We start from the raw sequence: 115,343 nt of genomic DNA, 5'->3' as shown, positions 1-115,343 counted from the left end.
GGTGCCGTTGCCCCAGCGTGAGGAGTTGATCAGCTGGATGGCTTCTTCGTACGTCTCCGCACGGACGACCGCCAGCACCGGGCCGAAGATCTCGTCCTGGTACGCGTCCGCCGTCAGCGGCACCCGGTCCAGCAGGGAGACACCGAGGAAGAAGCCGTCCTCATGGCCCTCCACCGAGAAGCCCGTGCCGTCGACCACGACCTCCGCGCCCTGCTCGGCGGCCGAGGAGACGTACGACGCCACCTTGTCGCGGTGCTCGCGCGTGATCAGCGGGCCCATCTCCGAGGCCGGGTCGTCGCCGGGGCCGATCCTCAGGTTCTTCGCCCGCTCGGCGATCTTGCCGACCAGTTCGTCACCGATGTCACCGACGGCCACGACCACCGACACGGCCATGCAGCGCTCGCCCGCCGAGCCGTACGCGGCGTTGATCGCCTGGTCGGCGGCGAGTTCCAGATCGGCGTCGGGCAGCACCAGCATGTGGTTCTTCGCGCCGCCGAGGGCCTGCACCCGCTTGCCGTGCTCGACGGCCGCTCGCTGGATGTACTTGGCGATCGGCGTCGAGCCGACGAAGGACACCGCCTCGATGTCCGGGTGCTCCAGGAGGCGGTCCACGGCCGTCTTGTCGCCCTGCACGATGTTCAGGACTCCCTCCGGCAGACCCGCCTCGGTGGCCAGCTCGGCCAGCCGGAAGGAGGCCGACGGGTCCTTCTCCGAGGGCTTCAGCACGAAGGTGTTGCCGCAGGCGATCGCCAGCGGGAACATCCACATCGGCACCATCGCCGGGAAGTTGAACGGCGTGATGCCTGCGACCACGCCCAGCGGCTGGCGGATCGAGGCCACGTCGACCCGGGTGGAGACCTGGGTGGACAGCTCGCCCTTGAGCTGGACGGAGATCCCGCACGCCAGCTCCACGATCTCCATGCCGCGCGCGACCTCGCCGAGCGCGTCGGAGTGCACCTTGCCGTGCTCGGCGGTGATCAGCTCGGCGATCTCGTCGCGGTGGGCGTCCAGCAGCTCGCGGTACTTGAACAGGATCGCCGTGCGCTTGGCCAGGGAGGACTCACCCCAGCTCGCGAAGGCGGCCTTGGCGGAGGCGACCGCGGCGTCGACCTCGTCGACGGAGGCGAACGCGACCTGCTTCTCCTGGGCGCCGGTCGCCGGATCGTAGACGGGGCCGAACCGGCCGGAGCTGCCCTCGACGGGCTTGCCGTCGATCCAGTGGGTGATGGTCTTCATGGTGCGCAAGGGCCTTTCGTGGAGCTTGAGTTCCGGGGGGAGTTCAGAGGTGGCGGCGGCGGCCCGCGACCTGGCGGTCGTAGCGCTCGCGGGCCTCGACGGCCGCCTCCCGGGAGGCGGTCTGGGCGACCGGCACGTCCCACCAGGCCTCGGCCGGGGGAGCGGTCGGGGCCGGGTCCGTCTCGACGTACACGCACGTCGGCCGGTCCGATTCACGCGCCGCGGCCAGCGCATCGCGCAGCTCGCGCACCGTCTTGGCGCGCAGCACGTCCATGCCGAGGCTGGCGGCGTTGGCGGCCAGGTCGACGGGCAGCGGGGCGCCGGTGAAGGTGCCGTCGGCGGCCCGGAAGCGGTAGGCGGTGCCGAACCGCTCCCCGCCGGTCTCCTCCGACAGGCCCCCGATCGAGGCGTAGCCGTGGTTCTGGAGGAGGACGATGTTGAGCGGCAGACCCTCCTGGACGGCGGTGACGATCTCCGTCGGCATCATCAGGTAGGTGCCGTCGCCGACCAGCGCCCACACCGGGGTGCCCGGGGCGGCCTGCTGGACGCCGATGCCGGCCGGGATCTCGTAGCCCATGCAGGAGTAGCCGTACTCCAGGTGGTACTGGCGCGGGCTGCGGGAGCGCCACAGCTTGTGCAGGTCGCCGGGGAGCGAACCGGCCGCGTTGATCACCACGTCGTCGTCGCCGACGGCCGCGTCCAGCGCGCCGAGCACCTGTGTCTGGGTCGGGACCGCGTTCTCGTCGCCGGCCCGGTAGGCGGCCTCGACGACCTCGTCCCAACGCTCCTTGCCGGCGCGGTACTCGGCCTCGTAGGCCTGCGGCAGGCGGTGTCCGGCCAGCCCCTTGATCAGCTTCTCCAGGCCGGACCGGGCGTCGCACACCAGCGTCCGCGCCGCCAGCTTGTGGGCGTCGAAGGCGGTGATGTTGAGGTTCAGGAACCGCACGCCGGGGTGCTGGAAGAGCGTGCCGGAGGCGGTGGTGAAGTCGGTGTAGCGGGTGCCGACGCCGATCACCAGGTCGGCGGTGCGGGCGAGTTCGTCGCTGACCGCGGTGCCGGTGTGGCCGATGCCGCCGAGGTCGGCGGGGTGGTCGTGGCGGAGCGAGCCCTTGCCGGCCTGGGTGGAGGCGACGGGGATGCCGGTGGCCTCCACGAACGCCTTGAGCGCCTGCTCGGCCTCGCTGTGGTGCACGCCGCCGCCCGCCACGATCAGCGGCCGTTCCGCCGACCTGATCGCCTCGACGGCGGCCGCCAGCTCCACCGGGTCCGGCGCGGGGCGCCGTACGTACCAGACCCGCTCGGCGAAGAACTCCTCCGGCCAGTCGTACGCCTCCGCCTGCACGTCCTGCGGCAGGGCGAGGGTGACGGCGCCGGTCTCGGCCGGGTCGGCGAGCACCCGCATCGCCTGGAGCGCCGAGGGGATCAGCGCCTCGGGGCGGGTGATCCGGTCGAAGTACCTCGACACCGGGCGCAGCGTGTCGTTGACCGACACGTCGGCCTCGACCGGGTGCTCCAGCTGCTGGAGCAACGGGTCGGGGGCGTGCGAGGCGAAGTAGTCGCCGGGCAGGAGCAGCACCGGCAGACGGTTGATCGTCGCCAGGGCGGCGCCGGTGACCAGGTTGGTGGCGCCCGGGCCGATCGAGGTCGTCACCGCCTGCGCGGACAGGCGGTTCAGCTGCCGGGCGTAGCCGACGGCCGCGTGCACCATGGACTGCTCGTTGCGGCCCTGGTGGAACGGCATGACGGCGTCCGGCCCGATGCCTGCCTCCATCAGCGCCTGGCCGACCCCGGCGACGTTGCCATGGCCGAAGATGCCCCAGGTCCCGGCGATCAGCCGGCGGCGCACGCCGTCGCGCTCGGTGTACTGGGCGGACAGGAACCGGACCAGCGCCTGGGCGGTCGTCAGTCTGCGGGTGGGGGCGCTCATGCGGAGGTCTCCGGGGCGGTGTAGAGGGGGAGCCGGGGGTCGACCGGCTGGTCCGGCCAGGTGTCGCGGACCCAGGCGTGGTCGGGGTGGTCGCAGATCAGCCAGGCGCGCTCGGCCTCCGGGCCCGCCATGACGTTGAGGTAGTACATGTGGTGGCCGGGCGTGGCCATCGAGGGCCCGTGCCAGCCGTCCGGGATGAGGACGACGTCGCCGTCGCGCACCTCCGCCAGCACGTCGGTGTCCCGGCCCGGGCCGGACGGGGAGACGCGCTGGTAGCCGAGGCCGGGGACGCCGTCGTGGCCGGCGAACTCGAAGTAGTAGATCTCCTCCAGCACGGACTCCTCGCCGGGCCGGTGCTCGTCGTGCTTGTGGGGCGGGAACGACGACCAGTTGCCGCCGGGGGTGATCACCTCGACCGCGATGAGCTTGTCGCACTCGAAGACCCCGGCCGCACCGAAGTTGTTGACCTGCCGGGAGCAGTTCCCGGTGCCCCGCAGCTCCACCGGCACCTCGGACGCCGGGCCGTAGCGCGCGGGCAGCCGGCGGGTGCAGCGTGCGCCGGTCAGCGCGAACCGGCCGCCGCCGACGGACGTCACCGTCGCGCTGGCGTCGCGCGGCACGTACGCGAAGTCGCTGACGCCGCTGAACACGTCGGCGCGGCCCTGGAGTTCGAACGTCTCCTGGCCGAAGTCGTCCGCCGCGGCGACCGTGCAGCCGCCGCTCAGCGGGACGACGATCCACTCGCTGTCACCGGTGTCGAAGGAGTGCGCGCCACCGGGCGGCAGCTCCAGGACCCGCAGACTGGAGTGGCCCCAGCCGGCCTTCTCGGGCGTGACGTCGACGGCGTAGGGGCCGCCGAGGGCCTTGCCGGCGGGAAGGTGGTACGTCATTGCATCCTCCGGATCACAGCAGACCGACGGCCGTGTCCACGGCCTCTTCCACGCTGCCCCCGGCCGGGTAGAGCAGCGACCGCCCGACGACCATGCCCTGGACGGTGGGCAGCCGCAGGGCCTTGCGCCAGCGTTCGTAGGCGCCCTCCTGGTCCTCGCCCACCTCGCCGCCGAGCAGCACGACCGGCAGGGTGGAGGTCTCCAGCACCTCGGCCATGTCGTCCGGGTCGTCGGTGACGGGCAGCTTCAGCCAGGTGTAGGCGGAGGTGCCGCCGAGCCCGGACGCTATGGCGACGGACCGGGTGACGGCCTCGGCGGACAGGTCGTTGCGGACCGTGCCGTCGACCCGCCGGGAGATGAACGGCTCGACGAACAGGGGCAGTCGGCGCTCGGCCATGGCGTCGATCGCCCGCGCGGTGGACTCCAGCGTGGTCAGCGAGCCCGGGTCGTCGTAGTCGATGCGGACCAGGAGCTTGCCCGCGTCGAAGCGGAGCCGGGCGATGTCCTCGGCGCGGTGGCCGGTGAAGCGGTCGTCCATCTCGAAGGACGCCCCGGCCAGACCGCCGCGGTTCATGGAGCCCATGACAACCTTGTCGTCGAGGACACCGAGGAGCAGGAGGTCCTCCAGGATGTCGGCGGTGGCGAGCACCCCGTCCACGCCCGGCCGTGACAGCGCGGTGCACAGCCGCTCCAGCAGGTCCGCGCGGTTGGCCATGGCCAGGCGCCGGTCGCCGACCCCGAGGGCGCCGCGCGCCGGATGGTCGGCGGCCACGATCATCAGCCGGCCGCTGTCGCCGATCAACGGTCGGCGCGTCCGGCGGGCCGCCGCCTCCGCGACGGCCTCGGGACTGCGGGCTCTGACCGTGGTGAGGTCGGGGATGCCGATGTTCAAGGAAGGCTCCGTTTCAGTGGCTCGTGCTCGGCGACGGCACCCCGGCGAGGAGGTCCGCGACCTCGGACTCGGTGGGCATCGCGGAGGAGCAGGCGAGGCGCGAGGCGACGAGGGCGCCGGCGGCGTTGGCGTGGCGCATGGTCCGCTCCAGGTCCCAGCCGGCGAGCAGACCGTGGCAGAGCGAGCCACCGAAGGCGTCACCCGCGCCCAGGCCGTTGACCACCTCGACGGGCACCGGCGGCACCTCGGCCCGGCTGCCGTCGCGGTGCACGGCGAGCACCCCCTTGGGGCCCTGCTTGACGACGGCCAGCTCCACGCCGGCCTCCAGCAGCGCGTCCGCGCATGCCTGCGGCTCGCGCACGCCGGTGGCGATCTCGCACTCGTCGAGGTTGCCGACCGCGACCGTGGCGTGGCGCAGGGCCTCGCGGTAGTACGGGCGGGCCTCCTCGGGGTCGCGCCAGAACATCGGCCGCCAGTCGAGGTCGAAGACGGTGATCCCCGACTTGTCGCGGGCCTTGAGGGCCGCGAGCGTGGCGGAGCGGCTCGGCTCCTCGCTCAGGCCGGTGCCGGTGATCCAGAAGATCCGGGCGCCGCGGATGGCGAAGAAGTCCAGCTCGTCGGTGTGGATCTCCAGATCCGGGGCCTTGGGGCGGCGGTAGAAGTACAGCGGGAAGTCGTCCGGCGGGAAGATCTCGCAGAACGTGACCGGCGTCGGGTACGCGCCGACCGGGGTGACCCAGCGGTCGTCGACGCCGAAGCCCTTCAGCTCCTCGTGCAGGTAGGTGCCGAAGGGGTCGTCGCCGGTGCGTGTGATCACCGCCGTCCGGCGTCCGAGGCGGGCCGCGGCGACCGCCACGTTGGCCGCCGAACCTCCCAGGAATTTCCCGAAGGTCTCCACTTCGGCCAGGGGGACCCCGGTTTGCAGGGGGTAGAGGTCGACCCCGATGCGACCCATCGTGATCACATCGAAATACTGGGCTGGCTCGGCCATGCGCGACCTCCTCGGGAAGCTGGGGATGCGGGTCCTGAAGCGCCCTGACACGGTGAGGGCGTGGATCCACGGGACCTGCCGCCTCCCAGGTGTAGGTCGCGGAGGGCGGTGCTGTCAATAGTTTGTACTTACATTCGGACCTGCTCGTGAAATGATGTCTTGACAAAGTATTGACAGCGGGCGCGGCAGGGACTTGTATCCCGTGCCATCGCAACAGTCGGTTTGCGGCATCATGATCCGGACTCCGTAAGGCTCCGGGACCACGGATCCCTTCGTGATCCCTTCCTTTCCCCCGCAGTAGCACAGTGAGGTGCCAGGAAAGATGGACCGCTCTTCTCACCCCCGCTCTCGCAGGTTCGCGCCCGTCGTCGCCGTGGCCGCGGCAGCGGCCCTGACCCTCGCCGGCTGTTCCAGCAGTTCCGGAGGCAAGAAGTCCGAGGAAGGCGCGGCGGACGCCTCGGCGGGCAAGGCGACCACGCCGCGCATGACCGTCGCCCTGGTCACGCACCAGGCGCCCGGCGACACCTTCTGGGACACCGTCCGCAAGGGCGCCGAGGCCGCGGCCGCCAAGGACAACATCAAGCTCATCTACTCCGCCGACCCGAACGCGGGCAACCAGGCCAACCTGGTCCAGACCGCGATCGACCAGAAGGTCGACGGCATCGCGGTCACACTCGCCAAGCCGGACGCCATGAAGGGCGTCATAGGCAAGGCGGACAAGGCCGGCATACCCGTCGTCGGCCTCAACTCCGGCCTGAGCGACTGGAAGCAGTTCAACATGCTGGAGTTCTTCGGCCAGGACGAGTCCGTCGCGGGCGAGGCCTTCGGCAAGAAGCTCAACGAGGTCGGTGCGAAGCACGCCCTCTGTGTCATCCAGGAGCAGGGCAACGTGGGTCTCACCCAGCGCTGCGACGGCGTGGAGAAGACCTTCGACGGCAAGCTCGACGTCCAGAACGTCAACGGCGCGGACAAGCCGTCGGTGAAGTCGACGCTCACCGCCAAGCTGAAGCAGGACTCCTCCATCGACTACGTCGTCACGCTCGGAGCCCCGTTCGCGCTGACCGCGGTGCAGTCGGTGAGTGATGCAGGCAGCAAGGCGAAGGTCGCGACCTTCGACCTCAACAAGGAACTCATCAAGGCCGTCAAGAGCGGCGACATCCAGTTCGCGGTGGACCAGCAGCCCTATCTGCAGGGTTACCTGGCCGTCGACGGTCTGTGGCTCTACAAGAACAACGGCAACTACAGCGGCGGCGGCGAGCAGCCCGTGCTGACCGGCCCGGCCTTCGTCGACAAGTCCAACGTCGACAAGATCGCCGAGTTCGCCGCGAAGGGCACCCGGTGATGAGCATGACCCAGCAGGCTGAGCCGGCGGTGACTTCACCGCCGGTCTCCGGCCCGGGCAAGGAGAAGGACGGGCGGACCCAGCAGCGCTCCCTGGTGCTGAGACTGCTCGCTCGGCCCGAGGTGGGCGTCTTCCTCGGCGCCCTGGCCATCCTGGTCTTCTTCCTGATCATGGCGCCGACCTTGCGCCAGGGCAGTTCGATGTCGACGGTCCTCTACCAAGCGTCGACCATCGGGATCATGGTCCTGCCCGTGGCGCTGCTGATGATCGGCGGCGAGTTCGACCTGTCCTCCGGCGTCGCGCCGGTCGCATCGGCGCTGACGGCGAGCATGACCGCCTTCGAGCTGACCCTGAACGTCTGGGTCGGCGTGATCGCGGCCCTGGTGGTGTCGCTTGCGATCGGCTTCTTCAACGGCTGGCTGCTGGTGAAGACCGGGCTGCCGAGCTTCCTGGTCACCCTGGGCACGTTCATGGGTCTGCAGGGCGTGAACCTGGCGGTGACCAAGCTGGTCACCGGCAACGTCGCCACGGACGACATCAGCGACATGGACGGCTTCGACCAGGCCAAGGCCCTGTTCGCCTCGTCCTTCGACGTCGGCGGAGTCAACGTCAAGATCACCGTCTTGTGGTGGCTGGCTTTCGCGGCGCTGGCCACGTGGGTCCTGCTGCGCACCAAGTACGGCAACTGGATCTTCGCGGTCGGCGGCAACAAGGACAGCGCCCGCGCCGTCGGCGTCCCGGTGAACTTCACCAAGATCTCGCTGTTCGTGCTGGTCGGTTTCGGCGCCTGGTTCGTCGGCATGCACAACCTGTTCCAGTACAACACCGTGCAGTCCGGTGAGGGCGTGGGCAACGAGCTGATCTACATCGCCGCGGCGGTGGTCGGCGGCTGTCTGCTGACCGGCGGTTACGGCACGATCATCGGCCCGGTCTTCGGCGCGTTCATGTTCGGCCTGGTCCAGTTGGGCATCGTCTACGCCACCTGGAACCCCGACTGGTTCAAGACCTTCCTCGGCGTGATGCTCGTAGGCGCCACCCTCGTCAATCTGTGGGTCCGCAAGCAAGCGACCCGGAGGTGATCGGCATGACAAGCAACTCCACCGGCACCCACGGGGCCGTTCTGAAGGACTCCCGGCCCGCGGACGAGCGTCCCGTGATCGAGCTGAAGGCCGCGGGCAAGTCCTACGGCAACATCCGTGCCCTGCACGGCGTGAGCCTCGAAGTCCACCCCGGCAGGGTGACCTGCGTCCTCGGCGACAACGGCGCCGGCAAGTCCACCCTCATCAAGATCATCTCGGGACTGCATCAGCACACCGAGGGCGAATTCCTCGTCGACGGCGAGCCGGTGCGCTTCTCCACCCCGCGCGAGGCCCTCGACAAGGGCATCGCCACGGTCTACCAGGACCTCGCTGTCGTCCCGCTGATGCCGGTGTGGCGCAACTTCTTCCTCGGCTCCGAGATGACCAAGGGCCCCTGGCCCGTGCGCCGTCTCGACATCGAGGCGATGAAGAGGACCGCGGACGAGGAACTGCGCAACATGGGCATCGTCCTGGACGACATGGAGCAGCCCATCGGCACGCTCTCCGGTGGTCAGCGCCAGTGCGTCGCCATCGCCCGCGCCGTCTACTTCGGCGCCCGCGTCCTCATCCTGGACGAGCCGACCGCCGCCCTCGGCGTCAAGCAGTCCGGTGTGGTGCTGAAGTACATCGCCGCAGCCCGCGAGAAGGGCCTCGGCGTCATCTTCATCACCCACAACCCGCACCACGCCTACATGGTCGGCGACCACTTCAGCGTGCTGCGCCTCGGCACCATGGAACTGTCCGCCTCCCGCAGCGACGTCTCCCTCGAGGAACTGACCAACCACATGGCCGGCGGCGCCGAACTGGCCTCTCTCAAGCACGAGTTGTCGCAGGTACACGGCGTCGACGTCGAAGAGCTCCCCGACGAGGGAGACGTCGCCGCGCCCGTAGCCACCTCTTCGGAAGGAAAGTCCTGACATGGCCCTCGCGCTCGACCGCATCCGGGTCGGCTCCGCCCCCGACTCCTGGGGCGTCTGGTTCCCCGACGACCCCCAGCAGGTGCCCTGGGAACGCTTCCTCGACGAGGTCGCCGAGGCCGGCTACTCCTGGATCGAACTCGGCCCGTACGGCTACCTGCCGACGGACCCGGCGCGGCTCACCGACGAGGTGACCAAGCGGAACCTGAAGGTCTCCGCCGGCACCATCTTCTGCGGCCTGCACCGCGGCCCCTCCGAGTGGGACTCCACCTGGGAGCAGGTCAGCCGGGTCGCCGCCCTCACCCAGGCCATGGACGCGGGGCACCTCGTCGTCATCCCGTCCTTCTGGCGCGACGACAAGACCGCGGAGATCCTGGAGGCGCCGGAGCTCACCACCGAGCAGTGGCGCAACCTCACCACGGGCATGGAGCGCCTCGGCCGCGAGGTGAAGGACCGGTACGGCCTGGACATCGTCGTCCACCCGCACGCCGACACCCACATCGACACCGAGGCGCACGTCGAGCAGTTCCTCGACTCGACCGACTCCGACGCCGTCAACCTCTGCCTGGACACCGGGCACTACGCCTACTGCGGCGGCGACAGCGTCAAGCTGATCGAGACGTACGGCGAGCGCATCGGCTATCTGCACCTCAAGCAGGTCGACCCGGAGATCCTCGCCGATGTCGTCGAGAACGAGATGCCGTTCGGCCCGGCCGTCGCGCGCGGTGTGATGTGCGAACCGCCCGCCGGTGTCCCGGAGCTGGGCCCCGTCCTGACGGCCGCCCAGAAGCTGGGCGTGGACCTCTTCGCCATCGTCGAGCAGGACATGTACCCCTGTGAGCCGGACAAGCCGCTGCCGATCGCGGTGCGTACCCGCAAGTTCCTGAGGTCCTGCGGCGCCTGACGACCCGAAAGGACGGCCATGACGGAGCGTGCCCCTCTGGGAGTCGCGGTCATCGGTACCGGAAGGATGGGCGCGGACCATGTGCGTCGCATCCACGAAGTCACCAGCGGAGCACGGGTGGCGGCCGTCGTGGACGTCGACGCGGAGCGCGCGAAGGCCGTCGCCGCCCGTGTCGACGGCTGCACCGCCTACACCGACCCGGCTGCCGCGATGACGGCGGCCGACGTGGACGCCGTCCTGATCGCCTCCCCGGGCCCGGCCCACGAAGCCACCCTCCTCGCCGCCTTCGAGCACGATCTGCCCGTCCTGTGCGAGAAACCGCTCACCCCCGACGCGTCGTCCGCGCTGCGCGTCCTCGAAGCCGAACAGCGACTCGGCCACCGTCGGGTCCAGGTCGGCTTCATGCGCCGCTACGACCCCGAGTACGTGAAGCTGAAGGCCCTGCTGACGACGGGTCAGCTGGGTCGTCCGCTCATGCTGCACAATCGGCACCGCAACGTCGCCAGCCCGCCCTTCTTCACCAGCTCCATGCTGATCAGCGACTCCGTCGCCCACGAGGCCGACGCGACCCGCTGGCTGCTGGGCCACGAGATCACCGCCGTCACGGTGCTGCGCCCCACCCCCTCCGCCAGCGCCCCGGACGCCTTGCAGGACCCCCAGTTCGTCGTCTTCGAGACCGACGGCGGAGCCCTCAGCGACGTCGAGATCTTCGTCAACTGCGGCTTCGGCTACCAGGTCCAGGCCGAGGTGGTCTGCGAACGCGGCACCGCCCGCATCGGCGACGGCCACGCCCTGGTCACCAACATGGCCGGCCGCTGGGGCGGCACCATCGCCCAGGACTGGACCGAACGCTTCGAGACGGCCTACGACCACGAGATCCAGACCTGGATCGACGCCACCCGCCGCGGCGAGGTCACCGGCCCGAGCACCTGGGACGGCTACGCCGCGGCGGCGGTGTGCGAGGCGGGCGTGCGGGCACTTCAGGACGGGGGCCGCGTAGAGGTGGCGTTGGTGGAGAAGCCCGCCCTGTACCGGTGAGTGTGGGGGCCGCGGGTGTGGCGGCATTCTGGGGCGCCCGCTGCCGCTCTCGGCAGTCACCCACGGCCGCTTCGCGGCGCTCGCGCAAGTGGCGGTCGGTGCGAAGACGAATGAAGCCAGGCGCTTCACGTGGCCGCCCGCGCCGCTGGACTTGGCCGGTGTCAGGTGACCTTCGAGGCCTTGCACTCGGTCAAGCTGTCTCACGCCTCTTACGACTTTCCGCCCCGACTCCCAGTCGGGGGGGAAAGTCCGCAATCATCGTGGAGTAAAGCCGCGCCAGGCGAGGCTTTACTCCATCACCACTTCTTGCAGGCAGTCCCGAGGAGCTGCTGGTTGTCGACACGCTTGATCGACCCGCAGCTTCTGATTCCGACTCCCTTGGCGTATGTGGCATTGATCTTGATTTTGTGACTGCAGCTGCCCCCGGTGCTGCTGCCACCGCAAATCATTGTGTGCGTCTTGGTCGGCGAGGTGGTGGCGAAATAGGTGAGCTGATACTGGGCAGGGCCTTGGGGTTCCGGGAGCCCGTGGATGGTGACAGAGTTGACGTGCGTACCGCTGCCGAAAATCACCATTTCCACGTTGCCGCCGGTGACCGTCTCATCGGCAGTTGCCGGTGCGGATGCCATGGCTGTTATCGCCACTGCTGCGACGCCGACGCCGATCAGTCTCCTGACCTTCACGTTGCTGCCTCCTTGTTCCCCCTGACGCCACTTCCTGTGGCGCACTGGTCAGTTGGAGGGTACATGAAATGATCTATTGGGCGGCTGGTTCACGGAAGATTGCGGGTGCCTTTTCTGAGGAGGTCCGCCAATTCGGATCATTCACCCCGGAGGGTTTGATTAAATTCCTGGAATGTCCGGGATATGTGCCCCACTCAGGATTAGGAGTGCGTATTCGGGTTTGCCCTTTCCTTGAGCGCCTTGCCGCCCACGAGGGTGACGCGCCGTGACGCGGAGGTGCCGGCTGAGTCGACTGCCGTACGGCGCCGGTCCGCGAGGCAAGCACCCACCGCCCGATCCAGGGCATCACCGTCAACTGCCCTCAGCACACGCCCGATCGTCGCCGCCGACGCTCTCTCAGCCCGTGAGTGCCGTACGCGGACGCGGCTCGAACCCCGCCGCCCGATAGGCCTCGTCGATCAGTTCCATCGTCGTCACCGCGTCGTCCGCGTCCAGCGGCAGCGGAGCACCGCCCCGCACCCGGGCAGCGAACGCCTCCAGTTGGTAGGTGTACGACGAGCGGGTGCCGAGGTGTTCCGTGCGCTCGCCCTGCGTGGTGCGGATGACGATGCGGTCGTCCAGCTGGGGCAGGACGAAGTTCGGGGCCGTCGCCTCGCCCCGGGAGCCGACGATCCGGATGCTCATGTCCAGGCCGTCGTGGGCCATGTGGCAGCGGGCCGAGCCCGTCGCGCCGCCCGGGAATTCCAGATCGGCGTCCAGCCACTCGTCGACCCCGGGCGCGCCCGCGCGCTCCCCGGCCCGGGCCACGGTCAGGCGCGGTGCGCCGCCCGCCCAGGGGGCGAGCATCCGCAGCGCGTGCAGGCTGTAGCAGCCGAGGTCCATCAGGGCGCCGCCGGCCAGCGGCAGGGACCAGCGCGGGTCGGTGTCCGGCGGTGCGGCGATGGCGACCATGGCCTCGACGTGGCGCAGTTCGCCGAGTTCGCCCGAGGCCAGCAGCTCGTGCAGGCGCCGGGTGACCGGGTGGAAGAGGTAGTGGAAGGCCTCCATGAAGACCGTCCCGGCCTTCTCGGCGGCCTGCCGTACCTCGGCCGCCTCCGCGGCGTTGCTCGCCGACGGCTTCTCCGACAGCACGTGCTTGCCGACCGCGAGGGCGGCCAGGTTCCACGGGCCGTGCAGGCCGTTGGCGAGCGGGTTGTAGACGACGTCGACCTCGGGATCGGCGATCAGTTCGGCGTACGAGGACGCCACCCGCTCCACCCCGTGCCCGGCGGCGAACGCCTCGGCGCGGGCGCGGTCGCGGGCGGCCACCGCGACGAGGCGGTGGCCGGTCGCCCGGGCCGGGTCGATCAGGGAGCGTTCGGTGATCCGCGCGGCTCCCAGCACACCTATGCGCAGGGGTTCCCGGCCCGTCTCGCTCATGCCTGCCGTACCTCCTCGATCGTCACCGGCCGGTGCTCCCGCAGGGACAGGGTGCACGCGTCGGCGATCCAGCCCGCCTCCAGGGCGTCCTCGATCGTGCAGGGGGAGGGGCGGTTGCCGGCCACGACCTCGGTGAACGCGGTCAGTTCGGCGCGGTAGGCGTCGGTGAAGCGGTCCATGAAGAAGTCGTGCGGGGTGCCCGCCGGGAAGGTCACCCCGGGCTCGACCGAGCGCAGCGGCAGCTTGTCCTCCAGGCCGACGGCGATGGAGTCCTGGAAGCCGTGGATCTCCATGCGGACGTCGTAGCCGCGGGCGTTGTGGCGGGAGTTGGACACCACCGCGATGGTGCCGTCGTCGAGGGTGAGGATCGCGCCGGTGGTGTCGGCGTCGCCGGCCTCCTTGATGAAGTCCGCGCCGCGGTTGCCGCCGACGGCGTAGACCTCGGTCACCTCGCGGCCGGTCACCCAGCGGATGATGTCGAAGTCGTGCACCGAGCAGTCGCGGAAGATGCCGCCGGAGGAGGCGATGTAGGCGGCCGGCGGGGGCGCCGGGTCGAGCGTGGTCGAGCGGACCGTGTGCAGCGTGCCGAGCTCACCGCTCTGCACGGCGGCGCGGGCGTTGACGAACCCGGTGTCGAAACGGCGGTTGTAGCCGATCTGGATCGGCACGTCCCGGCCGGCGACGGCCTTGAGCACCTCGACACCCTCGGCCATGGTCCTGGCGACGGGCTTCTCGCAGAAGACGGGGACGCCGGCCTCGACACCGGCCAGGATCAGCGCGGGGTGGGCGTCCGTCGCGGCCGCGACGACGATGCCGTCCACACCGGCGGCGAGCAGGGCCTCCGGCGAGTCCACGACATCGGCCCCGAACCGCTCGGCGGCGGCCTTGGCGGCGTCCGCGAACGGGTCGGTGACGACGAGGGAGTCGACGGCGTCGAGTCCGGAGAGGGTCTCGGCGTGGAAGGCGCCGATGCGGCCGAGGCCGAGGATTCCGATACGCATGGGGGTGTTGCTCCTAGAGGAGGGGGAGGGTTGCTTGCGGAGAGGGCTCAGTCGAGTCCACCGAGCACGTTCTGGTCCCAGTCGATGACCGACCCGGTGACCACCCCGGACCGGTCCGACAGCAGGAAGACCACGAAGTCGGCGATCTCGTCCGGCTGGCCGAGCTTGCCCATGGGCAGCTTCGCGGCGGCTTCGTCACGCCAGTCGTCCCCGGCCCCGTGGAAGGCTTTCTGCGTGGCGTCCTCGCCTTCCGTTGCGGTCCAGCCGATGTTCAGGCCGTTGATCCGGACCCGGTCCCACCGGTGCGCGTGCGCGGCATTGCGGGTCAGGCCGATCAGCCCTGCCTTGGCGGCGACATAGGGCGCGAGGAACGGCTGCCCGCCGTGCGCCGACGACGTGATGATGTTGACGATCGTGCCGGGCGCCTCGCGCCCCACCATGTCCGCCACTGCCGCCTGCATCGCGAAGAACGGGCCCTTGAGGTTGATGCCGATGTGCTGGTCGAACAGCTCGGGCGTGGTGTCCAGCAGCGTTCCCCGGGACGTCAGGCCGGCGGAGTTCACGAGGCAGTCGACCCGGCCGTACGTCTGCACGACCCGGGCCACCGAGGCCCTGGCCTGCTCGGCGTCCGACAGGTCGGCCCGGACGTACAGGGCCTTGCCGCCGGCGGCGGTCAGCTCCTGCACCAGCGCCTCGCCGGGCTCCGGGCGCCGCCCGGTGACGGCCACGACCGCCCCCTCGCGGACCGCGGCCCGCGCGATGGCCGCGCCGACCCCCTGGCTGCCGCCGTTGACCAGGACGACCTTGTCGTCGAGAAGTCCCATCGAATTCCTCAGCTCTCTCGCCGTTCGGCACCGGTCCGAAGCTCCGATCGGAGCGCCTCCGGCGTCCATTCCTCGCGCAGCGCCCGCCGCACCAGGTCCGCCTGCGAGGGCGGGGCCAGGCCGTCGACCGGCGGGTCGCTGTCGAGGTTGGTGGGGAAGGGGTAGCCCTCGGCGCTCGCCGCGACCACGTTGTCCAGCCACGCCTGGTCGGCGCCTTCGGCCTTGCGCTTGAGGAGGACCGGGTACACCGCGTTGGCCACCGCCTCCCGGTCCACTGTCTCCATCGCCCGCCCGAACGCGGACGACACCTGCAGCAGGTTGGCCATGCGCCGGATGTCCGCGGAGCGGTTGGTGCCGGCCGCGTGGAAGAGGGCCGGGTTGAAGAACACGGCGTCGCCCTTGGCGAGCGGCAGCTGCACCTGGTGCGCGTCGAAGTACGCCCGGAACTCCGGGAGCCGCCAGGCGAGATAGCCCGGCTCGTACTTCTGTGAGTGCGGCAGGTACATCGTCGGCCCGGACTCCACGGGCATGTCGCGGTGCGCGACCGCGCCCTGGAGCGTCAGTACGGGGGAGAGGCGGTGCACCTGCGCCGGGTAGGCGGCGGCGACCTCGTTCGACAGGAAGCCCAGGTGGTAGTCGCGGTGCGCGGTCTGGGCGGCGCCACCCGGGTTGACCACGTTGAGCTGGGAGGTGACCTGGTAGCCGGGGCCGAGCCAGGCGGTGGCCACCAGGGCCAGGATGTCGTTCGCGTAATAGTCGGCGAACGCCTCCGGGTCGTAGAGGGCCGCCTTCTCCAGCGCGTTCCACACCCGGTCGTTGGCGCCCGGTCTGGCGAAGTGGTCACCGGCCGCCGCACCCGAGGCGCGCTGCTCGGCGATCAGCGCCTCGAACACGTCGGTGGCCCGGTCCACGACCCGGGGGTCGGGAAAGGCGCCGCGGAAGACCACGATGCCGGGCCCGTCGGCGAGCGCCCGCACCAGCTCGGCCTGGACCACCCGGTCGCCCTCGAGCAGGCCGCAGTCGTAGACGAGCACGTTGCGCTCCACGGCGGAGGCGTGCGGATAGTCGGCGGGATCGGTGGCCTGCTCGACCAGCGCGCGGAACGCGTCGAGATCGCAGTCCTGTTCGGACAGCCAGGAACGGTGGTGGACGGAAGTGAAGGACATCGTCGTCCCTTCGGGGTCACGGAGCGACGCAGCCCTGTCATTCTTGTCAGTACAAACCCCTCGAACAACCAGCAGCGAGCCATCAAAAACCCCTCAAGGAGCCGGCGCATGGGCCACCCGTTCCCGATCCGGGAGATCGCACGTCAGGCGGGCCTGAGCGAGGCGACCGTCGACCGGGTGCTGAACGGCAGGGGAGGCGTGCGCGAGAGCACCGCACGGGAGGTCCGCCAGGCCATCGCCGATCTCGACCGGCAGCGCACCCAGGTGCGGCTCGTCGGCCGCACGTTCATGGTCGACATCGTGATGCAGGCACCCGAGCGGTTCACCACGGCGATCCGCGCCGCCCTGGAGGCGGAGCTGCCGTCGCTGCGTCCGGCGGTGCTGCGCTCCCGCTTCCACTTCCGCGAGACCGGCCCGGCCGGGGAGCTCGTACGGATCCTGGACCGGATCGCCCGGCGCGGCTCGCAGGGCGTGATCCTCAAGGCCCCGGACGTCCCCGAGGTCACCGCCGCGGTCGGCCGGCTCGAAGCCGCCGGGGTACCGGTCGTGACCCTGGTGACCGACCTGCCGGCCAGCGCCCGCCTCGCCTACGTCGGTATAGACGACCGGGCGGCGGGAGCGACGGCCGCGTATCTGATGGGCCAGTGGCTGGGGGAGCGCCCGGGCAACATCCTCACCAGCCTCAGCAGCGGCTTCTTCCGCAACGAGGAGGAGCGTGAGATGGGCTTCCGCAGCGCCATGCGTGCCCGGCACCCCGAGCGCACGCTGGTCGAGATCGCCGAGGGACAGGGGCTGGACGCCACCCAGTACGACCTCGTCCGGGCCGCTCTGGAACGCGACCCCGGCATCCGTGCGGTGTACTCGATCGGCGGTGGCAACATCGCCACGCTGCGGGCCTTCGACGACCTCGGGCGCGAGTGCGCGGTGTTCGTCGCGCACGACCTCGACCACGACAACACCCGTCTGCTGCGCGAGCACCGGCTGTCCGCCGTGCTCCACCACGACCTGCGCCAGGACGTGCGTGAGGCCTGCCACACCGTGATGCGCGCCCACGACGCGCTGCCGCCGGCGGGGCCGACCCTGCCGTCGGCGATCCAGGTGGTGACGCCGTACAACATGCCCCCGCAGGCGGCCGTGTGATCCGAGGGCGATGCCGGGCGTGGGTCCGGGAGGAGCCGTGTGCCGGCCCCTACCGTCGGGCGCATGTGGACCTCGCGCCCGGACGGCGGCCCCGAGCGGTTGGTGACCCTGGTCGACGGTGTGTTCGCCATCGCCATCACCCTGCTCGTCCTGGATCTCTCCGTGCCCCGGGAGCTCGACCCCGCCGCCTACCGCCGGGCCCTGGGCGAGCTGCTCCCGGACCTCGGAGCGTACGCGCTGAGCGTCGCGGTGCTGGGGAGTTTCTGGCGTGACCACCGGCGGATCTTCCAGGACGTCCGGGAGATCGACGGCCAGGTGATCGGCATCTCGATGGTCGGCCTCGGCGTCGCGGCCCTGGTGCCGTTCCCGACCCGGCTGCTCGCCGAGTACGGCGCGCAGTCCGTGTCGGTCGCCGTCTACGCGGGCGCCGTCGCCGCGCTGGGCGCCTGCCACCTCGCAGTGGCCGCCGTCCTGGCGAGGCGCCCCTGGCTGCGCCACGACAGGCCCTCCGAGGCGGCGACCACGCTGTACCTTCTCGACAGCGCCACGTCGGTGGTCGTCTTCCTCGCCACCGTCCCGCTGGTCCTGGTGACGGGCCCGAGGATCATGTGGATGTGGCTCGCCCTCGTGCCGGTGAAGGTCTACCTGGGCCGAAGGCTGCACCGCCCGGGCTGAGGGCGGGAATCGCGCCTGAGCCCGGGCCCGGGCCGGGGGGACTTCCGCCCGGTCACCCCCGCCCGGTCACCTCCGCCCAGTTCCCGCTCTGCGCCGACCGCGCCATCGCGTCCAGCGCGGCCGCACTGTGCACGGCGTCCGCGAGCGTCGCTCCGTGCGGCGTGCCCTCGGCGACCGACCTGAGGAACCGGTACGCCTCGATGACCTTCAGGTCGTCGTACCCCATGGCGTTCGCGGCGCCCGGCTGGAACGCCGCGAACTCCCCGTGGCCCGGGCCGACATGGACGGTGGTGACGGACTGGTCCTGGTACGTGGTGCCCCGGCTGATGCCGAGCTCGTTCATGCGGCGGAAGTCCCAGAACACGGCGCCCTTGGTGCCGTGCACCTCGAAGCCGTAGTTGTTCTGCTCGCCGACCGAGACCCGGCAGGCCTCCAGGACGCCGCGCGCCCCGGAGGCGAAGCGCAGCAGGCAGCTGACGTAGTCCTCGTTCTCGACGGGGCCGAGTTCGCCTCCGGCGGCGCGGCTGTGGCCCGCCGTGGCGCCGGTGGGACGGGCCCGCTCCGGGAGGAAGATCGCCGTGTCGGCCGTCAGGGACGTGATGTCGCCGAGCAGATGACGGGCCAGGTCCACGCCGTGCGACGCCAGGTCGCCCAGCACCCCGCTGCCGCCCCGCTCTCGCTCGTAGCGCCAGGTCAGCGCGCCCTCGGGGTGGGCCGCGTAGTCGCTGAACAGCCGGACGCGGACATGGGTGACCGTGCCGATCTCCCCGGAGGCGATCAGTTCGCGGGCCGCCTCCACGGCGGGCGCGTTGCGGTAGTTGAAGCCCACGGCGCCCTGCACACCGGCCTTGGCGACCGCGTCCGCGACCGCCCCGGCGTCCTCGGCGGTCAGGCCCACCGGCTTCTCGATCCAGATGTGCCTGCCCGCCTCGGCCATGGCGACGCCGATCTCGCGGTGCAGGAAGTTCGGCGCGGTGATGCTGACCGCCCGCACGCGTGGGTCGGCGGCCACCTCGCGCCAGTCCCGCGTCGTCGAGGCGAACCCGAACTGCGCGGCGGCCTCCTCCGCCCTGCCCGGCACCTCCTCCGCGACGGCCACCAGCTGCGGGACGAGGGGCAGCTGCGGATAGTGGTGCCGCACGCGCGCGTACGCCTGGGTGTGCACCCGCCCCATCCAGCCGAATCCGATGACGGCGACGCCGAGCGTGTCCACCATGAGAGCCCCTCTTTGGACCGTTCCAGAACCTGTCCAGGCCACCCTGGGCGGGGTTCGGCGACGCTGTCAACCCTTTGACAAGCCGTGGCGTCGCATGGAACGGTCCATCCCATGAGAGCGCCGACGATCCGGGACGTGGCCGAGCGGGCCGGCGTCTCCAAGTCGCTGGTCTCCCTCGTGCTGCGCGGCTCCGACCAGGTGCGCCCCGAGAAGCGGGACGCCGTGCTCCGGGCCGCCCGGGAGCTCGGCTACCGGCCCAACGCCGCCGCCCGCAGCCTCAGCGAACAGCGCACCCGCACCGTCGGCGTCCTCCTGAACGACCTGCGCAACCCCTGGTTCGTGGACCTCCTCGACGGCTTGAACTCCCTGCTGCACGCCAACGGCCTGCGCATGCTGCTGGCCGACGCCCGCCTCAACCGCCGCACCGGTCAGGACCCGGCCGATCCGCTGCTGGACCTGCGGGTCGACGGGCTGGTCGTGGTCGGCACGCTGCCCGACCCGGCGGCCCTCGGTCAGGTGGCCGAGCGGATCCCGGTCGTGCTGGCCGGCTCCCGCGAACCGGCCCCGCCGGGTGTCGACGTCGTGGCGGGTGACGACGAGCGGGGCGCCCTGCTGGTCGCCGAGCACCTGATCGGCCTCGGGCACCGCCGTATCGCACACATCGCGGGCTACGGAGCGGTGGGCGAGCTGCGCCGCCGGAGCTTCGAGGCGACGATGCGCCGGCACGGCCTCGCGGACGAGGTGCTGGTCGAGCCGAGCGACATGACCGAGGAGGGTGGCTACCGCACGACCGTCCGGCTGCTCAGCCGCCCCGACCGGCCCACGGCCGTCTTCGCCGTCAACGACATCGCCGCCATCGGCGTGCTCTCGGCGGCCGAGGAGCTGGGGCTGCGCGTGCCGCGCGACCTGTCCGTCGTCGGCTACGACAACACCAGCATCGCCCGGCTGCGGCACGTGTGGCTCACGACGGTCGACAACTCCAGCCACGAGGTCGGCCGCCGCGCGGCCCAGTGCCTCCTGGAACGCTTCGAGGGCGCCGGCGGAGCGGGCCGGGTCCACCTGGCCACGCCCACCCTGGAGATCCGGGGATCGACGGCCCCGGCGCCCTGATCGCGCACCCCGCTCAGAGGTTGATCGCGTACGCCTTGCGCAGGGTCTCGTGCACCGTCCACGTCGTACGGTCGCCCTCGCGCAGGACGGCCATGTCACCGGGCCCGACCGTGAGCGTCGGCCCGCCCTCGACCTCGATCGTCGCCGAGCCGCTGATCACCACGAACAGTTCGTCGGCCTCGGTGTCGGTGACCACGCCGGGCGTGATCTGCCAGACGCCCCGGACCTGACGGCCGTCCTCCGACTCCCAGACCACCTTCCCGGTCACCTCGGGCGTCCCGGAGACGATCTGCTCGGGCGCGAGGGGCTCGGGTTCGAGCTCGGCGTCGCGGACGTGGAGTACGAAGCTGTGTGTCATGCGGCGACCTTAGCCCTGGTGAGCGGGGGAGCGGCCTGGACAGGGTGTGGGGTGCAGGCCGGGCCGGGCGGACACTCCGTCGCTCCGATTCCGCGGGTGTGCCGCTCCGAATCCGTGGGAGAGAACGAACTCGCCGAGCAGTTCGGTGTGACGAGGGCCGGCATCCGGGCGGCACTGATCGATCTGGAGGCCCAGGGCCTGGTCGAGCGGATCCGCAACCGCGGTTCGCGGGTCCGGGTGGTGACCGTGGAGGAGGCGGTCGCCATCACCGAGTGCCGCATGGTCCTGGAAGGGCTCTGTGCGGCGAAGGCGGCCGTGGCGGCGAGCGACGAGCAACTGGCCGAACTCACCGCCCTCGGCAGGGCGATGACCAAGGCCGTGGCCGACGGCGAACCGGTCACCTACTCGGACCTCAACCGCGAACTGCACGCCCGCATCCGGGAGTTCTCCGGCCGGCGGACGGCCGTGGAGCTGCTGGAGCGGCTCAACGCCCAACTGGTGCGCCACCGCTTCCAACTGGCGCTGCGGCCCGGGCGTCCTCAGCGATCCCTGAAGGAGCACCTGGCCGTGATCGAGACGATCGAGGCCAGGGATCCGCAGGCGGCCGAGACGGCCGTCCGCGCCCACCTCGGCAGTGTGATCGAGGCGCTGCGCGGCTGACGCACGCGCACGAGGCGGGCGCCTCACCTGTTTCACGGCCTTCGCGCTGGCGGGCGTGAGCTCCATGGTGTTCATCGGCCTGGCCGCCGTGCGCGGGTCGCGTCGGACGGCCGAGGACGGGACGAGCAGGGCGCTGCTGGGCGCACACTGACAAAGCTCCCGATGTCCGTCTCAACCCCTATGCCGTGGTCGGGAGTTCCCACCGATTGGCGTATTGTTTGCGGCATATGCCCGGGAGTTGAGATACCCGAAGGCATGCGACTGTGTGGGTGAAGGGGGAGCAGGACGTGGACGAGACGGGGCGACGACCCGCCCGGCGGACCGGGCTGCCCGGAGGCGCCGTCACGGCACTCCTGGCCGTGGCGGCCTGTGCCGGTCACGCGACCAAGGCGGACCTCCCCTGGTGGGCCGTCCTCGCCGTCGCCGTCTCGGCGGTGGGTCTCGCCGGCTGGACCCGGCGCCCGGAACGGCTGTCGGCACGGGCCGGGGGACGGCTCCCCATGCGGTAGGGTTGACCTGCGTGATCACGCGGTTCACCCGCGCGATGCGCATCGGGACGTGGCGCAGCTTGGTAGCGCACTTGACTGGGGGTCAAGGGGTCGCAGGTTCAAATCCTGTCGTCCCGACTCGTACGAGTCGCGAGCAAGGGCTGTTTTCGGAGGCATCCGGAGACAGCCCTTCGGTATTTCCGTGTTCAGGTTCGACCGCGGCCAGGCCGGGCCGGGCCGCCACCGTGACATAGGCCACCCGGGTGCATCTTCATCGTGTGCGTTTGCGTTCGCGTCGGATGGAAAGTGGCTCTGTAGTCACCGGACGCGCAATCCGGTGGATGGTGACCGAAAGCCGGAAAGAGGAGGTCCGATGTCCTCGAAGCGACGTCGCAAGAAGAAGGCCCGCCGCAAGAACGGCGCGAACCACGGCAGCCGTCCGCAGTCCTGAGAAGTCCTGCGGGCGCGCCGACACAAACGGGTGAGTGGCAGCCGCCACTCACCCGTTTGCGTTCGCAGGCGCGCCACGGCCTCTCGGCCGTCCGGTGCTGTCACAGGCGGAAGACCCGTCCGAGTGCGTCGGTCGGCGCGGGCTCCGTCTCCTCCATGCTCCACCGCCGGGGGGCCGTCAGCTACTCCACGGGGGTCTGTCGTCAGGGACCACCGCATCCGTGCGGGTACGCGGAGGACCGCATCCCGTCGGTCGAGGCCGGCGCCCCGCCCGGCGTGACGTCGCCGGGCTCCGGATGCCGGGGGAGAGGCTTCGGCATCACCACGGGGTCCGGCTTCTTCCCGGCTCGGTGGCGGGACCAGCAGCCGAACGCGATCTGCGCCCCGTAGTGCAGCAGATTGACCGTCACCACCGCCGGGGCGACGATGCCGACCGTCTTCGGGAAGTCGCGTTCGAGCGTGAGGGCCAGCAGCACGGCCGTGAGCCCGTTCTGCTGGCCGATGCCCAGCAGGATCCGGTCCCTTCGGGACAGACCGCGGACGAAGAGCGGCATCAACAGCACGGCCACCACCGCTTGCGCCAGGAACGCCGAGGCGCCGAGCAGCAGCCCCGGCCTGAGCGAGACCCCCTGGGCGACGAACAGGCCCAGCAGGACGGTGGCGAGCAGGAAGGCACTGGTGACCGCCCGCGCGAGAGGCCGGGTGAACGCCCGCGTGCGCAGGAACAGTCCGGCCACCGCCACGGCCAGCATGAGCATGCTCGCGGCGGCGAGCAGCAGCATGGCCACGACCAGGAGGACGGCGAGCGGCGTCGCCGGACGCCGGGGGTGCTCCGGCAGCTCCCCGGCCTGCCGCGCCGGCCACAGCCTCCCTCCCGCCCACCACGCCAGCAGGGCACCGGCCAGTAGCAGCGCGTTGAGAACCAGTCCGAGGGCGTAGCCCCGGGCACCACCTCCCATCACCGAGGGCGTGCCGCTGTGTCCGGCGGCCGTGTAGGCGTAGCCGGCGGCGTACAGCGTCAGCAGGACCGTCATCGGGTCGTCGAAGGAGGCCCACGCCGTGAGCAGGGAGCGGGCGCGCTGCGACATGTGCCCGTCCTTGCTGAGGGCGGCCACCGACAGCGGGTCGATCTGCGCGACGACGATGCCGAGGACCAGGTACTCCGGGCGGTCGAAGGCCAGGACCATGACGCCCGAGATCATCCCCGCCTTGAGGACGACCCCCAGCGTGACCGCGGCCACCACGCCCCGCAGGTCACGGCGCAGATCCGCGAGATCGATGCCGTACGTGCTGCCGTACAACCCCACGGCGAGCAGCAGCCCCGTGGCGACGACGTATCCGGTGGTGCCGACCAGGGGCGACGGGTCCGCCGCCAGGCCGATCAGAGTCCCCAGAACCAGCGCGCCGAGCGCGCCGAGCAGAACGGCCGGAACCGGCGGCAGCTTCCGCCGGGCACGGTCGCGTCGGGACTTCTCCACTTGCTTCCCCCCATCCCCCGGTGTTGCGCCGCGAGCGCAGTGGGGCCGTAGACACCTCGTGCGCTGGTCGATACGGATGTGCAACCGCGAGAGCAGTCAAGCGTAGATGTCGGTACCCGGACGGGGTAACACCCTTGCCGGCCTTTCCCAGCACGCTGCCCGGTGCCGGCCGCCGCTGAACGTTCTTCACCCATGAGGTGGATCCACGGTCCCCCGGCCGGTGCGCCCCGCGTCCGCCCCGCCGCTCTCGGCGGGGACCCGGACGGCGTCGCGTCCGTCGCGCGTGCGCCCCCGCCCCCGGCCGGACATCGGCGTGAACGCGCGGATGGCGGCGCACGCGCCGGTGGGCCGCACGCGGCCCGCGGGAGCCGGTGCCCCGGCACATGGCGTGGTCGAGGACGTCACCCACCCCCATGGGCGACGTCCTCGACCGCTCCCCCGGTGCCGGACTGTGGCTCAGGTGTCCGCGCGGCGGATGGGTGCCGTCACCAGCACATCACCGCCGTCTCGCCGCTGCCCCAGGCGGAGTAGAGGCGTACGCGGACGACATAGCGCCGGCCCTTGACGAGCCGGGCGCCGATCGTGGCGTTCTGCTCGGTTCCCCCGTCGTCCCGGCCCGCGACGTAACGGGGCCGTCCGTCCCGCTCCTCGAAGAGCACCACCACGGCATCGCAGTCGCCGAAGGTGCCCAGCGTGTACGTGCGGGTCTCCGGCGGGTCGATCACGAAGTCCGCCTGTTCGCCCGGGCCGAGCCCGAGCGGCGCCGAGCGGAACGGCACCAGCGCGGGCGAGCCCTGCGGATGCGTCGGCGGATACCAGCGCAGCACCGCCTCCTTGTCGGCGGCCGACAGGGTGCCGGGCGGGTTGAGGCCCCCGCGATACTGCTCCGGCTCCAGGATCAGCCCCGGCGCGAACGGGAACTCCATGATCGACTGCGGGTCCCAGAAGGACCCGTTGGCCTCGTCGGGGCCGAGCTTGCGCAGGATGTTGTAGTACGTCCGCTCCCGGCTCCAGTGGTGCGGCGGGCCCGCCAGCTCGGCGTAGACGGCCTCGTCGTCCCAGTGGATGCCCGCGAACGGACTCTGGTGCTCGTGCAGCATGCCGAGCGCGTGCCCGATCTGGTGCAGGGCCGTCGCGCGCTCCCCGGGCGCGGTCAGGTCCCAGCCGAAGTTCATGGTGCGTTCCTGCCGCCCGGCGAGCAGCGCGTCCCGGCCCACCGACGACCAGGAGCCGTCGCCGGCCTGGAACCCGATGCGCAGTTCCGCCTCCGAGCGGTCGTCGACCTCGGTGAAGGCGATCCCGATGCCGAGGTCCTGCCACTCCCGGAAGCACGACCGCACCACGTCGCGCTGCTCCTCGGCACCGGCCCACGACACCCGCCGCGTCATCCCCCTCCCCGGCACGGGGATGACGGACGCGTCGGTGTCACCGTCGAAGAACCAGTAGTGCAGAACGGTGCCGTTGACCCACTTCCGCCGCCCGCCCGCGAGCGCGCTCAGCCGCTCGGCCGCCGGCCCCGGTGCGAAGGCCGGCGCCGGCGCCTGAGCCAGCGAGCAGTAGCGTGCGGTCATGGGCCACAGCCTGCCCTGCGGCCCGTCCCGGGCGCCTGAGTCGGGGGCTACTCAAGTCGCCCTGTATCAAAGGTGAGTAGCCGCGCTCATGTCTGTGTGATGACTTACGAGAGGGACGTGACGACGCTGGAGCTGCCCTGGCCGTTCGCCGGGCGGGAGGACGAACTGGACCTGGTCCGGCGGTCGTCGACCGGCGTGCGGCGCGGCATCGTGGTGACGGGTCCGGCGGGCTGCGGCAAGACCCGCCTCGTCGCCGAGGCGGTCCGTGGCACCGACTGCGCGCGGGCGGCCGGTACGCCCGAGAGCCGAACCATCCCCTTCGCGGCGTTCGCCCATCTGCTGCCGGAGTCGGTCACGTTGCACCGCGCGGTCCGGCTGCTGTCCGGTGTCCGCACGCTGCTGGTGGACGACGCGCACCTGCTCGACGACGCCTCCGCCGCCCTCGTCCACCAACTCGCCGTGCACGGGCGGACCCGGCTGCTGGTCGTCGCCACGGACGGCGCCCCGGTGCCCGGCGCGATCTCCCGGCTGTGGACCGGCGAAGTCCTGCCGCGCCTCGCGCTGGAGCCGCTGCCCGAGGAGGAGACCGGCCGGCTGCTCACGGCCGGCGCCGGCCCGCTCGACGCGCTCACCGCGAACCGGCTGTGCCGTCTGAGCCGGGGCGATCTGCGGTTGCTGCGCGACATGCTGGGGGCGGTGCGCGGGCTGCTGACCCCCGTCCCGGGCACCGATGAGCGGGCCTGGCGGGGCCCCGTCCCGCTGACCACGGCCGTCCGTGAACGCACCGCCCCGGTCCTCGGCCGGACCTGCCCGCTCGAACGCGAGACCCTGGACCGCCTCGCCTTCGCCGAGCCCCTGCCCTCGCACCTGGACGACCTGGACCTCGGCGCCCTCGAAGTGCTGGAGTCCGACGGCCTGATCGAGGTCGACGACCATGGTGCCGTCCGTCTCGCACACCCCCTGTACGGGCCGGTGCTCCGGGCCGCGGCGGGCCGGCTGCGGGCCCGCCGGCTGGCCCGGACGGCCGACGTGTACGCCGCCGCTCTCGACGCCGAGTCGGCCGCCCTGGCCCGCCGGATCGACCAGGCCGACGTACGGGCGGTGGCCACGCCGGTGGGGGAGTGGCTGGTCGTCGGGGGCGGTGTGCTGCCGGGCGGGTACGCAGCCGTGCGCGCCCGGTTCGCGTGGTTGCGCGGGGAGGTGCGGGAGGCGGCGGCCTGGGCGCGGGAAGGCCTGCGGGGCGAGCCCGGACACGCGTCCTGCCGGGCCGAACTCGACCGCGCCGCGGCGGCGGTGGACAGCCCGGGCGATCCGGCTCCGGACCTGGAGGATCTCACCGACCCCTACGACGCCGTGCGCCTCGGCGCCCCCGAGAAGGTCATCGACCGGCTCGACGGCGTCTTCGCCCGGCACGCCGACGCACTCACCCGTGCCGACGGCCCGGACCTGGACGAGGTGGCCGGGGAGCTGGAGCGGCGGGGATTGTTGCTGTTCGCCGCCGAGGCGTACGCCCAGGCCGTAGGCGTCCATGGGGACCCGCGCGCCGCCCGGCACTCCCGCACCCGGGCCGTCGCCCTGGCCCGGCGCTGCCAGGGCGCCCGCACGCCCGCACTGTCCGGGCTGGTCCTCGGCGAACTCACCGCCCGGCAGCGGCAGATCGTCACCCTGGCGGCGACAGGCCTCACCAACCGGCAGATCGCCGAGCGCCTCACGCTGTCCGTCCGCACCGTCGGCAACCACCTGTACAGCGCCTACGCCCGACTCGGCGCGAGCGACCGCGGCGCCCTGCCCCTGGACCACACACCGGAAGCCCAGCCGGCCTGACCGGCCCGGGACCGGCGGCCTGACCCGAACAGGGGACGGGTCAGGCCGCCACAAGGACGGGGCCGGGGCGGGGCCTTCGCGGGGGCGGGGCAGCCCGCCCCGAACAGCGGGCCGCCATCCCGAGGAGTGGGGCGGGGGCGGGCCTCCCGGACAGTGGGACCGGCACAGCCCCCCCCGAACAGCGGGACCGGATCAGGCCGCCTTGAGTAGTGGGACCGGGCGGGCCACCCCGACGGGTCGGGCCGCGGCGCGGGCCGCCCCGAACCATGGGACCCCGGTCAGGCCGCCCCGAACGCCGAGAACGCCCAGCCCGTCGCCTGGTGCAGCGCGTCGCCCGGCAGGGCGGCCCGGGCGTCGCGCAGTGCTTCCGCCAGGGACAGGCCGGCGTCGAGGCCCTTGTGCAGCGCGAGCATCAGCGGCACCACCGCGGCGTCGTTCACGGGCGCGCTGCACGCCACCACCCCGGCTGTGCCGAGCGGCAGCAACGCCGTGACCAGGCCCAGCAGTTCGTCGGCGCCGACGGAGGCGAGGCGGGCGGTGTCGCAGCAGGACAGGATGATCCGGTACGGGCTGCGGTCCAGCCGCTCGAAGTCGTGCACGACGATCGGCCCGTCGGCCATCCGCAGGGACGAGAACAGCGGACTGTCCGCGCGGAACGTGCCGTGCGCGGCGATGTGCGCCAGCGCCGCCCCGTCCAGCTCCTCCAGCACCCGCGGCACCCGCGCCTCGTCCTCCTCCAGGACCGTCGCACAGCCGTACCGGCCGGCCAGCTCGGGCACCTCGGCACCGCCGGTCGCCAGGCCCGGGCCGCGCACCAGCACATGGCAGCCCTCCGGCGGCGGCGCGGTCTCCCGGGCCCGCAACCAGCTGCCCGCCGACGGCGACACGCTGAGCACCCGTTCCCGCAGCGACGGCAGCAGCGCCCACGGCACCCGGTGCAGCCGCCCCGGCGGCACGATCACCACCGGACCCCCGCCCAGCTGCGCCGCCGCCGGGCCGAGGAGCAGTTCCTCCAGCCGCCGCCCCGCCGCCTCCACCACCGGAAGCCGGGCCTCCGCCCCGGGGTGGGCCAGTCGCCGCAGCCCCGCCTGTACGTGTTCGGACTCGGTCTCGGCCTCGGCGAGCAGCCCGGCCTCGTACCGGCGCACCCGCCCCCGCCCGCACAGCAGGACCTGCACCCGTCCGTCGAGGACGGCCAGCTCCACCAGCAGGACCTCGTCGCCCAGCCGCTCCAGCAGCCGGGCGACGTCGAACCGGTCGCCGCCCCCGGGCGCCTCGCCCCTCATGTGCAGCGTGCGGGAGCGGATCTCCCGCTCCAGACGCCGCTGTTCACGCTCCAGCGCCGGGACCGGCCGGCCCTCCATCCGGGCGGCCTCCGCACGCGAGGCGATCTCGCGGAAGGCCGTCATGCCGCTGAGCAGCTCCGGGTCGGCGGGCGGCCGGGTCGGCGGTGTGGACAGCACGGTCGCACGCCAGCGCTCGCTCCACACCAGCAGCCGCCGCGGCCCGCCGGAGACCAGACTGGCCCGCTGCGCCAAGGCCGCGAGCTCCGCGCCCTGTTCGGTGGCACGGGCCCGCAGTTCCGAGGCGCCCAGTGTCATCCGGTGGTCGTCGAGGACGTCCAGGCCCCGTCGGCAGGCCTCCAGCACGCCCCGGGCCGACCCGGCGGCCTGCGCCCGCAGCGCCTGCGCCGCCCAGCCCGTCATCCGCGCCAGGGGCGGACCACTGCGCCGGCTGCGCGCGGCCACGGCCAAGTGCCGTTCCGCGTCCGCCGTCCAGCCCAGATCCAGCGCGATCCGGCCCGCGAGCAGCGACGCCTCCGGCGCGGCCGGTGAGCCGAAGGACGCCAGCTTCCCGGCCACCGCGGCGGCGTCGGCGACCAGCCGCCCCGAGCCGCGCCCGGCCGCGTGCCGGGCCTCGATCAGCACCAGCCGGGCGTGCGTCTCCCACCAGGTGCGCCGCTGCCCGGCGAACAGCCGTACCGCGAGGGCCGCACGGGCGATCGCCGTGTGCGGATCGCCCGCGGGCCGGGCGGCCCGCGCGGCGGCCAGCAGCAGCTCCGCCTTGCGGGTGGACTGCCCGCCGATGCCGTCCAGCTTCCCGATCGCCGCGTCCGCCTCGGCCAGCGCCTCCGGGGCGAGACCGGCGGCCATCAGCACCTCGCAGCGCCGGATGTTCAGCATGAACGTCGGCGTGCCGAGCCGGGCGTACCGCTCCTCCGCCTCGTCCAGCAGCCGCAGCGCCGCCGGTACGTCCCCCGACCGGAACGCGGCCAGGCCCCGGCTCTCCACGGCGTCGGCCTTGTCGTGCTCCTGGCCGGTGGTGTCCCACAGCGCCTCGGCCGCCGTGAAGTCCGCCTCCGCCCGCTCCACCGACCCCAGCGCAAGATGCACGGTGGCCCGCAGGGTCAGGGCCCGCGCCGTCCAGATCACGTCGTCCGCCTGCCGCAGCACGGGCACCGCCCGGCGCACGTCCTCCAGCGCCTCCCGATGGTGACCGAGCACCCACCACACGTACGCCCGCCGGTACAGCACCCGCGCCCTGGTGTGCCCCGCGCCCCGCGCGACACCCCGCTCGAAGGCCGACAGGCCCTCCCGGGTGCGGCCCGCGTGCACCAGCGCCACGCCCAGTGTGGCCAGCACGTCCGCCTCGCGGTCGGCCGAGTCGGCGCGCGCCGCGCACTCCCGGGCCCGCCGCAGGTGGTGCAGCGCGAGCCGCAGATCGCCGAAGTCCCGCTGCCAGATGCCGATCACCTGGTGGGCGACCGAGGCGTCCAGCGGGGTGGGGCCGGCGTCGAGCAGCGCCCGGGCCCTCGCGAGCGCCTCGCCCGGGTCGGCGAACACCATCGGCAGCAGTTCCGTCACCGAGTCGCTTCGCGCTGTCACTCCTCGGATGGTAGTGGTCCCGGAGCGCACCACACAGGTGTCGAGCTGTATCAAGGGACGGCGAGGCGGCTCATGTTGACGACCGCTCAGCGGAACCGGTCGACGCCGTCGCACCAACGGGAGGACCCGCCATGGCACCTCAGCGATTCCACGAGCAGTTCGACCAGATCCAGCGCTCGATGCCGGACGTCCCCCTGGCGATGGGCCCGGACGACTCGGCGGAGTTCATGTACGAGAAGGGTGTGGTCCTCGTTCGCGACGGCGAGGAGGCCCGGATCGTGGAGGACACGGTACGGGCGCACTTCACGGCCGCACCCGACCTCGATCAGGAGCAGATCCGCCGGGCGGGCCCGCAGACCAACCGCAGTGGCATCACCCGCATCCGTGTCGGCGACCCCGGCGAGGGCGCCCGGGACGCCGACCGGGCCGTCGCCCACGCCCTGCGCTCCGTACGGGAACAGGAGTCCCGGGCCGGGCGCCGGATGGTCGCCCGCAACCACGTGGTGCACATCGCGGTCAACGCCTGCCCCGGCGACGAACCGGTCCCCGCCCCGCTCAGCGAGCCGCCCAATCCGGCCGCCGCCGACACGCCCCACGACCCGGACACCGCCGTCGGCGTCCTCGTCGTCGACACCGGCCTCATGCACGACTACCGCTCCTGCGGCCTGCTGGCCCACACCGACGGCGACGCCCAGCTCCAGGAGTGCGACGACCAGGGGATCCTCCATCAGTACGTCGGCCACGGCACGTTCATCGCCGGGCTCGTCGCCGCCGTCGCGCCCAACACCGACATCTCCGTCCGCGGCACCCTGAACGACGCCGGAGCCATTCTGGAGTCGGAGTTCGGCGAGAAGCTCTTCGAGGCCGTCGACGCCGGCGGCTGGCCCGACGTCCTCAGCCTCTCCGCCGGCACCTCCAACGGCCGCACCGACGGTCTGCTCGGCGTCGAGAACTTCATGCGGGAACTGCGCGAGCAGCGCACCCTGCTGGTCGCCGCCGCGGGCAACAACGCCAGCGCGGCGCCCTTCTGGCCCGCCGCCTACGCCGATCTGCCCGGCTGGGAGGACTCCGTGCTGTCGGTCGGCGCCCTGCGCAGCGACGGAGAGTTCGGCGCATGCTTCACCAACCATGGCCCCTGGGTGAAGGTCTACGCCCCCGGAGAGCGCCTCACCAGCCCCCTCACCGGCTTCGACTCGCCCGTCCCGTACGTGTACCAGCACTCCACGTACGACGCCTGCCGCTACGGCTTCTCCTACGGTTGCACCTGCCAGCACCCCCGCCACAGCGGCGTCTTGAGCGACGAGGGCGACGCCGCCAAGCCGGACCAGGTGATGTTCGAGGGGTACGCGCAGTGGAGCGGCACCTCCTTCGCGACCCCCGTGACCGCCGGCCTGGTGGCCGCCCACATGACGGCGCACAAGGAGTCCGACCCGCGCACGGCCCGGCGGCAACTGCTCGCCGCCAACGCGGAGTTCGCGGAAGTGCGCGGCGCGCACGTCCCGGCACTGCGTCCGCCCACCTGGCGCCCGGTCCCGGTCGTGCGCCTCGGCGCCGGGCTGTGAGGGCCGGAACCGTCCCCTCCACGGCGTACGATGACGTGCCGTATTCGAGGGGTGGGGCTGCCGTGGACCGTACTGATGCCGGCGCGCTCGTCCAGGCGGCCGCCGACGGTGACGCGGGGGCCTGGAAGGCGCTCGTGGAGGGGCTGAGCCCGCTGGTGTGGTCCGTCGTCCGGGCCCACCGGCTCTCCGACGCCGACGCCCACGAGGTCTATCAGACGGCCTGGTTCCGCTTCGCCCAGCACCTCGGGCGGATCCGTGAGCCCGGCAAGGCCGGCGCGTGGCTGGCCAGCACGGCCCGCCACGAGTGTCTCAAGGTCATCAGGAACTCCCAGCGGCTGACCCTGACGGACGATCCGCGGCTGCTGGACCGGGTCAGCGAGGACGGCACCCCGGAACAGTCGCTGCTCGACTCCGAGGAGGCCGCCGCGCAGAGCGAACGCGTACGGCGGCTGTGGCAGGAGTTCGAGGAACTGGGCGAGCGGTGCAGGCAGTTGCTGCGCGTGCTGATGGCCACGCCGCCGCCCAGCTACCAGGACGTGTCCGCCGCGCTGGGGATCGCGGTGGGCAGCATCGGGCCGCTGCGCCAGCGCTGTCTGCGGCGCCTGCGGGCCCGGCTCGAGGCGCGGGGGGCGATGTGAGCGACGTGAACGACACGGACATGAACGACGACGGCCTGTCGGGCGAAGAGGACTGGGGCGACGAGGAGTTCGACGCCGGGTTGCTGGAGGAGGAGCTGCGGCAGGCCGCCGCCGTCCTCGACCCGGTGCCGGCGGAGCTCCAGCAGATCGCGGTCGACGCCTACGCGCTGCACGACCTGGACGCGCGTGTGGCCGAGCTGACCTTCGACTCGCTGGTCGACGCCCTCCCGGTCCGGGGCGCCACCGACGTGCCCCGGATGCTGACCTTCCGGGCGGGCGAGGTGACCGTCGACGTGGAGGTGACCGCACGGGGGCTGATGGGGCAGGTGCTGCCGCCCCAGCCGGCCCGGATCGAGGTCCTCGGCGGACCGCGTCCCGGCTCCCCGCTCACGGCCGACGACCTGGGCCGCTTCACGGGCGATGTGCCTCTGTCCGGCCCGTTCGCCCTGCGGTTGCGGGCGGGCGAGGACGTGGTGGTCACGGAGTGGCTGCGGGCCTAGTCACCGGGCCGGGAGGCTGAGTCACGGGCCGGAGGGCAGAGTGACCGGACCCCGGGGCCCAGCCACCCGGCCGGGGCCCCGCATCACCGCCCGGCCGGCTCAGCGGGACACGGCGTCGACCAGCTCGGCCAGTGCCCCGCCGAGCCGTTCCAGCCCGGGCCCGGCGGGGCCGCCCGGCTCGGTCATGTAGGTGTCCCGGCGGATCTCCACCATGAGCGCGCTCACCTCGGGCCGCTTCCCGTAGAACTCCAGGGGAACGTAGGTCCCGCTGAACGGCGTGTCGAGCTCCGTCTCCCCGAACGCCTCCCGGGCGGCGTCCAGCAGCGCGGGAGGCGTGTGGAAGGAGTCGGTGCCGAGACAGACCGCCGGGCGGGGCCCCTCCCCGTGCAGCTCGTAGGGCAGTCTCCGGCTCGGGTAGGAGTGCACGTCGATGATCACGGCCCGGCCGGTGGCCGCCAGCCGGTCCGCCACGGCCTCGGTCATCGCCCGCGCGTAGGGCAGGAAGTACCGCTCGACGAGCGGCCCGGCCTCGACGCCCTCGGACCGCAGCGCGTCGCCGTGCGTGGTCCGCGTGTACACCGCCCCCATCCCGACGGCGAGCATCTCCTCCCGCTCGTCCGGGAACCGCTCCGGGTCGACGACCAGCCGCGACAGCCGGTTGACGAACCGCCACGGTGCGACGCCGGCCAGCCCGGCCGCGACCTCGGCGATCCGGTCCGTGTGCGCGTCCGTGATGTGGTCCAGCTCCCGCGCCAGTTCCTCGTCGCCGAGCGCGATTCCCGCGCGCACGCTCCGTGGTATCTCCCGCGCGGCGTGCGGCACATGGAGGATCACCGGGGACCGCCCGGCCCCGGGCAGCAGCTCGAAGGGCGGCGGGGCATCGGTCACGAGGCGGCTCCAGGGGCGTTGTCAGTGGTGTCCGGCAGGATCAAGGTGCCACATCGACCGACCATCGAGGCCGAGGACGCCATGCCGATCAGCAACCAGCGGGTGAGCACCCATCCGTTCCTCCGGGGCCTGTACGACGACGGCTACTACCCGGACCACGTGCTGGACCGCGGCCGCGCCGTCCTGCTCGCCCTGTGCGAGCGCATCGAGCGGGAGCGCCCCGCCGGCCTCGCCGCGCTGTACGCGCTGACGCAGGCGGCCACGGAGGAGTTCAACGACCTGGAGGCCGCGTTCGAGGCGGCGGGCAGCGAGATCGAGACGGTGGCGCGGGAGGAGATAGCCGAGGACTTCGCCTTCGTCGCGTCCGCGTACGGCTTCCCGGACGCGGACGTGGAGGAGCTGATCGCCACGCGGGAGTGGTGAGGTCCGGGGGAGGAGCGCATACGACTCCGCCCCGGCCGGGCGCTGTGCCGGCCGGGGCGGAGTCAGCGGGCCGAAGGGGCCCGGAGCGTCAGCTCAGGGACGCCAGGGCCTCGTTCCACGTGGTGGACGGGCGCATGGCCTCCGCGGCCTTCGCCGGGTCGGGCTGGTAGTAGCCGCCGATGTCGACCGGCTTGCCCTGCACGGCGCTCAGCTCGTCGACGATCTTCTGCTCGTTCGCGGCGAGCGTCTCGGCGAGCGGGGCGAAGGCCTTCGCCAGGTCCGCGTCGTCGCTCTGCCCGGCCAGTTCCTGCGCCCAGTACAGGGACAGGTAGAAGTGGCTGCCGCGGTTGTCGATGCCGCCGACACGCCGGGTCGGGGACTTGTCCTCCTCGAGGAAGGTCGCCGTGGCGCGGTCGAGGGTGTCGGCCAGGACCTGGGCGCGGGCGTTGCCCGCCACCTTCGCGAGCTGCTCGAAGGACGGCACCAGGGCGAAGAACTCACCCAGGGAGTCCCAGCGCAGGTAGTTTTCCTTGACCAGCTGCTGCACGTGCTTCGGCGCCGAGCCGCCGGCACCCGTCTCGAACAGGCCGCCGCCCGCCATCAGCGGGACGACCGACAGCATCTTGGCGCTGGTGCCCAGCTCCAGGATCGGGAACAGGTCGGTCAGGTAGTCGCGCAGCACGTTGCCCGTGACCGAGATCGTGTTCTCGCCGCGGCGGATGCGCTCCACCGACAGCTTCGTGGCCTCGACCGGGTTGAGGATCCGGATGTCCAGGCCCTCGGTGTCGTGGTCGGCGAGGTAGGCGTTGACCTTCGCGATCAGGTTGGCGTCGTGCGCGCGGGTCTCGTCCAGCCAGAACACCGCCGGGTCGCCGGTGGCGCGGGCGCGGGTGACGGCCAGCTTCACCCAGTCCTTGATCGGCGCGTCCTTGGTCTGGCAGGCGCGGAAGATGTCGCCGGCCGAGACGGTCTGCTCGATGAGCGCGGTGCCGTTGCCGTCGACCAGGCGGACGGTGCCCGTGGTGGGGACCTCGAAGGTCTTGTCGTGGCTGCCGTACTCCTCGGCCTTCTGCGCCATGAGGCCGACGTTCGGCACCGTGCCCATGGTCGACGGGTCGAAGGCGCCGTTGGCCCGGCAGTCGTCGATCACGGCCTGGTAGACGCCCGCGTAGGAGGAGTCCGGCAGGACCGCGAGGGTGTCGTGCTCCTGGCCGTCCGGGCCCCACATGTGGCCGGAGGTACGGATCATGGCCGGCATGGAGGCGTCCACGATGACGTCCGAGGGGACGTGCAGGTTCGTGATGCCCTTGTCGGAGTCGACCATGGCCAGCTCCGGGCCCTCGGCGAGCTCGGCGTCGAAGGAGGCCTTGATCTCGGCGCCCTCCGGCAGGCCGTCCAGGCCCTTCCAGATGCCGCCCAGACCGTCGTTCGGGGTCAGGCCGGCCGCGGCGAGCTTGTCGCCGTACTGCGCGAACGTCTTCGGGAAGAAGGCGCGCACCACGTGGCCGAAGACGATCGGGTCGGAGACCTTCATCATCGTCGCCTTCAGGTGCACCGAGAACAGCACGCCCTCGGCCTTGGCCTTGGCGACCTGCGCGGTCAGGAACTCGCGCAGCGCGGCGACGCGCATCACGGAGGCGTCGACGACCTCGCCGGCGAGCACAGGTACCGACTCGCGCAGCACCGTGGTGGTGCCGTCGTCGCCGACCAGCTCGATGCGCAGCGCGCCGTCCTCGGCGATCACGACGGACTTCTCGGTGGAGCGGAAGTCGTTCTGGCCCATGGTCGCCACGTTGGTCTTGGACTCGGCGGTCCAGGCGCCCATGCGGTGCGGGTGGGACTTTGCGTAGTTCTTGACCGAGGCGGGGGCGCGCCGGTCGGAGTTGCCCTCACGCAGGACCGGGTTCACGGCGGAACCCTTGATCTTGTCGTAGCGGGCGCGGATCTCGCGCTCCTCGTCGGTCTTCGGGTCGTCCGGGTAGTCCGGCAGCGCGTAGCCCTGGCCCTGCAGCTCGGCGACGGCGGCCTTGAGCTGCGGGATGGACGCCGAGATGTTCGGCAGCTTGATGATGTTGGCGGCGGGCGTCTTGGCGAGGTCACCGAGCTCCGCGAGGGCGTCCGGGATGCGCTGGTCCTCGGTCAGGTACTCCGGGAAGACGGCGATGATGCGTCCGGCCAGCGAGATGTCGCGGGTCTCCACGGCGACACCCGCCTGCGACGCGTACGCCCGGACCACCGGCAGGAAGGAATACGTCGCCAGGGCGGGGGCCTCGTCAGTGTGCGTATAGATGATGGTCGAGTCAGTCACCGGGTGCTCCGCTCCACGTCTGCAACATTGCTCGACATCAAGATATCTCGTGATCGACCTCGTCTCGACAGGGGTCCGCGACCAGTTTCGTGCAACCGATCGCCCCGCTCCCGTGTCTGGGAGAGAGATCACTCACTCCAAGCCACGGCCGGACCTGACCACCCGGCCGTCCGAGCGAAAGCGGACCATGAGATATCGCACCAGAGTGACGGCCCCGGCGGTTGCCCTTCTCGGCACGGCGGCGGCTCTGACCACGGGGATCCCGGCCCAGGCGGCCGGCCGGACCGGCGCCGGCCCGGGCCCCGAGACCCTCGGCGACCCCGTCTACCCCGCCCTCGGCAATGACGGATACCGCGTCTCGGCCTACCACCTCGACTTCGCGTACGACGCCACGACCAAGCTCGTCGAGGCCACCGCGACCCTGACCATCCGTACCACCCAGGCCCTCAGCCGCCTCTCCCTGGACGCGCGCGGCCTGGACATACGCTCCGTCCGGGTCGACGGCCGCACGGCCGCCTTCGAGCAGGTGGCCGAGAAGCTGCGGGTCACCCCCGTCCGGCCGCTCGCGGCGAAGGCCCGGGCCACGGTGTCGGTGACCTACGGCGCCGACCCGCGCCGGACCCCGCCGCCCGCCGGCGGCTGGGTGGCCACCCCGGACGGATTCGCGGTGTGCTGCCAGCCGGACCTGGCGCACACCGTCTTCCCCTGCAACGACCATCCCTCCGACAAGGCCGATTTCACCTTCCGCCTGACCGTGCCCGCCGGGCTGCGCGGCGTCGCCAGCGGCCGGCTGGAGCGTACCGAGCAGCTGTCCGGCGACCGCACCGCGTACACGTACCGCTCCCGCTCGCCGATCGCCACCGAGGTGGTGCAGATCACCGTCGGCGACTACGTGATCAAGGACCGGCAGGGCCCGCACGGGCTGCCGCTGCGGGACGTGGTCCCCGTCGCCCGGGCCACCGCGCTGGAACCGGCCCTGGCGCTCACCCCGGCCCTGGTGGCGTGGGTCGAGCAGCGGCTCGGCGCGTACCCCTTCGAGACGTACGGCCTGCTGCCCTGCAACAACGACGCCTCGAACGCCTTCGACTTCACCGGCCTGGAGACCCAGACCCTCACGCTCTACAAGCCGAACTACCTCCTCCAGGAGGAGAGCAAGATCGGCTCGCACATGATGCACGAGCTGGTCCACTCCTACTTCGGCAACAGCGTCAGCCCCGCCACCTGGGCCGACCTGTGGCTGAACGAGGGCCACGCCGACTTCTACGGGCTGCTGTACCGCTACGAGCGCGGCTGGGCGGACTCGCTGGGCCTGACCACGCTGGAAGCCCGCATGAAGCACACCTACGCCCAGGGCGACCAGTGGCGTCGCGACTCCGGGCCGGTGGCGGCGCCCAACGCGGCCAACCTGTTCGACAGCCAGCGCTACCTCGGCGGCGTGCTCGTGCTGTACGCGCTGCGGCAGCAGGTCGGCGAGGCGGCCTTCACGGCCCTGGAGCGCGCGTTCCTTGAGCGGTACCGCGACTCCACCGCCTCCACGCAGGACTACATCGCCGTCGCCTCCGAGGTCTCCGGCCAGGACCTCACCGGCTTCCTGCGGGACTGGCTGTACGGCACGAAGACGCCGCGGATGCCGGGGCACCCGGACTGGACGGTGACGCCGGTGAAGGCGTCCCTCTCGGCGCCGCGCGACCGGAGGGACAGCCACCACCACGAGAACTCCGCGACGCTGTGACACACCGGGGCGCCTCGGCCGGGCCCGCGTGCCTCGGCCGAGGCGCCCCTGGTCCGCGCCGGCGCGCCTCAGTCGAACCGGGCGGTGCTCAGCCCGCCCGGCTCGATCTCGCCGGTCCGCTGCTGCGGGATGACGACCCCGCCCTGCTGGAGCGCCACCGTCCGGGCCGGGGCGGGGATGCGGATGCCCTCCGCGCGGTAGCGCTTGTGCAGGCGCTTGATGAACTCGTGCTTGATCCGGTACTGGTCGCTGAACTCGCCCACGCCCAGGATGACGGTGAAGCCGATGCGCGAGTCGCCGAAGGTGTGGAACCGGATGATCGGCTCGTGGTCCGGCACCGCGCCTTCGACCTGGGTCATCGTCTCGGCGATGACCTCGTTGGTCACCCGCTCCACGTGCTCCAGGTCGCTGTCGTAGGCCACCCCGACCTGGACCAGGACGGTCAGCTGCTCCTCGGGGCGCATGAAGTTGGTCATGTTCGCCTGCGCGAGCTGGCCGTTGGGGAGCACGATGAGGTTGTTGGACAGGTTGCGGATCGTCGTCTGCCGCCAGTTGATGTCCTCGACGTAGCCCTCCTCGCCGCTGCTGAGCTTGATGTAGTCGCCGGGCTGGACCGTCTTGGAGGCAAGGATGTGGATGCCCGCGAAGAGGTTGGCGAGGGTGTCCTGAAGCGCCAGCGCCACCGCGAGACCGCCGACCCCCAGGGCGGTGAGCAGCGGCGCTATGGAGATGCCCAGGGTCTGGAGCACCACCAGGAAGCCGATCGCCAGGACCAGGATCCGGGTGATGTTGACGAAGATCGTGGCCGAACCGGCGACCCCGGAGCGGGACTGCGTGACCGTGCGCACCAGCCCGGTCACGACCCGGGCCGCCGACACCGTCGCGACGAAGATGAGCAGCACGGTGAGCACCTGGTTGGTGGTGTGCTGCACCGTGCGGGTCAGCGGCAGCACCGCCGCCGCGCCCGCCACGCCGCCCACGACCGCGGCCCAGGGCACCACGGCCCGCAGCGCGTGCACGATGACGTCGTCGCCGGTCCAGCGGGTGCGGTCTGCGTGCCCGCCCAGCCAGCGCAGCAGGATGCGCAGCGCGAACGCCGCCAGCAGGCCCGAGCCGAGGGCGATGCCGGCGAACAGCAGATCGTCCACGGTGAGTGCCCGGTTCACCGGTCACCTCCGGGGCGGGGAGCTGCCGCGAACGCCGTCACCGGCGGCCGGATGTGAAGTTTCGTCACGTCGTCACCTGCTCGTCTTCCGGGATGTCCGAAGGTGCCCGACCACCCTGACCTGCGGTCGGCACGATCGTTCATCCTGCCGTATCCCGTACGGGGTTCCGTACCGGAGACGGGGGTGAGCGGAGGGTGAGTTACTGCACATGACGTGCTGTCACGCCCGGCTCGCTCACTGGTCCGTGAACGACCCGTGCCGGCCCTCGCCGGAGGCGAACCGGGCGGCTCCTTCGAGGCTTTCGGCGAGGACGCCCGCGCCGTGCCGGAACTCGGCGTGCAGCGCGGCCGGTTCGTCCAGGCCCTCCTGGTCCAGGACGGAGGCCCGGTCGGAGCGCCGCAACCCCAAGTACTTCGGGCGCCGGGGTGGCGCGACGTGGCTGAACATGATCAACGACCAGGCGGCGGGACTGGGAGGGAAGGTGGTGGCCGGCGCCCCGCGCGACTCGCTGTAAGTGCTGGACGTCCTCTACGACCGGGACGGCGGCAAGCGCCCGGAGACGATCGTCACGGACACCGCCTCGTACAGCGACATCGTCTTCGGACTCCTCATCCTGGCCGGGTTCGCGTACGCGCCGCAGCTCGCCGACCTGCCGGACCAGAAGATGTGGCGCATCGACCGTACCGCCGACTACGGCGCCTTCACCGACGCCGCCCGTGGTCGGGTCGATCTCGCCCGGATCGAACGGCAGTGGGAGGACATCCTGCGGATTATCGGCTCCATCCACACCGGCGCCGTGCGCGCGAACGACGTGATCCGGATGCTGTCGAGGGACGGGCGGCCGACCCCGTCAAGGCGCAGGCCAACCTCCAGGAGGGCCGCCACGCGCTCGCCCGGAAGTCGACCAGTCCCGCAGTGCGGCCATCACTTCGTCTCGTCACGTACTCACACAACGACGGTGCTGTAAGACGGTTTACATGGCAAGCTGCTTTACAGTGCCCGGGCCGGAATGCGTCCCCGAATGTCCGGATCGCCCCCGTACTGGGGGAGTTGGCCGGATTGGTCCTCGGTGTCAGTGGCCATGGTTGCCGTCGCCGTATGGCGCTGGACGACGCGATCGGCAAGGCGAGGCAGGAGCGGGACGTGGCGGAAGCCGTCGTCCGCTACGAACGCGCGGACTGACCTGCAGACAGCATAGGGCCCCGGACGATTCGCCGTCCGGGGCCCTGTGCTGTGTCTGCTTGCTGCGCGGGATGAGTCCCATCAACGGGGAGCGGCCGGGATCGACGCCGACTGCGAAGGGGTGGTGCCGGCCGGTGCCTTGCTGCTGGTTCCCGGTCCGCCAGCCAGGGCCAGCAGTAACAGGAGCAGTAGCAGACCTCCGCTCCCGGTGCCCGCGACCGCGGCGATGGTGCGCGGGCTGATGGACCGGTTATGCCCGCGCACGCGGGTACCGTCGGCGCGGTAGTAGGGGCGGACGTAGGTTGTCGGTCCGGTGGGGACCGGGCGGGGCCTCGGGGTGGCGCGTCGGGGTGCCGTGCGGGGCTGTGCGGTGCGCGGCCGGGTGCGGCGGTTGTGGCCTTTGACGTAGGTGCCGTCGCGGCGGTAGTGGGGGCGTACGTAGGTCACGGGCGGTCCTCGGCGGTGAATGGGGGCAGTGCCCCCAGGCGGGGCCGGGTGTTACTCGGCGCAGCATTCGACAGTAGCGACCGGCACTGACAGTCCAGGGCGGCCAACTCAACGACCGTGCGCAGGCGTTGGGCGTCGGCCAGCGCTTTTCAGACGGGTGATCCCGACGGCGGGCCGACTGTCAGCGCCGGGTGCTGTCATGAGAGCGGCGGGGAGCTGCGGACGAGGGGGAGATGTGCCCGGGAACAGGGGATACGAAGACGTCGATCACACTGGCCCGGGTGTGTGCGGGACGCCGTGCACCGTGGCGGCGGGGGCCTGTCGGTGAGCCCGCGTCGGCGGCGGCGCAAGAGCGACGAGCTGCTCATCGCGCTGGGCGGGCTCGTGGTAGTCGGATTGATGCTGGTCAAGGTCGGATAGTGGGTGTGGGCGCACTGGTGGGTCCTGGTCGTGCTCGGCCTGCTGGCGCTTCTCGCCCTCGCGGGCTGGATCTACCGGCAGATTGACCAGATGCGGTCCGCGCAGCTGCGGGTCGAGGGCCTGACCTACTCGCTCGGCCAGTTCGACGCCATGCACCACAGCGCCTTCGAGATCGCCATACGTGACCTGTTGGCCCGGGACGGCTCCCGCGACGCGCTGCGCTGCGGCGGCCGGGGCGACCTCGGCGCCGACGTGAAGGGGCACGATCCGCTCGGCCGGTTGTGGGTGATCCAGTGCAAGCACCGCAGGAAGGGGCTGGACGGCTCGGCTGTCGGTACTCCGGAACTGCAGACGCTCAACGGCACCGGCCGGCCGGTGCACGGCGGCGACGTCGTCGTGATGGTGACCAACGCAGGAATCTCCGGGCCTGCCCGCGACTTCGCCCGGCAGCAGCGCCTGCACCTGGTCGACCGGCGCGTGCTAGAGCAATGGGCCCGGGGCGGGCGACCACTGTGGGAGATCCTTCCGGCTGTCCCACCGCCCCGGAAGCCTCCACAGCTTCGCTGAGCTTCATAGCAACGGTGGGCGGGACCAGTTGGTCCCGCCCACCGTCATGTCGCCTCGCGCCCGGAGCCCGGTCGTCTGCCCTGCTAGGGGGTGCTGGGCTCGCCACTGATGCGGGCGATGGTCTCGGCAAAAGCGCGGTGATCGGCGACGGCGTGCCGGGCACGCGACCAGGGCCACCCGAAGAACTGCCGCTGAACCGGCACGTACAGCGCAAGCAGCAGCTCCACCTTGGTGGCCTCCTCCCGTCCGGACAGCACGACCGCACGCGCGTGACCGGCGTAGTCGATGGCGAACCGGAAGATGCGGGAGTTTGGCCAGCTGCCGGCGTACGTCGCGGCGTTGTTGAGCATCCACACGGTGGCCTCGTCGAGCTGCCGCGCATGACGGGCGTCCAGTCGGGATCGTCGGCTATCGCGGTCGCAGATTTCGAGACAGGCATGTTGGTCATGTAGCCCGGGGCGATTGTGCCTGACAGATATCAGCGGGTTGTTCAGGTACGTGCCGATTCTGCGCTCGGTCGGCCGGCGACGTACGAGCCGCCCCCGGCGCCTCCCGTTGCTGCTGGCCCGTGGCGTACCCCTGCGGTGCGGGACGTCGTCCCGAACGGGAGTACAGGGACCGGTTTCGCCCGAACCACTTCGTGGACACACTCACTCGCTCCGTACGCGACTGCAGGGAGTGCTTCGACCGAAACACCTAAGAGGATCGGCGCGTTCGTTCGACACTTGCGCGGTGTGATGAACTGGCCACTGATCACCAGTGAAGCAGGGGGAAAGATGACGGACGCGGAGCAGCTCCGCCAGGACGGGCACCTGATCGAGAAGTGGGCGGTCGGGTGGATGCTGCTGTCCCTAGCGCTGTGGGCGTGGTTCGGCTACCGGTTCCTGCTGGACGACGACCGGGGACGCTTCGCGCCCACCGAAGGCGGCCGCGCGCTGGTGGGCATACTCGCACTGGCGGTCATCCCGACGATCATTACGGCGGCGACCCTCGTGTACGCCCGGGTCCTGTTCCGCCTGGCTAGCCGGACTACGGGGCAGAAGGCGGGTGAGGGATCCTAAGGCTGGCCTTGATGCTGTTCCGGCACGCCCTACATGCCTGAACTGCCCACAGGGAGTCACCCGCCCGTGCAGTGGAGAAGGGCACCGACGGTGAGCTGCGGGGCGGCCGGTAGCGTGCGGGCATGGCGACGACGGGGAAGCGGCGGGTCTTGTACAGGCAGGGCAGCGGGTTCTGGCGGATGACGGCTAAGTGGGTTCTGGTCTTCGGGGCCCTGCACCTCTTGGACGGCGGGCTGCTCCGGTCGTGGGGCGACGCTCTGGTCTGGCCGTTGATCGGGATCCTGCTGTGGGTGCCCTTCGGGGTCGGTGTCGTCTGGCATCCGAAGAAGGATCAGCGCGTCGAGCTGACGGCGCGTGAACTGCGGGTGCGACGCAAGCGGCTGCCGATGGAGCAGGTGAACTCTGATCCTGAACCCGCCCCAGCAGGGGTGACGACCACCTTCATGGCCACGGCCCCCTGAGCCCAGCGAGGTACGTAGGCTCTGGCCGAACGTGTGTCCAGGAAGTGTTTCGACCGAACCACTTCCTGGACACGTTGCCGAGTTCTGAACGTCCGTCCCGGAAACGGTTCGATCGAACCGTTTCCGAAGTTGCACTTGCCTAACTTGCCTGACGGGGAGACCCCCTGTCTGGCCTGGCAGTCGGCTCCGTTCAGGCGTCGGGGTCGCCCCACCCGTACTCCGCGACGTACTCGGCGAATGCCTCGTCGTCGAAGTCCACAGGCAGCAGCTCCGGCTGAAACAGGTCGCTGTCCGGGTCGAGTGCTTCGGAGTGCGCCATCAGCTGGACTAGGAATGTCTGCGCGGCTTCCAGGGCCTGCGGGTCGTCGAGTCACATCCCGAACTCCAGGCTGTCCTGGACCGGTGGGTGGCGTTCACGCTGCCCACCCACAGCCGCTCCGGGCGGAAACCGAGGACATCGGCGACGCCGCCCAGGGCGTCCTCGTCGTGCCACCACATCTCGCCGAGCAACATGATCTTTGTGTGGAGGAAGGGCGCCATGCCCCCCTTCGGCTGGCGGCGGAACCCGATGGTCCGCAGCGGCGGGATCACCGGGTCGGGCATCGATGAGCCCGGTCCGAGCCCGGTCCCAGCACCTTGGCGCGGTCGTTCTCCCGCCAGTCCAGGTCGGTCAGCCCGGCGAAGACACTGGTCGGCATTCCGTTGTCGCCGTCGGCAAGCGGCTTGAGCTTGCCCAGCTTCTCCAGGTCGCGTTCTCTCGGGGGGGGCGGGGTTCCTTGTGTCTCACCCCGTGCAATGGGTGCGAATCCGGGGTGCGAAGCGGTGACGGGGAGCAGTTCGTGGGTGCCCGCGGGGCCGTCGGAGTCGCGGGAGGCGAGCCAGCCGCCGAGGGTGAGGCGGTCCTGGGCGCGGTGCATGGTCGAGCGGCCGTGGCCGGTGGCCAGCGCGGCGCGGCGGCAGTCGAGGGCGAGCACCGTGGTGCCGGCGCGCAAGGCGAGCAGGCAGCGGAGGCATCGAGCGCCGTATCGCCAACGCCTGACGTCACGGCAAGCCGTGATAAGCCGTGACACCAAGCGGTTGACCAGCCCCATGCCGTGGGCCTCGGCGGCGGTGACGGGGCGGCCGGTGAGGATCAGGTCGAGGGCGCGGCTCGTGCCGATCAGCCGGGGCAGCCGTACGGTGCCGCCGTCGATCAGGGGGACTCCCCAGCGGCGGCAGAACACGCCGAACACGGCGTCCTCCTCGGCGACGCGCAGGTCGCACCAGAGGGCCAGCTCCAGGCCTCCGGCCACGGCGTGCCCGGCGACGGCGGCGATCACCGGCTTGGACAGCCGCAGCCGGGTCGGCCCCATCGGGCCGTCGCCCTCCGGCTCGACCCGGTTGCCGCGCTCGGTGCCGAGTGCCTTGAGGTCGGCGCCCGCGCAGAACGTGCCGCCCTCGCCCCACAGCACCGCCACCCGGGCCTCGTCGTCCGCGTCGAACTCCCGGAAAGAGGCGATGAGTTCCGCCGCGGTCGGGCGGTCGACCGCGTTGCGTGCCTCGGGGCGGGAGAGGACGACGGTGGTCACATGGCCCTGGCGTTCGGTCCGCACCGGCATGGTGAAGTCCCTTCTGCATGACGGAATCGGCACGCTACCCGGGTCGGATCACCTTCAGCCGAACCCGGCACGGATCACCTTCAGCCGAACCCGGGTCAGATCACCTTCAGCCGGACCAGCGCCGCCAGCGTCAGCGCGCCCGGCACCAGCGGCAGCCAGACGGTGATGACCCGGAAGGCCAGGACCACCGCGGTGGCCACCGCGGCCGGGCCGCCCGCCGCCACCAGCGCCATGACGAGCGCCGCCTCCACCGAGCCGATGCCGCCGGGCGTGGGCACCAGCGCGACGGCGACCGTCGCCGCCAGGTAGGCCACCGCCATGTGCGCGGCCGGGACGTCCAGCCCCAGCGCCCGCCCCACCAGCACCAGGACGGACGCCTGCAGGGCCGGGAAGGCGAAGGACCCGCCCCACAGCGCCAGCGCCCGCGCCGGACGGGTGTGTACCGTACGCGCCTCGCCGAGCGCCGTCCGCAGGAACGAGACCAGGGCCGACCGCAGCCGCTTCACGAGGGCGAGCACGGTCACGGCGATCACGAGCACCACCGCGACGCCGGCCAGCAACGGGCCGAACGCCGTCTCCGGCACCAGCGCGCCGAGCCGCAGGGCGTCGGGGAACGCGACGAGCAGGGCGCCCAGCAGCGCCACCCGGCCGATGCTCTCGGCCAGCAGGTACAGGCCGAGGGCCGCCGAGGAGCGGGCGAGCGGCAGCCCGCACACGGTCATGAACCGCAGGTTGACCGCGCTCGCCCCGAGCCCGGTCGGCAGCAGGTGGTTGGCCGCCCCGGCCGCGAACTGCGTGGCCAGCAGCCGTCGTCGTGGCAGCCGCTCGACGACCGCGCCCTGCCGGGTACAGGAGGCGGCGACCCAGGTCAGGCAGGTCGCGCCGGCCGCGGCCAGCAGCCAGGGCCACTCGGCGGTGCCCAGATGCGCGAAACCGGCGGCCAGCACCGACCGGTGCTGCACCGCGACCACGGTCACGAGCAGGAGCGGGAGCAGACACAGGATCTGCCGCAGGCGGCGGACCGGGACGCGACGGGGGAGTCGTCCCGGGCGGAGTTCGGGGAGTTGTACCGCTGTCACGTCCGAAGAGGCTGTCCAGGCCGTGCCAACTGCGGGTTGCGGGAGCGGGGACTGGGGATTGCGCGCGGAAAGCGGCTGGGTGGGGAGCGTCATCGGGGCCTTTGCGCGGAGGGACGGGGAAGAGGGGGGATCGGGCTGATTGTGCGGGATGTCGGGGAAATGTGCGAGCTCCTTGACCTCAAGATTGCTTGAGGTTCTACCGTCGCTCCCATGAGCATGGAGACCACGGCGTGGACACAGCTGCACAGTGTCATCAACGCCGAACAGGACCGCCGTCCCTTCGCCTTGGCGACCCTGCGCCGCATCGGCGCGTTCGCCCGCCCGCACCGGCGCCGCATCGCCCTCTTCGTCCTGCTCGGCGTGGGCACCGCCCTGCTGGCCGTGGCGACACCCGTCCTGGCCGGGTGGGTCGTGGACACGATCGTGTCGGACGGCGACGAGGGCAGGGTCGTACGCCTGGCCCTGCTCATCGCGCTGATCGCGGTGGCGGAGGCGGCGCTGGGCATCCTCGGCCGGAGACTGTCGGCGACGCTCGGGGAGCATCTGATCCTCGATCTGCGGACCGCCGTCTTCGACCATGTGCAGCGCATGCCGGTCGCGTTCTTCACACGCACTCGTACGGGCGCCCTCGTCTCCCGGCTCAACAACGACGTCATCGGCGCCCAGCGCGCGTTCAGCAACACCCTCTCCGGAGTGGTCAGCAACCTCGTCACGCTGCTGCTCACGCTCGCGGTGATGCTCACGCTGTCCTGGCAGATCACCCTGCTCGCCCTGGTGCTGCTGCCGGTGTTCGTGATCCCGGCCCGGCGGATGGGCAGCCGGATGGCCCGGATGCAGCGGGAGGCGGCGACGCTGAACGCCGCGATGGGCACCCGCATGACCGAGCGGTTCTCCGCCCCCGGCGCCACCCTGGTCAAACTCTTCGGCCGTCCCGAGGAGGAGTCACGGGAGTTCGCCGAACGGGCCCGCAGGGTCGCGGACATCGGGGTCCGGACGGCGACCGCCCAGGCTGCCTTCATCACCGCTCTCACCCTGGTCTCCGCCCTCGCCCTGGCCCTCGTCTACGGCCTCGGCGGCTGGTTCGCCCTGCGCGGCGCCCTGGAACCCGGCGCGGTCGTGTCGCTCGCCCTGCTCCTGACCCGGCTCTACGCGCCGTTGACGGCGCTCGCGGGGGCACGCGTCGAGGCGATGAGCGCCCTGGTCAGCTTCGAGCGGGTCTTCGAGGTCCTCGACCTCCGGCCCCTCATCGAGGAGAAGCCGGACGCGCGCCCGGTGCCCGACGGGCCCGTGGCGGTCGAGTTCGACCGGGTCCGCTTCGGCTACCCCGCCGCCGACAAGGTCTCCCTGGCCTCCCTGGAAGAGGTCGCGTCCCTGGACAAAAGGGGCGGTGACGAGGTCCTGCACGGCCTGTCCTTCCGCGCCGAACCCGGCCAGACCGTGGCGCTCGTCGGCTCCTCCGGCGCGGGCAAGTCGACCATCGCCCAGCTCATGCCGCGCCTGTACGACACCGACGAGGGCGCCGTGCGCATCGGCGGCGTCGACGTCCGCGACCTCACGGCCGGATCGCTGCGGCAGACCCTCGGCATGGTCACCCAGGACGGCCACCTCTTCCACGACACGGTCCGCGCCAACCTCCTGCTCGCCCGCCCCGAGGCCACGGAGGACGACCTGTGGGACGCCCTGCGCCGGGCCCGTCTCGACGACCTCGTGCGGTCCCTGCCCGACGGTCTCGGCACCGTGGTCGGCGAACGCGGCTACCGCCTGTCCGGCGGCGAGCGCCAGCGCATGACCATCGCCCGGCTGCTGCTGGCCCGGCAGCGCGTCGTCATCCTCGACGAGGCCACCGCCCACCTCGACAACACCTCCGAGGCCGCCGTCCAGGAAGCCCTCACCGAAGCACTCGAGGGCCGGACCGCCGTCGTGATCGCCCACCGCCTGTCCACCGTCCGCGCGGCCGACCAGATCCTGGTCGTCGAGGCCGGCCGGATCGTGGAGCGGGGCACGCACGAGGAACTCCTCGCGGCGGGGCGGCGGTATGCGGAGCTGTACCGCACCCAGTTCGCGGGACCGGCCGACGGAACGCGGGGCGAGGCGGTGGAGGAGGCCGCGTGAGGCGTGAACGCCCGCCCGGACCTGTGCGTACTCCTGTCGAACACCTGCCGAGAGCCCGCACCCGGAGAGGCGACGTGTCCCAGCAGCAACCGACCGCACGATCCCCCCGCCGCACCCCCTCCCGCGCCCACCGGCCGCGCGCCCTCGCGGCGGCCGGCGCCCTGGTCGTCCTCCCCCTCGTCACGGCCTGCGGCGGCGGTGGCGACGGCAAGGGCGCGGACGGCGGCAAGCCGGCGCCGAGCGTGACCGCCGCCCCCGCCGCCGGAGTCGTCGCACCGGCCAAGGTGGAGGTGATCGCCGGGCTGACCGGCTGCAAGGCGAAGATCCGCATCGACGCCGACGAACTGCGCCAGGGCCTGTGCCACACCAAGAAGGCCGACTACCTCATCACCACCTTCCCCGAGGAGAAGTTCAAGGAGACCTGGCTGGAGGAGGCACGCGTCTACGGCGGCAAGTACCTCGTGGGCACGCGCTGGGTGGTCAGTGTGAAACCGGCACTCCTGGAGTCCTTCCGCGCGAAGCTCGGCGGCACGATCAGGGAGTTGCGGGGCATCGGCCCCAAGCCGGGCGGGCGGTGACAGTTCTCTTTCGATTTCGGCTGGTGGGCGTCATGATGGTGCGGCTCGGCACATGAGCCGCCCCCCTCGCGGCGGCATCGGAGATTGAGTTCGTCGTGGTCGCCACCTTTCGTCGCCATTCGCTCGCGGGCGAGATGCTGGTGCTCCAGCTCGCCATCGTGGTGGTGGTGCTGCTGGCTGTCGCCGCGGTCTCCCTCGCCCAGTCGCAGGCCACCTTCAACCGCGTCGAGGGACGCCGGGTGAGCGCGCTCGCCGAACAGCTGGCCGCCAACCCCCTGGTCCGCAGCCAGCTGGTGCGCCCCGCGCCGGGCGAGGCGCTCGCCCCGCTGGTGCTCGCCACGCAGGCCCAGTCGGGGGTGACGTCGGTGACGGTGGCCGACGGGGCCGGGCGGATCGTCAGCTCCACGAACCCCACGGTGGTCGGCGAGCGGATGCAGCTTGGGCCGGGCACCGCCCGCGGGCGCGGTTGGTCCGGGCAGACGACCCTGGACGGCGAGCGCGAGCTGGCCGCCCAGGTGCCCGTCCTCGGGGCCACGGAGGAGAACCTGGGCCGGATCCTCGGCACGGTGATGATCGGCGAGGCCGATCCGACGGTGTGGCAGCGGCTCAACGGCGCCTCCTCCTACCTGCTCGCCTACCTGGGCATCGCCAGCGGACTCGGCGTCGCCGGCTCCTGGCTGCTGGCGCGACGGGTGAAACGGCAGACCCTCGGGCTGGAGCCGGGCGAGATCGCCGGGCTCGCCGAGCACCGGGAGGCGATGCTGTACGGGATCGCCGAGGGGGTGATCGCCCTGGACCCGCAGCACCGGCTCACCCTCGTCAACGACATGGGCCGCCGGCTGCTCGACCTTCCCGAGGACTGTGTCGGCCAGAGCCTTGCGGGCCTCGGCATCGACGGGCGGCTGCGCGACGTGCTGTCCGGCACGGCAGCCGGCGAGCGCGACGAGGTCGTCGTCCGTCACGGCCGGGTCCTGGTGATGAACCGGATGACCGTCACCAAGGACGGCCGGCCTCTCGGCTCGGTCACCACCCTGCGCGACCGCACCGAACTGGCCCGGCTGGAGCGGGAGATCGGTTCCTTCCGCAGCTCCTCCGAACTGCTGCGCGCACAGGCGCACGAGTTCGCCAACCAGCTGCACACCATCTCCGGACTGATCCAGATCGGGGAGCAGGACGAAGTCGTGAGCTACATCCGCGCGTTGAGCCGGCACCGCCAGTCCCTGGACGTCACCCTCAGCCGCCGCGTCCGGGACACCGCGGTGGCCGCGCTGCTGATGGCGAAGGCGTCCCTCGCGGCCGAGCGGAAGGTCAGCCTGCGGATCTCCGACGACACCGCGCTGGAGCGTCTCGCCCCGGAGGACGCCGCCGATGTGGCGACCGTGGTGGGCAACCTGGTGGACAACGCCGTCGACGCCGCCGCCGCACGGGACGACGCCTGGGTGGAGGTCGCGCTGCGCCAGGACGCCTCCAGCGTGGAGATCGCGGTCCGCGACTCCGGGCCCGGGGTCGCTCCCGAGCTGGCCCGCGAGGTGTTCTCCCACGGCTTCACCACCAAGGCCGCCCGCGAGGGCGAGCGCGGCATCGGACTGGCCCTGACCAGGCTGGTCTGCGAACGCCACGGGGGAGAGATCTCGGTGGCCAACACCCCCGAAGGGGCCGTGTTCACCGCACGCATGACCGTCAGCCACCTCACCGGGACGGTGGCGGAAGGAGCGGCCCCATGACCGAGGCGAGCGACAAGGCGGGCGCGATCGACGTCCTCGTGGTCGACGACGACTTCATGGTGGTCCGGGTCCACCGCGCGTTCGTCGAACGCGTCGAGCCGTTCCGCGTCGTCGGCACGGCCCACACGGGGGAGCAGGCCGTCGAGGCGGTCGACGAGCTGCGCCCCGACCTCGTCCTGCTGGACCTGTACCTGCCCGACCTCTTCGGGCTCGATGTCATACCCCGGCTGCGCACCGCGGGCCATGACTGCGACGTCATGGTCATCAGCGCGGCGACGGAGGCCGACACCGTACGCGGCGCCGTCCGCCGCGGCGTGGTCGACTACCTCCTCAAGCCCTTCGAGTTCGAGGACTTGCGTCTGCGCCTGGAGAGATACGCCGCCCAGCGGGGCCGGCTGCTCACGACGGTGGTCCGGGGGCAGGCGGACGTGGACCGCGTCCTGGCCGGCGCGTTCGTCCCCGCCCCGGCGCACACCCTGCCCAAGGGCATGAGCGTGGAGACCGCCGAACTCGTCGAACGGGCCCTGCGCGAGGCGGACGGCACCCTGTCCGCCACCGAATGCGCGGCTCTGACCGGCGTCTCGCGCGTCAGCGCCCGCCGCTACCTGGAGTACTTCCATGGCACGGGCAGCGCGGAGGTGTCCCTGCGCTACGGCGCCACCGGCCGGCCCGAACGCCGTTACGCCTGGCGGGCCTGAGCCGCCGGCCGCGACCCGGCGGCGGGGCCCGTCGCCTCGTGGTGGGCGTGCACGCGCCTTAGCAGGGAGGCGAGTTGCTCGCGTTCGGCCTCGCTCAGCGGCGTCAGGATGTCGTCGTCCGCGGAGGCGATGTCGGCGTTGAGATGGTCGAGGGCGCTCCTGCCCTCCGGGGTGATGCGGACGTCGACGCGGCGGCGGTCGGTGAGGCTGCGGACGCACTCGACCTGCCCGGCGTCGGAAAGGTCCTTCACGATCCTCGCGAGGTCACTGGCGTTCATGTCCAGCCGGGCCGCCAGCACGCCCTTGGGCTGCGCACCGAGGTCGGCGACCAGGGTCAGGACGGTCAGATGCCACAACCGCAGCCCCCTCGCGGTGAGCTTCTCCGACAGGGTGCGGCGGGCGGCCTTTCCCGTCGCGTACATCAGGTACGCGCTGAGGTTCAGCACGCTGGGCGGGGTCATGTGTGAACGGTAGCCCGGCTGTGCTCCCGCTGTGAACGCCCGGCGAAAATCGGCCACTTGGGAGTCGGTGGCGTGGGTATCGCGCGGGATCGCCGCCGCGCGGACCGGGTCCGCGCGGCGGCGATGCCGGCCGGCCCCGGGACCGTACCGGGGCCGGCACGTCAGGGGCGGTCGGTGAGGTAGCCGCCCATGGAGGTGAAGTACTCGGCCGCGGGCAACTCCCGGCCGTCCTCGGTGCGTACGCGCGTGATGGCGAGGCCGCGGTTGCGTCCGGTGCGGGCGTCGGCGCCGGCGACGATCACCACGCCGTCGCCCTCGCGGTAGAAGATGCGCCCGGGCGTGCCGCCGTAGCGGCCCTCGGAGACGAACGCGGCCAGGACGTCGAGCCGCCTGCCCCGGTGGAAGGTGTAGGCGCTCGGGTACGGCTCGGACTGGGCGCGCACCAGGCGCTCCAGGTCCTCGGCCGGCCAGCTCCAGTCGATGCGGCTGTCGTCGTCGGCGCGCTTGTGGAAGAAGGACGCCTGGGAGCGGTCCTGCCGGGTGAACTCGGTCTGGCCGGCGGCGATCAGGCCGAGCGCGCCGATGGTGACCGGGGCGATGAGGTCGACGGTCTTGTGGAAGAGGTCGGTCGCCGTGTCCGTCGGTCCGACCGGCACCGCCTCCTGCCGGACGATGTCGCCGGCGTCGAGCTCGTCGTTCATCATGTGCGCCGTGACGCCGACTTCGGGCTCGCCGTTGATAAGCGCCCAGATCAGCGGGGAGAACCCGGCGTACTTCGGCAGCAGGGAGTCGTGCACGTTCAGCGTGCCGTGGCGCGGCAGGCCGAAGATGCGCGGCGGGATCCAGGTGCGCCAGTTGTTGGCCACGATGATGTCCGGGTCGGCCTCCTTGAGGCGCTCGAACAGCTCGTCGTCGTCCGGGCGGTTGCGGATCAGCACCGGGACGCCGTGCTCCTCGGCGAGGTCGGCGACGGAATCGCTCCAGATCTTCTCGTAGGCGTGCTCGCTCTTGGGGTGGGTCACGACCAGCACGACGTCGTGCTCGGACTCCAGGAGGGCTTGCAGGGTGCGATGCCCCCAGGTCTGGTAACCGAACATGACGACCCGCATGGGGTTCCTCCTCAGAGCAAGACAGTGGCCGACGCAAGTAAAGCAAGGCTTACCTTAGTCCGCAACGGGTCTGCAGGACGGCTCAGTTGACGGAAGGCGATCCGAGCGGTGTCCGTTTTGCCCTGTCGACACCTCAACCCGTTTAGCTTAGGCTCACCTAAGTTCCTTGGTGTGCCGCCTCGTTGGCATGCCCGCCTTTCGTTCCCTCCACACCTGACACGCGGCTGCCCCGCACGATGGGAGTGACATGTCGCAGGTTCTTCCTGGTGACACACCACCGGTCCACGACCTGATCGGTATCGGCTTCGGGCCGTCCAATGTGGCCATGGCGATCGCGCTCCGCGAGCACAACAACCGCGTCGGCAGGCAGGAGGCCGTCACCGCTCACTTCTTCGAGCAGCAGCCCCGCTTCGGCTGGCACCGCGGCATGCTCATCGACGACGCCACCATGCAGGTCTCCTTCCTCAAGGACCTGGTGACACTGCGGAACCCGGCCAGCGAGTACAGCTTCCTCTGCTACCTGCAGAGCAAGGGCCGGCTGATCGACTTCATCAACCACAAGAACCTGTTCCCGCTGCGCGTGGAGTTCCACGACTACTTCGAGTGGGCCGCGGCCCAGGTCGACGACATGGTCTCCTACGGCCACGAGGTCGTCGGCGTCGCGCCCGTCACCCGGGACGGCGTCGTGGAGTATCTGGAGGTGACCGTCCGCTCGGGCGGCGGCCTGGAGGTCCACCGGGCCCGCAACCTCGTCATCGGCACCGGCCTGCGCCCGCTGATGCCGGAGGGCGTGGAGCGCGGCGAACGCGTCTGGCACAACTCCGAACTGCTCGCCAGGGTCGATGAGTTGGAGGGCACCTCGCCGTCCCGGTTCGTCGTCGTGGGCGCCGGCCAGAGCGCCGCCGAGAACGTCGCCTACCTGCACCGCCGCTTCCCCGAGGCCGAGGTCTGCGCCGTCTTCTCCCGGTACGGCTACAGCCCCGCCGACGACAGCAGCTTCGCCAACCGGATCTTCGACCCCCAGGCCGTCGACGAGTACTTCGCCGCCCCCGAGGACGTCAAGCGCCGGCTGATGGACTACCACGGCAACACCAACTACTCCGTGGTGGACATCGACCTGATCGACGACCTCTACCGGCAGTCGTACCAGGAGAAGGTCCTCGGCACCGAGCGCCTGCGGTTCCTCAACGTCTCCCGGCTCACCGGCGTCAAGGAGTCGCCGTCGAGCGTCCGCGCCACGGTCACGTCCCTCGTCACCGGCGAGGACACCGACCTCGAAGCGGACGTCGTGGTCTTCGCCACCGGCTACAGCCCCGTCGACCCCACGAGCCTGCTCGGCGAGGTCGCCGACCGCTGCCTGCGCGACGACGAGGGCCGGGTCCGCGTGGAGCGCGACTGGAGCATCGCGACCGACCCCACCCTGCGCTGCGGCATCTACCTCCAGGGCGGCACGGAGCACACGCACGGCATCACCTCGTCGCTGCTCTCCAACACCGCCATCAGGGTGGGCGAGATCCTGGACTCGCTCGTCGGCCGCGTGGCCGAGCCCGCGGACCAGCCGCGCACGCTCGCCGACGGCACCGGCAGCGCGGCCCGTTAGGGCAGGCGGGAATTTGCGGACACGTACTCGGTCGCACGCCACCGTCCGGTCAAGTCGCCCACCGCACAAGGGATAACGTACGTCGACATGGGCACGACTGCTGCAGTGGAGCGCCCCGCGGCCAGGGGCTCGTCACCGGCCCGTCGGCGGCGGGTCATGGGTCTGGGCATCCTCGTGGCGCTCCTGGTGATCGCCACGGTGCTGTCGCTGGCCGTCGGGGCCCGCGCGTTGACTCCCACCGAGGTGTGGCACGGGCTGTTCGCCGCCCCGGAGTCCGACCAGCGGCTCACCGAGATCCGGCTCATCGTGGAGACCGTACGGGTCCCCCGTACGGTCCTCGGGATCGTGGCGGGTGTCGCCCTGGGCGTCGGCGGTGCGCTGATCCAGGGGTACACGCGCAACCCGATCGCCGACACGGGCCTGCTGGGGGTGAACACCGGTGCCTCGTTCGCCGTGGTGTCGGTGATCGCCGTGTTCGGGTTCTCCGACCCGTTCCAGTACGTCTGGTTCGCCTTCGTGGGCGCCGCGGTCGCCGGTGTCGTGGTCTTCGGTCTCGCGAGCATCGGCCGGGGGGCCGGCAACCCGTTGACGCTCGCACTGGCCGGGCAGGGGATCACGGTGTTCCTCATGGCGATGACCACGGCGGTCGCGCTGTCGAACCAGGCGTCGCTGAACGCGCTGCGGTTCTGGAACGCCGGCTCCCTCGCCGGTGTCGGATTCGACGTCATCTGGCCGGTGACGGCGTTCATCGGCGCCGGGCTGGTGCTGGCCCTCACCACGCTGCCCTCCCTCAACCTGCTCAACCTGGGCGACGACGTGGCCCGGGGCCTGGGCGTGAACATCGCGCTGAGCCGGACCGTCGGCATCACCGCCATCACCCTGCTGGCGGGAGCCGCGACGGCCGCCTGCGGGCCCATCGCCTTCCTCGGCCTCATGGTGGCCCACGTGGCCCGGTACCTGACCGGCCCGGACTACCGCTGGCTCGTGCCGTACGCCGGGCTGCTCGGGGCCGTCGTACTGTTGTTCTGCGACATCGTCGGCCGACTGGTGGTGCGGCCGGGCGAGTTGGACGCCGGTGTTCTCGTGGCGCTGCTCGGCGCCCCCTTCTTCGCGGTACTCGTGTGGCGCGGAAAGTTCAGGCAGGCATGAACGTGACCGAGGTGAAGCCGTCGCTGCCGCCGGGTGTGCGGCTCGGCCGGGTGTCGTTCGTCTGGCGACCCTGGCTGCTGAGCGTCACGCTGCTGCTCGCGGCGGCGACCTTCCTGGTGTTCTGCGTCTCCATCGCCGTCGGGGACTTCCCCGTGGGCCTCCCACAGGTGATCGCCACGATCCTCGGACGGGGCGAGCAGGTCGACCGGTTCATCATCATGGACCTGCGGATGCCGCGGGCCCTGGCCGGGCTCGTCGTGGGCGTCGCGCTCGGCGTGTCCGGAGCGATCACACAGTCCATCGCACGCAACCCGCTGGCCAGCCCGGACGTCCTGGGGATCACCTCGGGCGCCAGTGCGGTCGCGGTGTTCCTGGTGACCGTCTCGGGCGGGACCGCCGCGGCGATCGTCGACTCCGTGGGACTGTCGGCGGCGGCGCTCGCGGGCGGGCTCGGCACGGGCCTGCTGGTGTACTTCCTGGCGTGGCGGCGCGGGGTCGACGGCTTCCGGCTCATCCTCATCGGCATCTCGGTGAGCGCCCTGATGGAGGCCATCACGACCTGGCTGCTGGTCACGGCCGACATCCGGGACGTGGCCCGGGCCCAGGCGTGGCTGGTCGGCTCGCTGGAGGACCGCTCGTGGGGCGAGGTCTGGACGGCCCTGTGGTGCGGGCTCGTCCTCCTGTTCGTCGTCTCTTGTGTCGCCTTCCAGTTCAGGCCGATGCACTTCGGCGACGAGGTGGCCGCGGGGCTGGGCGTCCGGTACACGAGGGTGCGGGCGGTCCTGCTGCTGTGCGCGGTGCTGCTGGCCGGTGTGGCGGTGAGTGCGGCGGGGCCGGTGCCGTTCGTCGCGCTGGTGGCGCCCCAGGTGGCGATGCGTCTGGCGCGCTGCCCCACACCGCCGATGGTGGCCTCGGGGCTGGTGGGCGCGCTGCTGCTGATCGGCTCCGACCTCGTGGCGCGCACGGCGCTGCCGGTCTCGCTCCCGGTCGGCGTGGTCACCGCCGCGATCGGGGGGCCCTTCCTCGTCTATCTGCTGGTGCGGGCGAACCTGCGGTAGATGTACAAGAGTCAGGTGAACCTAAGCAAGGGGGGACCCGTGGTCGCACAGTCCGTCACCGAGGCCGCGGTCGGCGGCACCTCGCGGCTGGCAGCCCGAGGCGTCACGGTCGGCTACGGCGGCCGGGTCGTCATCGACGAGCTCGACGTGGCGATACCACCCGGCGTGATCACCACGATCATCGGCCCCAACGGCTGCGGGAAGTCGACCCTGTTGAAGACGCTGTCCCGGCTGCTCAAGCCGGCCAAGGGCGCCGTCGTCCTGGACGGCGAGGACATCGGCCGTCTCAGGACGCGGGACGTGGCGAAGAAACTCGGCCTGCTGCCGCAGGCGCCGGTCGCGCCCGAGGGGCTGACCGTGGCCGACCTGGTCGCCAGGGGCCGTCACCCGCACCAGAGCTGGCTGCGGCAGTGGTCGTCCGACGATGCCGAGGTGGTGGAGCGCGCCCTGGCCATGACGGGCGTGTCCGACCTGGCCGACCGCCCGGTCGACGCGCTGTCCGGCGGTCAGCGCCAGCGCGTCTGGATCTCCATGACCCTGGCCCAGGGCACCGATCTGCTGCTGCTGGACGAGCCGACGACCTATCTGGACCTGGCGCACGCCGTGGACGTCCTGGACCTCGTGGACGACCTGCACGAGTCGGGCTGCACCGTCGTCATGGTGCTGCACGACCTCAACCTGGCCACGCGCTACAGCGACAACCTCGTGGTGATGCGCGAGGGTTCGGTCCTGGCGCAGGGGCACCCGCGGGACGTCATCACCGCCGAACTGCTGGACGAGGCCTTCGGGTTGAAGGCCCGGGTGATCGACGACCCGGTCGGCGACCGGCCGCTCATCGTGCCGATCGGACGCACCCATGTGCTGCCCGGTCACCTCCCCGCAGTCGAGCCTTAGTAAGGCTAGGCTAACCTCATTCTCTCGCGATAAGGTTTGCCTGCCCTTAGGCGAGGGTGCAGTGAACTGGCGCGAAAGCAAGGGGATGTGGATGCTCCTCCATCGAACGACGCCCGGGAAGCCATGGCGGCGGCTGGCGGCGGTCCTGTCCGCGGCCACCCTCGGGGTCGGTCTCCTCGCGGGATGCGGTTCCGGCTCGACGGACTCGGCGGACGACAAGGGCGAGGGCACTCAGGCCGCGGCCGCCGGTGACTTCCCGGTCACCGTGGAGCACGCGTTCGGGTCCACCACGGTCGAGAAGGCGCCCCAGCGGGTCGTCTCCGTCGGCTACACCGACGACCAGACCGTCCTGGCCTTCGGCATCAAGCCCGTCGGCATGGTCGATCAGTACCCGAACCCGCCCGGCAAGAGCCCCGACATCAACACCCAGTGGCCCTGGGTGAAGGACAAGTGGGGCGACACCAAGCCTGAGGTCGTCATGAAGAACGGCGACTCCGGCCCCAACTACGAGAAGATCGCGTCCCTTCGCCCCGACCTGATCGTCGCGGTGTACTCCGAGATCGACCAGGCCGCCTACGACAAGCTCTCCAAGATCGCCCCCACGGTGGCCCGCACCAAGGGCGAGAAGGAGCCCTTCAGCGCTCCCTGGCAGGACAACGCCCTGCACATCGCCAAGGCCCTCGGCAAGGCCGATGAAGGCCAGAAGATGGTCGACGACATCCAGGGCCAGCTCGACACGGCCAAGAAGGAGCACCCGGAGCTCGGTAAGCAGACCGCTGTCGCGCTGTCCTGGTACGAGAACTCGGTGGCGCCCTTCACCTCCACCGACGTGCGCGGCCGGCTCGTCACGGGCATCGGCTTCAAGTACCAGACCGGGATCGACAAGGTCGCCGGGGGCAGCTTCTACACCAAGCTCTCGCCCGAGCGCATCGACCTCGTCGACGTCGACCACATCTTCGTCATCAACGACAAGGCCGACACCGAGGCGCTCAAGAAGTTCAAGCTGTTCGCCAACCTCGACGCCGTGAAGAAGGGCAACGTGTCCTACCTGCTCGACAGCGAGGGACCCGCGGTCGGCGCGGCCATCTCCCAGGGCACCCTGCTGTCCATGCCGTACGCGATCGACGAGCTCGTCAAGTCGGTCGAGTAGGGACGTGAGCACCACCGACACGCGCGTCGCCCCGGCGGCCCTGCGTACGACGACCGGCCGCGAGGCCGCCCGATGGGTCGCGGACCACTGCCGCGCGATGCCCGGCCTGACCGCCGCGACCGTGCTCACCACGGTCGTGGGGGCGGCGCTCCAGGTGCTCCCGGTGCTCCTGCTCGGCCGGGTGGTCGACGGGGTCGTCGGGGGCGAGGACCGTTCGGTCCTGGTCACGATCGGGGTGCTGATCGGTGCCGCCGCGCTGCTCGGCGCGGCGGCCACCGCGGTGTCGACCTACCTGATCGGACGGCTGGGCGCGGATCTGCTCGCACGGTTGCGCGAGGGCGCCGTTCGGGCGGTGCTCGGCATGCCGAGCACCCGGATCGAGCAGGTCGGCCGGGGGGACGTGCTCTCCCGGGTCGGTGACGACGTCGCCGTCATCTCCAAGGGCATCCGCACGGCCGTCCCCACGGTGTTCTCGGCGGGCGTCCTGGTCGTCATCGCGACCCTCGGCATGTTCGGGCTCGACTGGCGGCTCGGCCTGGCCGGCGCCGGCGCGCTGCCCGCGTACGCGCTGGCACTGCGCTGGTACCTGCCCCGGTCCGCCCCGCTCTACCGCAAGCAGCGCGTGGCCCAGGCCGACCGCGCCCAGGCGTTCATCAGCGGCCTGAACGGCATCGACACGGTCCGCGCGTACCGCCTGGAGGGCGCCTTCCGCGAGAAGGTCACCACCGAGTCGTGGCGGGTGCGCGAGCTCGGTATCGAGGTGTTCCGGTTCTTCGGCCGGTTCGTCGGCCGGGAGAACCGCGCCGAGTTCATCGGCCTGGTCCTGATCCTCGTCGTCGGGTACGCCCTGCTGGAAGCCGACGCGGCCAGCCTGGGCGAGGTGTCGGCGGCCCCGCTGCTGTTCCACCGGCTCTTCACCCCGCTCGGCGCCATCATGTTCACCTTCGACGAGGCGCAGAAGTCGGGCGCGAGCCTGAGCCGCCTGGTCGGGGTGCTGGGGGAGTCCGCCGAGGAGCGGCTGGTCGGCGACGAGTCCGTCACGGCCGCCGGGGCCGGGGCGTACCCGGTGACGGTCGAGGGTCTGACGTTCCGTTACCCGGGCTCCGAGGAGCCGGTGTTGCGAGACGTCGACCTGACGATCCCGGCCGGCGGGTCGCTCGCCCTGGTGGGCGCCACGGGCGCGGGCAAGACGACACTGGCCGCGCTGATCGCCGGCATCGGCACCCCGCAGGCCGGGACGGTGCGCATCGGGACGACCGATCTCGCCGACCTGGACGAGGCCGGGGCGCGGGCCCTGGTCAGCATCCTGACGCAGGAGACGCACGTCTTCTCCGGCCCGCTCGCCGACGACCTGCGGCTGTCCGCCCCGGGGGCCACCGACACCGAGCTGCTGGACGCGCTGCGCACCGTCGGTGCGGAGGGCTGGGTCGCCGCGCTGCCCGACGGGCTGCACACTCCGGTCGGGGAGGGCGGTGAGCGCCTGGACGTCACCAAGGTCGCCCAGATCGCCCTGGCGCGGCTGGTGCTGGGCCGGGCACCGGTGGTGGTGCTCGACGAGTCGACCGCCGAGGCCGGCAGTGAGGGCGCCGCCGAGCTGGAGCGGGCCGTGCTGGCCGCGTGCGCGGGCCGGACCACGCTGTTCGTGGCGCACCGGCTGACCCAGGCGATGGCGGCGGACCGGATCGCCGTGCTCGACGCGGGACGCGTCGTGGAGCAGGGGACGCACGAGGAACTGGTGGCTCTGGGCGGCCGGTACGCACGACTGTGGCGGGCCTGGCGAGAGGTTAGTTAGGTAACCCTTATTTAGGTTAGCCTAACTCCACATTCTGGAAGGGACGCTGAGTCTTCGATGATGGAACCGCGCGCTCGTCTCGCACTGCTGTCTCCCACGCGCCTGGCCGATGTACGCCGGCGGATCGGCGACTACCCGGACAGGACCATCACCGAGGCGTGCGCCATCGGTCTGTCGTACTGGGCGACGGGCCGGAGCCCCGAGGGTATCGACCTCACCCCCGGCACGCTCTTCGCCGACGTCCTCGGCTGGGTCGACAACGGCGGTGCGGCCCCCGCTGGTTGGGAGATCTCTCCGGACGGCCGCGGCATCACCGTCCCCGACGGCGTCACACCCGAGGACGCGCAGCTCGCGCTGGACGACCTGGCCGACTTCCCGGACCGGCCGCTCGGCACCGTCGGCCCCTCCAGCGTGGCGTCCCGGCTGCGGACCCTGGCCGAGTGGAACGACAACCGGGCCGACCGGGACCGTCCCACCATCGTGGAGATGTTCCGCGCGCAGGCGAGGGTCCGGCCGGACGCCGTAGCCGCCGTCGACGAGCACCGGTCGCTCACCTACCGCCAAGTCGCCGAGCTCTCCAGCCAGTTGGCGCATCACCTGCTCGGGCGGGGGCTCGGCTCCGAACAGGTCGTCGGCATCTCCCTCAGTCGCTCCGCCGACATGGTCGTCGGGCTGCTCGCCGTGCTCCAGGCCGGGTGCGCCTTCGTGCCTCTCGACCCGCAGTGGCCCGCCGCGCGGCGCGCCGTCGTCATCGAGGACGCCCGGGTCGTCGTCCAGCTGAACGCCACGGGCGAGCACGACCCGGCCGAACCGGACGCCGTGGCCGTCGACCTCGGCGACTGGCGGTACGACGCGTACCCGAAGGAGGGGACCGGCGTCACCGTCCTCGGCGACGCGCTGGCCTACGTGATCTTCACCTCCGGTTCGACCGGGCGGCCCAAGGGCGCGATGATCCGTCACGAGGCGATCAGCGAGCGCCTGTTGTGGCAGGTGAACGAGATCCTCGGCTTCGGCCACGACGACGCCTCGCTGTTCAAGGCGCCGCTGTCCTTCGACATCTCCATCAACGAGATCTTCCTGCCCCTGGTCTGCGGCGGCCGGCTCGTCGTCCTGCGGCCCGGCGGCGAACGCGACCCGCACCACCTGCTGAGCGTCATCGCCGAACAGCGCGTCACCTTCACCTATCTGGTGTCGTCCATGCTGGACGTGCTGCTGGAGATGGCCGGCGACTCCGGCCGCCTGGACAGCCTGCGGCACGTGTGGTGCGGCGGGGAAGTGCTCACCCCCGAGCTGTACGAGCGGTTCCGCACCAAGCTCGACGACATCCCCATGTACCACGGCTACGGCCCCGCCGAGACGACCATCGGCGTCTCGCACGTCATCTACCGGGGTGCCGCGGAACGCCTGTCGACGTCCATCGGCAAGGCCAACCCCAACACCCAGCTCTACGTCCTGGACGACGAACTGCGCCCGGTCCCGGTCGGCGTCGGCGGTGAACTCTACGTCGGCGGCTTCCTCCTGGGCCGCGGCTACGTCAACGCACCGGGCCTGACCGCCTCCCGCTTCGTCGCCAACCCCTTCGCGAACGACGGCTCCCGCCTCTACCGCACCGGCGACCTCGCCCGCTTCGCCCCCGACGGATCACTGGACTTCCTCGGCCGCGCAGACAACCAGATCAAGATCCGCGGCATGCGGCTGGAGATCGAGGACGTCGAGGTCGGCCTCGCCGAACACCCCGGGGTCCGGCACACCTGCGTCGTCGCGAAGAAGAACGCGGCGGGCGGCACCTACCTGATCGGCTACGTCATACCCGCCGCCGGCCGTGCCGACCTGCGGGCCGACGAGGTCAAGGCGTGGGCCGGCGCGCACATGGTCGAGTACATGGTGCCCGCCCACATCGTCGTCATGGAGGAGTTCCCGCTCACCGCGAACGGCAAGCTCGACCGCAACGCGCTGCCCGAGCCCACGACCCAGGCGGGCCCGCTCGTCCGCCCCACCACCGACGACGAGCGGGCGGTGTGCGCCGCCGTCGCGGACGTGCTGCGCCTCGAAGAGGTCGGTGTCGACCAGGACTTCTTCCAGCTCGGCGGCGACAGCATCCTCGCGATCTCCCTGCTGAGCGCGCTGCGCGAGCAGGGCCTGCACGTCACGGCACGGCAGATCTTCACCCACGGCACGGTGGGCTCCCTGGCCGCGGTCGCGAGCCGCGAGGACGTCTCCACCGTCGACCACGCCGATGTGGCCACCGGCACCGTCGTGGGCTCGCCCATCGTGCAGTGGCTCGGCGAGACCACGGACGCCATCGACGGCTTCGTCCAGTCGGTCGTCCTGAACACACCGGCCGACCTGACCGCCGACGCCCTCGACGCGATCCTCACCGCCCTCGTCACCCGGCACGACATGCTCCGCGCCAAGCTGGTGCGCGGCAGCCGCTGGAGCTTCGACATCCCCGACGCGGACCGGGCCGAACCCGGCTGGCAGCAGAGCGACCGGCCGCTCGACGAGTGCATTGCCCTCGCCACCGACGCACTGGACCCCACGGGCGGCGTGATGCTCCGCGCCGTCTGGCGCCCCGACGCACGCCAACTCGTCCTCGTCGCCCACCACGTGATCGTCGACGGCATCTCCTGGCGCGTCCTGATGGAGGACCTGGCCACCGCCTGGCGGCATTTCAGCGCGGGCCGGCCCGTCGAACTCCCGCCGGTGGGCACGTCGTTCCGGCGCTGGACCCAGCTGCTGGAACGCGCCGCGTTCGACGCCGACAGCTCCTACTACCGGCGACCGCTGCCCGGCGACGACCGGCCGCTGGCCCGCCGCGCCCTGACCGGGTCCGACACCGTCGCGAACGAACGCCTGCGGACCGTCACGGTCGGCCCCGAGGTCACGGCCGCGCTGCTGAACGAGATCCCCGCGAAGTTCCACGCCGGTGTCAACGACGTCCTGCTCACCGCGCTCGCCGTCGCCCTCGCCCGGCACCGCCGCGACCTCGGCCAGGACCAGACCTTCGCCCACATCGAACTCGAAGGCCACGGCCGCGAAGGACAGTTCGTCGCGGGTTCCGCCGGGTTCGAGCCGGAACTGTCGCGGACCGTGGGCTGGTTCACCACCCTCTTCCCGGTGACCGTCGACCCCGGCACGGCAACGGACTTCGCCACCCCCGAGTATCTGACCGCGGCCCTCAAGGCGGTCAAGGAAGACCTCGCCCGGGTGCCGGACAACGGCGTCTCCTACGGCGCCCTGCGCTACCTCACCCACAGCGAGTTCGACGCCCCCGCACCCCAGGTGCTCTTCAACTACCTCGGCCGCTTCGCCGCCGGCGCCCACGGCGACTGGCAACTCGCGGGCACCACCGGCCAGCTGGGCGAGAAGCGCGACCCCCGGATGCGCCTGCCGCGCGCCCTGGAGTTCAACGCGATCGCCGAACCCGCCGCCTCCGGCGCCTACGAACTCGTCACCACCGTCTCCTGGCCCGACGGCCTGTTCACCGACGCCGACATCACGGCACTCGGCGACTACTTCCGTACGGCCCTGACCGGACTCGCCGCGCTCGACCAGGGCGGCCACTCGCCCAGCGACTTCCCCCTCGTACCGCTCACCCAGGCCGACGTCGACGCCCTGGACGGCCCGGCGCTGCGGGAGGTCCTGCCGCTGACCCCGCTCCAGGAAGGCCTCTACTTCCACTCGGTCTTCGACGACGACACCGCGGGCGCCTACGTCGAGCAGCAACTGCTCACCCTGGACGGCGAAGTGGACACCGGCCGGCTCACCGCCGCGGCCACCCGGCTGCTCACCCTGTTCCCGAACCTGGCCGCCCGCTTCACGGCCCTGGCCGACGGCCGCGTGGTCTCCGTCCTGGAGAGCGGCGTCGAGGCCCCCTTCACCACGCTGGACCGCCCCGGCATCACCGACGAGGAGATACGCGACCTCGCCGAACGGGACCGCCGCACCGGCTTCGACCTGGCCACCGGCCCCCTCATGCGGTACACGCTCATCCGCACCGGCTCCGGCCGGAACGTCCTGGTGCAGACCGTGCACCACATCATCGCCGACGGCTGGTCCGTGCCGCCCATGCTCCGCGCGCTGCTCACCGAGTACCACGCGCCGGGCACCGTCTACCCGATCGGCGGCTTCGCCGACTACGTGCACTGGCTCGCCGGACGCGACGCCGACGAGAGCGACCGCGTCTGGCGCGAGGAACTCGCCGAACTGCCCGGCCCGTCGCTGGTCGCCGAGGGACACACCCCCTCCGACCGGTTCGCCGACACCTCCGTGGAACCCGAGGACGACATCGACTCCGCCGTCCGCGAGGCCGGGGTGCCGCTGAGCGTCGCCGTGCACAGCGCCTGGGCCGTCACCCTCGGCGGCATCCTCCAGGGCCGGGACGTGGTCTTCGGTTCCACGGTCTCAGGCCGCGACGCCGAGGTGCCCGGCATCGGCGACATGGTGGGCCTCTTCATCAACACCATCCCCGTACGCGCCCGTTGGGCTCCCGGGGCCACCGCCGCCGAGCTGCTCACCTCGGTGCGCGACCACCAGAGCACGGTCCTGCCGCACCAGCACGTCTCCCTGGCGCGCATCGGCCGCCAGGCCGGCGCCGGGTCGCTCTTCGACACGCTCGTGGTGTTCGACGTGGCCACCGACCTGACCGCGCTGCGGAGCCCCGGCGACACGCTGACCATCACGGCCCTCGTCAACGAGGGCGCTCCGCACTACCCGCTGACCCTCGTTGTCGAGCGCGCCCCCGACGGCCGTCCGCGCTTCAACCTCATCTACGACGGTGAACTGCTGCGCGAGTCGGCCGCCCGGGCGATCCTGCACACGTTCAGCCGGACCCTGACCGGCCTGCTCGCGCAGCCGGACATCCTGGTCGACGACCTGGCGGCGGGAGCCGAACGACGCCCCGCCCCCCTCACCCCGACCACCCTGGGCGGACTGTTCGACACCGCGGCCCGCCGCGACCCGGCGGCCACCGCCGTCACCCAGTGCGGCCTCGACGGCGCCACCCGCTCCCTGACCTACGGCGAACTCTCCGCTGCCAAGAACGACCTGGCCTCCGCCCTGCGCGCGGCAGGCGTCGGCCCGGGCAAGCGGGTCGCCGTCGCCGTCCCCCGCTCCCTGGAGCAGGTCGTCGCCCTCGTCGCGATCGTCGGCGCGGGCGGCGCGTACGTCCCCCTCGACCTGGCGTACCCGGACGAGCGGCTGGAGTACATCCTCGCCGACGCGGCCCCGCAGGTCGTCCTCGTGGACCGGGACCAGCGCGACCGCTTCACGGACCTCCTGGCCCGGGCGGGGGTGCCGGCCCGGGTGCTGGTCCAGGGCGAAGAGCCCCCGGCCGCCCCCACGGAGCCCGCCCCCGAGCCCGACTGGCACACCCCCGCCTACGTGATCTACACCTCCGGATCCACGGGCCGCCCCAAGGGCGTCGTCGTCCCGCACTCCAGCGTCGTGGCGCTGCTCGCGAACACCCGGCCGGACATGGACTTCGGCCCACGGGACGTCTGGGTCCAGTTCCACTCCTTCTCCTTCGACTTCGCCGTCTGGGAGCTGTGGGGCGCGCTCGCGTACGGCGGCGAGCTGCTGGTACCCGAGTACGGGCTGACGCGCTCCCCGGTCGACTTCCACCGCCTGGTCCGCGAACGCGGCGTGACCGTGCTCAACCAGACCCCGTCCGCCTTCTACCAGTTCATTGAGGCCGACCGGCTCGCCGGAGAACCGCTGCCCGCACTGCGCCGGATCGTCTTCGGCGGCGAGGCACTGGACCTCGGACGGCTGCGCGGCTGGGTCGATCGGCACGGGACGGCCGCCCCCGAGCTGGTCAACATGTACGGCATCACCGAGACCACCGTCCACGTCACCCACCGGGTGCTGACCGACGCCGACTTCGGCCCCGGCGACGACGTCAGCCCCATCGGCGGCCCGATCCCCGGCCTGGTCACCTACCTGCTCGACGACCGGCTCCGCCCGGTGCCGCCGGGCCGCGAGGGGGCCATCTACGTCGCCGGCGACCAGGTGTCCCTCGGCTACCTGGGCCGGCCCGGGCTCACCGCGGGCCGCTTCGTGGCGAACCCGTTCACGGCCGACGGCTCCCGCATGTACCACACGGGTGACCTCGCGATCCGCACCCTCGACGGCGAACTGGTCTTCACCGGCCGCGCGGACGACCAGGTCCAACTCAAGGGCTTCCGCATCGAGTTGGGTGAGGTGGAGTCCGCGATCAGGGCCATCGACGGCGTGACCGACGTGGCGGTGACGGTGGCGGACACCGGGGATCACCTGGTGGCGCATGTGGTGGGCAGCGTGCCGCCCGACCTGACGGCCCGTCTGTCGTCCAGTCTTCCCGTCCACATGGTTCCGGGCCAGATCCTCACGATCGAGGCCCTACCGCTGACGATCAACGGCAAGCTGGACCGGAAGGCCCTGGCCGAACGCCCCCTCAGGGGCGCGGGGAACTGCGCGACCAGCCCCCACGCACCCGCAGACGAAACCACCGCGGTAGCCGCACTCACCAACATCTTCACCGAGACGCTGCCCGGCGCTTCCGTAGACGCCGACACCGACTTCTTCCGCGCCGGAGGCGACAGCATCATCGCCATCACGGTCGTGAACAGGGCACGGACGCTCGGCCTGCCCATCGCTCCAAAGGACGTCTTCCTGCTCAAGACCCCTCGCGCACTGGCGGAGCACCTGGGCACCAGCACAGCCCAGACCCCTCAGGCCCCCACCCGCCGCGAGGACGGCCCCCTCACCCCCACCCCGATCATCCTCCGCCAACGCGAACTCGGCGGCTCCCTCACCCGTTTCGCCCAGGCCAGGACACTCCAGGCCCCCGACGGCACCGTCTTCACGGACGCCGTACGCGCCGCGAACGCCGTGGTCGCCGCCCACCCGGCCCTGCGGCTGAGGCTCCGCACAGAACACGGCGTGTGGACCCTCCGCACCGAACCCACCCGCGGCATCACCGTTGTACGCCCGGACACCACCGACGCGACGGCCGTGGCGAACGAGGCGGCCGGACGACTCGACCCCGAGTCAGGGAACGTCATCGCGTTCGCGTGGCTGGAGGCGAATCACACCCTCGTCGTCACCGTGCACCACCTCGCCGTCGACGCGGTCTCCTGGCTGATCCTGCTCGACGACCTGGCCACGGCCCTGCGCGGCGAGCCCCTCGCCCCGCCGACCACCTCCTACGCCGAGTACGCGGAAGCCCTGACGCTCCTGGCGACTCAGGACCTCGACGACCTCGGTCGCTGGGTCACCACCCTCCAGGCTCCCGAACTGCACCCGGTCACGGGGCCGTTGCGCAAGACGACGGTGGTCATCGCCCCGGATGTGAGCGACAGCGTCACCCGCACCGCCCCTGCCGCACTCGGTGTCGGCCTCACCGAACTGCTGTGCGGCGCCCTGCGCACCGCGCTGACCCGCATCCAGCCGTCCCCCGGCGACCTCGCGATCGACCTGGAGCGGCACGGCCGGGTCCCGGTCCTCGAACAGCACGACTACACCCGTACCGTCGGTTGGTTCACCGCCATCGCGCCCGTACGGCTCACCGCGCACACCGACCCCGTCGCCGCGGCCCGCGAAGTCGCCGAGCGCCAGCCGGACGAGTGCGGACACGTCGCCTACGGCCGGCTCAGGTACCTCAACCCGCAGACGGCTCCGCTGCTCACCGCCCGCCCGCAGGTGCTGTTCAACTACCTAGGCCGGGGCAGCGAGTCCCAGGCGCTCCACCTCACCGGCGGCGACCAGGGCAGCCCCTATGCCGTCGAGGTCAACGCCTGGACCGACGAGGCCACCGGCAGCCTGCTCGCCGAGTTCGTCCTCGCCGAGGGCGTCCCCGACGCGATCACCGAGCACTGGCGCAGCGCGCTGAAGCACCTCGCGGACGCCGCGACGACGGCCGAGCGCACCGCACCGGTCACCCCGCTCCAGCGCGGCCTGTTCTTCCAGGCCCAGATGGCGGGCTCGGCCGGACACTACGTCGCACAGAACTGGTTCACCTTCGACCGGCGCCTGGACACCGGCGCGCTGGCCGAGGCGATGGCCCACGTGATCGCACGGCACCCGGTCGTCGGCGCCGGCTTCGGCACCGACGAGGACGGGCCGGTCCAGGTCCTCAAGGCCGGGCGACGGGTCGACGTCCGTACGATCGCCCTGTCGACGGACGCGGAGGTCGACGCCCTGCGCGCCCGGGACCGGGACACGGGCTTCGATCCGGGCGAGCCGCCGCTGATCCGGCTGACCGTCGTGCACCTGCCCGGCGACCGGGACGGCCTGCTGCTCAGCTACCACCTGCTGCTGTGGGACGGCTGGTCCCGGGAGATCGTCCTGCGGGACCTCTTCGACGCCTACCGCGCCGTCCTCGCGGGCGAGCCGCTCGATCCGAGGCCCGCCACACCGGGCTTCGAGGAGTACGCCCGGGCCCTCGACGCCAGGGACACGGCGGTGTCGGAGCGCTTCTGGGCGGACCACCTGGCCGCTCTCCCCGGCCCGACGCTGCTCGCCGGATCGGCGCCGTCCTTCTCGGACGACCTGCCGAGCGCGCTCGTGCACACCCTGTCGGCCGAGCAGTCCGCGCTGGTGCGCGAGGCGGCCCGGGTGCACGGCGTCACCCTGAACTCGGTGCTGACCGGTGCGTTCGGCCTGCTCCTCGGCGCGCACACCGGCCGCGCCGACGCCGTGTTCGGGGTGACCGTCTCCGGGCGGGACGGCGAGGGGCGCTCCGACATCGTCGGCGTGCTGCTCAACACCGTGCCGATGTGGACCCGCGCCCGCCCCGACGACACGGTCGGCGGCTACCTGTCGGCCGTCCAGGCCGCCCGGGTCGAGGCGATGGAGCACGAGCACCTCGGGCTCGGCGAGATCCAGCGGGCCAGCGGGCACGACACCCTGTTCGACAACCTGTTCGTGCTCCAGAACTTCCTGGACATGGACGCGTTCGCCGAGATGAACACCCGGCACGGCATCACCTCGGTGAAGGCCGACGACTCCACCCACTATCCGTTCACCTGGGTCGTCACGCCCGGGGACCGGCTCACGGTCAAGCTGGAGTACCGCGACGGCGACACCGGCAACGCCCGCCGTCTCCTCGACGACTACCTGGGCGTGCTCGAAGACCTGTCCCGTGCCACGGGGCCGGTCGGCGCGCTGCGGGGGCCGGGCCCGGTGCCCGAGCCGGCCGCACGCACCGACGTCGGCACGGACACCGTCGTCGACCGCTTCGACCGGGCGGCGGACCGCGATCCGCAGCGGGTGGCACTCGTCGCTCACGGCTCGACGATGACGTTCGCCGAACTCCGCGACCGCAGCCGGGCCGTGGCGGGCGTGCTCGCCGCGCGCGGCATCGGACCGGAGACGACCGTCGGGCTCGCGATCCCGCGCTCCCTCGACTGGATCGCGGCGCTGTTCGCCGTCCTGCGGGTCGGCGCCGCGTACGTGCCGCTGGAGCTCGACCACCCGGACGAGCGGATCGCGGCCATCGTCGACGACGCCCGCCCGGACGTGATCCTCACCGTGAGCGCGGTCTCGCTCCGGCTGACCGGCGACCTGATCGAACTGGACCGGCCGCTTCCCGACGCCGAGCCCTACGTGACGTTCGCGCCGGACGACCCGGACCGGCTGCGCCACCCCGCGTACACGATCTACACCTCCGGCTCCACCGGGAAGCCCAAGGGTGTGGTGACCGAGTACGCCGGTCTCACCAACATGCTGATCAACCACCAGCGCAGGATCTTCGAGCCGGTGCTGGCCGAGCACGGACACCGGATCTTCCGGATCGCGCACACCGTGTCGTTCGCGTTCGACATGTCGTGGGAGGAGCTGCTGTGGCTCGCCGACGGCCATGAAGTGCACATCTGTGACGAGGAGTTGCGCCGGGACGCGCCCCGGCTGGTCGCCTACTGCCTGGAGCACGGCATCGACGTCATCAACGTGACGCCGACCTACGCGCAGCAACTGGTGGCCGAGGGCCTGCTCGACGACCCGGCACAGCGGCCGGCGCTGGTGCTGCTCGGCGGCGAGGCCGTCACGCCGACCCTGTGGCAGCGGCTCGCCGAGACCGAGGGCACCGTCGGCTACAACCTGTACGGGCCGACCGAATACACCATCAACACCCTGGGCGTCGGCACCTTCGAGTGCCAGGACCCGGTGGTGGGCGTGGCCATCGACAACACCGACGTGTACGTCCTGGATCCGTGGCTGCGGCCGTTGCCGGACGGTGTGCCCGGCGAGCTGTACGTGTCGGGCATCGGCATCGCGCGCGGCTACCTCGGGCAGCCCGCCCAGACCGCGCACCGCTTCGTCGCCTGCCCGTTCGGCGAGCCCGGCGAGCGCATGTACCGCACCGGCGACCTGGTGGTCCGCCGTCCGGACGGCAACCTGATGTACCTGGGCCGCACCGACCAGCAGGTCAAGATCCGCGGCCACCGCGTCGAACTCGGCGAGGTCGAGGCGGTGTTCGCGGCGCACGCGGCGGTGCGGTTCGTCGCCGCGGTGGCCCAGCCCGACCCGCAGGTCGACGGCGCCCACCGGCTGGCCGCCTACCTGGTCCTGGACGGGGCGGATCTGGCGACCGTCGCCGCCGACGTGGGCGCCGGACTGCCGGACTTCCTGCGGCCCACGCACTACGCCCAGGTCGACGGCATCCCGCTGACGGTGAACGGGAAGGCTGACACCACGGCGCTGCCCGAGGCCAAGCCGCTGGGCGCGCTGACCACGGCGGGGGAGCGGGGCCCGCAGACCGAGACCGAGACCGTGGTGTGCGAGTACTTCGCCGAAGCACTGGATCTCGACGACGACGAGGTGAGCGCGGTGAGCGACTTCGTGTCCCTGGGGGGACACTCCATGCTGGCGGTGCGGCTCGTCGGGCTGCTCCGCCGCGAGTACGGTCCCGTGATCACCATCCGCGATCTGTTCACCCTGCGAACCCCGGAAGCGATTGCCCGCCACCTCGATGACAACTGACACCCAGCGGCCCCGCCACGGGGCCGCCATCCTCCGGACCGCCCTGCGCCGCAACATCGGCGCCATGGCCTGGGGCACCCTCCTCATGGGCCTCTACCAGGCCGGCGAGACCGCCTTCCCCATCGCACTCGGCCTGATCGTCGAGCACACGATGCGGGACGGCCGCAGCCTCCAGGCCCTCGCCGTCTCGATCGGCGCCCTGGCCGTGATCATCACGACGGTGTCGCTGTCGTGGCGGTTCGGCATGCGGATCCTGCAGAAGGCCAACACGACCGAGGCGCACCGCTGGCGGGTGAAGGTCGCGGCCTGCGGTCTGCAGCCCGTGGCCCGGGACGTCGACCTCAAGTCCGGCGAGGTGCTGACCATCGCCACCGAGGACGCCGACCAGACCGCCGACATCATCGAGGTGGTGCCGCTGCTCATCAGCTCGCTCGTGGCCGTGCTGGTCGCGGCGGTCGCCCTGGGCCTTGCGGACATCCGGCTGGGGCTGCTGGTGATCGTGGGCACCGTCGCGATCCTGTCGATCCTCAGCGTGATGTCCAAACGGATCGGCAGCAGCACCCAGGAGCAGCAGGCCCGGGTGGCGCGGGCGGGTGCGAAGGTCGCCGACCTGATCACCGGCCTGCGCCCGCTGCACGGCTTCGGCGGCAACCACGCCGCCTTCCGGTCCTACCGGAAGGTCAGCACGGAGGCGAGACGCCAGTCGATCACCGTCGCCAAGGTGAACGGCGCCTACGCGGGCACCGCCCTGGCCCTCAACGCGGTCCTCGCCGGCGCCGTGACCCTGACGGCGGGCTGGCTGGCGTTCGAGGGACGGATCACCATCGGCGAACTCGTCATGGCCGTGGGCCTGGCGCAGTTCATCATGGAACCGCTCAAGCTGTTCTCCGAGATGCCCAAGTACGTGATGATCGCGCGCGCCTCGGCCGAGCGGATGGCTCTGGTGCTGTCGGCCCCGCCGGTCATGACCCCGGGCTCCGAACGCCCTTCCGGGGGCGGCGACCTGGAGATCGACTGCGTCCGCCACGGCACCCTGACCAACCTGAAGTTCCAGGTGAAGGCGGGTGAGTTCGTCGCCATCGCTCCCTACCAGCCCCGCGCGGCGGCCGACCTCGCCGCCGTCCTGGCCGTGCGCGTCCCGCCCGCCGCGTACCAGGGAACGGTGCGGATCGGCGACAAGGACCTGGCCGACCTCTCCGTCGAGGCGGTGCGCGAGCACCTGCTGGTCAACCCCTACGACGGGGAGATCTTCGCGGGCACTCTCCGCACGAACATCGACCCGTCGGGCACCAGCCGGACGGTTCCCGAGGCGGTCGAGGCGTCCTTGCTGACCGACGTCGTGGCCCTGCACCGCGAGGGTCTCGACTACGGCGTCCGCGACCGGGGCGCCAACCTCTCCGGAGGCCAGCGCCAACGCCTCTCCCTGGCCCGTGCCCTGGCCGCCGACACCGACGTCCTCGTCCTGCACGACCCGACGACGGCGGTGGACGCGGTCACCGAACAACTCGTCGCCCGCAACGTGGCGAAGCTGCGCCGGGGCCGCACGACGATCGTGATCACCAGCAGCCCGGCGTTCCTGGACGCGGCGGACCGGGTCCTGATCCTGGACGACGGAGCCATCACAGCAGAGGACACCCACCGCAACCTGCTGGCAAGAGACCAGGACTACTGCTCGGCGGTGGCACGCTGACTTTCGGGGGCGCGGGGAAGTGCACGATAGGCCCCCACGCACCGGCACCCGACGCCGTGCGCCGAGTCCACGTGTGGATTCTCAAGGGCCAGGGGGACATGCCCTCAAGGGGCGCGGGGAACTGCGCGACCGGCCCCCACGCACCCGCACCCGACAACGGCGTTACACGCGAAGCGCCCAGCCGACATCCCTGAGCAGCGCATGACGCCACCCCGCCCGATCATGCCCCGACGCGGACCGGGACACCCGCACGGCCGCCCCGGCCCCCTCCACCAGCCCCTCGATCACCTCACAATGCGGCAGCATCCGGTCCTCGTGCTCCCCGACATCGAACGCGACCCGCAGCCCCGACAGATCAACCCCCGCCCGCAGCCGCTCGGCGATCACACCCCCGACCGCGCCCCCCAACGGATCAGCCGCCCCCAGGGCACCCGGCGTCCACCAGAACGACCCCGACTGACACGCCACCCGCGACACCAACTCGGGAAACTCCAGCGCCGCGTACACCGCACTCAGCCCCCCGAGACTCTGCCCGGCGACCACCAGCCGCTCCGGGTCCGCAGGGACGTCCGACTCCGCCACCAGCGGCAGCAGTTCGTCCCGCACCGCCTCCCACAGCTCGGGCCGGCACGTGAGCTCGGCGACCCGGTCCTTGGCGGGCAGGAAGACCAGAGTGACCGGCGGCACCTCACCCGCCGCCACCGCCGAGTCGAACGCGGTCACGGCCGGATGCAGATGGAGCCAGTCGTCGCCGTCGAGCAGCAGCACCACCGGCCCACCGCCCCCCGCCGGATGCACCCGCACGGTCCGCCGCCCGCCCAGCCGCTCACTGGCCCACCGGATCCGCGCCCGCGGCAGGGGCAGCACCGCGTCCGCCCCGAGGACGGGCCAGTGCGGCTGCTCCGGGGCGTCCGGCGTCGCGGCGATGGACCGCTCGCCGCCCGCCCCGGCCGGGTTGAACGGGTCGGCATGGAAGACGTCCCCCGCCACGAACCGGTACGTCACCCGCAGCCGTTCGGGCATGCGCACCTCGGCGTACCAGCAGTCGGTGGCCTGCCAGCGGCGCAGGGCGACCGGTTCCGACCAGCTCTCGAACTCGACGGTCACCGGCGACGACCCGCGCCACAGGAACAGCGTCACCCAACCGCCGCCCTCGGCGGGCACCGACGAGGGCGCCCCCACAGCGGCCCAGAACGCGGAACCGCCGGGCGCGCCCGGCAGCCCGAACCCGGCGAACGCGTCCTGACTGTCGGCCGCGGCCACGCGCATGAGCGTCTCCTTGTGAGAGGGAAGGGGCAAAGGCTAAGCTCCGTCAATTAGGCGAGCCTAACCTAATCTTGGCCCCTTCGAGGAGGCGCGACGCATGAGCACCAACCCCTTCGACGACACCGAAGGCCGGTTCCTCGTCCTGGTGAACGACGAGGGCCAGCACTCCCTCTGGCCGTCCTTCGCCGAGGTCCCCGGCGGATGGGCGATCGCCTTCGCCGAGAACACCCGCGAGGCATGCCTGGAGTACGTCGAGACCCACTGGACGGACCTGCGCCCCCGGTCCCTCGCCGCGTCCCAGGACGCCTGATACCGCCGATGCTGTGCACCAGGCTGACCAACGCCCGTTTCCTCACCATGGATCCGGGCCACCCCGTCGCTCATGACCTGGGCATCTGGCAGGGCCGGATCGCGGGCCTCGACGAGGCCGTGACCTCCCTGCCCGCCCGGGAGGTCGTCGACCTGCAGGGCGCCACCGTGCTGCCGGGGTTCATCGACGCCCATGTCCACCTGGCCTGGACCGGGTTCAAGCAGAACACTCCGAGCATCGCGGGCCGCACCCGCGTCGAGGACGTGCTCGCGGTCGTGGCCGACGCGGTCGCCCGCACCCGGGCCCCCGGCGACTGGGTGAGCATCGCCGGCTACGACCAGCGGGCCCTGGGCCGCCATCTGACCGCCGCCGAACTCGACCGGGTCAGCGACGGACGCAAGCTCTACCTGCTGCACGACTCCGGGCACGGCTGCGTCGTCAACACCGCCGTCCTGGACCTGCTCCCCGCCGGCATCCCGCACGAGAACGGCTTCCTCGCCGAGCAGGCCATGGGCGCCGCCCGCGCCCTGCGCCTTCCGCACGCCCAGGAGGACCTGGCCGAGGCGATCGGCCGCGCGGCCCGCACCTGTCTGACCGAGGGCGTCACCGCCTGCGCCGAAGCGGGCATCGGCGGCACCCTCTTCGGTCACAGCCCCGTCGAACTCGGCGCCTACCAACTCGCCCGGGACAAGGGTCTGTTGCCGCTACGGGTGCAGCTCATGGTGTCCGCGGACCGGCTGCGCCCGGTCGCCGCGCACGAGACCGACGGCATCCCTCGCGCCCTCGACCTCGGCCTGCGCACCGGCTTCGGCGACGACCGGCTCTCCGTGGGCGCGCTGAAGGTCTACACCGACGGCGGCATGATGGCCCGTACGGCCGCGCTGACCAGCCCGTACGAAGGACTCGACCACGCCGGGCAGTTGCAGGACGACCCGGCCGTCCTCACCGACCTCATCGTGGACGGCCACCTCGCCGGCTGGCAGCTCGCCGTGCACGCCATCGGCGACCGCGCGGCCGACATCGCCCTGGACGCGATCGAGCGCGCCCAGCGGATCCGGCCCCGCCCCGAGGCACGCCACCGCATCGAACACGCCGGGCTGATCCGGCCCGACCAGCTCCCGCGCATGGCGCTGCTCGGCGTCAGCGCGGTCGTCCAGCCGAACTTCCTGCGCTGCTTCGGCGACGACTACGCCTCGCTCATGGGCGAGGAACGGGCGCCCTGGATGTACCGGGGCCGGGCCTTCCTGGACCACGGCGTTCCCCTGGTGGGCAGCTCCGACCGGCCCGTCGCCGACGGATCACCCCTGCGCGCGGTCCAGTTCATGGTCGAACGCGCCTCCAGCTCCGGGCAGCTCATCGGCCCGGACGAGGCCGTCACCGTCGACCAGGCCCTGCACGCGTACACCGTCGCCGGCGCCCGCGCCTGCCACTGGGAGGACCGCCTGGGCTCTCTCACCCCGGGCAAACACGCCGACCTGGTCGTCCTCGCCGACGACCCCCGGAGCGTCGACACCTCGCGCATCGGCGCCATCGAGGTCGTGGAGACGTACGTGGACGGCCGTCCGAGCCGTCCGCGCGCCTGATCCCCGGTCCGGAACCGAGGAAGGAACCCCTTGACCACGGCTACGCCACGCCCTGCCGTGCTCCCGCACGCCCTTGTCGTACCGACGTCCACCGTGCGTACCGCCCGCCCCGACGAGGCCGCCGCCCTCGCGGCCCTGTCCCGGCCCTTCGTGCGCTCGGGCGCACTGCGCGAACGTCCCGTCTCCCTCTACGCCGCCCACGCGGCCGACTTCCTGGTGCTCCAGGCTCCCGACGGCACCCTCGACGGCTGTGTGGGCCTGCGCGCCTACCCTGCCGACCCGGGGGAGGGCCGCGAACGCGCGGGCGTCGTCTACAACTTCTGCGTGGCCGCGCACCGGCAGGGGAGCGGAGCGGGCGCCGGGCTGTTACGCGCGGTGCTCGCCGCGGCCCGCGCGCAGTCGCTCGACGCCCTGTTCACGGCGACCACCGGGGGCGCCGGACTGTTCCTCCGCTACGGCTTCACGCCCACGACCGCGCACCGTGCGCCACGGCCCTGGGCGGAGTCCCTGGACCCGCGGCGCGGGGCACGCGTCCTGGTCAGGACGTGGTGACGGCGTCGGGAACCACGGTGGTGCCGGGGCTGGTCCCGGCGAGCACACTGCGCAGCACCGCGTGCGGCACGCGTCCGTCCACCACATGCGCCTTGCGCACCCCGCCGCGGACGGCCCGCAGACAGCCCTCCATCTTCGGCAGCATCCCGCTCGCCAGCCCGGGCAGCAGACCGTCCAGCTCCCGGGCCGTCAGATGCCCGATCACCTCGGTGCTGCGCGGCCAGTCCGCGTACAGCCCCTCGACGTCGGTGAGCATCACCAGCCGCTCGGCATCGAGTGAGACGGCGAGGGCGGCCGCCGCGAGATCGGCGTTCACGTTGTAGACCTGACCGTCCGCGCCGCGTGCGACGGGGGAGACGACGGGGATGTGGTCCTGCTCCAACAGGGCGCGCACCATGGCCGGATTGACGTCCACGACGTCGCCGACGAGGCCGATGTCCACCGCCCTGCCGTCCACCCGGGCCGGCCGCCGCACGGCCGTCATCGTGTGCGCGTCCTCCCCGGTCAGACCCACCGCGAAGGGGCCGTGGGCGTTGATGTGCCCGACCAGCTCCCGCTGCACGCGCCCCGTCAGCACCATGCGCACCACGTCCATGGTCTCGGGCGTGGTCACCCGCAGCCCCGCCTCGAAGCGGGTCTCCAGGCCGAGCCGGTCCAGCATCGCGCTGATCTGCGGCCCGCCGCCGTGCACGACGACCGGGCGCAGACCCGCGTGCCACAACTCCACGACGTCCTGGGCGAAGGTCAGTTGAAGCCCCGGGTCCACCATGGCGTTGCCGCCGAACTTGACGACGACCACGCTGCCCCGCAGGTCCTCGGGCCAGGACAGTGCCCGGGCGGACGGGTCCCCTGCTCGGGCGGCTGTCACGGTCACGCGGTCACTCCGTTTCATGGCGGGGCCGGACCAGGCCGGCAACGCTGTTCTCGAAGGAGAAGCCGGCCTCTGCGTCGGCGGCGAAGGACAGCCGACGGATTATTAGGTTAGCCTAAGCTAAATCCTTTGGCAGTGAAGTACTCGCCTGAAAGCACGTCCTGCCGGGGGGGCGCGGCAAACGCCATGCGGGCAGCGAGGCGCCGTACGCCTGCTGCCCGCCGCGCGACGACTCGTCAGCGCACCCGTGCGGCCTTGGAGGTGCCGATCACCTGCCCCGCGCTGTCGAGAGCCTGCACCGCGACGTACGGCGACCGGTCCGGCACCGGGGCGGAGGTCTCGAATCCGTCTTTGCGGACCTCCTTCACCGTACTCAGACCCTGCGGGCTTTCACCTGCCAGGATCCTCCAGGAGTCCACCTCGGTCGCTCCGTTCCAACTGGCGTGGACGGTCATCCCGCTGCTGCCGGACCGGCCGGCGACGGCGGGGCGGTCGGTCGGTCTGCCGTGCCATGGGAAGCGGAGGGCGCGATAGGAATTCACCACCGGATCCTTGAAGGAGGCGTTCATGAGGACCTCGCCGGAGTCCGCGTACTCGGTGTAGGAGCCGTGGGAGCCCCATCCCACCAACACGTTTCCGTTCGGGAGGAGTTGCATGCTGCCCTGACTCGTCGACAGCAGTCCGTCCGGACTCGTGTAGGCCCTGTCCAGCCTGGCGGTCTTCGCATCGGTGTCGACCGACAGGAACACGGCACGTGACACCTTTTCCGACTGCCCGCCGCCGCCCGTCTCGATGCTGCCGGCGGCGGCATTGTCGAAGACGGACAGGGTGCCGTCCGCTTCCCGGCTCACATCGTGCTGCCAGGCGAAGGAGGCGCCGTCTGCCATGGTGAAGTCGCTCTTCTTGCCGCCGAGACGCCAGATGACCTTGCCGCTGTGACGATCGACCTTGTACACCGTGTGGGTATTGCGTCCACTGAGGAGCAGGTTCCCATCGGTGTCCACGGACATCGAGTTGATGTGCAGGTAGTCGTAGGGCAGCAGCGGGATGGAGGACAGATAGGACTCGTCGATGCCCACGTGATCGAGGCCGCTCCATTCGTGGAGCACCTTCCCGGAGGCGATGTCGACTTCCTGAATGATGTTGTCCATCACCATGCGGGGAACACCGCCGCCGTTGTGCAGCTTCGGCTGAGCGATGAGAACGAGTGCGGTGTTGTCAGGGGTGATCTGCATGTCGTGGAGATCGGCTCCCGCATACCCGCTGCCCGCCTTGATGCGGGCTATCTCCCGGTACGACTGATCCATGACGATCCAGTAGCCGACTCCGACCCCCGTCGGCAGCGGCGCGCCCTCCCACCAGGTGAGGACGGGGTCCTCTCGGTAGGTCTGCTGCTGGAAGGCCGTGACGTAGTTCAGGGCGCCGATGCCGCGAGGCAGGAACCACACGGGCTCACCTCTGTCGTCCACGATCATCGGCCCGGACTGGAGGGTGCCCGGCCCCTGGAGCACGTCGCCCGTCTTCGGCGCGAGGAAGACGTAGCCCGGTGCCGTTCCCGGTGCGGACTTGCCCACGGTGATGGCCGGCGGGAGAAGATCGGGCCGGGTCACCAGTGACAAGGGGTGGCCGGGGAGTGAGGGGGATTCCGCTGACGCCCCCGGAGCGCTGCCCAGCGACAGGGCCAGCACGGCCGTCACGAGCAAGGCACATGCGCGTTGCGCGCTTCTCGAGAGCCGGGACGCGGCTCTCGTTCTCGTCCGGACCAAGACAGTCATCTCCTTCGAACGTGGACGGTCAGGAGTGGGCGGTTGCCGGGCGGTGGCCGTCGGGCCGCAGGCGCCGGAAGCCGGCCTCGGCCGAGCTGCGCGCGGAGTCGGCCGCCCGCCGCTCGTAGACACGCTGGTGGCCGCGCAGCCCCGCCAGTCGAAAGGACCCGGTCGTCTGGGACGGGGTGGGGTGATCCCCGCCGTCCGCCGGGAAGGATCGCTCATGCAGCTCGCGGTAGGTCGCATAGTCGACCGGCCGCCGCCGGTCGACGGCCCCTCGGTGGGCCGTGGTTCGCAGGTGTTCCCGGTATCCGGGGGCGAGGGTGCCGCCGAAGAACTCGGCGACGCTTCCGGAGCCGTAGCTCATGAAGCCGATGGGCCGACCGGTCAGATCGTCCGCCTCGTCGAGCAGCGCGGCGAGGGCGAGGTAGACCGACGCCGTGTAGCTGTTGCCGATGGCAGTGTTGTAGGCGGTGGTCCGCCCGACGGCTCGGGCCACCGCCGCCTCGCCGCTGTGTCGTTCGCAGTGGTGGAGCAGGTGGCGATGCGCCTTGTAGGCCATTTTCGCGTAGGGCTGGTGATAGCAGAACGCGGTGAACTCGTCGAGGGGGCGGCCGTCTTGCTCCGCGTAGTCCTTCCAGGTGCCCAGCACCGCCCTCAGGTAGGCGTCGACGGACTCCTGGCCGTCGACCAGCGCGGCGTCACGGTAGTTCGGGCGCCAGAAGTCCATGACGTCGGCGGTGAACAGGCCCGACGGCTCCTCGATGCGTACCAGGGCAGGGTTGGAGCCCACCAGCATGGCCACCGCCGCCGCGCCCTGGGTCGCTTCACCCGGGCTGTCCAGGTCGTACTTGGAGATGTCGCTCGCGATCACGAGGACCTGCTGGACGGGATCGCGGCGCACGAGCCCGACGGCGAACTGCAGGGCCGCAGTCGCCCCGTAGCAGGCCTGTTTCAGTTCGACGACCCTGGTGGCCGACGGGAGCCCCAGCAGCGAATGCACGTACACACCGGCCGACTTCGCCTGGTCGATCGACGACTCCGTCGCGAACACGACCGTGCGGACACGGTCGCTGCCATGCCGGGTGATGATCGGCTCGGCGGCGGTCGCTCCCATCGTGACGATGTCCTCGTCGGCGGCGGGCACGCTCATCGACTGCTGGCCGAGACCCACATGGTATTTGCCGATTTCGGTGCCGTTGTGATCGGCGAGTGTCGCGTGCGGCAGGACGAATTCAGTTGTGGAAAACGACAGATCGTGAATTCCGATGGCGGGATCGCTGACCATGTCCTCAACACCGACCTTTGCTGTCTCGTAGTCCCGAAGTGGTCATGCGGCTGCCGCCGACGTGTGCTCGCGGGAAGATCGCGGCCCATGTGGTGCGCGGTGCGCGCAATTCTCTTTCCGGCCGTTTGCTTGAGGTCGGCCGGGCTGCTGGACCTGAGCGACGTGAGCGTACCTCGGACGGGTTCCGCGTATTCCGGTCGCTTCGAGCTGCTTGGCGCGCGAGGTCAATTGATCGGTCGCGTTCTGTCAATGACGGGGCTGTTACGAGAGATGCAGGATGTGACGGTCTGCTCGTGGAGGGGGAATGACCGTACACGTTGCGAAGCCGGTCACGGTGATGGCCGGCAACAAGGTCACCACAGCTGAGATCTGTGCCGAGATCCGCGACCGCATGCCGGAGCATCCACGACTGGGGGCCTTCCTGCGCTGTATGACCGGAAGTGGCGTTGCGACCAGGTACTTCAGCCGCCCCTTGGCGGAGGTGGTCGAGGACACCGGGGTGGCGCGGCGCAGCCGGACCGCGTTCGCCGACGCCTGCGACATGGCCGTCGGCGCCGCGCGAAGCGCGCTTGCGGCGACCGGACTCGCCGCCGATGACATCGATGCCATCGTCACCAGCCACACCACCTCATGGACGCTGCCGAACCTCGACACCCACCTCGTCGAGGTGCTCGGTCTCCGACCGGACGTGTCCCGCATCGCCCTCACGTCGTTGGCGTGTGCCGGCGGAGCACAGGCCCTCGTCCGGGCGGCGGACCTCCTCGGGGCACGGCCCGGCGGCAAGGTCCTGGTGGTCGTGGCGGAAGTGCTGTCCACCACCTACCACGCGCACGAGGACACCATCGAAAGCATGATCTACAAGGTGCTCTTCGGTGACTCCGCGGGCGCCTGCGTCGTCAGCGATCTGCCGTTGGAACCGGGCTTCGCCATCGAGTCCACGTTCGAGTACGTCCTGCCGGACTCGCTGGACCGCTACTGGGGCGAGGTGGACGCCGCCGGAGCGCACTTCAGGTCGACGAGAAAGGCGCTCGGCGCACCCCGGGAGGTCCTCCCGGCGGTCCTCGGGTGGCTCGGGTCCTGGCGGCCGGATTTCGCCGTGGTCCACCCCGGCGGCCCGCGGATCATCTCCGAGGTCACCGCGGCGCTGGGACTCGGCACGGAGAACAGCCGGCATTCGTTCGCCTCGCTGGAGGAGAACGGGAACCTCGGCGGCAACGCGGTCCTGGACGTGCTGGGCCGGAGCCATGCGACGCCACCGCCGGACGGGGCCGAAGGACTCATCATCGCGTTCGGGCCCGGCTTCGCCGCCACCTGCGCGCGTGGCGTATGGCGCGCTCCGACTACGGAAGAAGGGTAGGTCCCGTGTCACGAGGGCTTGCGGCGGTAGACCATGAACTCGCCGTCCGGTTGGCCACCGCCGCCGGGCGTGTGCTGTGCGCTCTCCGTGAGGAGACCGGCTTCGATGATCCCGCCGCGCTGAGGGCACTCGGTGACCGGCGGTCGCACGAGTACCTGCTGGGGGAGCTGGAACGGCACCGCCCCGACGACGCGGTCCTCTCCGAGGAGGGAGCAGACGACGCCGGACGCCTGACCTGCCCCCGCGTGTGGATCATCGACCCGCTCGACGGGACGCGGGAGTACGCGGAACGCGGCCGGACCGACTGGGCGGTGCACGTCGCACTGTGGCAGGACGGGGAACTCGCGGCCGGTGCCGTGGCCATGCCGGCCCGGGGTCAGGTGCTGAGCACGGCCGGAGCGAGGCTCGCGGAACGCGGGGCGGCCCGCAACGGCTCACTGCGGCTCGCCGTGAGCCGGACCAGAGCCCCCGCCCTGGTGCAGGGGTTGGCGACCGAGCTGGACGCGGAACTGGTCCCGATGGGTTCGGCCGGCGTGAAGATCGGTGCGGTCGTACTCGGCGCCGTGGACGCCTACGTCCACGGCGGTGGGCAGTACGAATGGGACTCCGCTGCCCCGGTCGCCGTGGCCCGGGCGGCCCGGTGTCACGCCTCGCGGCTCGACGGCAGCCCGCTGGTCTACAACCAGCCCGACGCCTGGCTTCCGGATCTGGTGGTGTGCCGGCCGGAACTCCGGGACCGGCTTCTCGCCGCGATCTCGGCCACCGCAACTGCTGAAAGGACGTCATGAAGATCATCGGAGCCGGTTTCGGCCGCACGGGGACGCTGTCGGTGAAGGCCGCCCTGGAGACGCTCGGTCTCGGGCCCTGCTACCACATGCTGACCGCCTTCGAGGAACCCGGGCACCTGCGCCTGTGGAATGCGGTCGGTCGGGGCGAGCAGGTCGACTGGGCGGAGATCTTCGCCCGGTACCGGTCCACCGTGGACTGGCCGGGATGCGACTACTGGGAGACGCTGGCCAAGGAGTACCCGGAGGCGAAGATACTGCTGACCGTGCGGGATCCGGAAGGGTGGTACGACAGCTTCCAGCAGACGCTGGCGCCGTTGTGGTCCGCCGAGTCCGACGACCCGGAACTCGGGGAGTACCTCGAACTGGTCCGGCGCATCACCGCCCGCACCTTCGACGGACGCCTCGACGACCGGGCCCATGCCATCGCCGTGTTCGAGGAACACAACCGCAGGGTCCGTGCCGCGGTTCCGGCCGACCGGCTGCTCGTCTACGACGTCCGCCAGGGATGGGAGCCGCTGTGCGCGTTCCTCGGCAGGCCGGTGCCGTCCGACGCCGCCTTTCCGCACCTCAATGACCGTGCCCAATTCCAGGAGTTGCTCAGCCGGCGCCTCGCACACCGCGGCGACCCGCGCTGACATGAGGCGGACCGCAGGATTGGCGCAAAGGAAGTGGAGGCCGTTCCGTTTCATGTCGTACTAATGAAGCGACTCAGCTGACCAGCAAATTTTCTGAAGATTCACGATCTTCGTCAACGGTCGCCGAAATGTCTGGATGTGCGGCGTGGCTGGCTGAATCGGGTTACGCACGCGGCGGCCTCACTGACGAACCGGAGTATTCTCCAGAACGGGGGTTTTGCCATGTTGCGACGCCGTGAGTGGGTGCCGTTAGCCGGCCCGGGCCACGGGGGAGCCAGATGGGCGGCGGGCGGATCCGCGTGCGCCCCGTCGACGCGGCGCGGGAGTGAGACCAGATACCAGAATCCCGCATTCCGCAAGCGTCCGGTCCTGCAGACCGTCGAGCTGGGCAGTGTCACGGCGCACCGGATCCGGTTCAGCACGGTCGGCACCGGTCCGCACGTGCTGGATGCGGAACCCGGACAGCGCGCCCTCGTCCTGAGTGCGTGCGGCGAGATCAGGGTTGCGCGAGCCGAGCGCGAACTCGTCGTCCAGGACGAGGTGGTGGCCCTGTGCGACACCTGGCAGCCGTTGCGCATCGGCCCGACGCCGGGCAACCCGACGGCCGAGGCGGCCGTGATGCTCTTCCCGGGCTCGGCGGTACCGATGGCACAACCGGACACCGACCCGTCGCAACCCGAGATCTGCGATGCCGTGGGATCGGGGCCGCTGCTCCGTGCGTTCCTCGTCGAGGTCGCCACCCGGGCGTCCGAACTGAGCGCATCGGAGGTGGTCCGGCTCGGCGACGCCGCCCTGCACCTGGCGGCAGCGGTGCTGGAGGCGCGCTTCGCCGACGCGGGCGAGACGAGCGCGCAGACACAGCAGCAGGAGCTCATGAGACGCATCCGTGGCTTCATCGACCGCAACCTGGGCGATCCCGACCTCACACCGAGCCTGGTCGCCTCGGCGCACCACATCTCCATCCGCTACCTGCAACGTCTGTTCAAGGCGGAGGGCGTCACGCCGTCGGACTGGATACGGCAGCGGCGGCTCGACAACAGCCGGCGTGACCTCTGCGACGTGAAGCTGAGGTCGGCGCCGATCCGGGAGATCGGCCTGCGGAACGGTTTTGCGCAACCTTCCGATTTCAGCCGGGTGTTCCGTGCCCGTTACGGCGTGCCGCCGGGCAGATTTCGCGACGACTGGTTACGCCGGGACGCGATCGGCTAACCAGATGGTCGCCTCAGGGCAATGACAAGTTCCCGGGTGGCCGGAAAAATCAAGTGGCACAGGGAAGTCGATCCCCGTTTCACGGTTGACGGATCGGCCCGTCCATTCCCGTAGAGAATTACACGGCGAGCGGCAGAGAAGGTGCGCCGCTGTGCCCGGCCGTCGAAAGGCTTGTTTCGTGACAGCACTCACGTCCAGGACCGATCTCGACATCGACCCCGACAAGCTCCAGGAATCCGTCACGAGCCTGTTGGAAAGGCATCCCCTCGTCTTCGAGGGGACACGGCAGTTGGCGCTCCAGCATCGGACGGGGGCGACGGACCCGTGGTACGAGGGGTGCCAGAGGCAGTCATTGATCTCCTCGGATTCCGACTTCACCGAAGTGCACGCCGAACTCCGGGACACGTACCTGGGTGAGGTGTTCGATCGTCTTCCGTTCAAGCCCATTCGCACGAGGATCATGGCGCTGGACCCGAAGTACTGCTATTCGGTTCACCGGGACATGACGCCGCGGTACCACCTCGCCGTCACCACGAGCGAGCATGCGCGGTTCGTGTTCATCGAGCACGACAAGGTGCTGCAGATTCCCGCCGACGGAAACCTGTACTACGTCGATACGCGGCAACTGCACAGCGCGTTCAACGGTGGGGACGACATGCGGATCCACATCGTTTTCGGGACGGACGGCAAGCCGAAGTAGCGGCCGAAGGGGTCAGGGCGTTGACGAACTTGGTGGCGCATTGGGACCGCCGCGCCGAACGTTATGACGAAACACCGGGCAATTCGCTGACGCACGAACAGGCAGCAGCGTGGAGGTCGCTGCTGGCGGAGGTCTACCCCGTTCGCACGGGACGCCTTCTCGACATCGGTTGCGGTACGGGCACGTACTCGTTGCTGTTGGCGGAACTGGGATTCGACGTCCATGGTGTCGACACCTCGCAGCGGATGATCGAGCGGGCGCGAGCGAAGGCACTCGGGCGTGGGGCCGGACCAGCGGTCACCTTTTCGACGCTCGCCGCGCAGGACGTCGGCGGCCGGTACGACGCGGTGTTCTCCCGGAACATGCTGTGGACCGTGGCGGACCCCGGCCGGCTCGCCGAGGTGGTGCGTGAGCAGACCACGCAGTCCGCGGTGTGGGTGGCCGTCGAAACGGTGTGGGACGGTCGCCCGAAGGGTGACTTCCAGGAGGCGGGGAAGGACCTGCCCGGATTCGGCGGCTGGCACCCCAACGTGCTGCGTGACGAGTTTGCACGGCACGGATTCGCACGGACGACGTGGTCGAGCATCTCCAACCGGTCGGATCTGGCGACCGAGGACAAGGACATCCACGTGCTGTTCCGGGTGAGCCGGTGATCATCGTCATCACGGGCCCTTGGGCGCTGCCGAGGATGGACATCGCGCGATCGGTCGCCGACCGGTTCAGCGGTGTGGAGGCCGTCGACGGAGAGCAGTTGGGATTCGCCCTGATGGAGTTCCGTTCCGACCTGCCGGACAACTTCCAGGAGGACACCGTCTGGGAAGGGCTGTTCACGGCGTTGTGCGTGCACACCGCACGACGCCGCAACGGCACCGACGTGCTGGCACCGATGAACATCCACTCCAGCAAGCGCCTGTCCAGGGTGCGGACCGGCATCACCCTCCAGGGAGAAGCGGTACAGGTCGTGGGCCTGCGGTCTTCCCGGGAGCAGTGCGAGCGCCTCGCGGACACCTTCTCGTTCTTCGAGAAGGGTTCGGCGGACTACCACCGCGTGCGAAACTGGCAGTTGGAGCGTCTGGACGAGTACCTGGAGTTCGTCGAGGACCCGCAAGCGCCGGTCGACCGCTGGATCGATCTGGTACCGGACGCGACCGCCGAGTGGGTGGCCGCGTCGATCACCCGGGCGATGACACCTCTGGTCGCGGCGGGGACGGCGACATGAGGACGCCGGCCGAGTCCTCGCCCCCGACCAGCCGGGCCGCCCGGCGGCGCCGCAGCAGTGAGCGGCCCTCATGACGACGTGTGCGGAGGACATCGCGGCGGAGATCCGCGACGCCGAGTGCGTGGTCGCGTACCGGCGTCTGCGGAACGGGGTCAGCACCACGCGCCAGATCGGGTACGGCCGCAACATGTATCCGGCCGCGCCGGAGCTGGTGGCGCAGATCCGCGGACTGGTCACGGTGCTGTTCGCGCAGCAGCGCATGACGGACTACTCGACCGAGTTCGACGGCAGCGACCGGCAGCTGATCAGCGCGCTGGTCGGAACGTGGCTGGGTCGCCCGGACATCGAGCCGGAGGACGTGTTCGTCATGTCCGGGTCCACCGAGGCGATCAGCGTGGTCACCGGGTACCTCTCGGGGCGCGGGTACGGGTACGTACTGCCGCTGCCCTGCTACTACGCCTTCGAACAGTCCGCCCGGCGCTGGGGGATGCCGGTCCACGCCCACTACAACGGTGACGGCGCTCTGCACGTCACTCGGCCGGGCTCGCCGCAGGCCCTGGTCGACATCGTGCCGAACGGCGTGACCGGCCGGCGCTTCCGGCTGCCGGACGGTGCCGACGACGGCTTCCGGATCATCGACTCGGTGTTCCAGGTGTCCGCGGCGCCCGGACCCGGGACCGCAGTGGACGACCGGCATCTGCTCGACGCCGTCCGGGACGTCGATCTCGGCAGGGGCTGCGTCATGCTGACCGCGAGCAAGGACCTGTCGGTCCCCGGACTGCGCGCGGGCCTGCTGATCACCAAAGAGCCCGGCCTCAGGCGGTACCTGGAGGCGGACCGGTTCGAGCGCTGCTACTCGCTGAATCCGCTGTCCACCAGCGTGATCGCCCTGTACGTCGCGCTCATGTGCGCGCGGGCGTCGCGAGCGAGGGGCGTCGCGGCGCAGGAGTCCTCGCTGGTCCCACCCGAGGTCACGTCGAGTCGGCCTGCCACCGGCGACCCGCTCGAGCGGCTGCTGTGGCAGACGCCCGTCGTCGACGCCCTCGACCGCTACCTGATCGGTATGGCCCGCCACTACGAGACAGTCCTGCAGATCTACCAGGACCGGCTGGCCCCGCTGGGGATCGATGCCACCGCCCGGCGCCCGGAGACCGGCTACTCCCTGTTCCTTCCGCTGCCGGTACGGGTCGACGGGCCGGAGGGCGCCGTGCAGTGGTGCAACCGGGTCGGCCGGGAGAGGGGACTCAAGCTCAACCCGGCAGCGATCTTCGGGGGAAGCGACGAGCCGTGGACGGCCCTGTACGACAGCACGCGCCCGTGGGTGCGGTTCAACTGTTCGGTCGCGGAGCCGGATGCCCTCGGCACCGTGGACATCCTTGCAACGGCATTGAGGTGATGAGGTGACGATGGGGGCTGGTGGAAAGACGTCTGCGGACGCCGACCCGCTGATGCTGGTCAGGGCGATAGCCGACGCCGACCGGCGGGCGGCACACGCACTCAACCTCGTGCCCAGTGAGAACCGGATCTCGCCCTTGGCGTCGCTGCCACTGGCATCCGATTTCTACAACCGGTACTTCTTCAACACCGACGGCGATCCGCTGTTCTGGGAGTTCCGGGGCGGAGAGGACATCGCGCACATCGAGGCGCTCGGGGCCGCGGCGCTGCGACGGATGGCCTCGGCGCGCTTCTGCAACGTGCGCCCGATATCAGGCATGAGCGCGATGATCCTCACCGTCGCCGCCCTGTCGGGACCCGGATCGACCGTGGTGAGCGTCGACCAGAACTCCGGCGGCCACTACGCCACCCCGGCGCTGCTCGGCCGAATGGGCCGACGATCCCGATTGCTCCACTGCAAGGACGGGGAGGTCGACGAGTCGGAATTTGCGGAGGTGCTCGCACCCGGGGACGTGGAGCTCGTCTATGTGGACGTGCAGAACTGCGTCAGGGTGCCGGACTTCCGCCTGATGTCGGACGTCATCAGGGAGGTGAGCCCGGGCACGCGGCTGTACGTCGACGCCAGCCACTACCTGGGCCTCGTCCTCGGCGGTCTCTTGGACAACCCTCTGGACTGCGGGGCCGACGCCTACGGCGGATCGACCCACAAGTCGTTCCCCGGGCCCCACAAGGGAGTGATTTTCACCAACGCCGAGGACATCGACGAGAGTCTGCGATCGGCCCAGTTCGACCTGGTCAGCAGCCACCACTTCGCGGAGACGCTGGCGCTGTCCCTGGCGGCGCTGGAGGTCGAGGACCGGATGGGGGACTACGCCCGGGCGACGAACGACAACGCGCGACAACTCGCCGGCGCTCTGGCCGAAGCGGGATTCCGGGTCTACGGCGACAGCGGCACCGGATACACGGACACGCACCAGGTGTGGGTGGAACTGGACGGTGTGGCAGACGCCTACACGCTGTCGAACAGGCTGGCCGAGGTGGGTATCCGCGTCAACCTGCAGTCGTCGATGCCGGGGATGTCCGGCGTGCACCTGCGCCTCGGCTCGAACGAGGTCACCTTCGAGGGCGCGGGCCCGCAGGCGATTGAGGAACTCGCGGGCGCCCTGGTCACGGCGAGAGAGCGAGCGCTCGGACCGCACACCGTGAGTGAGATCCGCGGGCGGTTCGGGGCCCCCTTCTACACCGATCCGGAGAAGCTGAAAGTGGAGGCCGGGCTGTGAACATGCTGACCGAGTGTCCCCGCGGTCGTGCCGGGACGGGACGTGGCCGATCGCTGTCTTCGACATCCACGGGCGCGTGACATGCAACTGATGAAGTCGAGTTACACGGAGCTGACCGCTCGCGGGCATGTGACCGATCTGCTGAAGCCCGACGAGACCCTGGAGATGCTGGAGACCTACGGCTTCGCGGTGACGCAGAGCCCGTCGGTGACCGTGTCGACGGCGGACGCCCACCGCGAGATGGCCGCGATTCGTTCCGACTTCGGCCTGGGAGAGCCCTACGTCCCGCTGCTGTACCGGGACCGGGACGAGCCGATCGTCACCGAGGTGACCCGAAAGGGGGGCTCGGACCACCCGGTCTTCCACACCGGCGAGGCGCAGGGCTGGCACACCGACGGGCTCCTGGAGGACATCGGGACCATCAAGACGACCCTGCTGTACTGCGTGTCCCCGGCGCACCGGGGCGGCAGCACGTTCCTGCTCAATGCGGGACGCGTGTTCGACGAGCTGCGGGCGGAGGATCCCGAGGCGGCCGACGTGCTGCTGCAGGACACGATCCTCGGCCGGCGGTCGACGATTCCCGGCGTGGACCGAGAGGCCCTCGGGCCGGTGTTCCTCGAACTCGCCAGCGGCCACTACGCCACCCGGTACGGCGAGGGGCGGGTCGAGCGCTGGTATCCCAGGGACGCGGCCGAACAGCACGCGCTCGATCGCGCCCTGCGCTTCTTCCGCGCACGCCGGGACGACCCCGACGTACGCATCGACCTGCTCCTCCGGGCGGGTCAGTGCCTGATCTTCCGCAACGACGTGCTGGCCCACGGCCGGGAGAACTTCACCGACGACCCGCGGCATCCGCGACTGCTCCTGCGCAGCCTGCACACCAACGCGCCGAAGAAGACCTCATGAGGGCGTCCGTCATCATCGCCATGGCGGGCGAGGGCACGCGGTTCGGGGCCAGGTACCCGAAGGAACTGCACACCGTGAGCCCGCACCGCACCGTGCTGCACTGCTGCCTCGCACCCCTCACCGAACTCGATCCGACGCAGGTGCGCGTCATCGGCGTCGTCGGAGCGGGGCGGGCCGGGTCGATGGACGTGATCGAGAACGAACTGGGCAAGCCGGGCGCGGACGTGGTGTTCACCGTGCAGAACCCGCAGCGGCACGGGCCCGGTCTGGAGGGTGCCGTCCGTGCCGGCCTGCCGTTCTGCGAAGGGGTGACCGCCGTGGTGCTCGCGGATCAGATCTTCACCACCAGGAAGCCGGGGGACCTCACGAAAGCGGTCGATGCGGCGCAGCGGCACGGCCGGTCGGCGCTTGTGTATCCGACCACCGACCCCGAAGTGCTGCGCGCCGACGGCGCGGTGGCTTTCGACCGGCCGGCCGGTGTCATCACGGCGTGCGAGGAGAAACCGCAGAAGGACCTTGACAGGTTCGACGGGCTGTGGGTGGTCCCGATGGTCTCCCCCGAGTACCGGGAAAAGCTGCCGGCGATAGCCACCGATCCCACACCGGTGCTGTCCGGCGCGAAGTACGTCGAGGTCGAGAGCTACGTCAACGTGACGCGGCCGTCCGACGTCTGGGGCCTGCGATGCCCGTAGTGCTGATGGACTGCACCGGTCACCGCGTCGACTGGACGTCGCTCGGTGGGATCGGGCTGCGCGCGCGGGAACTCGCCGCGGAAATCTCGCGGGTCGCCGACGTCACCGTCTTCTCGCCGGGCTCCAGGCCCGAGAAGCTCGGCGCCGGTGTGCGGCTCGTGACCCGCGAGACGGAGTGGGCGGACGAACTGCGGCGAAGCGACCTGGTGTACTCCTTCGATTCGCCGTCCCCCGAGCGGCTGTCGGCCCTGGCCGACAGCGGCAGGCCGGTGATCGTGGAGAACGCCCCGCCCCTCGAACACGCGCTGTACCCCTCCCTGGTGCGGAACGCGAACCGCGAGGACGCCTACCGGCGCACGGTCGAGGCGTACCGGACCCAGCTGGCGACCGGCACGTTCTTCACGTGCCGGTCGGCCGTGGAACGGGCGACGCTGGTGGCGAACCTCTGTGTCACCGGGCGCGTCACGGTCGAGGCGATGCAGCCCTCGGGGACGCTCGATGCGCTGATCTCGACGATCCCCATCGGGTTCTCGGAGTCCGCCGCCACGCTGGCCCGGCGGGAACTCGGCCGCGCTGTCCAGGGGGAGACCTTCCGCGTGGCTTGGTCGGGTGGGCTGTGGACGTACCTCGATCCGGTCCTCGCACTGGACGCAGCACGGATCGCCCGCAGCCGCGGTGTGCCCCTGGAGCTCGAGTTCCTGTACGGCAGCGAGAACGCCGACAACGCGGCGGTGATGTCCGAACTGCTCGCCGCCGTCGAAAAATGGGGATGCGGCGACTTCGTGACGCTGCGCCGGGCCCCGCTCGGCCAAGCCGAGTACTTCCGGGTGCTGGCCGGGACGTCCGCACTGATGTGCATCGGCCGGCGCGGCGTCGAGAACGACACCTGCGTGCGGTTGCGGGCCAGGGACTCGAGGCTGTTCGGCCTCCCCACCGTCCTCGACCGGCACGGCCCGACCTTCGACGAGTTGACCAGGGACGGACTGGCTCACGGGGCGGACGACCCCGAGGAAGGGGCCGACGCCCTGGAGGCGATCCACCGCAACCGCGGGAACCGCGCTCCTCTCGACTCGTACTCGTACCGCCGTACCGCGCACGACCTGTGCACATGGATCGAGAAGGGGAGCTGGGGACGATGAATTCCGGGCAAGAGACAGCTTCAGCTCTTGGGCGCCCCTGGCGGGCTCCTCGCGATCACTCGGGCCCGACGTTCGTCACCGGGCGGGGCGCCCGGCTGGTCGACCGCAACGGCCACCGGGTGATCGACGCGACGTCGGGCGCGCTGAACGTGTTCTGCGGGCACGGGGTCGAGCCAGTGGTGGACGCCTATGTGTCACAGCTGCGGACACTGGCGCACGTCGACATGTCCCAGGGGCTCTCCGAGCCCGCCCACCTGCTCGCGGACCGGCTGCGGGAGATCCCGGGGCACGGCGGCGACCGCTTCTTCTTCGCCAACAGCGGCTCGGAGGCGATCGAACTCGCCGTCAAGATCTCCTCGCTGTACTGGTCCGCGGTCGACAGCCGACGGACGGAGATCGTCACCTTCGAGTCCGGCTACCACGGCTCGACCGCGCTGTGCCAGTCGCTGTCCGGCCTGCCACAGACCGGCATCACCCCGGACCGGTGCGGCGGGGGCGTCCACCATGTGGAGTTCGGCGAGTTCACCGGCGCCGGGCAGCGGTCGAGCGAGGCGCGGGAGCACATCGCCGTTCAGCTGCGCACGATCCTGGCCGGCTCGGCCGCGGGCACGGTGCTCGTGGAACCGTTCCTCAATGTCGGTGGCGGCATCCGGTTGCCCGAGGGAGTACTCGGAGACATCCGGCGCATCTGCGACGAGTACGGGGCGTTGCTCGTGCTGGACGAGGTGTTCACCGGCCTCGGCCGGACAGGGGCGTGGTTCGCGCAGGAGCATGAAGGCGTACGTCCCGACCTGACGGCCTTCAGCAAGGGCCTCACCAACGGCGTGTGCGCGTTGGCAGCCGTGGCGGTCGGCGACGGGGTGCTCGATCGGCTTGCCCCCGGGAGCATCGTGCCGTACGGCCACACCATGTCGGCCTCGGCCGCAGCCTGCGCGGCGGCGAGCGCGACGCTGGAGCACATGCGCGCGAGCGGGGCCGTCGCAGCGGCCCGCGCGATCGGCGGCAGACTGCTCAGCGCGCTCGGCCGGGAACTGCGCGGCGCGGACGGCGTACTCGACGTCCGCGGACACGGCCTGGCCCTGAGCGTCGAACTCGACAGCGCCGACATCGCCGACAGCGTCCAGCACGTGGCGTACGACCTCGGCGCGTACACACGGCAGCAGGGCAGAACCATCATGCTCGCGCCCCCCGCGTGTCTGAGCGGCGAGGAGGAGGACCGGCTCGCCGACCACGTGGTCACCGCGGTCCGCAAGGTGGTCGCCGCACGGTGAGGAGCCGACGATGAACGACGCAATCGGGGTTGACGACATTCTGGAGCACATCGAGCGGCTCCGTCACGGCGAGACGCTCACCACGGAGCGGGCGTCCGCGGTTCTCGACGCGTACCGGAGCGGCAGGCTGGCCGACTACCAGCTCACCGCCTGGCTGGCGACCCTCGCGGGCCGAGGGCTGCGCTTCGCGGAGATCGTCGACTTGACCAGGGCGTATCTCGGACCGGCCCGAGGAGAGGGCGCCGTCCCCCGCGACGGGCGGACCGTCGTGGACAAGCACAGCACGGGCGGCGTCGGCGACAAGACGACGTTGATCGTGGTGCCTCTGGTGGCCGCGCTCGGAGTCCGGGTGTGCAAGCTGAGCGGTCGCGGGCTCGGAATCGCCGGGGGCACCATCGACAAGCTCGAGAGCGTACCGGGGCTCAAGCTGGAGTTCACCGCGTCGGAGCTGGCCACGCGGCTCGCCGCGGACGACATCGTCATCGGGTCCTTCTCCGGCGCACTCGTACCCGGTGACACCGCGACCTACGACCTCCGGTCGGTCAGCGGATGCGTCCGGTCGGCACCACTGATCGCCGCGAGCATCGTCAGCAAGAAGGTGGCGGTCAACGCCGACGCGGTCGTCTTCGACGTCAGGTACGGTGCCGGGGCCCTGCTTGCCGACCGTGAGTCGGCGCGCCGGCTGGCGGGACTGCTGGTCCGGCTCGGCGGCGCGTTCGGGCTGCGATGCCGGGCAGTGCTGAGCGACGGTTCCGTCCCCCTGGGCACGGCCGTCGGCAACGCGGCGGAGATCGACGAGGCGATCGGGTTCCTGCGCGGCACCGGTGACCGCAGGCTGAGGGCGGAGTGCGAGGCCCTCGCCGTCGAGATGGTCCGCGTCTCGGAACCGGACGAACCCGAGCAACGGATCCGTGAACGGCTTCGGTCGGCCATCGATTCCGGGGCCGCGTTGTCGATGCTCGTCCGGATGCTGGAGGCGCAGGGCGGCGACACCGGGCCGGTGCTCGGCGGAGGCGGATACTGCAGGCCGAAAGCGCGCACTTCGGTCCGCGCGCAGGGCACCGGGTGGATCACGGACATCTCCTCGCTGGACATCGGCCGGGCCGCGTTGAAGCTGGGCGCGGGCAAGGTGAGCGCCGACGACGTCATCGACCCCCACGCCGGGATCCGGCTCACCCGGCACCTCGGAGAGCACGTGGCCGAGGGCGACGTCATCGCCGAGGTGTTCCACGACGGGCGGGACAGCGGCGACGCGGTGGCGCTGGTGTCCCGGGCCTTCTCCATCGGCCGGCAGGAGGACTGCCGGGTGCCGGGCGAACCGGAGCCGGTGTCCGAAGGGGACGTCCACCCCCAGGAAACGGGGATGGTCCATGTCTAGGTCCACGTCCAGTGGGATCATCGCGCCCGCGTCCGAACAGCAAGTGCGGCAGCACCTGTCGGAGATGCTCCGCTGGCACTTCGACAAGGGGACGGGGTCGCGGTTCTGGGTCGAGCACCGCGACGCGCTGCCCTTCGACCCGGTCGCCGACATCCACACCTTCGACGATCTGGGGCGGTTCCCGTCCCGGGTGAACGAGCTGCGCGAGACACGCGTCGAGGACCTGGTGCCAAGGGGACTGGCCCACGAACCCCCGCCCTGCGTGGTGGAGTCCGGCGGAACGACCGGCAGTCCGAAGCGGGCCGTCCTGTCGGACATCCGCATGGAGCAGTTGGTCGACATGTACTGCGCGTACGTGCCGGAGGCGGCGGGACACACCATGCTGTCGTTGTTCCCGACCGGCCCTCATCTCGCGGGGAACTGGCAGCGACGGTGGGCGCACCGGCTGCGCGTGCTCTACCTCCAAGTGGACATCGACCCGCGGTGGGTGAAGTCCGGGATCGGCACGGAACTCCAGGAGCGCTATGCGCAGCACGTCCTGGCACAGGCCCGGGACGTGCTCCGGACACAGCACGTCGGTCACCTGTTGGTGACCCCTCCGCTGCTTCGCCGGATCGCACGGTCGCAGGAGCTGGCGGAACTGGTGCGTGCCACGGTACGGGTCATCACCTGGGGCGGCGCCCGCATGACGCGGGAGGAACTGTACGAGTACGCGCACCTGATGTTCCCCGGCACGGCCTTCGTGGCCACCTACGCGAGTTCGATCACGGGCACCCGGGCACTGCTCAGGCGATCGACGGATTCCGACGATCTCCCGGTGTTCGACCCGGTCGGCCCCGAGCTGTTCGTCCGCGTCGTCGACCCGGACACGCGCGCGCCCGTGCCGTACGGCGCCCGGGGGCAGGTGCTGATGCACACGGTCACGCGGGACATGTTCCTGCCGAACAACCTGGAACGGGACCTGGCCGTGCGCGTGTCCCGGAGCGAGGACTGGCTCGGCGACTCACTCGCGGACGTCGTCCCGCTGTCGGAGTTCGAAGGCAGTCGCGTAGTCGAGGGGATCTACTGATGGCGAACGCCCGAGGCGGACAGAAGGTCCCCGTCGTGCGGACGACCACGGCCGGCAAGGTCGGCGGGGTGCAGTACCGGCCGTCCGGCTTCGCCGTGTGGCGGGGCATTCCCTACGGCGCGCTCCCGGCCGGCGGCGGCCGGTTCGCCGGCCCGGTACGGCCACGACCCTGGGACCGCGTACGGCCGGCGCTGCGCCACGGCAGCATGTCCTGGCAGCTCCCGCCGGTCTACGACAAGGCCTCCGACGTCATGCGGGAGTTCGACTTCGCCCACACCGCCGACCCGGAGCACGAAGACTGCCTGAACCTCAACGTGTACACACCCGACCCCGGACGCACCGGCCTTCCCGTTCTCGTCTGGTTCCACCCGGGCATGCAGGTCGCCGGCTCGGGAAACATGCCCGGCAGGCGCCCGGAGGTGCTCAGCCGCAACCACGGCGTCGTGGTGGTCACCATGAACTTCCGGCTGGGCTGCTGGGGGCATCTCTTCCTGGACGACCTGCTCGGACGGGACAGCGCCAACCTCAGGTTGCGGGACCAACTCCTCGCGCTGACCTGGGTGAAGGAGAACATCGCGGCCTTCGGCGGCGATGACACCAATGTCACGGTGTTCGGGGAATCCGCGGGAGCGCGCAACATCGGGTCCCTCCTGGGGTGCACGGCCGCCGACGGCCTCTTCGAACGGGCCGCGATGTACAGCGGCGGCTGTGACAACGTGGTGCCGAGGGACGAGGCGACCGAGTTCGCCCGGGAGTTCCTCGACTGCGCCGGGCTGACCGAAGACCCCGAGCGGATCCTCTCCGTCCCGAACGTGCACCTCAAGGTGGCGCACGAACGCCTGCTCAGACGCCGCGAGATCGTGCACTACCGGGATGTGGTGGACGGCGTACATCTGCCCCGCTCCCCGGCGGAGGCCATCGGGGCGGGCACGGCCTCCGGCAAGATCGACCTTCTGGTGTCCAACACCGCGAACGAAGCCGGTCTGTGGGACCGCCTGATGCCGGGCGGAGCGCGCGTGGTGGCACAGGGAGCGAGGGCCGGGGCAGCACGCATCGCGCGGTACGGAACCGACCTTGAGCGGTTCATCAACGAGGAGCTGTTCCTGCGCCCGGCCCGCGACCTGCTCCGGGCGAAGGCCACGGCGGGTGGCGGCCGGTGCTGGTACCAGGTGTACGACTACGTCCCCTCGGACCACAACTTCGCCGACGCGGAGCGCGCGCTGCACGGCATGGACCTCGCGTCCCTGCTGCTCGACATCTCCGCACCCGGCACCGCGTCCGAGACCGACGTCGCCGTCGCCCGCACCGTCCAGTCGGCGCTCGTGGACTTCGCGAGCGGGCGGACCCCGACGACCGGTGGCCTCACATGGCCCCCGTACGAGACGGGCACGGAGCGGCTCGTCCGCATCCGGCGGACGCCGAGCGTGGACACCGCGGCCTGGCCGCTGGACGACGACACCGCGGCAGCGGGCCGGTAGAGAAGCGAGGACCACGGGTGGTGGGCACGGAACTGCGGGCGTCGCCGTCATGGGCGGTACGGCTGATCATGTCGTGGGCGGCCGACCGGCGGGCGGCGGTCGGCGCCCTGACGCTCGCACTGGCCGGTGTCGGGATAGACCTCGCCACGCCGCTGGTGATCAGGTCCATGGTCGACGGACTGACCGCCGGTCGGCCGGTCGCCACCGGCGCGCTCGTCCTGCTCACGGTCGGCGCCCTCCTCAGGTTCGCCGCCCAGTTCGGTCAGCGCGTGACGGCGAGCCGTCTGGCGAACCGGGTGCAGCACGACCTGCGCGTGGCGCTGCTGTCCTCGGTGTGCCGCCACTCCGGCGAACGGCAGGACGCCGTGCGGCGCGGTGAGGTGGTCTCCAGGTCGATCGCCGATCTGCAGGTGGTCCAGTCGCTGCTCGCACTGGCCCCCCAGGCCGCTGCCGCGGTGCTGCATGTCGTGATCCAGATGCTGATCATGTTCACCCTCTCCCCGGTGCTCGCCCTGGCCACGCTGGTCACCATCCCCCTCGCGGGCGCGCTCGTGGTCCGCTCCCGTCGGCGGATCTACGCGGCCACGTGGCTCTCCCAGCAGGCGACGGCCGACCTGACCTCGTTCACCGGGGAGGCGATAGCCGGACTTCCCGTCACCAAGGTCTTCGGGCGGGAGGAGTTGATCGAGCGACGCTTTCTGGGCCTGGCTCGCGACCTGTACGGGGAGCGCCAGCGGGTCGCCCGGCTCAACGCCGCGTTCAGCCCAGGCCTGGCGGTGCTGCCGCAGTTGGCGCTCGTCCTGGTCATCGGGGTCGGCGGGACGATGACCCTGCGCGGTGAGATCAGCGTCGGCACGTTCATCGTGTTCGCCACCTACCTGCTCACCATGACCGGACTCGTCCGGCTGCTGGCCGGGGTGGTCTCCGCGATCGCGCTCGCCAGGTCGTCCGTCGAGCGGATCCACGCGATCACCGGCAGCGGCGAGCATCCGCCGGATGCGGCCGGCCCCGGTTCCCGGACGAGCCGCGGCGAGGGACTCGGCGTGCTGCTGTCCGACGTCGAGCTGACACTCGGGCCGGACGCGCGGGACGTGCTGCGGGGGGTGAGCATCGAGGTCGCGCCGGGAGAGTGCCTCGGTGTCGCAGGCAAGGCCGGCTCCGGGAAGTCGGTCCTCGGACTTGTGCTCCAGGGGCAGTACCGGCCCACTGCGGGACGCGTCGAACTCGTCGACGGTTTCGGCGACTTCGGCGAAAGAGCCGGGGCCGGGACGGCACGCTTCGGCGACCCGGACGTGGTGCTGGTGACGGAGGAACCGTTCTTGTTCTCCGGCACCATCCGGGACAACGTCCTCCTCGGCCGGGGGTTCGACGCGGACCGGTATGCGTCGGCGCTCACCGACGCGGCCGTGGACACGATGCTCGAGCGCATGACGGAGGGGGACCGGACCTCCGTGGGTGAGGGCGGAGCCAGGCTCTCCGGCGGTGAGCGACAGCGGATCGCGCTCGCCCGGGCGTTGTACAACTCTCCGGGGCTGCTGGTGCTCGACGACGCCACGTCCGCCCTGGACACCCTGACCGAGGCGCGGGTGTTCGACGCGCTGCGGCGGCGGCTCGGGCACGGCTGCACCATGGTCGTGACCGGCCGGCGGCGCGCCGTGCTGTCCCTCGCCGACCGGATCGCCGTCGTCGAGGGCGGCCGCGTCGTCGAGCAGGGCGACGCCGCGGAACTCCTGCGCGGCTCCGTGCGGTTGAAGACCCTGATCGGTGAGGAGACACCGACTCCCACGCTGGGCGCCGACGAGGTCGAGAGCAGCGAGCCGGATGTGCGCGAGACGCTTCCTCCGGACGCCGGCCGCGCCGGGGCGGGGGCCGGTGAGGACGATCCGGCGGCGGCGCTCGCGACATACGTCACCGAGCTGCCTCCGGTCGTCGACGAGCCCGAGCGCGCCGATGTCGAAGGCGGTCGGCAGAGCGGCCCGTTCGGCCTGCGCAAGGCGCTGCGGCCGGTCCGGTCGGCGGCCGTCACGGCACTCGCCTGCATCGGGATCGAGGTCGTCGCGGCCGTGGCGCTTCCGGCGGTGGCGCGGGCCGTCCTCGGGCGCTCGACGGACGGTGACGCCACGGCTGTCGCGCTGCTGTTCGTGCTCGGTCTCGCGATCACCGCGATGAGCTGGATCGCAGGGTGGGGGACCGTTCGCGCGACCACGCGGGTGTGCGACCGGGTGCTGTTCGCCGTCCGCCTGCGGTGTTTCCGCCACATCCAGCGTCTTCCCCTGGGCTATGTGGACCGAGTGCGGTCGGGGAATCTGCTGACCCGGATGACGGCGGACGTCGACTCGCTGTCCGCGTTCCTGCAGTCCGGTCTGCTGTCCCTGATCGTCAACCTGCAGCTGATGCTCGGCGTCGCTGTGGTGGTGGTGCTGTTGGCGCCGGGCTACTGGCCGGTCCTGGCAGCGGTGGCCGGGCTGGTGCTCGCCGGGGCTGTCGCGTTCCGGCGGATCGTCACCCGGTCGTACCCGAGGGCGAGGGAACTTCTCGCCACTGTCAACGCCGACCTGCACGAGAAGGTGCACGGGGTGCGCACAGCACAGATCTTCCGCTGCACCGACCGGATCATCGCCGAGTTCGCGCAGAAGTCGGCGGCCTACCGCGACGAGCGCCAGGCGGGACATCGCGCGGCGGCCTGGTTCTTCCCCCTGGTCGCACTGACCATCGACATGGCGTTGATCTGCGTGCTGCTGCCGACCACCGTGGACGGACTGCCCTGGGCGGTCGGTGACGACGGGGGGACGATCGCCGCGCTCATCCTGTACCTGTCCATGATGTACTACCCGATCCAGCAGATGGCCACGGTCTACGACAGTGCCCGGCAAGCCGGGGTGGGGCTCCAGCGCATCAACGGCCTGCTGTCGGAACCTACGGAGGAGGCGCTCGACGGCGCGCCGGCGGGCATGCCGGGCGCCGGAGGTGCCATCCGGTTCGACCGGGTCGGTTTCACCTACCGCCGGGACGCCCCGTACTCCCTCCTGGACGTCGTTCTCGACATCCGTCCGGGGCAGTCCGTCGCCGTCGTCGGACCCACGGGTGCCGGGAAGTCGACGATCGTCAAGCTGCTGGCACGCTTCTACCGACCGCAGAGGGGGGCCATCCGCGTCGACGGCGTGGACGTCGCCACGATTCCGCTGCGCGACTACCGTCGGCGGACCGCCCTCGTGCCGCAGGAGGCACATCTGTTCAGCGGCTCCGTCGGTGAGAACATCGCGTTCGGCCGTCCGGGCGTGTCCCGGGCGGAGATCATGCGGGCGGTCCGCTCGTTCGGCGCGTCGCAGATGATCACCTCCCTGCCCGGCGGTCTGGACTACGACGTCGGACCCCGAGGATCGGCGTTGTCCGCGGGCCAGCGGCAGGTGGTCGCCCTGCTGCGGGCGATCGTGTCGGATCCGGACCTCCTTCTGCTGGACGAGGCCACCTGCGCGCTCGACCTGGAGTCGGAGCGGAGCATCGTCAACGCGCTGCGTGAGGGCGGCGGAGGGCGCAAGACCGTCGTGGTCGCGCATCGGCTCGCCACCGCCGCTCAGGCCGACGTCATCGCCGTCGTCGAACGGGGCCGGCTGCTGGAGTCCGGCGGCCACGAGGCCCTGCTGAGGTCGGACGGACTCTACGCGGACCTGTGGGCCGCCTCCGTACACGACGGAGCAACGAGCAACCGAGGACAAGGAGACAGAGCGTGAAGTCTTTGACATGCGGCGAAGAATTCAGGTTCAACGGGGCGGTCTCGTTGCAGGAGGGCGAGAACTGGCTCGCGCCGTGGCGGGTTCCGTTCGACGAGGCCCGCCTGTATTTCCCGGAGGGCGGCATCGGGCGGGCCGCCATGCCGTCCGGGGTGTCCGTCGCGCTGGTGACGGATGCCGCGCGCATCGAAATGGACTACCTGTGTTCACGGTGCCCGGACAACATCATCGAACTCGCCGAGGACGTCGAGCAGTTGGAGTCCGTCGACGTGGTGGTGAACGGGCGCCGCCTCGGCCGGCGTGCGCTGTCCGCCCTCAAGACCCAGGAGACCCTGCGACTGGACCTCGGCAACGAGGACGGCGGCGACCGGCTGGTCGAGATCTGGCTGCCGCTCTACGCCCAGTTCCGGTTGATCGACCTGCGGATCGAGAAGAGCGCGACCGCGTCATCGCCGGTCCCGAACCCGAAACGGTGGGTGCACTACGGCGGCTCCCTGTCGCAGGGCATGGGGGCGGACTCGCCGCTCACCAACTATGTCCAGTCGAGCCGGTGGCGCGACGACCTCGACCTGGTGTCGGTGGCGCGCGGCAAGGGCACGCACATGGAACCGCTGTTCGCGGATCTGATCGCCGACCTGCGGCCGCGGTACGTGACGATGGCGGTCGGCGGGATGATCTACCTCACCGGGTCCCTGAACCAGTACACCTACCTCACCAACATGCTCGGGTTCGTGAAACGCGTCATCGATGCCGTGCCCGACAGCGAGGTGGTCGTGATCGTCCCGCCCATGAGCCCCCGGTACCGCGACCTGAAGGGCCCCGGCGGGATGACCGCGGCGGAGATGGTCGAGATGCACGACGCCACCGTGGAGACGGTGATGAAGTGGGGCGACAAGAGGGTCCACCGAGTGCGCCAGTGGGCGGACGTCGGCGAATCCGACTTCCTCGCCGACGGCATCCACCTGACGTCGAGCGCGCACCGCCGGTACGGGGAGTACCTGGCGCACGGGATCCGGGAGTGCGTCGGATAGCTCCTCGGCCCTCGACGGACCACCACATGCGGCGGCGCGGGCCACACGTGCATGCCACCGGCCCCATATGACGACATCCCCTGAAAGTGACGACACCCGCAGAGAAGGAGAAACGCTGTGCAGGACGCAGAGCAGGCACACGGCGACGAGCCGACCACGCCCGCCCAGGAGACCGCGTCGGCAGGTACGACGGGACCGGCCGACAAGGCGGCAGCGGAGGACCTCGACTGGTTCGAGGACGTACCCGAGGAGAACGTCGGGGCCGTGCTGTCGCTGGACGAAGTAGCCCCGCACCCGGGGATCTAGAGACCCGTGGGGAGTGACGTGGGCTCTTCTCATCCGTCCGCCGTCGTCCAGGTCGACGACAGACAACGGGACGTGCTGCGGTGGTACGCCTCGCTGTCGAGTGCCACCGCGACCGACCGGACGTGGCCCGAGGGCGCGGTGGTCGTCCTTCGCAGCGATCTCCTTCCGGACGAGGACGACCTCGCTCCGCTCGGATGCCGCACGGTCACGGAGGTCTGTGCGGAGGATCTGCGTCGGGGTGCCGCCGAGCGGTCGATACCGGCGTCGGCTCGGTACGTCCTGGTGGTCGTCGCCCGCGAGGAGTTCGACCTCGGTCTCGCTCGCGACATCGTGGCCTTCGGGCGCCGCGTCGGCATGCCCGTGGGCACGCTGCCGGCCCGCTCGAGGGGGGAACTGGGCTTCATGCTGAGGCGCATGGCCCTGGCACGGCGTGCGCAGGCCGGAAGGCACGTCGTCGTCGACGCCGCCGATTCGTCCTCCGTGGTGGGCGACGCAGCACAGTTCACGGGCCCCGGGGCGCAGGGCGTGCACAGCCTTTCCGTGTACGGACACGGCAACGAGTCCCACGTCAAGATCGGCGGCAGGTTCATCTGCTCGCACAGCCTGAGCCGCTTCCCGGAGCAGGACTGCGCCTGCGCGGCGCACGATCTCAGGCTGTGCAGGCTCGACGAGATTCGCTGTGTGTGGATCCACCTGGGATCGTGCGGGGCGCTGATACCCGACTGGCGGCGCAGCGTGCCCGCGTCGAACTTCGTCGACGCCTTCGCGAGTTCGTACGCGGCGACGGTGTGCGGGTCGCTCTACCGCATGCCGACGTCCCGTGCCGCCATCGTCGCCCACGAGCTGAACCGGCTGGCCGGGTCCGCGCCGGGCGGGGACGACCCGTCGGCGGGCACCCTGTGCCTGGGCGACCCGGTCCTGTTGGGGTACACCGACGCCGTCCTCGACAGACAGGCGGTCGTCACCGGCCTGCAGGCCGAACTCGACGCCGTCGCTTCCCGGTCGGCGCACCGGTCACGGGACCAGGAGCGGGTGCGGGAGCTGACCCGCACCCTCCACGACGTGCGCGAGCAGGTCACTGCGCTGCGCCTGGCGGGTGGCCCCGCCGCACGCGGGGCGCTGGACGACGGCGGGGGCTGGATCGACAGCGCCTCGGGCTGGTCGGCCCGCGCCGCCAGGGTGCTGTCGGCGGCGAACGAACGGCAGCTCTACGACGAGACCGCGCGGGCCGAAGTCGCCCGTTGTCTCGCCAAGACCACGGACCTCGCCCGCCGGTTCGAACAGGACCTGGTTCGCTTCGTGGCGTCGGTCCCCGCCATCGGGGGCCGCGATGTCGAGCGAGCCATGAAGAGCGGACTGCTCTTCGGGCCGAAGCTGCCGGAAGAACTGTGCGCCTGCCGGCTGTGCGGGCTCCCGGTGTACGTGAGCACGGCACGGAACGTGGCGAGTGACCGCCAGAACTTCTGGGCGCAGTGCGACGTGTGCGGACACCTCGCGAGATCGCCTGACCCGGTGCGCTTCCCACTGATCACCGTACCGGCGCCGGGTGTCGTCGGGGTCCGCTTCTTCGGCGGCAGGCGAACGGACCCCGCAGCCCGGGTGGTCGTCGACATCGACGACGGTGTCGGGACGCTGCACACAAGGACCGTGCACGAGATCGCGGCGGGTGAGGAGGCGCGCGTGCGCTGTGACCCGAGTGGATCCGGGCCCTCGCTGCGGATGCGGGCGCTGGTCGTGTCCGGGTTCGCGATGTGGTTCGCGCGCGCGACCGTGCCATTGGCCCAACTGCTCGGCCCGCCCCCCTGAGGCGGGCACCAGGTGCCCTGTTGGCGGAACGCCGGGAAGGAAGGAAGTCACATGCGTGGGAACGCCATCCGGCAGCCCGAGGACGACGACTCATGAAAGCAGTGTTCGCGACCACCCCCGATCCGGACGACCCGCTGTCCGCCGTTGTTGTCGGACACCGCCCCGATCCCGAGGTGCCTCAGGGCTGGGTGCGGGTCCGGGTCCGGGCGGCGTCCCTGAACCACAAGGACCTGTGGACCCTGCGCGGCGTCGGGATCAACCGCGACCAGTACCCGCGCATCCTCGGCTGCGAGGCGGCGGGGGAAGGGCCGGACGGCGCGAGGGTGGTGCTGTACCCGCTGCTGGATTCCCCACCGGGCATGAGCGACGAGACGCTGGTGATGCCCGCGGCCCAGCTGGTCGGTGCCCGGCCCGGCACACTGGCCGAGTACTTCGCCGCACCCCCCGAGAGCCTGCTGCCGGTCCCGGACCATCTGTCCTGGGAGGAGGCCGCGTGCCTGGTGTGCACCTGGCTGCCCGCCTACCGGATGCTGTACACGAAGGCGGCGCTGCGCCCCGGAGACACCGTGCTCGTCCAGGGCGCGGCGGGCGGACTGTCCACCGCGCTGATCAGCCTGGCCGCGGCAGGAGGCCTGCGCACCTGGGTCACCGGCCGCTCCGCCGACAAGCGGGACCTGGCCCGCCGTCTGGGAGCGAGCGACGTCTTCGAACCGGGCGCCACGCTGCCCGAACCGGTCGACGCGGTCATCGACAGCGTCGGCAAGGAGACCTGGACGCACTCGCTGCGCAGCGTCCGGCACGGCGGCACGGTGGTGGTCGCCGGTGCCACGACGGGAGATGTGCCGCCCGCCCGGCTGCACCGCGTCTACTTCCACCAGATCAACGTCGTCGGGTCCTTCAGCGGTACACGGGAGGAATACCGGCGCATGGTGACATTCATGCGCACCACCGGCATCAGGCCGCTGGTGGACGACGTGCTGCCGATCCAGGAGGCGCGCGCGGCACTCAAGCGGCTCGCCGACGGCGACGTGCGAGGCAACCTCGTCCTCACCTGGTCCGAGGACGGCCAGGAATCCCGCTCCGAGGCGGCTCGGCGGCTCTCCGTCTGGATCCCCTGATGGGTGGAGCCGGCCTTTTCGAGAAGGTGATGCCAGTGATCCCTGACAGGTCGAAACGCGCTGCCCGGACGAACACCGCGATTGATCTCGTGCGCGAGGCGGGGGACGTCACCGTCCTTCCACCGTGCGACAACCGATTCCACTACGTTCCGCCCTGGCGGGTCGCGGCTCTGGAAACACTGGCCGAGAAGGTCCTGCCTCCGGTCGCCGACATCGCGGCCCGGTACTCGTCCACCGTCCGGATGAACGACCTGATCACCACGGACGAGTCGGCGGCGCTGATGGACGCGTGCGCCTACGTGCGGCTGCGCGGCGCGGGGGACGGCTGCACCCTCGCCTTCGGCGGCCTGCCCTCGGAGCTGACCGCGTACGCGCGGCGCGACCGGATGACCGTCCGTGCGGCCCTGGAGTGCGTCGGCTGGTTCGACGCCAACCAGCGTCACCTCACCGGCGTCGAGATCACACCGGGGCGACCCGGCGGAGCGTCGGCTGTCGACGGTGCGCTCTACGGACCGGAGCTGGCACGCCGGTACGATCCGGCGCGGCGGGTGACCGAGCGGTTCAACGAGGTACTGCGAGAATTCGCCAAGGAGCTCCTCGGGACACGCCGCGTCCTGGAACTGGGCACCGGCACCGGGAGGGTGGGACGCAACATCGCCCCCTTCGCCTGCTCCTACGTGGGGATCGAGGCATCGGCCGCGATGATCTCCGCGGGACGCCGCGACGGCCTGGACGTGCGGCACGGGGACATGATGGCGATGCCGTTCGAGACCGGGTCGTTCGACGCGGTCGTCGAGCACGAGAGCATCGACTTCTGCACGGAGCCGTTGCTGGCCGCCACCGAGATCGAACGCCTGCTGGCCCTGGGCGGCCAGTTCTACCGCATCGAGCTGGAAACCGCGCCGGCTCCCGGGATCAGCCGCCTTCAGGAGGACATCACCGCACGGCTGGCGAAGCTCTCCGGCGGGGTCTTCCCGTACTGGACCAAGGGACAGCGGCAACGCCTGCACACGTGGCTGACCGGACGCGGCTTCGCGCACCGCAGCATCCGGCTCGCGCGGTGGAACGAGAGGCGGACCCTGCGCAACTGGCTCCAGGGCCTGGTCAACGCGAGCTATCCCTCGTTCTCCGGCGTCGGCGAGCAGACGGCTGCGTCCGTCTGCCTGGAACTGGCGGATGCGGCGTCGATGGGGGACCTCGAGACGAAGTGGCCGGGAGAAGTCGGCGTGGTGGTGCACCAGTACGAGGCCGTCGAGTGGTGCTGCCCCTCGCACCGCCCCCGATCGACCCTGTGACCGAGAACGGAGAGACACGTGCTGGTGTGGATCAACGGCCCCTTCGGGGCGGGCAAGTCGAGTGTCACCGACGAACTGACACGGGCCGTCGACGAGGTCATCGTCTTCGACCCCGAGGAGGTCGGGTTTCACCTGCGCACATGGGTGCCGCTGCCGGCGTCCGGGGACTTCCAGGACCTCGCGTGCTGGCGCGATGTCGTGGGGCAGACGTGTGCGTCGATCGCACGGCACTACCCGTCGCATCTTCTCCTCGTGCCGATGACCGTCGTGAACGACGACTACCGGCGGGAGATCTTCGACCTCATCCACAAGAGCACGGACGAGGTCCTGCACGTCTGGCTGTCGGCCACCCGGCAGACCCTCTCCGACCGCATCACTCACCAGGTCGTCTGGCCGGACCATCCCGAGCGGGACGCCGAGGTGAGGGCCTGGCGCCTCGCCCAGATCGACGGCGCGATGACCACCGAGAGGCGACTGGGCGCGGACACCGTCATCCTGCCCACCGACGACGCGAGTCCTCGGCAACTGGCCGAACGCATCCTCGCCGAAGCAGGAGGGCGCACCGGAGGGGACCGGCATCCGTGAGGAGCCCGGCCTCGCCGCCGGACACGCGCGAGCCCTGCTGAAGGACGAACCCACCAGGGAGTTGTTGAAGTTGACCGTAGGGAAAGACATCGGGCTCCTGGAGCAGTTGATCGTCACCGCGGGCGGGGACGATCGTGGCCTGGTCGAGATCACGAAGAACCTTCCGCTGGACGAACTCACCTCGGTCCTGATCGACGAGGTCGTGTTCCGGGCGAACACCAACGCCGCCGGCTCGGCGTTCCGGCAGGGCCCCGAGGCGCCGGAGATCGGCACCGTGCTCATCGGGGTGCACCACGACGGCCTGACTCAGGAGCGGTTGCTGAGTGTCCGAGCCGACGGCACCGTGGAGCCGGCCGCGGAAACAAAGGGCGACATCTCCCTGCGTCTCGACTACGACCTGCACGACCTGGTCCGTGTGCTGTTCGGGCCCACCTGGCCGAGGCCGGCCGGCACCTACGCCTCGTCGTTCCTCCCGGCGGCCGCCGGCGGACGGCGCATGCCCCCGCTCGAGACCGTCTACCAGGGCATGGATGCCGCCGGAACCGTGCTGTCCGGGCTGTCGCAGCACCACCCGGACCTCAGCGAACTGGCCAGACGGTACCGCACCGACAAGTGGGGCGGACTGCACTGGTTCACCGGACTGTACGAGCGCCACCTGCGTGAGTTCCGCGAACTGCCGGTGCGGATCCTGGAGATCGGCATCGGCGGCTACGGCAGCGCCACGCTCGGCGGCGAGTCGTTGCGCATGTGGAAACGCTACTTTCCGCGTGGCCTCGTGTTCGGCGTCGACATCTTCGACAAGTCCGCGGTCGACGAGCAGCGCATCACCACGGTGCGCGCGGACCAGAACGACCCGCAGGAGCTCATCGAGGTCGAGGAGAAGTACGGCCCCTTCGACATCGTCATCGACGACGGCAGCCACGTGAACGGCCACGTCCGAACCTCACTGGAGACGCTCTTCCCGAGGCTGCGCGCCGGGGGCCTCTACGTGATCGAGGATCTGTGGACGTCGTACTGCCCGGGTTACGGCGGTCAGGACCGGGTCCCCGTGGACGGGACGACCTCGGTCGGAATGCTCAAGGACATCGTGGAGGGCATCCAGTACGAGGAGCAGCCTCGCACGGCCGAGCAGCCGCCGACCTACCTGGAGCGGAACGTGGTCGGCGTGCACGTCTACCACAACCTCGCCTTCCTGGAGAAGGGCAGCAACGCCGAGGGAGGAGTGCCCACATGGGTGCCCCGCACCCCGAGGTACTGACCACCGGCACCGCCCCGGACTCCATCGACCCCAGGGAACTCTCATGACGACCGCCGAAACCGGGACCGTCCACGGAAACGCGAAGGACGCCTACCTCGACCTGCTGAAACGCTGCCTGACCCGATACGACGGCCGGCGGATCTTCCTGGGCCCGCCGCTGACCAAGTCGCGCACGATGGAACAGATAGAGCGGGGCAGGTTCGCGCACCAGGACGCCGACACCATGATCGGATGGCCACGCCTGGACAACGTCCGCCACTGTGTGGAGACCGTGCTGCGGCAGCAGGTGCCGGGAGACCTGCTCGAAGCGGGCGTGTGGCGAGGCGGATGCTGCGTCTTCATGCGCGGCATCCTCAAGGCCTGGGGTGTCACCGATCGCACGGTGTGGGTGGCCGACTCGTTCGCCGGGTTCCCCGAGCCGGACACCGGCCGGTATCCGGACGACTCCGTCTACGACAGCCCCGTCGCCCGGGAGATCCTCGACGGCTTCGGATACCCGATCGCCATCAGCCTGGACGAGGTGAAGTCCCGGTTCACGGCCTACGGGCTGCTGGACCGTCAGGTCCGGTTCCTCGTGGGGTACTTCGCGGACACGCTGCCGCAGGCCCCGGTCGAGCGGTTGTCCGTTCTGCGGCTGGACGGCGACATGTACCAGTCGACGCTGGAGTCCTTGGAGAACCTGTACCCGAAACTGTCCGTCGGGGGTTTCTGCATCATCGACGACTACTCCCTGGAAGGCTGCCGCAAGGCCGTCGAACACTTCCGTGAGGCGCACGGGATAACGGAGCCGATCGAGAAGATCGACTGGACCGGTGTCTTCTGGCGCAGGACATCCGGATGACCGGGGTGCTGCGCAGCCCGCGGGGAGTGGTGTCCTCGGCTGAGAACACCATCGCCAGGGTGATCTCGGCGGCCGGCTGCCGAGACGAGGAGATCGCCTCGGTCGTCGAGTCCTCTGGCCCCGAGAGGGTCGCCGAGATCCTGGTGGACGAGATCGTGGGCAGAGTGGACCTGCCGCCTGTCGAACTCGACGAGGAGATCGTGGTTCAACTGTGGTTCACGCACGGGGCGAAGAGGATCGCCCATCTCGTGAAGGCCGGCTCGGCCGGTGTGACGTGCGAACCGGGTGAAACGCGGGAGCCGCACGCACGCATCGAGCAGGACCTGTGCGAGGCGGTGCGGGCGGTGTTCGGGCCACGTGGCGATGGGGCGGCGGCGACCAGGCGGCTGGAGTTGCGCGGATCAGGGACCCCGCAGGCGTTCGTGCAGCCGCCGAGGGCGTTCTGGGTGACACAGCGGTTGCTCGCGACCATGGACGACCGCGATCAGATCGGCCTGACCGAACTGGCCAGCCGTCATGGTTCGGACAAGTGGGGGATCCACCGCTACACCCCGCACTATCAGCACCACTTCGAGCCGCTGCGCGACCGGCCGCTGACCGTTCTGGAGATCGGCGTCGGGGGCCTCAGCGGGGGCACCACCGGCTATGGCGCCCCGGACAAGGGCGGCGGCTCCCTGCGGATGTGGAAGCGGTACTTCCCGCGCGCCCTGGTCTACGGGATGGACATCGCCGACAAGCGGGCGTTGTCCGAGCAGCGGATCACCGTCCTGCGCGCCGATCAGTCGAACCCCGTCGAACTGCACAGGGTGGTCGAGGAAACGGGGCCCCTGGACATCGTCATCGACGACGGCAGCCATCGCAGCGAGCACGTGCTGACGTCCTTCGCCACGCTGTTCCCGTACGTGCGGGACGGCGGCCTGTATGTGATCGAGGACCTGCAGACCTCCTACTGGCCGCGGTTCGGCGGGAACAGCGAGGCGCTCGACGGCCCGGCGACCAGTGTCGGGTTCCTGAAGTCCCTCGTCGACGGCCTGAACCACGAGGAGATCCTGGACTCAGGTGCGCGGCCACCCGGTGCGTTCGACCGGCACATCAAGGGTCTGCACTTCTACCACAACATCGTCTTTGTGGAGAAAGGCCTGAACGCGGAGGGCGGCGGCCCCGCCTGGCTCAGGCATCCGCCCCGTCGTCGTGCGTGACCGGCGACCGGCCGTCGGCCTTCTCGGCGTATCAGCCACCTTTCCGACGAACGAGGTGAGCCATGCGTGTGTTGTTCACGACGTCCCCCGGCCTGGGGCACATGTTCCCGGTCGTCTCGCTGGCCTGGGCACTGCGCGCGGCCGGACACGAGGTACTGGTCGCCACCGCCGGCCGCACGCAGGGTCACGTCAGGGCGGTGGCCCAGGCCGGCCTGCCGGTGGTGGAGGTCCTGAGTGTCGACCGGGCGACCAAGGCCTTCGCCCTCGGGATCAGCGCCTGGATGAAGCGGGAAGGCAGGGGCGTGGCCGGGAGGCCGGACTGGTCCCGGCAAGTCGGCAAGGAGCTGGCGCGCGGTGGCGGTGGCCTGGAGACCGTCGCTCCCATGTACGGTCCCCTCTCCATGGCCATGAGCACCAAGGTGCTGGCCGTCGCCGAGCAGTGGCGGCCGGAACTGGTCGTGCACACACCCCTGGAAGGAGCCGGACAGCTGGCCGCGGCCCGGCTCGGCGTGCCCGCCGTCGAGCAGCCCTTCGGCTTCAGCCGCAACGACGGGATCGCTCCCGTGCTGCGCGAGGCCATGGACCGGGCTTACCGCGGGCACGGCGTGGCCGGGCTGCCCGAGCGGCGGATCTCCCTGTCCATCACTCCGCCGAGCATGCGGGGCGGGGTGACCGCCGACTGGCCGATGCGGTACGTGCCGTTCAACGGTGGCGGGGTGCTGGCCGACTGGCTGCGGACACGGCCGGACCGTCCCCGGGTGGCACTCACCCTGGGGTCCGAGGTGGTGCAGTGGCACGGTGAGCTCGGCCCGCTGTCCTGGGTCGCGGACGTGGCCAAGAACGTGGACGCCGAGTTCGTGCTCGCCATCGGCGACGACGTCGATCCGGCGCAGCTCGGCGAGCTTCCGGAGAATGTGCGGCCGGCCGGGTACGTGCCGCTCAACCAGCTGTTGCCGACCTGCTCGGCGATCATCCACCACGGTGGGTCCGGAAGCACGATGGCTTCGCTGGACGCCGGGATCCCGCAACTGATCCTTCCGCAGAGCGCGGACCAGTTCATCAACGCCGATGCGGTGGTCGGGCGAGGATGCGGCCTGGCGGCGGACGGCGCGGTGGACACCGGGCTGATGACCCGTCTGCTCACCGACCCGGGGCCGGCCGAAGCCGCGGCGCAGGTCCGGGCCGAGCTGCACGCCATGCCCTCGCCCGCCGAGGTGGTGCCCAGGCTGGTCGAACTGGCGAGGAGGACGTCGTAGTGCCGCGACCGCGGTCGCCTGTTCCGCTTCGGCCGGCCGGTGACCGGGCCGCGTCCCGCACGCCCCGGTTCCCGGCCGCCCTCGGGGCGGTGTGGGAGGATCGGTCACTGTGACGATGCTGCCGATCCACTCCGCCGCACTCATCACGCCGGGACGTCCGGCAGGGCGCCACCGGCAGGCCTCCGGGCACCTCCAAACGTCCCGGCGCCGCGCGCGGGAGCTGGGACGCCACCCGGCCGGCACGGCCCGGACGAGCAGTGCGCGGCAGGCCGCTGCCCCACGCTCCGCCGCCACCGGATGACCGCCGAACGACCTCCGCGGGCCATCGACGTGGGCCGCCTCCCGGAGGACGTCGCGGCACTCGTCGAAGCCCTCGGTCCCGGCCAGAACCTGGTCATCACGCGGGACGGCGAGGCGATCGCCAGGGTCACCAGCACCCTCGGTGCCCTCATCACTCCCACCCGGCCGTACGAGGCCACCGAGGCCACGCGGACCGGCCCCGGGGGCATGACCGTGGTCGTGACCGCGATGAAGCTGTCGGAGTCGGCCCGGGTGTCCCTGTCCGACCAACTCGGCCCGGACTACATCGTCCTCGACATCCACGCCGCGCCGGCGACGGCCGACGTACTGCTGGTGCCGCCGGTCAGTCCCCAACTGATCGGAAGTCTCCGGTCCGCGTTCCCCTCGGCCCGGGTGGTCGTCACCGAGATCGAGGACGACGAACTCGGGGTCAGCTACCACGGCCCCGTCCGGCGGATGCTCGACGCCGGAGCGGAGGCCTACCTGCCGGCGAACAGTGTTCCTCGCCTGGCGAGGCAGCTCGAGCACACGCTCACCCGCCGGGGCGAGCTCGCCCACGGCGGCGGCACGGTACCGGAGATCGAACCCACGGCACGAGACCGGACGCCCGAAGACGAGTGATCCGGAGCCCCGATCATCGCGTCATGTCCCACGAGTTGAGGCCGAGTGCGACGGGGGGGGCGTCGGTAAACTGCCCGGCATGCGTGACGACATTCTTCCGGTTGAGGTCACCCGGAGCGTACAGACCTTCCTGACGAGCGTGGACGAACTGGCACCGGGTCTGGTCACCGGTTTCTACCTGGTCGGCTCGGTGGCGTTAGGCGACTTCCATCCCCCCGGGGCCGCCCGGGGCCGACTGAGTACGGCGAGTGACATCGACTTCGTCGCCGTGACCGACCGCCGCGTCGAGCCGGGGTCTCAGGACATGACGGCGGTGGCCGAGGCACACAGCCGCACCGTGGCCCGCTTTCCCCGGCCGCACTTCGACGGTGTGGTGTTCACCCGGGCCGACCTCGCCGCCGGGCCGGAGGCCTGTCCCGACGTCCCGTTCGCGCAGGAGAGCCGGTTCACCCCGGCCGGACGGTCCGGCGTCAACCCGGTGACCTTCTGCGAGCTCGCCTGGCACGGGATCACCGTGCGCGGCCCCCAGCCGGCCGACACGGACGTGTGGGCCGATCCGAAGGCCCTGCGGGCGTACACCGTGGACAACCTTCGCACCTACTGGCAGCCGTGGCTGCAGCAGAAGAAGCGGCCGAGCCCCCTCTCCCTCGCCATCGGGCTCACCGAGTGGTTCCCGGTGTGGGCGGTTCTCGGAGTGAGCCGACTGCACCACGTCCTCGCCACCGGAACGATGACGTCCAAACGCGGCGCCGGCCAGTATGCGCAGAGGGTCTTCGGCCCGGCCTGGGAACGCATCATCGCCGAGAGCCTGTGGCTGCGCACCCGCGGTGCTGAAGGCCGTTCGAGCTACCGCAACCCGTTCGCTCGCCGCCGCGACACCCTTGCCTTCCTGGACACCGCCATCGACGCCGCACTTGCGCTGCCCGCCGAGGACTCCCCGTAGCCACCAGGCTCAGCGGGACAGGGCCGAGGGCCGACTTGGGTCATGGTCCGGATCCTCATTCACGCTGGGCATTCGGCCCGCGTGCCGGCCGTACCCCAACGGATCATCAGGTAGCCGGACGCGCCGATCTCCGCCACGGCGTAGCGAGAGTACGGCCAGGCGCTTCCCGCGCTCTCCCGTTCGCTCACCAGAGCCCGGCATGCCTCGCCGGCGGCCAGAGCGGCCCAGGACTCGATCTGCTTCTCGTTCCACCGCAGGTACTCCGACCAGACGTACATCACCGAGTCGTCGGGGTCGAAGCCCACTTTGATGTGCGTGTGGCCGAGCACCCGATCGGTGCCGAGCGTCCGACGCATCGCGTTGGTACCCGTGATGATCTTTCTGGCGGTGCCGTCTGCGACCCGGATCTCCGCCCCGTCGGTGCTGGGGACCATCGCCTGCCCGAGACCGTCCTCGTCGGGTTGCCAGTCCTGCGAACCGTCCCCGTCCCGCCCCGTGCCGTTGTCGGCGGCCGACCGGCATCCGGTATCGGTGACGAAGTCGTCCTGCCAGGTCACCCGCGCATCCCGGCCCTGCTCCTCCTTCACCATGACGTACGTGCGGTACGACAGGTCCGGGTGCAGCCGGAGGACGACGTCCCGCAGCGTCAGGCACATCGACCTGGCGATCTCCGTCTCCGCGTACAGCGTCCCCTGCTCGTCGGAGGTCAGCCGGTACGACAGGTAGACCTCCCTGCGCGACGCGTGGAACCGTACGGTCTCCGGAGTGAAGTCGGCGCCGTCGCCGAGGTGCTGCGCCTCGACACCCTGGTCGTGCAGGACCGCGCGTGCCACGTCGTGCTCCCCTGCGCCCTGTGCCGCCCGCGCCTGGTTCCAGCTCGCCACGCTCGCCGAGCCGCCGCTCCCGGCCGGCCGCTCGGCCTTCTCGTCCCCTTGTGCGGTGTTCGCCGAAGCCTGCCCGGGTCCGGCCGAGGCCAGCGGCGACGCCGAGGCCGCGGACGAGGGGGTGTGACGGCCGCCCCCGGTGTCACCGGGCAGCAGCGCCGCCACTCCTCCGGCCAGGCCGCCGATGACGCCTGCCGCGAGGGCGACGGCGGCCACCAGCCGCTTCCGGGATCGACTCCTGTCCGACGGCAGCTGCCAGGCGGCGTCCTCAGCGGCCGGCACCTCCCACGCGGCCGTGATCAGGTCCGCGGCCGTCGCCGGTAACGCATCGGCGCTCGCCGCCCGAGTGACCTGAGACGCCAAGAGCACCGCGCACTCTCGGGCGGCCTCGGCGGCTGACGGACGCTCACCCGGGCCCTGGGCCAGCGCCTTCTCCACGATCCGGCGCAGGAGCCCCGGGACACCGTCCAGGTCGGCCTCGCCCGACATCACGCGGAAGGCCACCACATCGGGCGCACCGGCGCCGAACGGCAGTCGGCCGGTGGCCGCATAGGCCACGAGCGCCCCCCACGCGAACACGTCACCCGCCGGACCCGCGGTGCCCTGGCGGTACTTCCGTCGCCTCCTTCCCGCAGCGCATCAGCCGCACCGGCCGACGCTCCGGCACCGTGCGCAACTGCCTGTTCCTCACCACCCGCAAGGACACACTCCTGCAAGCCGTCGGCCTGCTGCTGTGGTCGCGCGGCTGGGTCGAACCGGTCCTCCCGCCGTCCGAGCCGCGCCACCTCGTCGCCCAGCAGCTCCTCGCCGTCACCCTTCAACAGCACAAGCTCGGCGACCAGTTGTG

The 115,343-nt window shown here is 71.2% G+C and carries 95 protein-coding genes, 1 tRNA gene and 4 pseudogenes (2 of these 100 cut by a window edge); 68 read left to right on the top strand and 32 right to left on the bottom strand.

The genetic code is table 11. The features are described 5' to 3' along the window. The 5 genes in view from IE153_RS02615 to iolC are tightly spaced (at most 43 nt apart) and all read right to left on the bottom strand, a layout consistent with a single transcriptional unit that may run on beyond the window. Positions 1–1,236, bottom strand: the 5' portion of a protein-coding gene (locus tag IE153_RS02615) for a CoA-acylating methylmalonate-semialdehyde dehydrogenase (RefSeq protein ID WP_189588533.1). Its footprint begins 258 nt before the window's first position; only the first 1,236 of its 1,494 coding nucleotides appear in the window; it begins with the start codon at positions 1,234–1,236; its stop codon lies beyond the left edge, outside the window. A gap of 43 nt (positions 1,237–1,279) precedes the next feature. Beyond that, positions 1,280–3,163 (bottom strand): 3D-(3,5/4)-trihydroxycyclohexane-1,2-dione acylhydrolase (decyclizing), encoded by a 1,884-nt coding sequence (gene iolD, locus IE153_RS02610; protein WP_189588031.1) that lies wholly within the window; start codon positions 3,161–3,163, stop codon positions 1,280–1,282. Further along, positions 3,160–4,053 carry a 5-deoxy-glucuronate isomerase gene (iolB, locus tag IE153_RS02605; RefSeq protein ID WP_189588029.1) on the bottom strand — a complete coding sequence of 298 codons (894 nt, stop codon included), beginning with the start codon at positions 4,051–4,053 and terminating at the stop codon, positions 3,160–3,162. Before iolB ends, iolD begins: the two co-directional genes overlap by 4 nt. A 13-nt stretch (positions 4,054–4,066) precedes the next feature. Beyond that, positions 4,067–4,945, bottom strand: coding sequence for a Cgl0159 family (beta/alpha)8-fold protein (locus IE153_RS02600; RefSeq protein WP_189588027.1), 879 nt, complete (start codon positions 4,943–4,945; stop codon positions 4,067–4,069). A 13-nt stretch (positions 4,946–4,958) separates the two neighbouring features. Further along, on the bottom strand, positions 4,959–5,936 hold the full coding sequence (iolC, locus tag IE153_RS02595; protein ID WP_189588025.1) for a 5-dehydro-2-deoxygluconokinase: 978 nt from the start codon (positions 5,934–5,936) through the stop codon (positions 4,959–4,961). A gap of 322 nt (positions 5,937–6,258) precedes the next feature. On the opposite strand from iolC, the gene IE153_RS02590 reads away from it, so the two are divergent. The 5 genes from IE153_RS02590 to IE153_RS02570 are packed head-to-tail and all read left to right on the top strand — an operon-like array spanning position 6,259 to position 11,216. Further along, positions 6,259–7,278, top strand: a complete 1,020-nt coding sequence (locus tag IE153_RS02590; RefSeq protein ID WP_189588023.1) for a sugar ABC transporter substrate-binding protein — start codon at positions 6,259–6,261, stop codon at positions 7,276–7,278. After that, positions 7,278–8,357: an ABC transporter permease gene (locus IE153_RS02585; RefSeq protein ID WP_189588021.1), complete on the top strand. Its 1,080-nt coding sequence runs from the start codon at positions 7,278–7,280 to the stop codon at positions 8,355–8,357. Before IE153_RS02590 ends, IE153_RS02585 begins: the two co-directional genes overlap by 1 nt. Before the next feature lie 5 nt (positions 8,358–8,362). Next, on the top strand, positions 8,363–9,274 hold the full coding sequence (locus IE153_RS02580) for an ATP-binding cassette domain-containing protein (protein WP_189588019.1): 912 nt from the start codon (positions 8,363–8,365) through the stop codon (positions 9,272–9,274). Between the two features lies 1 nt (position 9,275). Then, the gene (locus IE153_RS02575; RefSeq protein ID WP_189588017.1) at positions 9,276–10,178 is read left to right on the top strand and encodes a sugar phosphate isomerase/epimerase family protein; all 903 of its coding nucleotides are present in this window, start codon (positions 9,276–9,278) and stop codon (positions 10,176–10,178) included. Between the two features lie 18 nt (positions 10,179–10,196). Continuing rightward, positions 10,197–11,216 (top strand): Gfo/Idh/MocA family protein, encoded by a 1,020-nt coding sequence (locus IE153_RS02570; RefSeq protein WP_189588016.1) that lies wholly within the window; start codon positions 10,197–10,199, stop codon positions 11,214–11,216. A gap of 296 nt (positions 11,217–11,512) precedes the next feature. Here IE153_RS02570 and IE153_RS02565 read toward each other — a convergent pair whose 3' ends face one another. The 5 genes from IE153_RS02565 to IE153_RS02545 all read right to left on the bottom strand — a co-directional run bounded on the left by IE153_RS02565 (position 11,513) and on the right by IE153_RS02545 (position 16,309). Then, positions 11,513–11,899: a hypothetical protein gene (locus IE153_RS02565; protein ID WP_189588014.1), complete on the bottom strand. Its 387-nt coding sequence runs from the start codon at positions 11,897–11,899 to the stop codon at positions 11,513–11,515. A gap of 396 nt (positions 11,900–12,295) precedes the next feature. Then, positions 12,296–13,318 (bottom strand): Gfo/Idh/MocA family protein, encoded by a 1,023-nt coding sequence (locus tag IE153_RS02560; RefSeq protein WP_189588012.1) that lies wholly within the window; start codon positions 13,316–13,318, stop codon positions 12,296–12,298. Further along, complete coding sequence (locus IE153_RS02555) at positions 13,315–14,319, bottom strand: Gfo/Idh/MocA family protein (RefSeq protein ID WP_189588011.1); 1,005 nt, start codon at positions 14,317–14,319, stop codon at positions 13,315–13,317. Before IE153_RS02555 ends, IE153_RS02560 begins: the two co-directional genes overlap by 4 nt. A gap of 47 nt (positions 14,320–14,366) precedes the next feature. Further along, complete coding sequence (locus tag IE153_RS02550; protein WP_189588010.1) at positions 14,367–15,143, bottom strand: SDR family oxidoreductase; 777 nt, start codon at positions 15,141–15,143, stop codon at positions 14,367–14,369. 8 nt (positions 15,144–15,151) lie between these two features. Then, on the bottom strand, positions 15,152–16,309 hold the full coding sequence (locus IE153_RS02545; RefSeq protein ID WP_189588009.1) for a phytanoyl-CoA dioxygenase family protein: 1,158 nt from the start codon (positions 16,307–16,309) through the stop codon (positions 15,152–15,154). A 108-nt stretch (positions 16,310–16,417) separates the two neighbouring features. On the opposite strand from IE153_RS02545, the gene IE153_RS02540 reads away from it, so the two are divergent. Together IE153_RS02540 and IE153_RS02535 are read left to right on the top strand one after the other, a co-directional pair. Beyond that, positions 16,418–17,449, top strand: coding sequence for a LacI family DNA-binding transcriptional regulator (locus IE153_RS02540; protein ID WP_097222140.1), 1,032 nt, complete (start codon positions 16,418–16,420; stop codon positions 17,447–17,449). Positions 17,450–17,512: 63 nt separating this feature from the next. Further along, positions 17,513–18,124: a TMEM175 family protein gene (locus IE153_RS02535; protein WP_097222141.1), complete on the top strand. Its 612-nt coding sequence runs from the start codon at positions 17,513–17,515 to the stop codon at positions 18,122–18,124. A 52-nt stretch (positions 18,125–18,176) separates the two neighbouring features. Here IE153_RS02535 and IE153_RS02530 read toward each other — a convergent pair whose 3' ends face one another. Next, complete coding sequence (locus tag IE153_RS02530) at positions 18,177–19,340, bottom strand: Gfo/Idh/MocA family protein (RefSeq protein ID WP_189588008.1); 1,164 nt, start codon at positions 19,338–19,340, stop codon at positions 18,177–18,179. Between the two features lie 111 nt (positions 19,341–19,451). Between IE153_RS02530 and IE153_RS02525 the strand changes: the two genes are divergently transcribed. Further along, positions 19,452–20,450, top strand: a complete 999-nt coding sequence (locus tag IE153_RS02525) for a LacI family DNA-binding transcriptional regulator (RefSeq protein WP_189588007.1) — start codon at positions 19,452–19,454, stop codon at positions 20,448–20,450. 13 nt (positions 20,451–20,463) lie between these two features. Here the strand turns inward: IE153_RS02525 and IE153_RS02520 are convergent, their stop codons facing one another. Then, complete coding sequence (locus tag IE153_RS02520; protein WP_189588006.1) at positions 20,464–20,808, bottom strand: cupin domain-containing protein; 345 nt, start codon at positions 20,806–20,808, stop codon at positions 20,464–20,466. A gap of 114 nt (positions 20,809–20,922) precedes the next feature. On the opposite strand from IE153_RS02520, the gene IE153_RS02515 reads away from it, so the two are divergent. From IE153_RS02515 to IE153_RS42855, 4 genes are all read left to right on the top strand, one after another. Then, positions 20,923–21,468, top strand: a complete 546-nt coding sequence (locus tag IE153_RS02515; RefSeq protein ID WP_438817892.1) for a GntR family transcriptional regulator — start codon at positions 20,923–20,925, stop codon at positions 21,466–21,468. A 287-nt stretch (positions 21,469–21,755) separates the two neighbouring features. Beyond that, the gene (locus tag IE153_RS02510) at positions 21,756–21,977 is read left to right on the top strand and encodes a hypothetical protein (protein ID WP_189588005.1); all 222 of its coding nucleotides are present in this window, start codon (positions 21,756–21,758) and stop codon (positions 21,975–21,977) included. 43 nt (positions 21,978–22,020) lie between these two features. Further along, positions 22,021–22,094, top strand: a tRNA-Pro gene (locus IE153_RS02505). 235 nt (positions 22,095–22,329) lie between these two features. Further along, complete coding sequence (locus IE153_RS42855; RefSeq protein ID WP_370443954.1) at positions 22,330–22,407, top strand: 50S ribosomal protein bL37; 78 nt, start codon at positions 22,330–22,332, stop codon at positions 22,405–22,407. Positions 22,408–22,609: 202 nt separating this feature from the next. Here the strand turns inward: IE153_RS42855 and IE153_RS02500 are convergent, their stop codons facing one another. After that, entirely contained in the window at positions 22,610–23,884 is a 1,275-nt protein-coding gene (locus tag IE153_RS02500; protein ID WP_189588003.1) for a cation:proton antiporter, read from the bottom strand. 485 nt (positions 23,885–24,369) lie between these two features. Continuing rightward, positions 24,370–25,455 carry a beta-glucuronidase AbsR1 gene (gene absR1 / locus IE153_RS02495; protein WP_189588001.1) on the bottom strand — a complete coding sequence of 362 codons (1,086 nt, stop codon included), beginning with the start codon at positions 25,453–25,455 and terminating at the stop codon, positions 24,370–24,372. Between the two features lie 99 nt (positions 25,456–25,554). Here absR1 and IE153_RS02490 point away from each other — a divergent pair, with 99 nt between their 5' ends. Then, positions 25,555–27,279 (top strand): LuxR family transcriptional regulator AbsR2, encoded by a 1,725-nt coding sequence (locus IE153_RS02490; RefSeq protein ID WP_189587999.1) that lies wholly within the window; start codon positions 25,555–25,557, stop codon positions 27,277–27,279. 278 nt (positions 27,280–27,557) lie between these two features. Here the strand turns inward: IE153_RS02490 and IE153_RS02485 are convergent, their stop codons facing one another. Then, entirely contained in the window at positions 27,558–30,125 is a 2,568-nt protein-coding gene (locus IE153_RS02485; protein ID WP_189588531.1) for a CHAT domain-containing protein, read from the bottom strand. Positions 30,126–30,295: 170 nt separating this feature from the next. Here IE153_RS02485 and IE153_RS02480 point away from each other — a divergent pair, with 170 nt between their 5' ends. The 3 genes from IE153_RS02480 to IE153_RS02470 all read left to right on the top strand — a co-directional run bounded on the left by IE153_RS02480 (position 30,296) and on the right by IE153_RS02470 (position 32,864). Next, entirely contained in the window at positions 30,296–31,726 is a 1,431-nt protein-coding gene (locus tag IE153_RS02480; RefSeq protein WP_189587998.1) for a S8/S53 family peptidase, read from the top strand. 62 nt (positions 31,727–31,788) lie between these two features. Continuing rightward, positions 31,789–32,364 carry an RNA polymerase sigma factor gene (locus IE153_RS02475; protein ID WP_097222155.1) on the top strand — a complete coding sequence of 192 codons (576 nt, stop codon included), beginning with the start codon at positions 31,789–31,791 and terminating at the stop codon, positions 32,362–32,364. A 20-nt stretch (positions 32,365–32,384) separates the two neighbouring features. After that, entirely contained in the window at positions 32,385–32,864 is a 480-nt protein-coding gene (locus IE153_RS02470; protein WP_189588530.1) for a hypothetical protein, read from the top strand. 99 nt (positions 32,865–32,963) lie between these two features. On the opposite strand, the gene IE153_RS02465 is transcribed toward IE153_RS02470, so the two are convergent. Next, positions 32,964–33,752, bottom strand: coding sequence for an N-formylglutamate amidohydrolase (locus IE153_RS02465; protein ID WP_189587994.1), 789 nt, complete (start codon positions 33,750–33,752; stop codon positions 32,964–32,966). Between the two features lie 81 nt (positions 33,753–33,833). Here IE153_RS02465 and IE153_RS02460 point away from each other — a divergent pair, with 81 nt between their 5' ends. Next, on the top strand, positions 33,834–34,175 hold the full coding sequence (locus IE153_RS02460) for a DUF5713 family protein (RefSeq protein WP_189588529.1): 342 nt from the start codon (positions 33,834–33,836) through the stop codon (positions 34,173–34,175). Positions 34,176–34,263: 88 nt separating this feature from the next. On the opposite strand, the gene IE153_RS02455 is transcribed toward IE153_RS02460, so the two are convergent. Then, positions 34,264–36,483 (bottom strand): NADP-dependent isocitrate dehydrogenase, encoded by a 2,220-nt coding sequence (locus tag IE153_RS02455; RefSeq protein WP_189587992.1) that lies wholly within the window; start codon positions 36,481–36,483, stop codon positions 34,264–34,266. 187 nt (positions 36,484–36,670) lie between these two features. Here IE153_RS02455 and IE153_RS02450 point away from each other — a divergent pair, with 187 nt between their 5' ends. Further along, positions 36,671–38,215: a M1 family metallopeptidase gene (locus tag IE153_RS02450; RefSeq protein ID WP_189587990.1), complete on the top strand. Its 1,545-nt coding sequence runs from the start codon at positions 36,671–36,673 to the stop codon at positions 38,213–38,215. Positions 38,216–38,283: 68 nt separating this feature from the next. Here the strand turns inward: IE153_RS02450 and IE153_RS02445 are convergent, their stop codons facing one another. Both IE153_RS02445 and IE153_RS02440 read right to left on the bottom strand, forming a co-directional pair. Continuing rightward, the gene (locus IE153_RS02445) at positions 38,284–39,381 is read right to left on the bottom strand and encodes a mechanosensitive ion channel family protein (protein ID WP_189587988.1); all 1,098 of its coding nucleotides are present in this window, start codon (positions 39,379–39,381) and stop codon (positions 38,284–38,286) included. Between the two features lie 234 nt (positions 39,382–39,615). Then, positions 39,616–39,777: pseudogene (locus IE153_RS02440) on the bottom strand (crotonase/enoyl-CoA hydratase family protein); the annotation flags it as partial. Here IE153_RS02440 and IE153_RS02435 point away from each other — a divergent pair. Together IE153_RS02435 and IE153_RS42270 are read left to right on the top strand one after the other, a co-directional pair. Then, a pseudogene (locus IE153_RS02435) lies at positions 39,776–40,281 on the top strand (Tn3 family transposase); the annotation flags it as partial. The pseudogenes IE153_RS02440 and IE153_RS02435 overlap by 2 nt on opposite strands. Positions 40,282–40,431: 150 nt before the next feature. Then, positions 40,432–40,563, top strand: coding sequence for a hypothetical protein (locus tag IE153_RS42270; protein WP_268251701.1), 132 nt, complete (start codon positions 40,432–40,434; stop codon positions 40,561–40,563). An 81-nt stretch (positions 40,564–40,644) separates the two neighbouring features. On the opposite strand, the gene IE153_RS02430 is transcribed toward IE153_RS42270, so the two are convergent. Beyond that, complete coding sequence (locus IE153_RS02430; RefSeq protein WP_189587986.1) at positions 40,645–41,010, bottom strand: hypothetical protein; 366 nt, start codon at positions 41,008–41,010, stop codon at positions 40,645–40,647. Between the two features lie 423 nt (positions 41,011–41,433). On the opposite strand from IE153_RS02430, the gene IE153_RS02425 reads away from it, so the two are divergent. Next, a complete protein-coding gene (locus tag IE153_RS02425; protein WP_229828672.1) occupies positions 41,434–41,997 on the top strand; it encodes a restriction endonuclease in 564 nt (187 codons plus the stop codon). Positions 41,998–42,080: 83 nt separating this feature from the next. Here IE153_RS02425 and IE153_RS02420 read toward each other — a convergent pair whose 3' ends face one another. Further along, positions 42,081–42,353 carry a hypothetical protein gene (locus IE153_RS02420; protein ID WP_229828670.1) on the bottom strand — a complete coding sequence of 91 codons (273 nt, stop codon included), beginning with the start codon at positions 42,351–42,353 and terminating at the stop codon, positions 42,081–42,083. A 420-nt stretch (positions 42,354–42,773) separates the two neighbouring features. Here IE153_RS02420 and IE153_RS02415 point away from each other — a divergent pair, with 420 nt between their 5' ends. Continuing rightward, positions 42,774–43,058, top strand: a complete 285-nt coding sequence (locus IE153_RS02415) for a hypothetical protein (protein ID WP_189587985.1) — start codon at positions 42,774–42,776, stop codon at positions 43,056–43,058. A 122-nt stretch (positions 43,059–43,180) separates the two neighbouring features. Then, positions 43,181–43,519, top strand: a complete 339-nt coding sequence (locus IE153_RS02410) for a hypothetical protein (protein ID WP_229828669.1) — start codon at positions 43,181–43,183, stop codon at positions 43,517–43,519. A gap of 190 nt (positions 43,520–43,709) precedes the next feature. Here the strand turns inward: IE153_RS02410 and IE153_RS42265 are convergent, their stop codons facing one another. From IE153_RS42265 to IE153_RS02395, 4 genes and pseudogenes are all read right to left on the bottom strand, one after another. Continuing rightward, positions 43,710–43,838, bottom strand: coding sequence for a hypothetical protein (locus IE153_RS42265; RefSeq protein WP_268251700.1), 129 nt, complete (start codon positions 43,836–43,838; stop codon positions 43,710–43,712). A gap of 8 nt (positions 43,839–43,846) precedes the next feature. Then, positions 43,847–44,122: a hypothetical protein gene (locus tag IE153_RS02405; RefSeq protein WP_189587983.1), complete on the bottom strand. Its 276-nt coding sequence runs from the start codon at positions 44,120–44,122 to the stop codon at positions 43,847–43,849. A 464-nt stretch (positions 44,123–44,586) separates the two neighbouring features. Then, positions 44,587–45,117 (bottom strand): annotated as a pseudogene (locus IE153_RS02400) (crotonase/enoyl-CoA hydratase family protein); the annotation flags it as partial. Between the two features lie 95 nt (positions 45,118–45,212). Next, the gene (locus IE153_RS02395) at positions 45,213–46,196 is read right to left on the bottom strand and encodes a lysylphosphatidylglycerol synthase transmembrane domain-containing protein (protein ID WP_438817891.1); all 984 of its coding nucleotides are present in this window, start codon (positions 46,194–46,196) and stop codon (positions 45,213–45,215) included. Between the two features lie 216 nt (positions 46,197–46,412). Here IE153_RS02395 and IE153_RS02390 point away from each other — a divergent pair, with 216 nt between their 5' ends. The 4 genes from IE153_RS02390 (at position 46,413) to IE153_RS02375 (ending at position 51,308) form a co-directional block, all read left to right on the top strand. Then, positions 46,413–48,308, top strand: coding sequence for an ABC transporter ATP-binding protein (locus IE153_RS02390; protein WP_189588527.1), 1,896 nt, complete (start codon positions 46,413–46,415; stop codon positions 48,306–48,308). Positions 48,309–48,382: 74 nt separating this feature from the next. Beyond that, on the top strand, positions 48,383–48,886 hold the full coding sequence (locus tag IE153_RS02385) for a hypothetical protein (RefSeq protein ID WP_189587981.1): 504 nt from the start codon (positions 48,383–48,385) through the stop codon (positions 48,884–48,886). Positions 48,887–48,981: 95 nt separating this feature from the next. Further along, positions 48,982–50,610: a sensor histidine kinase gene (locus tag IE153_RS02380; RefSeq protein WP_189587979.1), complete on the top strand. Its 1,629-nt coding sequence runs from the start codon at positions 48,982–48,984 to the stop codon at positions 50,608–50,610. Further along, entirely contained in the window at positions 50,607–51,308 is a 702-nt protein-coding gene (locus IE153_RS02375) for a response regulator (protein WP_189587977.1), read from the top strand. Before IE153_RS02380 ends, IE153_RS02375 begins: the two co-directional genes overlap by 4 nt. Here the strand turns inward: IE153_RS02375 and IE153_RS02370 are convergent. Together IE153_RS02370 and IE153_RS02365 are read right to left on the bottom strand one after the other, a co-directional pair. Next, positions 51,290–51,769 carry a MarR family winged helix-turn-helix transcriptional regulator gene (locus IE153_RS02370; protein ID WP_189587975.1) on the bottom strand — a complete coding sequence of 160 codons (480 nt, stop codon included), beginning with the start codon at positions 51,767–51,769 and terminating at the stop codon, positions 51,290–51,292. The two genes, IE153_RS02375 and IE153_RS02370, sit on opposite strands and share 19 nt — an antisense overlap. 161 nt (positions 51,770–51,930) lie before the next feature. Then, positions 51,931–52,878 (bottom strand): methionyl-tRNA formyltransferase, encoded by a 948-nt coding sequence (locus IE153_RS02365; RefSeq protein ID WP_189587973.1) that lies wholly within the window; start codon positions 52,876–52,878, stop codon positions 51,931–51,933. A gap of 247 nt (positions 52,879–53,125) precedes the next feature. On the opposite strand from IE153_RS02365, the gene IE153_RS02360 reads away from it, so the two are divergent. From IE153_RS02360 to IE153_RS02325, 8 genes are all read left to right on the top strand, one after another. Continuing rightward, the gene (locus IE153_RS02360; RefSeq protein WP_189587971.1) at positions 53,126–54,478 is read left to right on the top strand and encodes a lysine N(6)-hydroxylase/L-ornithine N(5)-oxygenase family protein; all 1,353 of its coding nucleotides are present in this window, start codon (positions 53,126–53,128) and stop codon (positions 54,476–54,478) included. 87 nt (positions 54,479–54,565) lie between these two features. Then, a complete protein-coding gene (locus tag IE153_RS02355) occupies positions 54,566–55,627 on the top strand; it encodes a FecCD family ABC transporter permease (RefSeq protein ID WP_189587969.1) in 1,062 nt (353 codons plus the stop codon). Continuing rightward, complete coding sequence (locus tag IE153_RS02350) at positions 55,624–56,685, top strand: FecCD family ABC transporter permease (RefSeq protein WP_189587967.1); 1,062 nt, start codon at positions 55,624–55,626, stop codon at positions 56,683–56,685. Before IE153_RS02355 ends, IE153_RS02350 begins: the two co-directional genes overlap by 4 nt. A gap of 39 nt (positions 56,686–56,724) precedes the next feature. Then, positions 56,725–57,579 carry an ABC transporter ATP-binding protein gene (locus tag IE153_RS02345; protein WP_189587965.1) on the top strand — a complete coding sequence of 285 codons (855 nt, stop codon included), beginning with the start codon at positions 56,725–56,727 and terminating at the stop codon, positions 57,577–57,579. Positions 57,580–57,670: 91 nt separating this feature from the next. Then, the gene (locus IE153_RS02340; protein WP_189587963.1) at positions 57,671–58,729 is read left to right on the top strand and encodes an iron-siderophore ABC transporter substrate-binding protein; all 1,059 of its coding nucleotides are present in this window, start codon (positions 57,671–57,673) and stop codon (positions 58,727–58,729) included. A gap of 4 nt (positions 58,730–58,733) precedes the next feature. Then, positions 58,734–60,521 carry an ABC transporter ATP-binding protein gene (locus tag IE153_RS02335; protein ID WP_189587961.1) on the top strand — a complete coding sequence of 596 codons (1,788 nt, stop codon included), beginning with the start codon at positions 58,734–58,736 and terminating at the stop codon, positions 60,519–60,521. A gap of 57 nt (positions 60,522–60,578) precedes the next feature. Next, positions 60,579–71,480, top strand: a complete 10,902-nt coding sequence (locus IE153_RS02330) for a non-ribosomal peptide synthetase (RefSeq protein WP_189587959.1) — start codon at positions 60,579–60,581, stop codon at positions 71,478–71,480. After that, the gene (locus tag IE153_RS02325; RefSeq protein ID WP_189587957.1) at positions 71,470–73,170 is read left to right on the top strand and encodes an ABC transporter ATP-binding protein; all 1,701 of its coding nucleotides are present in this window, start codon (positions 71,470–71,472) and stop codon (positions 73,168–73,170) included. Before IE153_RS02330 ends, IE153_RS02325 begins: the two co-directional genes overlap by 11 nt. Positions 73,171–73,332: 162 nt before the next feature. Here the strand turns inward: IE153_RS02325 and IE153_RS02320 are convergent, their stop codons facing one another. Next, positions 73,333–74,439, bottom strand: a complete 1,107-nt coding sequence (locus IE153_RS02320; RefSeq protein ID WP_189587955.1) for an alpha/beta hydrolase-fold protein — start codon at positions 74,437–74,439, stop codon at positions 73,333–73,335. A 94-nt stretch (positions 74,440–74,533) separates the two neighbouring features. Between IE153_RS02320 and IE153_RS02315 the strand changes: the two genes are divergently transcribed. The 3 genes from IE153_RS02315 (at position 74,534) to IE153_RS02305 (ending at position 76,881) form a co-directional block, all read left to right on the top strand. Continuing rightward, positions 74,534–74,746 (top strand): MbtH family protein, encoded by a 213-nt coding sequence (locus IE153_RS02315; protein WP_189587953.1) that lies wholly within the window; start codon positions 74,534–74,536, stop codon positions 74,744–74,746. A gap of 8 nt (positions 74,747–74,754) precedes the next feature. After that, positions 74,755–76,329 carry an amidohydrolase gene (locus IE153_RS02310; RefSeq protein WP_189587951.1) on the top strand — a complete coding sequence of 525 codons (1,575 nt, stop codon included), beginning with the start codon at positions 74,755–74,757 and terminating at the stop codon, positions 76,327–76,329. 93 nt (positions 76,330–76,422) lie between these two features. Further along, a complete protein-coding gene (locus tag IE153_RS02305; protein ID WP_229828667.1) occupies positions 76,423–76,881 on the top strand; it encodes a GNAT family N-acetyltransferase in 459 nt (152 codons plus the stop codon). Here the strand turns inward: IE153_RS02305 and argB are convergent. From argB to IE153_RS02290, 3 genes are all read right to left on the bottom strand, one after another. After that, a complete protein-coding gene (gene argB / locus IE153_RS02300) occupies positions 76,868–77,773 on the bottom strand; it encodes an acetylglutamate kinase (protein WP_189587947.1) in 906 nt (301 codons plus the stop codon). The two genes, IE153_RS02305 and argB, sit on opposite strands and share 14 nt — an antisense overlap. Positions 77,774–77,988: 215 nt before the next feature. Beyond that, entirely contained in the window at positions 77,989–79,449 is a 1,461-nt protein-coding gene (locus tag IE153_RS02295) for an arylsulfotransferase family protein (protein ID WP_189587945.1), read from the bottom strand. A gap of 97 nt (positions 79,450–79,546) precedes the next feature. After that, positions 79,547–80,806: a hydroxymethylglutaryl-CoA synthase gene (locus tag IE153_RS02290; protein ID WP_189587943.1), complete on the bottom strand. Its 1,260-nt coding sequence runs from the start codon at positions 80,804–80,806 to the stop codon at positions 79,547–79,549. Positions 80,807–81,110: 304 nt separating this feature from the next. Here IE153_RS02290 and IE153_RS02285 point away from each other — a divergent pair, with 304 nt between their 5' ends. The 29 genes from IE153_RS02285 (at position 81,111) to IE153_RS02145 (ending at position 113,612) form a co-directional block, all read left to right on the top strand. Beyond that, positions 81,111–82,163 carry a beta-ketoacyl-[acyl-carrier-protein] synthase family protein gene (locus tag IE153_RS02285; protein WP_189587941.1) on the top strand — a complete coding sequence of 351 codons (1,053 nt, stop codon included), beginning with the start codon at positions 81,111–81,113 and terminating at the stop codon, positions 82,161–82,163. A 5-nt stretch (positions 82,164–82,168) separates the two neighbouring features. Next, positions 82,169–82,951, top strand: coding sequence for a 3'(2'),5'-bisphosphate nucleotidase CysQ (locus tag IE153_RS02280; protein WP_229828664.1), 783 nt, complete (start codon positions 82,169–82,171; stop codon positions 82,949–82,951). Further along, positions 82,948–83,586, top strand: a complete 639-nt coding sequence (locus IE153_RS02275) for a sulfotransferase family protein (RefSeq protein ID WP_189587938.1) — start codon at positions 82,948–82,950, stop codon at positions 83,584–83,586. The genes IE153_RS02280 and IE153_RS02275 overlap by 4 nt, the downstream gene beginning before the upstream one ends. A gap of 441 nt (positions 83,587–84,027) precedes the next feature. Next, entirely contained in the window at positions 84,028–84,795 is a 768-nt protein-coding gene (locus IE153_RS02270; RefSeq protein WP_229828661.1) for a helix-turn-helix transcriptional regulator, read from the top strand. Positions 84,796–84,946: 151 nt separating this feature from the next. After that, a complete protein-coding gene (locus IE153_RS02265; RefSeq protein WP_189587933.1) occupies positions 84,947–85,495 on the top strand; it encodes an aspartyl/asparaginyl beta-hydroxylase domain-containing protein in 549 nt (182 codons plus the stop codon). A gap of 20 nt (positions 85,496–85,515) precedes the next feature. Next, positions 85,516–86,148 (top strand): class I SAM-dependent DNA methyltransferase, encoded by a 633-nt coding sequence (locus tag IE153_RS02260; RefSeq protein WP_189587932.1) that lies wholly within the window; start codon positions 85,516–85,518, stop codon positions 86,146–86,148. Positions 86,149–86,183: 35 nt separating this feature from the next. Further along, the gene (locus IE153_RS02255; RefSeq protein WP_189587930.1) at positions 86,184–86,714 is read left to right on the top strand and encodes a hypothetical protein; all 531 of its coding nucleotides are present in this window, start codon (positions 86,184–86,186) and stop codon (positions 86,712–86,714) included. Between the two features lie 70 nt (positions 86,715–86,784). Then, the gene (locus IE153_RS02250) at positions 86,785–88,110 is read left to right on the top strand and encodes a PLP-dependent aminotransferase family protein (RefSeq protein ID WP_189587928.1); all 1,326 of its coding nucleotides are present in this window, start codon (positions 86,785–86,787) and stop codon (positions 88,108–88,110) included. A 10-nt stretch (positions 88,111–88,120) separates the two neighbouring features. Beyond that, entirely contained in the window at positions 88,121–89,389 is a 1,269-nt protein-coding gene (locus tag IE153_RS02245; RefSeq protein WP_189587926.1) for a PLP-dependent aminotransferase family protein, read from the top strand. A gap of 81 nt (positions 89,390–89,470) precedes the next feature. Further along, positions 89,471–90,295 (top strand): TauD/TfdA family dioxygenase, encoded by an 825-nt coding sequence (locus tag IE153_RS02240; protein ID WP_189587924.1) that lies wholly within the window; start codon positions 89,471–89,473, stop codon positions 90,293–90,295. Further along, a complete protein-coding gene (locus tag IE153_RS02235) occupies positions 90,292–90,987 on the top strand; it encodes a glycosyltransferase family protein (RefSeq protein ID WP_189587922.1) in 696 nt (231 codons plus the stop codon). The genes IE153_RS02240 and IE153_RS02235 overlap by 4 nt, the downstream gene beginning before the upstream one ends. Beyond that, the gene (locus IE153_RS02230) at positions 90,978–92,126 is read left to right on the top strand and encodes a glycosyltransferase (protein WP_189587920.1); all 1,149 of its coding nucleotides are present in this window, start codon (positions 90,978–90,980) and stop codon (positions 92,124–92,126) included. The genes IE153_RS02235 and IE153_RS02230 overlap by 10 nt, the downstream gene beginning before the upstream one ends. After that, positions 92,123–93,397: an aminotransferase class III-fold pyridoxal phosphate-dependent enzyme gene (locus tag IE153_RS02225; protein WP_189587918.1), complete on the top strand. Its 1,275-nt coding sequence runs from the start codon at positions 92,123–92,125 to the stop codon at positions 93,395–93,397. The genes IE153_RS02230 and IE153_RS02225 overlap by 4 nt, the downstream gene beginning before the upstream one ends. Before the next feature lie 10 nt (positions 93,398–93,407). Next, positions 93,408–94,775 carry a thymidine phosphorylase gene (locus IE153_RS02220; RefSeq protein ID WP_189587917.1) on the top strand — a complete coding sequence of 456 codons (1,368 nt, stop codon included), beginning with the start codon at positions 93,408–93,410 and terminating at the stop codon, positions 94,773–94,775. Continuing rightward, positions 94,768–95,844, top strand: a complete 1,077-nt coding sequence (locus IE153_RS02215; protein WP_189587915.1) for an acyl-CoA synthetase family protein — start codon at positions 94,768–94,770, stop codon at positions 95,842–95,844. Before IE153_RS02220 ends, IE153_RS02215 begins: the two co-directional genes overlap by 8 nt. Then, entirely contained in the window at positions 95,844–97,322 is a 1,479-nt protein-coding gene (locus IE153_RS02210) for a carboxylesterase family protein (protein WP_189587914.1), read from the top strand. The genes IE153_RS02215 and IE153_RS02210 overlap by 1 nt, the downstream gene beginning before the upstream one ends. 20 nt (positions 97,323–97,342) lie before the next feature. Then, on the top strand, positions 97,343–101,053 hold the full coding sequence (locus IE153_RS02205) for an ABC transporter ATP-binding protein (protein ID WP_189587912.1): 3,711 nt from the start codon (positions 97,343–97,345) through the stop codon (positions 101,051–101,053). Continuing rightward, positions 101,050–102,084, top strand: a complete 1,035-nt coding sequence (locus IE153_RS02200; RefSeq protein ID WP_189587910.1) for an SGNH/GDSL hydrolase family protein — start codon at positions 101,050–101,052, stop codon at positions 102,082–102,084. Before IE153_RS02205 ends, IE153_RS02200 begins: the two co-directional genes overlap by 4 nt. Before the next feature lie 117 nt (positions 102,085–102,201). Beyond that, positions 102,202–102,390 carry a hypothetical protein gene (locus IE153_RS02195; protein WP_189587909.1) on the top strand — a complete coding sequence of 63 codons (189 nt, stop codon included), beginning with the start codon at positions 102,202–102,204 and terminating at the stop codon, positions 102,388–102,390. An 18-nt stretch (positions 102,391–102,408) separates the two neighbouring features. Beyond that, complete coding sequence (locus tag IE153_RS02190) at positions 102,409–104,196, top strand: hypothetical protein (protein ID WP_189587907.1); 1,788 nt, start codon at positions 102,409–102,411, stop codon at positions 104,194–104,196. A gap of 92 nt (positions 104,197–104,288) precedes the next feature. Beyond that, complete coding sequence (locus IE153_RS02185) at positions 104,289–105,314, top strand: zinc-binding dehydrogenase (protein WP_189587905.1); 1,026 nt, start codon at positions 104,289–104,291, stop codon at positions 105,312–105,314. 89 nt (positions 105,315–105,403) lie between these two features. Continuing rightward, positions 105,404–106,609 carry a class I SAM-dependent methyltransferase gene (locus tag IE153_RS02180; protein ID WP_189587903.1) on the top strand — a complete coding sequence of 402 codons (1,206 nt, stop codon included), beginning with the start codon at positions 105,404–105,406 and terminating at the stop codon, positions 106,607–106,609. An 18-nt stretch (positions 106,610–106,627) separates the two neighbouring features. Further along, positions 106,628–107,194, top strand: coding sequence for a tunicamycin resistance protein (locus tag IE153_RS02175; RefSeq protein WP_189587901.1), 567 nt, complete (start codon positions 106,628–106,630; stop codon positions 107,192–107,194). A 70-nt stretch (positions 107,195–107,264) separates the two neighbouring features. Continuing rightward, positions 107,265–108,452 (top strand): class I SAM-dependent methyltransferase, encoded by a 1,188-nt coding sequence (locus IE153_RS02170; protein ID WP_189587899.1) that lies wholly within the window; start codon positions 107,265–107,267, stop codon positions 108,450–108,452. Between the two features lie 43 nt (positions 108,453–108,495). Then, the gene (locus IE153_RS02165) at positions 108,496–109,293 is read left to right on the top strand and encodes a TylF/MycF/NovP-related O-methyltransferase (protein ID WP_189587897.1); all 798 of its coding nucleotides are present in this window, start codon (positions 108,496–108,498) and stop codon (positions 109,291–109,293) included. After that, positions 109,290–110,492 (top strand): class I SAM-dependent methyltransferase, encoded by a 1,203-nt coding sequence (locus tag IE153_RS02160; protein WP_189587895.1) that lies wholly within the window; start codon positions 109,290–109,292, stop codon positions 110,490–110,492. The genes IE153_RS02165 and IE153_RS02160 overlap by 4 nt, the downstream gene beginning before the upstream one ends. 62 nt (positions 110,493–110,554) lie before the next feature. Further along, the gene (locus tag IE153_RS02155; RefSeq protein ID WP_189587893.1) at positions 110,555–111,748 is read left to right on the top strand and encodes a nucleotide disphospho-sugar-binding domain-containing protein; all 1,194 of its coding nucleotides are present in this window, start codon (positions 110,555–110,557) and stop codon (positions 111,746–111,748) included. A 297-nt stretch (positions 111,749–112,045) separates the two neighbouring features. Continuing rightward, a complete protein-coding gene (locus IE153_RS02150) occupies positions 112,046–112,669 on the top strand; it encodes a hypothetical protein (RefSeq protein ID WP_189587892.1) in 624 nt (207 codons plus the stop codon). A gap of 79 nt (positions 112,670–112,748) precedes the next feature. After that, positions 112,749–113,612, top strand: a complete 864-nt coding sequence (locus IE153_RS02145) for a nucleotidyltransferase family protein (RefSeq protein WP_189587891.1) — start codon at positions 112,749–112,751, stop codon at positions 113,610–113,612. A 59-nt stretch (positions 113,613–113,671) separates the two neighbouring features. On the opposite strand, the gene IE153_RS02140 is transcribed toward IE153_RS02145, so the two are convergent. Continuing rightward, a complete protein-coding gene (locus IE153_RS02140) occupies positions 113,672–115,054 on the bottom strand; it encodes a serine/threonine-protein kinase (protein WP_189587889.1) in 1,383 nt (460 codons plus the stop codon). Between the two features lie 56 nt (positions 115,055–115,110). On the opposite strand from IE153_RS02140, the pseudogene IE153_RS02135 reads away from it, so the two are divergent. Then, positions 115,111–115,343 (top strand): annotated as a pseudogene (locus tag IE153_RS02135) (DEAD/DEAH box helicase) (its annotated part continues 871 nt past the right edge of the window); the annotation flags it as partial.

This window comes from Streptomyces massasporeus (genome assembly GCF_014648995.1).
GTDB lineage: Bacteria > Actinomycetota > Actinomycetes > Streptomycetales > Streptomycetaceae > Streptomyces > Streptomyces massasporeus.
This window is presented reverse-complemented; position numbering and strand designations above follow the sequence as displayed.

What these genes read in the sequence shown, in the direction of transcription:
- IE153_RS02405 (WP_189587983.1), bottom strand. Translation starts at nt 44,122, where the DNA reads ATGCCCGACCCGGTGATCCCGCCGCTGCGGACCATCGGGTTCCGCCGC.
- IE153_RS02575 (WP_189588017.1), top strand. Translation starts at nt 9,276, where the DNA reads ATGGCCCTCGCGCTCGACCGCATCCGGGTCGGCTCCGCCCCCGACTCC.
- IE153_RS02230 (WP_189587920.1), top strand. Translation starts at nt 90,978, where the DNA reads ATGCCCGTAGTGCTGATGGACTGCACCGGTCACCGCGTCGACTGGACG.
- IE153_RS02215 (WP_189587915.1), top strand. Translation starts at nt 94,768, where the DNA reads ATGTCTAGGTCCACGTCCAGTGGGATCATCGCGCCCGCGTCCGAACAG.
- IE153_RS02540 (WP_097222140.1), top strand. Translation starts at nt 16,418, where the DNA reads ATGGGCCACCCGTTCCCGATCCGGGAGATCGCACGTCAGGCGGGCCTG.
- absR1 (WP_189588001.1), bottom strand. Translation starts at nt 25,455, where the DNA reads ATGACCGCACGCTACTGCTCGCTGGCTCAGGCGCCGGCGCCGGCCTTC.
- IE153_RS02535 (WP_097222141.1), top strand. Translation starts at nt 17,513, where the DNA reads ATGTGGACCTCGCGCCCGGACGGCGGCCCCGAGCGGTTGGTGACCCTG.
- IE153_RS02210 (WP_189587914.1), top strand. Translation starts at nt 95,844, where the DNA reads ATGGCGAACGCCCGAGGCGGACAGAAGGTCCCCGTCGTGCGGACGACC.
- IE153_RS02285 (WP_189587941.1), top strand. Translation starts at nt 81,111, where the DNA reads ATGACCGTACACGTTGCGAAGCCGGTCACGGTGATGGCCGGCAACAAG.
- IE153_RS02350 (WP_189587967.1), top strand. Translation starts at nt 55,624, where the DNA reads ATGAACGTGACCGAGGTGAAGCCGTCGCTGCCGCCGGGTGTGCGGCTC.
- IE153_RS02570 (WP_189588016.1), top strand. Translation starts at nt 10,197, where the DNA reads ATGACGGAGCGTGCCCCTCTGGGAGTCGCGGTCATCGGTACCGGAAGG.
- IE153_RS02590 (WP_189588023.1), top strand. Translation starts at nt 6,259, where the DNA reads ATGGACCGCTCTTCTCACCCCCGCTCTCGCAGGTTCGCGCCCGTCGTC.
- IE153_RS02330 (WP_189587959.1), top strand. Translation starts at nt 60,579, where the DNA reads ATGATGGAACCGCGCGCTCGTCTCGCACTGCTGTCTCCCACGCGCCTG.
- IE153_RS02485 (WP_189588531.1), bottom strand. Translation starts at nt 30,125, where the DNA reads ATGGTGTTCGCCGACCCGGGCGAGGCGCTCGCGAGGGCCCGGGCGCTG.
- IE153_RS02220 (WP_189587917.1), top strand. Translation starts at nt 93,408, where the DNA reads ATGAACGACGCAATCGGGGTTGACGACATTCTGGAGCACATCGAGCGG.
- IE153_RS02580 (WP_189588019.1), top strand. Translation starts at nt 8,363, where the DNA reads ATGACAAGCAACTCCACCGGCACCCACGGGGCCGTTCTGAAGGACTCC.
- IE153_RS02340 (WP_189587963.1), top strand. Translation starts at nt 57,671, where the DNA reads ATGCTCCTCCATCGAACGACGCCCGGGAAGCCATGGCGGCGGCTGGCG.
- IE153_RS02390 (WP_189588527.1), top strand. Translation starts at nt 46,413, where the DNA reads ATGGAGACCACGGCGTGGACACAGCTGCACAGTGTCATCAACGCCGAA.
- IE153_RS02240 (WP_189587924.1), top strand. Translation starts at nt 89,471, where the DNA reads ATGCAACTGATGAAGTCGAGTTACACGGAGCTGACCGCTCGCGGGCAT.
- IE153_RS02450 (WP_189587990.1), top strand. Translation starts at nt 36,671, where the DNA reads ATGAGATATCGCACCAGAGTGACGGCCCCGGCGGTTGCCCTTCTCGGC.
- IE153_RS02470 (WP_189588530.1), top strand. Translation starts at nt 32,385, where the DNA reads ATGAACGACGACGGCCTGTCGGGCGAAGAGGACTGGGGCGACGAGGAG.
- IE153_RS02165 (WP_189587897.1), top strand. Translation starts at nt 108,496, where the DNA reads ATGACGACCGCCGAAACCGGGACCGTCCACGGAAACGCGAAGGACGCC.
- IE153_RS02160 (WP_189587895.1), top strand. Translation starts at nt 109,290, where the DNA reads ATGACCGGGGTGCTGCGCAGCCCGCGGGGAGTGGTGTCCTCGGCTGAG.
- IE153_RS02560 (WP_189588012.1), bottom strand. Translation starts at nt 13,318, where the DNA reads ATGAGCGAGACGGGCCGGGAACCCCTGCGCATAGGTGTGCTGGGAGCC.
- IE153_RS02325 (WP_189587957.1), top strand. Translation starts at nt 71,470, where the DNA reads ATGACAACTGACACCCAGCGGCCCCGCCACGGGGCCGCCATCCTCCGG.
- IE153_RS02530 (WP_189588008.1), bottom strand. Translation starts at nt 19,340, where the DNA reads ATGGTGGACACGCTCGGCGTCGCCGTCATCGGATTCGGCTGGATGGGG.
- IE153_RS02315 (WP_189587953.1), top strand. Translation starts at nt 74,534, where the DNA reads ATGAGCACCAACCCCTTCGACGACACCGAAGGCCGGTTCCTCGTCCTG.
- IE153_RS02490 (WP_189587999.1), top strand. Translation starts at nt 25,555, where the DNA reads ATGACTTACGAGAGGGACGTGACGACGCTGGAGCTGCCCTGGCCGTTC.
- IE153_RS02275 (WP_189587938.1), top strand. Translation starts at nt 82,948, where the DNA reads ATGAAGATCATCGGAGCCGGTTTCGGCCGCACGGGGACGCTGTCGGTG.
- IE153_RS02150 (WP_189587892.1), top strand. Translation starts at nt 112,046, where the DNA reads ATGACCGCCGAACGACCTCCGCGGGCCATCGACGTGGGCCGCCTCCCG.
- IE153_RS02235 (WP_189587922.1), top strand. Translation starts at nt 90,292, where the DNA reads ATGAGGGCGTCCGTCATCATCGCCATGGCGGGCGAGGGCACGCGGTTC.
- IE153_RS02550 (WP_189588010.1), bottom strand. Translation starts at nt 15,143, where the DNA reads ATGGGACTTCTCGACGACAAGGTCGTCCTGGTCAACGGCGGCAGCCAG.
- IE153_RS02460 (WP_189588529.1), top strand. Translation starts at nt 33,834, where the DNA reads ATGCCGATCAGCAACCAGCGGGTGAGCACCCATCCGTTCCTCCGGGGC.
- IE153_RS02310 (WP_189587951.1), top strand. Translation starts at nt 74,755, where the DNA reads ATGCTGTGCACCAGGCTGACCAACGCCCGTTTCCTCACCATGGATCCG.
- IE153_RS02555 (WP_189588011.1), bottom strand. Translation starts at nt 14,319, where the DNA reads ATGCGTATCGGAATCCTCGGCCTCGGCCGCATCGGCGCCTTCCACGCC.
- IE153_RS02375 (WP_189587977.1), top strand. Translation starts at nt 50,607, where the DNA reads ATGACCGAGGCGAGCGACAAGGCGGGCGCGATCGACGTCCTCGTGGTC.
- iolB (WP_189588029.1), bottom strand. Translation starts at nt 4,053, where the DNA reads ATGACGTACCACCTTCCCGCCGGCAAGGCCCTCGGCGGCCCCTACGCC.
- iolD (WP_189588031.1), bottom strand. Translation starts at nt 3,163, where the DNA reads ATGAGCGCCCCCACCCGCAGACTGACGACCGCCCAGGCGCTGGTCCGG.
- IE153_RS02225 (WP_189587918.1), top strand. Translation starts at nt 92,123, where the DNA reads ATGAATTCCGGGCAAGAGACAGCTTCAGCTCTTGGGCGCCCCTGGCGG.
- iolC (WP_189588025.1), bottom strand. Translation starts at nt 5,936, where the DNA reads ATGGCCGAGCCAGCCCAGTATTTCGATGTGATCACGATGGGTCGCATC.
- IE153_RS02415 (WP_189587985.1), top strand. Translation starts at nt 42,774, where the DNA reads ATGACGGACGCGGAGCAGCTCCGCCAGGACGGGCACCTGATCGAGAAG.
- argB (WP_189587947.1), bottom strand. Translation starts at nt 77,773, where the DNA reads ATGAAACGGAGTGACCGCGTGACCGTGACAGCCGCCCGAGCAGGGGAC.
- IE153_RS42855 (WP_370443954.1), top strand. Translation starts at nt 22,330, where the DNA reads ATGTCCTCGAAGCGACGTCGCAAGAAGAAGGCCCGCCGCAAGAACGGC.
- IE153_RS02245 (WP_189587926.1), top strand. Translation starts at nt 88,121, where the DNA reads ATGGGGGCTGGTGGAAAGACGTCTGCGGACGCCGACCCGCTGATGCTG.
- IE153_RS02250 (WP_189587928.1), top strand. Translation starts at nt 86,785, where the DNA reads ATGACGACGTGTGCGGAGGACATCGCGGCGGAGATCCGCGACGCCGAG.
- IE153_RS02145 (WP_189587891.1), top strand. Translation starts at nt 112,749, where the DNA reads ATGCGTGACGACATTCTTCCGGTTGAGGTCACCCGGAGCGTACAGACC.
- IE153_RS02155 (WP_189587893.1), top strand. Translation starts at nt 110,555, where the DNA reads ATGCGTGTGTTGTTCACGACGTCCCCCGGCCTGGGGCACATGTTCCCG.
- IE153_RS02545 (WP_189588009.1), bottom strand. Translation starts at nt 16,309, where the DNA reads ATGTCCTTCACTTCCGTCCACCACCGTTCCTGGCTGTCCGAACAGGAC.
- IE153_RS02255 (WP_189587930.1), top strand. Translation starts at nt 86,184, where the DNA reads ATGGACATCGCGCGATCGGTCGCCGACCGGTTCAGCGGTGTGGAGGCC.
- IE153_RS02520 (WP_189588006.1), bottom strand. Translation starts at nt 20,808, where the DNA reads ATGACACACAGCTTCGTACTCCACGTCCGCGACGCCGAGCTCGAACCC.
- IE153_RS02410 (WP_229828669.1), top strand. Translation starts at nt 43,181, where the DNA reads ATGGCGACGACGGGGAAGCGGCGGGTCTTGTACAGGCAGGGCAGCGGG.
- IE153_RS02320 (WP_189587955.1), bottom strand. Translation starts at nt 74,439, where the DNA reads ATGCGCGTGGCCGCGGCCGACAGTCAGGACGCGTTCGCCGGGTTCGGG.
- IE153_RS02365 (WP_189587973.1), bottom strand. Translation starts at nt 52,878, where the DNA reads ATGCGGGTCGTCATGTTCGGTTACCAGACCTGGGGGCATCGCACCCTG.
- IE153_RS02185 (WP_189587905.1), top strand. Translation starts at nt 104,289, where the DNA reads ATGAAAGCAGTGTTCGCGACCACCCCCGATCCGGACGACCCGCTGTCC.
- IE153_RS02480 (WP_189587998.1), top strand. Translation starts at nt 30,296, where the DNA reads ATGGCACCTCAGCGATTCCACGAGCAGTTCGACCAGATCCAGCGCTCG.
- IE153_RS02355 (WP_189587969.1), top strand. Translation starts at nt 54,566, where the DNA reads ATGGGCACGACTGCTGCAGTGGAGCGCCCCGCGGCCAGGGGCTCGTCA.
- IE153_RS02585 (WP_189588021.1), top strand. Translation starts at nt 7,278, where the DNA reads ATGAGCATGACCCAGCAGGCTGAGCCGGCGGTGACTTCACCGCCGGTC.
- IE153_RS02360 (WP_189587971.1), top strand. Translation starts at nt 53,126, where the DNA reads ATGTCGCAGGTTCTTCCTGGTGACACACCACCGGTCCACGACCTGATC.
- IE153_RS42265 (WP_268251700.1), bottom strand. Translation starts at nt 43,838, where the DNA reads ATGGCGCACTCCGAAGCACTCGACCCGGACAGCGACCTGTTTCAGCCG.
- IE153_RS02370 (WP_189587975.1), bottom strand. Translation starts at nt 51,769, where the DNA reads ATGACCCCGCCCAGCGTGCTGAACCTCAGCGCGTACCTGATGTACGCG.
- IE153_RS02290 (WP_189587943.1), bottom strand. Translation starts at nt 80,806, where the DNA reads ATGGTCAGCGATCCCGCCATCGGAATTCACGATCTGTCGTTTTCCACA.
- IE153_RS02525 (WP_189588007.1), top strand. Translation starts at nt 19,452, where the DNA reads ATGAGAGCGCCGACGATCCGGGACGTGGCCGAGCGGGCCGGCGTCTCC.